Raw genomic sequence first — 115343 nt, 5'->3', positions numbered from 1 at the left:
CGAATGGAAATGGGACGGCATCCGCGTGCAGCTCGTCATGGGGCCAAACGGGGTCTCGATGTTTTCGCGCACAGGCGACGATATCGGCGGCTCGTTTCCCGATGTGGTCGAGAATGCCAAGGGCGAAGCGGTGCTCGATGGCGAACTCTTGGTCGGGCAGGACTTTGACGCGAAGAGCTTTAATGATCTGCAGCAGCGGCTCAATCGCAAGGTGGCTTCGGGCAAACAGATGCAGGAGCTGCCAGCGTTCGTGCGGGTCTATGACATCCTGTTCGATGGGCGCGAGGATGTGCGGGCGCTCGGCTGGGAAGAGCGGCGGGCGCGGCTTGAAAAATGGTTCGCGGCCAATCCGCAGACGCGGCTCGATATCTCGGAAATTCTGCCCTTTGCCGATTGGGAAGACCTGGGGCGATTGCGGCGGATGGGCGCCGATGAACATGGCCACGAGGGCGTCATGCTCAAGCTCAGGACCGCGCCCTATGTGCCGGGGCGGCCCAAGGGGTTTTGGTTCAAATGGAAGCGCGATCCCAATGTCGTCGATGCGGTGCTGATGTATGCCCAGCGCGGGCACGGCAAGCGCAGCTCCTATTACTCTGACTATACGTTCGGGGTCTGGAAGGGCAACGAGATCGTGCCGATCGGCAAAGCCTATTTTGGCTTCACCGATGAGGAGTTGAAGCAGCTCGACAAGTGGATCCGGGCGCACACGACCGCCAGTTTCGGACCCGTGCGCGAGGTAAAGAAGGAACTCGTGTTTGAAGTGGCCTTCGATAGCGCGCAAAAGAGCGGGCGGCACAAATCGGGCGTCGCGCTCAGGTTTCCGCGCATCAGCCGCATCCGCTGGGACAAGCCGGCGCAGGAGGCGGCGCGGCTTGAGGATATGGATGCCTTCGTCGGTTGAGTACGGTCGATAAAATGCGACCCAATGTCTTGAGCGGGGTTTAGCGCCCGTCTGGCATGGCTTGGAGACGGAGTGTGCCATGGCCATCAGCGCCGCAAGCTATAACCAGCCGAGTGTCCCCGCGCGCTTTCAGCAGGCGCGGCAAAGTCTCGTCACGCTCAAAAGCACGATCGGCCAAAGCAAGACCACCGAAGAGGTCAAGCGCGAGACGCGCATCCGCTTTGCAACCCAGCCGGTCTATGCGAGCCGGCCGACTTATGGGATGCGCGATGTCTATACCGAGCGGGATGTAACCGAGGACCGGGCGGTCTACGAGACGCGGCCAACTTATGCGGATCGTCCCGTCTATGAGACCAAGCTCACGGGAAGCCGGGATCTGCGGGGCTTTGCGTCGGCGACTGCGGCTGGGCTCGATGAAAAGGCCGATTTTTCGGTGCAGGTCGGATCGGGAGCCGCCGCGCGTGTGCAGTTTACCGGGAGCACCGTGGCGGTGACCCAAAACGGCGCCACCCATAATTTTGCTTATACGGCGAGCGCGGGTTCATTCCAGTCCGCGATGGTCGCGGCGCTCAGTAGCGTGAGCGGGCTCACTGCAAGTCTTGATACTAGTGGCCATCTGTCCCTCAAGACCGATAACGCCGAGAGCCTGACGCTAGCAGAAGTCACCAACGAGCTGCTCGATCTTTCCGGCACGGCGCTCGACAAGCTTGGTTTGTCGGCGGGGACTGTGAACCGGCAGCAGACGGGGACGGTCCGCGAGCAGAATGGCACCGAGCAGGTGCAGACGGGAACTGAAACCGTCATTGTCGGCCGTGAAAGCGTCAAGACGGGCAGCGAGCGGTACGAGGTCGGTTCGGAGACGTATATTTCCGGATCAGAGCAGGTCGAGGACGGCACGGAAAGCGTCGTGACCGGCTATGAACGCGTGGTCAAGACCACCGATACCGCTGCGATCGAGCGGCGCACAAAGCAGATGTCGGCGCGACAGGCCATGGTGAGCCTGATCAAGGCGGCGCAAAACGATATCGGCAGTGCAGGCGCGGTCGGAACGCGGATCGCCGAGGGCTTGGCCGGGATCATTGGTGTTCTGGGCAGCAGCGACCCGCTCAGCGCGGACAAACTCGATACTGCCGTCAGCAATCTCGACAAGGCGCGGGCTGCCTATATGACCAGCGCCTATTCCGGTTCAGGCGGGCTTTTCGCCAAGAGCGTCTAGGCGACCGCTGCGCGAAGGCCCGTCGAGGGGAATTTGCGGCCGGCCTTGATCAACTTGCCATCGTGGCCGAGGGCGCGATCGAACAAGGCTACCAGCAGGGGATTGGGAGAAGCCTGGGGCACGGTGCGGAAAATCGCCTGGCCGGCTTTGTCGGCGGGGAGCGTGCGCGCCAAAATGCCGAGGGCAATGGCGGCGGCGCGGGTGCGGCCCTGAAGGCAGTGGATCATCAGGCGCGCGTCTTTGGGGAGCGTCGCGATGAAGCCTAGGATTTCTTCGATATGGGCCGGGGTCGGTGCGCCGGGGGCGCTGGGATCCACCACGTCTTCGAAGCGCGCATGGATTTGGCGCGTCTGGTCGAAATCGGGCAGGCCGAGATAGCGGTTTTCCGGGCCATAGACCGAAATGATGTGGGTCGGGGCCCATTCGGCACCATTGCGGCGCGCTTCGGTCTGGCTGCAGACCAGCATGGCAGAGGGCCAGCGACTGGGATGGCCGGTGCCATCGGTCAATGGCGTGAACAGCTCGGACATGGGTCTAACTCAAAACGACTCGATCGCGTGCAAGTTTGCGGATTTCGTGCAGCTCGGCAATCGTGGTTTGAAGGTCGGCGAGTTGTTGTTCAAGGAGTTCTAAACGCTCATCCACTTTTTCCGATAAAAGGCTGACTTGCTGGCCGCGGTCAGCGTCATAAAGCGCGAGATAATCGGAAATATCGCGGAGGGAAAAGCCAAGGCGCTTGCCACGGAGAATGAGGATCAGCCGGGCGCGATCGCGGCGGCGGAAGACGCGGGTGGCGCCGAGCCGCTCGGGCGAAATCAGGCCCTTGCTTTCATAAAAGCGAATGGCGCGGGTCGAAATGCCGAATTCCTTGGCGAGGTCGGCAATCGAATAAAGTTCGGTGCTTTCGGGATCGACAGGGCTCACGAGTGGGCGGCCTTCTCTTTCGCGTATTCGGCGCGCAATTCCTTTTTGCTGAGCTTGCCGATCAGCGTCTTGGGCAGCGCGTCCTTGAAGATGATTTCCTTGGGCATTTCGATCTTGTTGAGCTTTTCGGCAAGGAAGTGCTTGAGATCGGTTTCGCTCACGGCCTTGCCGGCGCGGAGCTTGACATAGGCGACGGGCGCCTCGCCGCGATAGGTATCGGGCACGCCAATGACATTGGTTTCCTCGACCGCGTCATGGGTCATCAGCGCTTCTTCGATGATGCGCGGATAGACGTTGAAGCCCGAGCAGATGATCAGGTCCTTGATGCGATCGACAAGGAAGACATAGCCGTCTTCGTCCATGTGACCGACATCGCCCGTGCGCAGCCAGCCGTCGTCAAAGGCTTCCTCTGTCGCTTGCGGATTTTCGAAATAACCCGGCATGACCTGCGCGCCCTTGACCTGCAGCTCGCCATTTTCGCCGATGCCGACTTCCTCCTTGGTATCGACATCGATGAAGCGAATATCGGTACCGGGGAGGGGGAGACCGATGGACATGGGTTTTGAAGCGACGCGAAGCGCGGCGCAGCAGACGACAGGCGAGGCTTCGGTCAGGCCATAGCCTTCGGCGAGAATGGCCTTGGATTTTTTGGCAAAAGCGTTGCGCACTTCGTCGGGCAGGGCGGCGCCGCCGGAAATCGCGACTTCGAGGCTTGCGAGATGCTCGGCCTTGGTCGTGTCCGCGCGGGCAACAGCATTGAGCAGCGTCGGCACGGCGGGGAGCACATTGGCCTTGGTGCGCGCCAGAAGATCGAGCAATGCCTTCAACTCAAAGCGCGGCAGCATGACGACCTGGGTGCCATTGCAGAGCGGCACATTCATGCAGACGGTCATCGCAAAGATATGGAAGAAGGGCAAAACGGCGACGACCTTGGAGGGCGGATAAAAGAGTCCGCAGCCCCATTTGTCGATCTGGCTCATATTGGCCGCGATATTGGCGTGGGTCAGCAGCGCGCCCTTGGGAATGCCGGTGGTGCCGCCGGTATATTGCTGGACCGCGATATCGGTCTTGGCGTCGATGTGGATGGCGCTCGGGGTGCGCTTGAGGGCAATCAGATCGTCGAAGGCTGTGATCTGGTTCGCAAGCGGGGATTTCCTGGGGTGCGCCATGTCCTTGCGCTTGAAGAGCGAGAAGAGGACCTTCTTTGCAAGCGGCAGGGCATCGGGGAAATGGCAGACGACGAGCGATTTGACGTGGCCAGCCTTGAGCAGCGCCTCGCCCTTTTCGTAAATCTGCTGGAGATCGAGCGTGACCATGAGGTCAGCGCCGGCATTGGCGGTGATGTGGCTGAGCTCGGCGACGGTATAAAGCGGATTGCAATTGACGACGATGCCGCCGGCCCGCAGCACGCCATAATAGGCGATGGGATAGAATGGCGTGTTGGGCAGCATGAGGGCGACGCGGGTGCCCTTCTGGACGCCGAATTCGGACTGCAGCGCGCCGGCAAAGGCGACAATCTTTTTGGAGAGCTCGCCGAATGTGGTGGTGCCGCCCAGAAAATCGAGCGCGACGGCTGACGGGTTGCGGGCGCAGGCGGCCAAGACCTGTTCATGGACAGGCGACGTATCGATCTCGGTCTGCCAATCGATGCCGTCGGGATAGTTGGCGATCCAGGGGCGCAGGCGGTCCGTGGCTGCCGTCATAAACTACTCCTCCTCAAGAGGCCGGCGGCGCCGTGGTCTTTTCGACCTGTGCCATTCCTCCCGCCGACACTGACAAGAATTATTTCACGCCTTTACGTTAGCGTCAAACAACTGCCCGTAAACTTTGGAGGAAATGGTGCCGCGCAAGGCGCCATTGCGGGAGGAGCAGATACCCAAGATCGTGTGAACGTATTGGGCGCCTGGTTGACGTTTACGTAAACGTTGCTAGTTTTAAGGCAACGATGATTGCAACGCGGTTTTCTTCGCGCGTGATCATAAAGCTGCCCCATGGGCGGCTACGGTTTGGACTTGCGGGCGACGCCCCAACCAATGGCGTCGCGCCGTCCGAGGAGGACAGTGCAGTGGGCCTATTGCTTTTCGTGATCGCGATCGTGGCATTCGCAACCTTGGCCATGCGGGAAAGTCCGCTTTGGCATTGGGGCGTCGCAACGCTGGCGCTGGGGCTGTTGTCCGGCGTCAATTTTGGTCCGGTCCATCCCGAATTTGGGCTCGGCTTTGGCAGTTGGCTGCTGATCGTCCTCGGGCTCGTGCTTCTGGCTTTGAGCGTCGCGCCCTTGCGCAAGGCGCTGGTGATCACGCCGGTCTTCGGGGCCGTCAAATCCATCCTGCCGCGCGTCAGCCGCACCGAGCAGGAAGCGCTCGATGCCGGCACCGTCGGCTGGGATGCGGAGCTGTTTTCGGGTCGGCCTAACTGGGACAAGCTGACCGAAATTCGGCCACTGACGCTGACAGCGGAAGAAGAGGCTTTTCTCGATGGGCCGACCAAGACGGCCTGCGAGATGATCGACGATTGGGACATTCGGCACAATCGTGCCGATCTCTCGCCCGAGCTTTGGCAGTTCCTGCGCGACAAGGGCTTTTTGGGCATGCTCATCGGCAAGGAGCATGGGGGGTTGGGCTTTTCGGCCCAGGCGCAGTCGATGATCGTGTCCAAGATCGCGAGCCGCTCGGTTGCGGCGGGGATTACCGTCATGGTGCCCAATTCGCTCGGACCCGGCGAATTGCTCGAAAAATATGGCACGCCAGCGCAGAAGGAAAAGTATCTCCATCGCCTGGCGACGGGCGTCGATATTCCATGTTTTGCGCTGACCGGCGTGCATTCGGGATCGGATGCCGGCGGCATGCGCGATATTGGTATTGTTACCAAGGGCATGTGGAATGGCGAGGAGACGCTGGGCGTCAACCTGACCTTCGACAAGCGCTATATTACGCTTGCGCCGATCGCGACGCTGGTCGGGCTCGCGTTCATCCTCAAGGATCCAAACAATCTCCTTGGTCGCGGCGAGGATATCGGTATTACGCTGGCGCTTATTCCCCATGACCATCCGGGCCTCGATATCGGCAGGCGCCATTTCCCGGCGCGGCAGGCGTTTATGAACGGGCCGGTGCGCGGCAAGGATATGTTCGTGCCTATCGAGTTTCTGATCGGTGGCACGGACTATGCCGGGCAGGGCTGGCGCATGTTGATGGAGTGTCTCTCCACAGGCCGGGCGATTTCGCTGCCGGCAATCGGGTCGACTTCGATCAAGGCGACGCTGCGCGCGACTTCGGCCTATGCGCGGGTGCGGCGGCAGTTCGGCATTCCGGTTGGGACCATGGAAGGCGTGGCGGAGCCGCTCGGCGAGATGGTCAAGCGCGCCTATAGTTTTGAAGCGGCGCGGCGATTGACGGCGTCGATGGTCGATGAGGGCCAGCGCCCGGCGGTGATCGCGGGGCTCCTTAAATATACGACGACAGAAGCCATGCGCGACAGCATGGATGATGCCTTCGATATCCAGGGTGGCCGCGCCATTCAGGACGGGCCTGGCAATTATCTGTTCGGCGCCTATCAAGCGCTGCCGGTGGCGATCACGGTCGAGGGCGCCAACATTTTGACGCGCACGCTGATGACTTTCGCGCAGGGCGTTTTGCGCGCGCATCCCTACCTTCTCAAGGAAGTGCAGGCGGCGCAGAGCAAGGATCGGCAGAAGGGAATCGATGCCTTTGACGCTGCCTTTGGCGGGCACACGGCCTTCATGCTGCGCAATATTGTTGCGAGCTTCCTCCATGGGCTGACCAATGGTTCATTCGCCTCCTCGCCCAATGATGGGCCGATGGCGGGGTGGTATCGCAAGCTGCACCGCTATTCGCAGGCCTTTGCGCTGACGGCGGATTGGACGACGGTGGTGCTGGGCGGGGCGCTCAAGGCCAAGCAGAAGATTTCGGGCCGCATGGCCGATATCCTGGGCGACCTCTACATCATGTCGGCAACGCTGAAGCGTTTCGAGGAAGAAGGGCGTCTGGCCGAAGATCGGGATGTGGTCGATGCGATCATGGAGGATCGAATTGCCTCGATGGAAAAGACCTTTGGCGAAGTGTTCGACAATTTCCCCAATCCGGTTTTCGCCACGGCCATGCGCTTCCTCTGCTTCCCGCTCGGGCGGCACGCGAAGCCTGCCGCGGATGACGTCAATTACAAGTTCGTCCGCGCGGTGCTCCGTCCCGGTGCGTTCCGCGATCGGCTGACCACGGGCGTCTATGTGAGCATGGACCCAAATGACGTGACGGGCGTTCTCGAAGATGCGCTCATCAAGGTTACGGAGGCCGAAGAAATCGAAGCCCGGTTCATCAAGGCGTCGCGCCGCGGCGTGTTTGATCGCCGTCTCGACCGCGACGCCATTGCCGATGCGGTGGCGGCAGGGGTGATCAACGACAATGAAGCCGGCATCATGCGGGCGGCCGACGAGGCCACCGAGCGCGCCGTGCAGGTGGATGATTTCGACAAGGATGTGCTCAAGCACACAGAACAGCGGACGGCGGCCGAATAGGCGTCAAGCGGCGGATTGAAGAGGAGCAAGCATGATCGCGCAGGCAACCGAGACCAAGCATTGGAGCTTCCATACCGATCTCGAAAAAATCGGCTGGCTGACCATCAGTTCGCCGACGGGCTCGGTGAATACGCTGAGCCGGGAAGCGATCATGGAGCTCGAAACCCTGGTCGCCCGCTTCGAGGACTTGGCCAATAGCCAGGAAATCATCGGGATCGTGCTGCTCTCGGGCAAGGATTCAGGATTTATCGCCGGGGCGGATGTCAGCGAATTCGACGCGATGAGCGACTTTTCAGTGTTGCCCGAAGCGCTCAAGCGCACGCATGCGCTGTTTTCGCGGATCGAGAATTTGAAGGTGCCGGTTGTCGCCGGTATCCATGGCTTCTGCCTTGGTGGCGGGCTCGAACTGGCGTTGGCATGTCACTATCGTATCGCCGTCAATGACGACAAAACCCGCATTGGCTTCCCCGAGGTCAATCTCGGCATCTTCCCGGGCTTTGGCGGTACCGGCCGCTCGATCCGCCAAGCTGGGCCCGTGGAAGCGATGCAGATCATGCTGACCGGCAAGATGCTGCGCGCTGGACAGGCGCGGGGGCTCAATCTCGTCGACAAGCTCGTGCGGCATCGCGACATGCTGCGCTGGGAAGGCCGCAAGGCTGTGCTGCAGCATCGCAAATCCCAGCCAGCGGGATTTTTGAAGCGCGCCATGGCTGGGCCGCTCCTCCGCGACTATGTCGCCAACAAGATGCGTGAAGAGGTGGGCAAGAAGGCCAACCGCGTCAATTATCCCGCGCCCTATGCGCTGATCGAACTGTTCGAGCAGCATGGCGGGGATTGGCAATCGATGATCCGCCACGAGGTCGATGCCTTCGTGCCGCTGATGGGTTCGCCGACGGCAGCCAATCTTCGACGGGTGTTTTTCCTCTCCGAAGGGCTCAAGAAGCAGGGGCTCAAGGGCGCGAAATTTTCGCGCGTCCATGTCATCGGTGCCGGCGTCATGGGCGGCGATATTGCAGCCTGGTGCGCCTATCGCGGCATGAGCGTCACGTTGCAGGATCTCGACATGGCGCGGATCCAGCCGGCGCTTGATCGGGCAAAGAAACTCTTCCAAAAGCGCTACAAGAAGAAGCGCGAGGTCGATGCGGCGATGCTGCGGCTGACCGCTGACCCTCAGGGCAATGGCGTGCCGCGGGCCGATGTGATTATCGAGGCGGTGGTCGAAAAGCTCGAGGTCAAGCAGTCGATTTTCAAGAGCGTCGAAGGCAAGCTCAAGCCTGGCGCGATCTTGGCGACCAATACGTCTTCCATCGAACTCGAACGCATTGCCGAGGCGCTGCAGGACCCGGCGCGGCTGATCGGGCTTCATTTCTTCAATCCGGTGGCGCAATTGCCGCTGGTTGAGGTGATCAAATCCAAATTCAATTCGGATGAGGCGATCGGCAAGGGCGCGAGCTTTGCGCTGGCGATCGGCAAGTCGCCGGTCGTAGTCAAGTCCGCGCCCGGCTTCCTCGTCAATCGCGTGCTCATGCCCTACATGCTGGGCGCCGTCGAGCGGGTGGAGCGCGGCGAAAGCAAGGAATTGCTCGATGCGGCCGCTGTCGCCTTCGGCATGCCGATGGGGCCGATCGAACTGATGGACACGGTGGGGCTCGATGTCGGCAAATCGGTTGCGACCGAGCTTGGGCATTCGGTGCCGGATGGCAGCACGTTTGCTCGGCTGATCGCCGAGGGAAAGCTCGGCCGCAAGACCGGCGAAGGTTTTTACAAATGGGAAAAGGGCAAGGCCATCAAGGGACCGGCGCCGCAGCGGGATGATCTCGTGGCGCTTGGCCGCGAACTCGTGAAGCCGCTTGTCGACATGACCGAAGTGGTGGTGAGCGAAGGCGTGGTGGCCAATGCCGATCTCGCCGATGTTGGCGTCATCATGGGAACGGGCTTTGCGCCATTCCTTGGCGGGCCGCTCAGGGCCCGTGCCGACGGTCGTGCGTAAAGGGGAGCAGGATAATGACTGAATTGAAGCGCGTTGCCATTGTCGGTTCGGCCCGCATTCCCTTTGCCCGCGGCGGCACGGCCTATGCTGACGAAACCAATCTTTCCATGCTCGCAACGACCATTGGCGGGATCGCGGATAAATATGGCCTAAAAGGCGAGAAAATCGACGAGGTCATCGCCGGGGCGGTGATCAACCATTCGCGCGATTTCAACATCGCCCGAGAGGCTCTGCTCGACGCCGGGCTTTCGCCGCGGACGCCGGGCACGACGATGCAGATAGCGTGCGGCACGAGCCTCCAGGCGGCGCTGGTCCTCGCCGGCAAGATCGCCTCGGGGCAGATCGACAGTGGCATTGCCGCGGGCTCCGATACTGTTTCGGACAGCCCCATCGTCTTCGGCTCGAAATTCCAGCATCGCCTGCTCGATGCCAATGCCGCCAAGACGACGGGCGACAAGCTCAAGGCATTCACCAAGGGATTTTCCTTTGGCGAGCTGACGCCTGTGGCGCCATCGGTCAATGAACCGCGCACCGGCATGTCCATGGGCCAGCACTGCGAATTGATGGCACGCGAATGGGGCATTTCCCGCCGCAGCCAGGACGAGTTGGCGGTGGCGAGCCATCGGAATGCGGCCAAGGCCTATGATGAGGGGTTTCATGATGACCTGCTCGTCCAATGTGCCGGACTGGTGCAGGACAACAATGTCCGCGCCGACAGCAATCTCGACAAGATGTCGACGCTGAAGCCCGCCTTCGACAAATCCTCAGGCCATGGCACGCTGACCGCCGGCAATTCGACGCCGCTGACGGATGGCGCCGCCGGCGTGTTGCTCGCGAGCGAAGACTGGGCCAAGGCACGCGGCCTGCCGATCCTTGCCTATCTTACGATGGGCCGCGTTGCCGGCAATGATTTTGCGCATGGCGAAGGCCTTCTGATGGCGCCGACCATCGCGGTTTCGGAAATGCTGGAGCGGGCCGGGCTCGGCTTTGCCGACATCGATTACTTCGAACTGCATGAGGCTTTTGCGGCGCAGGTGCTCTGCACCCTCAAGGCTTGGAAAGACCCCGCCTATTGCAAGGATGTGCTCGGGCGTGACGAAGCGCTCGGGGAAATCGATCCAGCCAAGATCAATGTGAAGGGCTCGAGCCTTGCCTATGGGCATCCCTTCGCAGCGACTGGCGCGCGCATCCTGGGACTGACGGCAAAGCTGTTGTCCACAGAGACGCGCAAGCGCGCACTGATTTCCGTGTGTACGGCGGGTGGTATGGGCGTCGCTGCGCTGGTAGAAAGTGCTCTATGAGCGATAATGTCATCAAATTCCGGCGGCCCGAGAAAAATCCCGAGCCGCCGCAGCCGAAAAAGCCGCGCGGCCCCATGCCCTCGTGGCTACCTTTTGCCGTGCTTTTGGCAATCGCGCTGGCGATTTATTTCGTCAGCAAGTCCGGCATGATAGGCCAATAAGTCTTTCTGCAAATGACCAGCGTGACACGCAGGATTTTCCGGCGTCGGATGCGGCTATTCCGCAGAATGGCCTTTTCGGGAACCAGTTTCCCTCAACGCGTTGTGAACCGGAAAGCCTTGCCAAGGCTTACAGGATGTTAACAAAACGTCGCACGTTTACGCTTAGGTCAATCTTTTGCTTGTCAGTGGACGGTTTCGCGAGATACCGTCCAGCAATCTTGAGCAAAGGCGAGGGCCTTTGTGAAAGGGTGGGGCCGTGTGGGCAAACACACGGAATACAATTCAAGAATTCCACAAGGAGATGGGACGACAATGACGTTCACGACAGCCTTCAAGGCGATCGCAACCGCCGGCGCCATGGCGCTGATGATGTCGACGGCGGCTTCAGCCGTTACTCTGCAGCTGCACAATGGCGGTGATCCGGGCACACTGGATCCGCACAAGGCTTCGGGTGACTGGGAAAACCGCGTCATCGGCGATTACATTGAAGGCCTGCTTACGGAAAACGCCAAGGCCGAGGCCATTCCTGGCCAGGCCGAAAGCTGGGACATTTCGGAAGACGGCACTGTCTATACCTTCCACCTTCGTGACGGCATTCAGTGGTCGGACGGCGAGCCGGTAACCGCGGGCGATTTCGTCTTCGCGTTCCAGCGCCTCTTCAACCCGGCAACTGCCGCGGACTATGCTTACCTCCAGTTCCCGATCAAGAACTCGGAAAAGATCAACTCGGGCGAAATCACCGATTTCAACGAGCTTGGTGTCAAGGCGATCGACGACAAGACCCTCGAAATCACGCTCGAAGCCCCGACCCCCTTCTTCCTCGATGCGCTGACGCACTACACCGCCTATCCGGTTCCGCAGCATCTGGTTGAAAAGTTCGGCGACCAGTGGACCAATGTATCCAACATCGTCGGCAATGGCCCATACCTGATCAAGGAATGGCTGCCAGGCTCCTATGTCCGTTCGGAAAAGAACCCGGACTATTATGATGCCGCCAACGTCAAGATCGACGAAGTATTCTACCATGTGCTCGAAGATCAGGCCGCAGCGCTCAACCGCTACCGCGCCGGTGAATTCGACATCCTGACCGACTTCCCCGCTGACCAGTATCAGTGGCTGCAGGACAATATGCCGGGCCAGGCGCATGTCGTGCCGTTCCTCGGTGTCTATTACTACGTGATGAACCAAGAAGAGGGCCAGGTCCTCTCCGACGTCCGCATCCGCGAAGCGCTGTCGACGACGGTCCTGCGTGAAGTGATCGGGCCCGATATCCTGGGCACGGGCGAGCTGCCGGCCTATGGCTGGGTGCCGCCGGGCACCAACAACTATGTCGCCGAAGCCGATGCTTACATGCCGGAATGGGCTTCGACGCCTTATGAAGAGCGTGTCGAGCATGCCAAGGAACTGATGACCGAAGCCGGTTACGGTCCGGACAAGCCGCTGACCCTGCAGCTGCGCTACAACACCAATGACAACCACCAGCGCATCGCCGTGGCGATTGCCGCCATGTGGGAGCCGATCGGTGTCAAGGTCGAGCTCTTCAACGCCGAAACCGCCGTGCACTATGATGCGCTGCGCGCTGGCGACTTCCAGGTCGGCCGTGCCGGCTGGCTGCTCGACTATTCGGATCCGTCCAATACCCTCGACCTCCTCAAGACCGGCACCAACCAGGCCGGCACGATGAACTGGGGTAACAACTATGGTCGCTTCTCGAACGAAGAGTTTGATGGCCTCCTGAGCCAGGCTTCGACCGAGCTCGATCTCGATGCCCGCGCCAAGCTCCTGGCCCAGGCCGAAAAGATCGCCATGGACGATTTCGCTGCGATCCCGATCTACTGGTACGTGTCCAAGGACGTCGTATCGCCCAAGATCTCGGGCTTCGAAGAAAACGCCAAGAACATCTTCCGCACCCGCTGGCTCTCGAAGTCGGAATAAGCGGAAAATACGAAACGTGGGGGCCCGGTGCCCCCACGGTTCTTTTGCCGTCTAGCGCCCTCCGGCCCCTCCGTTTCTGGCGCAACGGCTTAGGAGTTCACGATACATGTTGGCCTATGCCTTCCGGCGTGTGCTTTCGGCTATTCCGATCGCACTGATTGCCGTCACAGCCTGTTTCTTCATTCTGCGCCTTGCGCCCGGTGGTCCCTTCGACGGCGAGCGTGCCTTGCCCCCGACCGTGTTGGCGAACCTGCGCGCGCACTACAATCTCGACCAGCCGCTGGTCGTGCAGTATTTCCTTTATATCTGGCGCCTTTTGCATGGCGACCTTGGTCCCTCGATGGTGATCGACGGCTTCAATGTCAGCCAGCTCATTTCCATCGGCTTTCCGTTCACCCTGACCATGGCGCTCTGCGCCTTCGTGATCGCGACCGCCATCGGCATGCTCGCCGGCATGGTGGCCGCCGTTTATCAGAACAAGTGGCCGGACTATGTGCTGGTGCTCGCCGTGATGGTGGGCGTGCTGATCCCCAACTTCCTGATGGCCGCGCTGTTGCAGCTCTGGTTCGGCGTTTACCTCAAATGGGTTCCGGCCGGTGGCTGGGTCAGCGGGAGCGTCTGGCACCTCATCTTGCCGGTGACCGTTCTCGCCTGGCCGCATGCGGGGCGTATCTCGCGCCTGATGCGTGGCTCGATGATCGAAGTGCTTGGCACCAATTACGTGCGCACTGCGCGGTCAAAGGGGCTTGGTGAACGTCTGGTGCTGTCGCGCCACGCGATCAAGCCGGCGCTGCTGCCCGTCGTGTCCTATCTCGGACCGGGCCTCTCCTACCTCCTCACCGGCTCGCTGGCCGTCGAACAGATTTTCGGCCTGCCCGGTATCGGCAAATATTTCGTCACGGCCGCGCTCAACCGCGACTATGGCGTCGTTCTGGGGACGACCATCCTCTACATGTTCATTATTCTCGCGCTCAATCTGATCGTCGACCTCGTCTATGCCTGGCTCGATCCCAAGGTGAGGTACCGCTGATGGCTGGCCTGACCGGTAAAGACCAGGTCCTTACGACCTATGCCAATAAGCTTGCGACGCTCGATGCGCCGAAGGGCCGTTCGCTGACGCAGGACGCTATGCGGCGCCTCGTGCGCAACAAGATGGCCGTCATCTCGATCTTCGTCCTGGTGACGATCGTCATCCTTGCGATCATCGGGCCCTATTTCGTGCCTTGGGGCTATTCCCAGGTCGATTGGAGCAATATCCGCAAGCCGCCCAATTTCGAGGTGGGGCACTATTTCGGGACCGACCAAAACGGCCGCGATATGCTGGCGCGTGTGTTGCAGGGCACGCAAATGAGCCTGATCGTCGCGTTTGTCGCAACCTTTGTGTCGGTGACGATCGGCGTCGTCTATGGCGCGGTAGCGGGCTACTTTGGTGGCCGGGTCGACGCGGTGATGATGCGCATCGTCGATATCATGTACGCACTTCCCTACATTCTCTTCGTCATCATTCTCGTCGTGATGTTCGGGCGCAATCCAGTGCTGCTCTTTGTCGGTATCGGCGCCATCGAATGGCTGACCATGGCGCGCATCGTGCGCGGACAGACGCTCTCGATCAAGGAGAAGGAATTCGTCGAAGCGGCGCGTGCCGGTGGGGCAAAGCCCTTTACCATCATCATGCGCCACATCGTCCCGAACCTGACCGGGCCGGTGGTGATCTACGCAACCCTGACCATTCCTGAAATCATCATTGCCGAGAGCTTCCTCTCTTATCTCGGCCTTGGTGTGCAGGAGCCGCAGACCTCGCTCGGCACGCTGATTTCGGCCGGTGCGCCGGTTGCCGAAGTCATGCCCTGGATGCTGCTTGCGCCAGCGGCTGTGCTCGTCACGCTGCTCTTCTGCCTCACCTATATCGGGGACGGTCTGCGCGACGCGCTCGACCCCAAGGATCGCTGATGACCAAAGTTCTTTCCGTAGAAGACCTCGGCGTCACCTTTGCTCTGCATGAGAGCGAAGTGCGCGCGGTAAACGACCTCAACTTCTCGCTCGAAGCGGGAGAAACGCTTGCCGTGGTGGGCGAAAGCGGCTCGGGCAAGAGCCAGGCTTTCCTCTCCATCATGGGGCTCCTCGCCAAGAACGGCCGCACCAGCGGCCGGGCTATGCTGGGCGACGTCAATCTCGTCGGCATGGAAAAATCGCGCCTTGATCGCATCCGCGGCAAGGATATCGCGATGATTTTTCAGGATCCGATGACCTCGCTCAATCCGAGCCTGCGGGTCAAAACCCAGTTGGCCGAAGTGCTGGTCAAGCATCGCGGTTTCGACAAGGGCAAGGCTGAAAAGGCCGCCATCGAAATGCTCGAACGGGTCGGCATTCCCGAACCCGTCAAGCGCGCCAATGCCTATCCGCACGAGATGAGCGGCGGCATGCGCCAGCGCGTGATGATCGCCATGGCTCTCCTCTGCCAGCCGAAGATCCTGATCGCCGACGAGCCGACCACGGCGCTCGACGTGACCGTGCAGGCGCAGATGCTCGACCTGTTCAAGTCGCTGACCGAAGACTTTGGCACCTCGCTCGTGATCATCACCCATGATCTCGGCGTCGTTGCCGGCGTCGCCGATCGCATGATGGTCATGTATGGCGGGCGGGCGGTCGAAAAGGGCACGGTCGACGATCTGTTCTATGATCCGCGCCACCCCTACACCCTTGGGCTCTTGCACTCGACTCCACATATCGCCCAGCGCGCGGCGCGGCTCGACCCGATCCAGGGCCTGCCGCCGAGCCTTGAACACCTGCCCAAGGGCTGCTCGTTCAATCCGCGCTGCGCCTTCTGCTTCGACCGGTGCCTCGAGGAACGTCCGCCGCTGATGCCCACCGAAAGCGGGCGTGAGAAGGCGTGTTTCTATGAAGGCCCGCTCAAATATGGAAAGGTCGCGTAATGATCGAGACCCCAACCAATCTGATCGAGATCAGGGACCTCAAGAAGACCTTTTCAATCTCTACCGGGCTTTTCGGCCGTGCGCTGAGCCTGACGGCCCTTGAAAATATCAACTTCTCGGTCAAGAAGGGCGAAACGCTCGGGATCGTGGGCGAAAGCGGTTGCGGCAAGTCGACGCTCGGCCGCTGCATCCTGCAATTGCTCTCGCCGGACGAGGGCCAGGTGCTCTGGCTTGGCCAGGACCTGACGAAACTGCCGGCCGAAGAAATGCGCAAGCGTCGCGCTGATCTCCAGATCATTTTCCAGGATCCGCTGGCTTCGCTCAATCCGCGCATGACCGTGGGCGATATCATCGAAGATCCGCTCAAGACGCTGCGTCCGGAAATGAACAAGACCGATCGTCGCGCCAAGGTCGTCAAGACCATGGAAGCGGTCGGCCTCTTGCCCGAAATGATCAACCGCTATCCGCACGAATTTTCGGGCGGGCAGGCGCAACGTATCGGCATTGCCCGGGCGCTGATCACCGACCCGAAGCTGATCGTCTGCGACGAGCCGGTTTCCGCGCTCGACGTGTCGATCCAGGCGCAGATTCTCAATCTCTTGGCCGAGCTCAAGGACGAATTCGGGCTGACGCTGATCTTCATCTCGCACAACCTTTCGGTGGTGCGGCACGTGTCGGATCGCATCCTCGTGCTCTATCTCGGGCGGATTGTTGAGCTTGCGACCGGAGACGAGATCTATGAGGACCCAAAGCACCCCTATACACGGGCGCTGCTGACGGCGGTGCCCATCCCCGATCCGAAACTGGCGCGACAGCGCAATATCGATGCGCTCAAGGGCGAAATTCCATCGCCGATCAATCCGCCATCGGGGTGCACATTCCGCACGCGCTGCCGGTTCGCCAAGCCACAATGCGCGGAAACGCGGCCCCCGCTTGAATCGATCGAGGGCGGGCGGCTCGTCGCCTGCATTCGCTGGCGGGAGATCGAAGTCGAAGCGCCGGTTGTCGTTCCGGCATAAGAGTTTCTCAAAGTTGGAGAGTGGCGGGCACCTGGTGTCCGCCATTTTTTTTGATTTTCAACACTCTCTGGCTGTCATCCCGGCCTTAAGCCGGGATCCATCTTGAGATTTGGGGATGGGCCCCGGCTCAAGGCCGGGGTCACAAAGAGTGGGGCTGTGGGCCGTGCAAGAGCCAATCAGGTCCGGTAATTCGGTGTGCCCGGATTGAGCTGGGAAAACACGGACCCGGCGATCCCCTGCAGTTTTTCCGCCGAATAGGGGGCGGTGATGGTGCAGGTGAGGACGTCATCGGCCCAGAAGAGCGCGGTGTCGAGGCCGAGGGTGGCGACTTCGGTGCGGGGGGCGTCGGCGGCGGGGCGCGGGGTGATGTAGAGCGTCAGGCGCTCGCCATTGGTGTCTTCGTACATTAGCTGCGCGGCCTTGCCGCCGGGGACATCAGCCGCGGGGAGCAGGCGGCCGCCGAGGAAGGTGAGGCCGGATGCCGTGAGGTCGGGCATGGCGAGAGTGGTCTGGAGGCGGTTCGAAAGCCAGGAGGAGAGATGCTCTTGTTCGTCGCCACCGACTTCGACGGCGTGGCGCTTTTCCAGCACATAGACGGTATGGGCGCTGACGGCATCGGCGATAAGACGATCGGCAATGGCGGGCGTATCGGTATTGCCGCGAATGAGCCAGCCGCCGCCAAGCCCGAGGCTGAGAAGCACGACGGCAGCGGCAGCCTGGGTCCAAAACCGGCTGCGGCGCTGATCTTGGGCGCGGGCGAGACGGTTTACCGAGAGACGTGGGGGCACGGGCTCGGCGCCGGCTGGAGCGTAAAGGGTTCGGATAGCGTCGGCCTGACGCTGCAGGAGCGCGACTTCAGCTGCCGCATCCGGATTTGTGGCAAGGAACGCTTCGACTTCTGCACAGCGCGCGGGATCGAGCTGCCCATCGACATAGGCCATGAGCGTATCGCGGGTGATGTCGCTCATTTGACGGTCCTCAGATGGGGTTCGGCGGGCGCGCCAGTCAGGGTTTTCAGCGTCGCGCGGGCGCGGCCAAGGCGGCTCATCAGCGTGCCGAGGGGAATAGCGAGAATGTCGGCGGCCTCCTTATAGGCAAGGCCTTCGAGGGTCACCAGAAGCAGAGCCTCCTTTTGCTCAGGCGGCAGGGTGTCGATGGCACGGGCGAGTTCAGCAAGCGCGAGATGGCCGGGCTGGGCGGCGGGGACCGCTGGCTCGGGAATGCTCGAGAGATCAAGCGTTTCGCCGCGGCGGCGCTGACCGCGAAGGCTGTTGCGGTAGAGATTGACGAGAATGGTGAAAAGCCAGGGGCGCACTGGACCAGACGGCCGGAACAGCCGACGCCGGGAAATGGCGCGTTCGAGACAATCCTGCACGAGATCGTCGGCGCGATCGATATCCCGCGTCAGCGCGCGCGCATAGCGGCGCAGAGCGGGGACGGCGTCTTCGATCTCGTGCAGGATGTCAGCCAAAATCGGCCTCGGGATTATTCGATGGCAAGATGCCAGACGCCGCCGACGCCGTCACCCTTGGTTTCGCCGGCTGCGGTATCCTCATACCAGTAGTAGAGGGGCATAGACTTGTAGGCCCACATTTTCGTGCCGTCGGTACGGTCGACGATGGTGAAATCGCCTTCTGCCTTGGCAGACGCGTCGGCGAACAGCGGCGGCCACTTTTCGGCGCAGGTGTCGTAGCAATTGGAGACGCCGGCCGTGTCCTTGTCGAAGATGTAGAGCGTCATGCCATTGGCATCCGTCAAGACGGATTTGCCAGCGATATCAGTGGATTTGACCGCGCCGCCGACATAGTCGGTGGCAAAGGCGGGAGCGGCGACGAGGGCCAGCGCGAAGGCGCCGGCGAGAACGGAACGCAGGATCATTGGTTTTCTCCTTGCAGCAGCCACGCAATGCGGCCTGCAGGAAGACGAACACCGGTGGCGTTCGTTTAATCCCGTTTTTTTAAATTTTTGTCCCGGGGATAAAAAGCCCTGAAGATCTCGCGATCACACCCGGCGGGCCGGTATGAGGGAATGATCAAGCTTCGTCGGTGAAGCGGACGGCGCCGATGTGCGGGAGGTTGCGATTGCGTTGGGCGTAGTCGATGCCATAGCCGACGACGAAGCGATCGGGGATCTCGAAGCCGAGCCATTTGGCGTTGATTTCGGTCTCGCGGCGGCTGGGTTTCGAGAGGAGGGCGCAGACTTCCATGCGACGCGGGTGGCGCGTTTCGAGGATTTCAAGGACGTGCTTAAGTGTATGGCCCGTATCGATAATATCCTCGACGACCAACACGTCGCGATTTGCGATTTCGCCGCGCAAATCCTTTAAAATGCGGACTTCGCGGCTCGATTCCATGGCATTGCCATAGGACGAGGCTTCGATGAAATCGACCTCGACGGGCAGGTCGAGTTCGCGGACGAGGTCGGCGATGAAGATGAAAGAGCCGCGCAAAAGGCCGACGACGACGAGCTTATCGGTATCGGCAAAATGCGTGGATATCTCTTTTGCGAGGGCCTCGACGCGGGCGGCGATCGACTTGGCCGAGATCAGTTCATCGACGACATAGGGCTTTTGGGTCATGGCAGATCCGAGTCACGCGAGAGGCGGAACTGTTAGCAGACCGTTAGCTTTGAGGGTAGCCAAAGCGGGAATTGGGTGCAGTTTCGTTAGCGGCGCGGGGGGCACCAACCAATCGCAGCACCTTGTCGCAAATTCGCTGGCTGTCATCCCGGCCTTGAGCCGGGATCGATCCTAAGATCTCAAGATGGGCCCCGGCTTTCGCCGGGGTGACAATCGAGTTTTAGATTGCATCGAGATCAGATCCCCGCCCTAGACGGGCGAGGACAGATTGCACACTGCCATTCGAGCATAGCTCTCATGGCCATCTGTCTTCGCCACGCTTCTCAGCGCGGCAAATCCGTCTTGCCCATCAGATCGAAGTCGATGGCGCGGGCGGCTTGGCGGCCTTCGCGGATGGCCCAGACGACGAGGGACTGGCCGCGGCGCATATCACCGGCGGCGTAGACTTTTGGCTTCGAGGTGCGGTAGCTCATCGTGTCGGCAAAGAGATTGCCGCGCTTGTCGAGGTCGGCGCCGAGTTCGCTCAGCATGCCTTCGACGACCGGGCCCGCAAAGCCGATGGCCAGCAAAACCATGTCAGCCTTGATGATGAATTCCGAACCCGGGATCGGCTGGCGCTTGCGGTCGACGCGAGCGCATTCGACGCCCGAGACCTGACCCTTGGCATTGCCGATGATCTTCATCGTGCCGGCAGAAAATTCGCGGATGGCGCCTTCGGCCTGGGAGGACGAGGTGCGCATCTTGACCGCCCAGTTGGGCCAGTTCGTGAGCTTGTTTTCCAGCTCGGGCGGCATGGGGCGAACGTCGAGCTGAGTGACGGCGATGGCGCCCTGGCGGAAGGAGGTGCCGACGCAATCGGACGCGGTATCGCCGCCCCCGACGACGACGACATGCTTGCCGGCGGCGGTGAGCTGCATTTCGCCCGAGACGTCTTCATAGCCGACGCGGCGGTTCTGCTGGACGAGGAAGGGCATTGCATAGTGAACGCCGGCAAATTGCTGGCCTTCGACATCGACTTCGCGCGGACGTTCCGAACCGCCGCAGAGCAAGACCGCATCGTGGTCGCGCTGGAGATCGGAGAGCGGCTTGTTGACGCCGATATTGGCGCCATAGTGGAAAGTGACGCCCTCGGCTTCCATCTGCGCGGTGCGGAAGTCGATGTGTTCCTTTTCCATCTTGAAGTCGGGAATGCCATAGCGGAGGAGACCGCCGGCCTTGGGCTCGCGCTCGAAGAGGTGGACTTCGTGACCGGCGCGGGCGAGCTGCTGGGCCGCAGCGAGACCGGCGGGACCGCCGCCGACCACGGCGACCTTCTTGCCGGTCTTTTCCTTGGCGATCTGCGGCTTGACCCAGCCCGAACGGATCGCCTTATCGGCGATGGCCTGCTCGACAGTCTTGATCGCGACGGGCGCGTCTTCAAGATTGAGCGTGCAGGCTTCCTCGCAGGGCGCGGGGCAGATGCGGCCGGTGAATTCAGGGAAATTGTTGGTCGAGTGGAGGTTGCGCGCGGCCTCTTCCCAATCGCCGTTGTAAACGAGATCGTTCCAATCGGGGATCTGGTTGTGGACGGGGCAGCCGGTGTCGCCGTGACAGAACGGAATGCCGCAATCCATGCAGCGCGCCGCCTGGTCGACAATGCGGCCCTCGGTCATCGGAATGGTGAATTCGCCGAAGTGACGAATGCGGTCGGAGGCCGGCTCGTAGCGGGGCTCTTCGCGTTCGATCTCGAGAAAGCCGGTTACCTTACCCATGGCTTTTTCCCTATCTGATTTTCGGCGCTGAAAGCGCTCGTCTCAACATTTCTCGGGATCATCCCCGCTAGGGCGAGGATGATCCAGTGGGTTTGTTCGGTCGTTATTCGGCCGCCACGTGCGGGGTTGCGCCGCGCTTGCGTTCCATTTCGAGGATGGCGCGGCGGTATTCGACCGGCATCACCTTGACGAATTTGGGACGCATCTCGGCCCAGTTGTCCAAAATCATCTTGGCCTTGGTCGAACCGGTATAGTGCAGGTGGTTCGAGATCAGCTGATGGAGGCGCTCGTCGTCGTGCTTGGTCATGTCGCCAGAGATGTCGACACGGCCATGCCATTCGAGATCACCACCGTGGTGGTGGAGCTTGCGCATCAGGTCTTCTTCTTCCTGCACCGGCTCGAGATCGACCATGGCGAGGTTGCAACGCGAGCGGAAGGTTTCGTCTTCGTCGAGGACGTAGGCGACGCCACCGGACATGCCGGCCGCGAAGTTGCGACCCGTCGGGCCGATGACGACGACGAGACCGCCGGTCATATATTCGCAACCATGGTCGCCTGTGCCTTCGACAACGGCGATGGCGCCGGAATTGCGGACGGCGAAGCGTTCGCCGGCAATGCCGCGGAAGTAGGCTTCACCGGCAATGGCGCCATAGAGCACCGTGTTGCCGACGATGATCGACTTCTCGGGCGCGAAGGTCACCTTGTCGGAGGGGCGCACAACGATGCGGCCACCCGACAGACCCTTGCCGACATAGTCATTGGCGTCGCCCACCATGTCGATGGAGATGCCCTTGGCAAGGAAAGCGCCAAAAGCCTGACCGGCCGTGCCCTTGAGGGTGATCGAGATCGTGTCTTCCGGCAGGCCTTCATGGCCATACTTCTTGGCGAGAGCGCCGGAAAGCATGGCGCCAGCGGAACGGTCGCGCGAGCGGATGGGTAGCTCGAACTGGACGGCATTGCCGTGTTCGAGGGCCGGGGCCGCGTGTTCGATCAGCTTGCGATCAAGCACTTCTTCCAGATGGTGGTTCTGGAATTCGGAGTGATAGAGCGTGTCGCCGCCGAGCGGTTCGGGCTTGTGGAACACCTTGGCGAGATCGATGCCTTCGCTCTTCCACTGATCTTCGGCACGGCGCTGATCGAGCAGATCGGAGCGGCCGATCAGTTCGTTGAGCGTCTTGGCACCCATGGCGGCAAGGAGGCCGCGGAGTTCTTCGGCGATGAAGAAGAAGTAGTTGATGACGTGTTCGGGCGTGCCCTTGAAGCGCTTGCGCAGCACCGGATCCTGGGTGGCGACGCCAACCGGGCAGGTGTTGAGATGGCACTTGCGCATCATGATGCAGCCGGCCGCAATCAGCGGCGCGGTCGAGAAGCCGAATTCGTCGGCGCCGAGGAGGGCACCGATGAGCACGTCGCGACCGGTCTTCAAACCGCCATCGACCTGCAGCTTTACACGGGAACGGAGACGGTTGAGGACGAGGGTCTGATGGGTTTCGGCGAGGCCGATTTCCCATGGGCCGCCGGCATGCTTGAGCGAGGTCAGGGGCGACGCGCCCGTGCCGCCATCATAGCCGGAAATGGTGATGTGATCGGCGCGTGCCTTGGCAACGCCGGCCGCAACGGTGCCGACGCCCATTTCGGACACGAGCTTGACCGAGATATCGGCGGCTTCATTGACGTTCTTGAGATCGTAAATGAGCTGGGCAAGATCTTCGATCGAGTAGATATCGTGGTGCGGCGGGGGCGAAATGAGGCCCACGCCCGGCGTCGAGTGACGCGTCTTGGCAACGATCCAGTCGACCTTATGGCCGGGCAGCTGGCCGCCTTCGCCGGGCTTGGCGCCCTGCGCGACCTTGATCTGGATCTGATCGGCATTGACCAGATATTCGGTGGTGACGCCAAAGCGGCCGGAAGCGACCTGCTTGATGGCAGAGCGCAGCGGGTTGGAACTGCCATCGGGCAGGGGCTTGTAGCGATCGGGCTCTTCGCCGCCTTCGCCGGTGTTCGACTTGCCGCCGATCCGGTTCATGGCGATGGCGAGCGTCGTATGCGCCTCGCGGCTGATCGAGCCGAAGGACATGGCGCCGGTGACGAAGCGCTTGACGATATCGACGGCCGGCTCGACTTCATCGAGCGGTACCGCATCGCCATAGGGCTTGATGTCGAACAGGTGGCGAATGGCGAGGTAGCCGTTTTCGCCCGAGTTTACGCGTTGCGCAAAGCTGTCGTAGCGGTCTTTGGCGGTTTCCGGGCTTTCCTCAAAAGTGCGGACGGCGTGCTGGAGATCGGCAACGACATCAGGGCTCCAAGCGTGCTTTTCGCCGCGGATGCGATAGGCATATTCGCCACCGACATCGAGCGACTTCTTGAGCACGACATCGTCGCCAAAGGCTTCGGCGTGACGGCGCACGGTTTCTTCCGACACTTCGGCGAGGCCAACGCCTTCGATGGACGTCGCCGTCCCAAAGAAGAACTTCTTCACAAAATCGGAGTTGAGGCCGACCGCGTCAAAGATCTGGGCGCCGCAATAGGACTGGTAGGTCGAAATGCCCATCTTGGACATGACCTTGAGGAGGCCCTTACCGACCGACTTGATATAGCGATAGACAACTTCCTCGGCGGAGACTTCGGGCGGATATTCGCCTTCGGCGTGGAGCGCGGCGAGCGCTTCAAACGCGAGGTAGGGGTTGATCGCTTCGGCGCCATAGCCGGCGAGCATGGCGAAGTGGTGCATTTCGCGGGCTTCGCCGGTTTCGACGACGAGGCCGGACGAGGTGCGCAGACCCTTGCGGATCAGGTGGTGATGCACGGCAGCGGTCGCCAGCAACGCTGGTATCGCGATGCGGTCGGCAGCGACCAGACGGTCAGACAGAATAATAATGTTGTATTCGCCGCGCACGGCTTCTTCGGCGACGGCGCAGAGGTCTTCGAGCGCCTTTTCCATGCCTTCAGCGCCCTGGGAGGCGTGATAGGTAATGTCGAGGGTGCGCGTCTTGAACTGGTTGTCCTGCATGTCACCGATGCCGCGGATCTTTTCGAGATCCTCGTTGGTGAGAATGGGCTGGCGGACTTCGAGGCGCTTTTGCTTACTGACGCCTTCGAGATCGAAAATGTTCGGGCGCGGGCCGATGAAGGAGACAAGGCTCATCACCGATTCCTCGCGGATCGGATCGATGGGCGGGTTGGTCACCTGCGCGAAGTTCTGCTTGAAATAAGTATAGAGGAGCTTGGACTTGTTCGACAGCGCCGAGATCGGCGTGTCCGTGCCCATCGAGCCGACGGCTTCCTGACCGGTGGTGGCCATGGGCGCCATCAGAAGCTTGATGTCTTCCTGGGTGTAGCCAAACGCCTGCATACGATCGAGCAGCGACTCTGAGGTCGTCGGGGCCTTGGGCTCGGTTTCGGGCAGGTCTTCAAGGACGATTTGGCTACGGGCGAGCCATTCGGCATAGGGGTTCTTGGTGGCCAAGACCTTCTTGATCTCGTCGTCGGAGATGATGCGGCCTTCTTCAAGGTCGATCAGCAGCATGCGGCCGGGCTGGAGGCGCCAACGTTCGACAATGTCTTCATCGGGAATATCGAGCACGCCGGATTCGGAGGCGAGAACGACGTGGCCTTCCTTGGTCACGAGATAGCGCGCTGGGCGGAGGCCGTTGCGGTCGAGGGTCGCGACGACATAGCGGCCGTCCGAGAGGGACATGGCGGCGGGGCCGTCCCATGGCTCCATCAGGGCGGCGTGATATTCGTAAAAGGCGCGGCGCGTTTCATCCATCAGCGGATTGCCGGCCCAGGCTTCGGGGATCAGCATCATGGCTGCGTGGGGCAGCGAATAGCCGCCGCGCACGAGGAATTCGAGCGCGTTATCGAAGCAGGCGGTGTCCGACTGACCTTCGTAGGAGATCGGCCAGATCTTTGTGATGTCATCGCCGAAGAGGGGCGAAGAGACCGACGCCTGGCGCGCGGCCATCCAGTTGACGTTGCCACGGATGGTGTTGATTTCACCATTGTGGGTGGTCATGCGGTAGGGGTGCGCGAGCTTCCAGCTTGGGAAGGTGTTGGTCGAGAAGCGCTGGTGGACGAGGGCGATGGCGCTCTCAAAACTTTCGTCGGACAGGTCGGGATAGAAGGCGCCGAGCTGATAGGCGAGGAACATGCCCTTGTATACGAGCGTGCGCGCCGACATCGAGACGACATAGAAGCCGTTGTCGCTGTCGCTCTCGGGCACAGTCTTATAGACGGTGTTGGAAATGACCTTTCGCACGATGAGGAGCTTGCGCTCGAACTCGTCGATCGTGAGGCCATCGGGGCGGGAGATGACCATCTGCTCGATGATCGGCTGGGTGGCGATGACGCCTTCGGAGAGCTTTGAATTGTCGAAGGGGACGACGCGCTCGCCGAGAAGTTCGAGGCCTTCGGCATCGAGGCAGGCGCGGACGGCGGCGGCGCAGCGATCGCGCAAAGCGACGATGTTGGGATAAAAGATCATGGCCACGGCGTAGTGGCCCTTTTCCGGCAGGGCAAAGGGCAGCACCTTCTGGAAGAAGGCGTGCGGGGTCTGCACCAGAATGCCGGCGCCATCGCCCATCAATGGGTCTGCGCCCACGGCGCCGCGGTGTTCGAGGTTCTCGAGAATTTCGAGACCCTTTTCGACCACTTCGTGGCTGGGCTTGTTCTTGATATTGGCGATCATGCCTATGCCGCAGGCATCGTGCTCGTTGGCGGGATCATAGAGACCCTGAGCCTGAGGACGACCATCAACGCGCTTGCCATCAAGGATCAGGGTTTTGCGAGTATTGGCTTTCGCGGTGACCGGAAGAGAAAATCCGTTCGTCTCGTGTGCCATATCGTGTTCCTCGCTATCTGATCGTGCCTGTTGCCAGGCTTGGTTCGCTATGTCGTATGCATCCTGATGGTGCCGGTGCCGGCCCGCTGGATGCAGTCTTGTTCCTCAGTGGGCACGCTTTTCGACCGGGTCGTACTTTTCGTACGGCTCAGCGAACAAAGTCGCGTCCATGCGTGGGGAGCGGCGCTGCATCCAAATGGCCGCTCATAATTCGAGCTATCTTAGCTCCGCCTATTCGTTTCCGCTATCCTGTAACGGGCCAGCCGAACCAGCGTGCGCACTTGGCCGCGGAGAGCGGGGTGCGCGTCAGATAGGACAGAAGCACTGCCCTAACGCCTTCACATTTGCATAATTCCAAACTGCGAGCAAGCGCTTTTGCCAGATTTGAGACACAAATAATAGGACTTTGCTGGCGAAAGAATAGGAAAGCGTAGGGGAACCACGCCAGAAAACGCAAAAAGCGCGCTGGTCGGCGCGCTTTTTATGGTTAATGGCGAGTAAATCCTATTCGAGATGGGATTTGATGAACCACAGGTCCTTGTCGAGCTCGCGCGAGAAATTGGTGAGAATATCGGCCGTGTCGGCATCGCCGGCTTCGTCGGTGGTGTCGATATCTTCGCGGACCTGGTTGGCGAGGGCAGCATAGCGCTCGGCGAGGGCGGCGAGGTGATCGGCAACCTTGCGGATATCGGTGGGATAGGCTTCGAGGCTCGTGGCCTTGGCGACAACTTGGCTGGTGCCAAGCGCAATGCCGTCGAGCTGGGCGACGCGTTCGGCGATGATGTCGACGTGATTGTCGATTGCCGCGCGCATGGGATCGAGCATTTCATGGACGCCGATGAAATTGGGGCCCTTCAAATTCCAGTGGGCTTGCTTGGTGATCAGGGCGAGGTCGATGGCGTCGGCGAGGCGGGCGTTGAGCACGTCGATGACGGCGGCCTTGGCATTGGATTTGAGGGTGATCGAGGGAGTCTTCATCGGGAATGGTCCTGACGCTGGTTTTGAAACTGAGGGCTCTTGAGCCGTGTGCATCTTCAACTGGCCAGACTGGTGACTCGTTCCTCGCACCCAAGACAGGGCTGACAAACAAAAAGCGCGGCCCTTGGGGGACCGCGCCTTCTTCATTCCGGAACTATCGGTTTAGTTAACCGACTTGTCCTCGATCGTCGGGGTGCTGCCATTGATCGAAATGGTGCGCGGCTTCTTGCTTTCGGGCAGTTCGCGCTTCAGTTCGAGATGGAGCAGGCCGTTTTCGAGCGTTGCGCCCTGAACCTCGACATAATCGGCAAGCTGGAAACGCAGCTCGAAGGCGCGTTCGGCAATGCCGCGATGGAGGAACTCGCGCTTGGCATCGGCGCTCTCGGCGGCCTTTGCGCCCTTGACGACGAGGCTGTTCTCCTTGGTCTCGATAGCGATATCGCCATTGGAGAACCCGGCTACGGCAATGGAGATGCGATAGGCATCTTCGCCGGTGCGCTCGATATTATAGGGCGGGTAGGATTTGGTTTCCTGGGTGCCCAGCGTGTCGAGGCGGTTGAACAGACGGTCAAAGCCGACGGTGGAGCGATAGAAGGGGGAAAAATCAAAGGTCTGCATTTGTCACATTCTCCGTAAAGCAACGTGTGTTTTCGAGCCGGTTCCTGCGCGTGCTCCCAGAAGTGGCGAGCGGCCGTTTAGCAGGGCCGGTGTCCCCGGAAATCCGGCGAACGAGTGATATTTAGGTGCGGGTTTTCGGGGTTCAAGAGGGGAAAACGCATCTCTCTTGGCGTGCCTGATGAACCGAATATGAATGATGGGGTCCGGCGCGGTTCAGGCGCTGGGGCGCATAAAGTCAGCGTAGGCCACACGGTCTACAAAGCGGTTCCGTCATCCGCCCCCCGCACGGAACCGTCGGTTAAAGAAAGCCAGTGTTCCGCCAGCCCGGAATGCTGGCTTTTCTTTACCTCGCGCGTTTATCGTGCGGCTCAAATTCGGAGGCGCCCGTGACCGCAAAGGTCGATCCCACTGGACCCAAGCTTGCCATCGTCTCATCCAACCCGGTGCCGGACGGCGTCCGGCTGGGCTTTGTGACGACCCCGGACCGGGTCAAGCTACGCTATGCGATCTGGCCGAAATCGGCGGGGCCGCATCGCGGCACAGTGTGCCTTGTCCAGGGACGCACGGAATATATTGAAAAGTATTTTGAGACGGTCGCCGATTTCCAAGCACGCGGCTTTGCAGTCGCGACCTTTGATTGGCGCGGGCAGGGCGGCTCGGACCGGCTGATCGGCAATCGGGCGGTGGGTTATGTCGACCGGTTCGAGGATTATTGGACCGATCTCAAGACCTTTCACGGCGAAATCCTGCTGCCCGATTGCCCGCCGCCATTCTATCTCGTGGGGCATTCCATGGGCGGGCTCGCTTCGCTCTTTGCCGCGACGTGCGACCGGATGATGTTCGACCGCATGTTTCTGTCGGCGCCCATGGTCAGCCTTTCAGGCATGGAAGACAGTCTTGGCGCCTGGGGCGGCTTTGCCGAAGCGCTGAGCTTTGTCGGGCTAGGCGCCGTGCCGCTCAAGCGGCGGGGCGACAAGCGGCCGACCGAGGCAGGATTTTTGGACAATCCCCTGACCTCGGACATGCTGCGCTATATGCGCATGGTCGAAACCATCCGCGCCGACGATAGTCTTTATCTCGGCTCTCCCAGCTTTCGCTGGCTAGCTGCCGCCATGCGCGCCATGGTCGAAGCCAATCGGGAGGAATTTGCGAGCCGGCTGCAAATCCCGCTCCTCGTGCTTGCCGCAGCGCGCGACACAATCGTCTCTACCCCGGCGCTCGAGCAACTCGGCCTGCGGCTGCGCAATGGACGGCACGTCGTCGTCGCCGGCGCCAAGCATGAACTGTTCATGGAAACCGACCCCGTGCGCGGCCAAGTGCTTGCAGCCTTCGACGCCTTCATCACAAATCAGACCCGCTAAGCGTTTCTTAGGGCAATCTCACTAAGGGTTTTTCCTGATCCAGAAGGATCACGAGGGGCCGAAGTGCGTCTTTTCAGGCAATTACTGGCCGACCAGAATGGCAACGTGACTATTATCGTTGCCTTTATGATCATACCGATGTTGGTCTTGGCAGGCGGCGCTACCGATATCGCGCGCTATGAGATGCACCGTGTTCAGCTTCAAGATGGTGTCGATCGCGCTGTACTAGCAGCAGCGGCGCTGACTCAGAAGAAATCGGTCGAAGCGACGGCGCGCGAGTACCTCAAGACCGTTACATTCATTGATCAGGTCGATCTCGACTACGATTACACAGTTGCGTTGAACCACCGCTCGGTAACGATTACCGGGCGATATGAGATGCAAACCAGCTTTTTGCCGCTCATCGGCATCAACACGCTGCCGATGGTGGCAACGGCTACCGCGCAGGAGCGAAAGCAGAACCTCGAAATCTCGCTGATGCTCGATATCTCGGGCTCGATGACTGAAAACAGTCCATCGCGTATCAGTTTGTTGCGGCCTGCGGCCAAGCAATTCATCGATGCGATGATCACGCCGGATACCGCGCCCTATACCTCGATCAGCATCGTGCCCTATGCGGGTACGGTCAATGTCGGCTCAATCGCCTTCGGGCTTCTGGGCGTGACACGTCAGCACAATTATTCGTCCTGCGTTGAATTCGACCACGCGGGCAATAAGGACTACGGCACCGGCTGGGTAGCGTTCAACCAACGCGCTCAAGTGCCGCATTTTACCGAGAACCATAAGGACAACCCTGCCGGCAAGGAGTGGTCCTACTGCCCGTATGAAGCAACCTCCATCACCTATCTCTCGAATAATGCGAACGCGCTGAAGACGAGGATCGACAGCCTCAAACTTCATGACGGGACTGGTTCCGGCGTCGCTACAAACTGGGGATTTTTACTGCTGGATCCTTCCGCGCGGCCATTTATCGGACGGATGGCGGCAGCGGGACAGGTACCTATGCAGTTTGCCAATCGCCCTGCTGCGTTCGACGATAGTGAAACACTGAAAATTCTGGTGCTGATGACGGATGGCGGAATCTCCGCCCAACGGCGTCCGAAGCCTGGCTTGTATAACTATCCGCGCAATCCCGAAGGCGGTGCAAGCAACAACGATTACCAATCACAGTCGGCTGCCTCGACGTCGCTGCGCCGCGTTTGCCAAGTTGCCAAAGAGAAGGGCGTGATTGTCTTTACGATCGGATTTTACACCACCAACGCCGACCTCACGACCTGCGCCTCGAGCGCCAGCCACTTCTACAATGTGACGGGCAGCGGCATCACGCTGGCGTTTCAATCGATCGCCAACAATATCCAAAGCTTGAAGCTCACCCAATGAGCCTATCCATTCTCACCTTGGCACGATGGCTCCGCAGGGACACGCGTGGCGCTGCAGCGGTCGAGTTCGCGCTGGTTGTGCCCATGCTGCTCGCCATCATCTTTTCGACCTTTGAAGGCGGCTGGATCATGCTGCAGTCGATCATGCTTGACCGGGCAGTCGACATGACGGTGCGCGAACTGCGCCTTGGCACATTTGCCAATCCTACGCATGAAGCGATGCGGGCAAAAGTGTGCGAGCGCGCCATGGTGCTTCTCAATTGCGAGGCCTCATTGGCACTCGAATTGATCCCCATAACCGCTGGGGCGGCGAGCTATCCAACCGATGACACCAGATGCGTTGACCGGCGAAGTGAGATTGCGCCGGTGCTGCGCTTTAATGGTGGCGCGCGATCGGACATTATGTTCGTGCGCGCTTGTTACGTCGTTTCTCCGATAACGCCCGGCCTTGGCCTATCGCTTGCACTGAACAAGGACGAGAGCGGCACGCTGCGGCTCATTTCCAAATCCGCATTCATCAACGAGCCCGCATGATGACGCAGATTTTCATTCGGTTCTTAAAGAATGAGAGTGGGGCTTCGGCGACGGAGTTTGCGATGTTCCTGCCCATATTGCTGGCGCTGCTTCTCGCGTCGCTAACAGCTTTCGATATGTTTCGAACGGCGCAAAACGTCGAGAAAGCAACGTTCACCATCGGTGACATGCTGGCGCGTGAAAAGTCCTCACTGACCAAGGCCAAGCTCACGGACATGCTGACCCTTTTGCGGCAGACGGTCTATAGTGCCAATGACGGTGGATTGCGTGTCAGCAGTATCGGGCGTGTGAACGGCGAGTTCGTTCTACGCTGGTCGCAGACCGTGGGGAACAACGTGCCCGGCACCGCACTCAACACCTCGCTTTTCCCCGAGATGGCTGATGGAGATTCGGTGCTGCTGACGGAGAGCTTCGTGCCACATGAAGCGATGGTCGCCGGGTTCGGGATCAGCGACGTCACGTTTTCGGCGCGTGCAGCCTACCGCCCGCGCTTCGTGTCTTCGATCGCCTTCCAATAACCCTCACGAAGCGTTGACGATCGCCAGTGCTTTTTCGAGCAGCGTCTCATTGGCCGCGGCGATGACATTGCCGCCGGCGGTGGGCTCAGAGCCGTCCCAGCAGGCGATGGCGCCGCCGGCTTCGCGGATGATGGGGACGAGGGCGGCGATGTCGTAGGTGTTGAGATAAGGCTCGATGACAAGATCGGCATGGCCGGCGGCGAGGAGGGCGTAGCCATAGCAATCCATGCCGAAGCGCTGAAGGCGGGTAGCGGCTTCGATCGCGTGCCATTTGGCGAGCAATTCGGGCGTGTTGAAGAGGCGCGGCGTCGTGGTGAAGACGCGGGCCGCCGACAGATCGGTGAGGGCGGTGGTCCGATTGGGCTGGTTGATATCGCCGCGGATGTAGCGGGATTGGCCGGGGACGGCCAGAAAGGTTTCGCCGATAAAGGGCTGGCTCATGATGCCGGCGACGGCGACGCCATCCACGGCAAAGCCGATCAGCGTGCCCCAGACCGGGGCGCCGGAAATAAAGGCGCGGGTGCCATCGACCGGGTCGATGATCCACGAAAACCGGCTCTCGCCGCTCGTGCCCCATTCCTCGCCGATGACGGCATGATCGGGGAAAGCCTCTTCGATGATGGCGCGAATGACTTTTTCGGCGCCCTTGTCGGCCTCGGTCACCGGATCAAAGCCCACGGCGAGCTTGTTATCGACGGCAAGCCCTGAGCGAAAGAGCGGCAAGGTGTGCGCGGCGGCAGCTTCGGCGGCGGCAATGAGCGTTGCTTCGACGCGGGCGAAATCGGGCGTGGCGCTGGTCATGAAAATCCTCGGCCGGGGGCGGGCAAGGTGTATTGGCTGGCTCGGCGCCTGACAAGCGCTACTCGGCGGCAGCGCGCTCGGGCGTGACCTGCGGCATGGCCAATTGCACGAGATCGATGCCGATGACGGCGTGGATCATGCTCTCGACGAGTTGGCGCAGCGGCTCGAAGCCGGCGCTTTTTTCGAGCGTTGCCTCGTTCATGTAGAGATGACGGCTGATCTCGATCTGGAGGGCGTGGACGCCATGCTGCGGCCTGCCATAAGCGCGGGTACAGAAGCCACCGGCATAAGGCCGATTGCGCGCGACTTTTAGGCCCGCAGCGCTGAAACCGGTTTCGACAAGGTCGATCAGGGCGGGCGAGCAGGTCGTGCCATAGCGATCGCCGAGCACGATATCGGGCGTGGCGCGCTCGCCATGGCGCCCAAGGCGCGGCATGGAATGGCAATCGATCAGCACAGAAACGCCGAAGCTGGCGGATGCCTCGCTGAGGAGGTTTTGGAGAGCGGCGTGATAGGGATGATAAATGCCCTCGATGCGCATGCGCGCATCTTCGAGCGTCAGGCGATCGCGATAGATGGGTTTGTTTTCGGCGACGACCTTGGCGAGCGTGCCGAGGCCGGCTGCGACGCGCGGCGAGGTGGTGTTGAACCGATCCGAGAGCGGCTCGACGAACATGGTGGGATCAAGTTCCCAGGGCTCGCGATTGACATCGAGATAGGCGCGCGGGAAATGCGCGCGCAAAAGCGGGGCACCAAGATGGGGCGCGCGCGAAAACAGCTCATCGATGAAGGCGTCTTCGGACTGGCGAATCGACAGGTGATCGAGCCGCGTCATCGCGAGGAAGCGCGGGGGGTAGTTGCGGCCCGAATGGGGCGAGTTGAACACGATGGGCGCGACCATGCGGCGGGGCCGGATGGTTTCAAATGCCGGTTGATCCCAATAGTCGGATCGCACGCTGCCTCCGCAGACGGCGCCAGGACGGCGCAGCCCTAGTGATTTGCTGTCACCCAAGTGTCGCGCGGCGCAACCAACTTGTCCAGACGCCAGCAAAAAGAGCGCAGGTTTGATTGAGCCGGTTTGCGTCAGCTCAAATCTGAATTAAACATCGCTAAAGACCGACTCACCGCCGAACGGGCCCTTTTAGAGGTTTTTGATGAAGCGAATTCTGCTCGCCGAAGACGATAATGATATGCGCCAGTTCCTTACGCGGGCGCTCAAGAATGCGGGCTACGATGTCGTGTCCTTCGACAACGGGCTTTCCGCCTATGAGCGCTTACGCGAAGAGCCGTTCTCGCTGCTGCTGAGCGATATCGTGATGCCGGAAATGGACGGAATCGAACTGGCGCGCCGCGCCACCGAACTCGATCCTGACCTCAAGGTCATGTTCATCACCGGTTTTGCCGCCGTCGCCCTTAATCCTGACAGCGATGCGCCCAAGGATGCCTCGGTCCTGTCCAAGCCCTTCCATTTGAAGGACCTGGTGTCGGAAGTGGAGCGACTGCTCGCCGCCTGATGGTGACGCGCATGCCTTTGTCGCAAAACCGGTATCCACTTTTGGAAGGCATGCGAACGAAGAAATCCACAGGCGCGGAAATGAACCTATTGACCCATTGGTCGCTTCATGGTTTATCCGCGCCACCGGAACGGCGAACGCTGAATCGGTCCCGGAGAGATGGGCGTATAGCTCAGCGGGAGAGCACCTCGTTGACATCGAGGGGGTCACAAGTTCGATCCTTGTTACGCCCACCATCTCTCATTTCCCTGCCGCTAAGCAGCGGGTGCGTAGCTCAGCGGGAGAGCACTGCCTTCACACGGCAGGGGTCACAGGTTCAATCCCTGTCGCACCCACCATTCTTTTCCTAATCGCGATGATCGGCTGTGACGGGTTTGCCGGCGCTGCGCGTTTCGACGCTTGAGCGGACATTGCGCTGGCGCGGTTGCCGCGGAATCTATGATCGTGGCTGTCGTCTGATCCGGGAGGGACGGCGCTTTGAGGTGGCGCGGCGCGGGTCTGTGAACAAGGCGCAACCCGTGTTGCGCCTTCGTTTTAAACCGTGTAGGAACCCGCCACAGTTGGGGTGTCGCCAAGTGGTAAGGCACCGGTTTTTGGTACCGGCATTCCTAGGTTCGAATCCTAGCACCCCAGCCATTTCAAGGTCATTGTTGTGCTGATGAGCTAGGCGTGTGCCACGGCGCGGCTACGCAAAGCCACGTTTCGCGGCCGCGCTTTCAATGCCGCCTTTTGCAGCCAGCAGGTGTTGTTCGGCGTGAGCCGATGCACAGAGCGCTAATTCTCCGATGTGGGGCGGCTTTTGAAGGCCTCAGGCGCTTGCCAGGGCCTTGTGGAGATCGCCGACAGCCTTGGACATGGAGCTGGGTGTATCCCCTGTCACGATGGCTCCCAGGAGCGGCGCGGCTATGCCGGCTTGGCGCAGGGCGAGGGCGTCGTCTGGTGTCAGAAGGAGTTGGCTGGGGACGATGACCGGAACCTCGACGGCGGCGACAATTTGGGCGTAGCGCTGGAGGTCGGCTGGGGTCATGGCGGTGCGGTAGCGCTCGAAGGGCATGATCGAGGCTTCGATGATGCAGCCCGGGATGGCGGCGATTTTTGTCACGTCCTCGGGCGTGCTGGTCGAGGCGAGGGCGGGCATGGGGCGAAGTTTTGATTGCAGCAGGTGCGGCTGGAGGTGATCGACATAGACGTTGAAGCCCTCAAAGCCGAGGGTGTGTAGCGCGTCCATTTCTTCCGCGGTCGGAACAGTTTCCTGGCCCGCCATGACAAGAAGCGGGCAGCCGAGCTTTGAGAGCTCTTCGAAGAAGGGGCGTTCTTCGGCAAAGGAGCCGAAGGTCGTGCCGGTGGCGCGGTGATAGGCGTTGAGATGGGTTTTGAGCGCATAGGCGCCTGCATCGAGCGCGGCTTTGGCGAGATCGAGATCGTGCCGGGCAAGCGAAACGATGATGGGGAAACTGCCATCGGTGAGCCTTTGGTAGAGCGGGGTCGTGGCGTACATCAGTTGATCCTCTGGCCAGTTGTGGCGTCGAAAAGATGGACGGCGGCAAGGTCGGGCAGGATGTGGATGGTTTCGCCGGGGCGGGCGGCGACGCGTTCGCGGAAGACGCCGGTGACGACGTGTTCGCCAAGTGTCATGGTGACCTGGGTTTCAGAACCCATCGGCTCGACCAGCGAGACCACGGCGGGAAGACCCTGCGGCGAAAGCTGGAAATGTTCGGGACGGATGCCATAGCTGGCGGCGCCAGTCGCGGTAACGCCGGCGGGCAGGGGCAGGGTGACGCCAGCGGCCTTGAACTCGGCGCCTGCGATGGTGCCGCCCAGAATGTTCATGGCCGGCGAGCCGATGAAACCGGCGACGAAGAGATTGGCCGGGCGATCGTAGAGTTCCAATGGCGCGCCGATCTGTTCGACTTTGCCGGCATGCATCACGACGATGCGGTCAGCCATGGTCATGGCTTCGATCTGGTCGTGGGTGACATAGACGGTCGTGACGCCGAGGCGGTGGTGCAGCGCTTTGATCTCGCCGCGCATGACGACGCGCAGCTTGGCGTCGAGATTGCTGAGCGGTTCGTCGAACAGAAATACCTGCGGATTGCGCACGATGGCGCGGCCCATGGCGACGCGCTGCCGCTGACCACCCGACAACTGGCGGGGATAGCGATCGAGGAGGTGCGAGAGGTCGAGAATATCGGCCGCCCATTTGACGCGCTCGGCGATCTCGGCCTTCGAGGCGCCGCGATGCTCGAGCGAAAAGCCCATATTGGTCGCGACCGTCATATGGGGATAGAGCGCATAATTCTGGAACACCATAGCGATGTCCCGATCCTTGGGCTCGAGATCGTTGACGACCCGATCCCCGATGCGAATGTCGCCCTTGGTGATGGTTTCAAGGCCCGCGATCATGCGGAGCAAGGTGGACTTGCCGCAGCCCGACGGGCCGACGAGGACGATGAATTCGCCATCGGCAATATCGACATCGATGCCATGGAGGATCTGGACTTCGCCATAGGCTTTCTTGACGGAATGGAGGGAGACGGGGGCCATGGATCAGCCTTTCAAACCGGTATGGGCGAGACCTTCGACGAACTGCTTCTGCGCGACGATGAAAACCAGGAGGACTGGGATGGCGGTCATGGTCGCGGCGGCGAGCTGGATGTTCCACATGGCGCCGCCATAGGCGTCGGTGAACTGGGTCAGCGCCTGGGGCAGGGTGAACATCTGGGTCGAAGAGAGGAAAACGATAGGCTCGAGGTAGAGATTCCACGAGTGGAGGAAGGTGAAGATCGCGACGGCGCCGAGCGCAGGCTTGGCGAGCGGCAAAGCTATGGTCCAGAAAATCTTGAACCGGCCAAGGCCATCGACGCGCGCGGCTTCTTCGAGCTCGCCGGGCAGGGCGATGAAGAACTGACGCATGACGAAGGTCGCAAAGACCGAAGGGGCGCCGAAGATCGGCACGAGGATCAGCGGCCAGTGGGTATTGATCATGCCCCAACCCAGGAACATCTGAAAGAGCGGCACGATGGTGACTTCCGACGGGATCAGGAGGCCCAGCAGCACGATCATAAAGATGGCATTGCTGAAGGGAAACTTGATGCGCGCGAAGGCGTAGCCAGCCATGGAGGAGACGACCATGGTGCCCGCGGTGACGATTGCGGCGATATAGGCCGAGTTCCAATATTGCCGGGCGAAGGGCTGCAGTTCGAAGACGCGCTGATAGGTCGAGAAATCGAAGCGGCGCGGCCAGAGATCGGGCGGGAAAGCGAAGATATCGCTGATTGGTTTGACCGATGAGGTGATCATCCACCAGGTGGGGAAGACAAAGGGGATGAGCAGCACGCACATCAACCCATAAAGGGCGACACGCAGGCGGGGTGAAAGGTCAGTTCTCATAGAAGACGATCCGCTTGCGCATCTGCCACTGGATGAAGGTGAGCACCGCGACGATCAGGAAAAGGAGGATGGAGAGCGTCGAGCCATAGCCGAAGAAATTGAACTGGAAGGCCTGCTGATAGAGGTAATAGACCAGCACCGTGGTCGAGACGCCGGGGCCGCCTTTGGTCAGGATGGCGATCTGGGCAAAGACCTGCAGCGAGCCGACGATGGTGATGATCGAGGTGAGAAGGATCGTCGGGGAGATCATCGGCAGGGTGATGCGGCGGAATTGCTTGAAGGGGCTCGCGCCATCGACCCGTGCGGCTTCGTAGAGTTCCTTGGGCACGCCCTGGAGGGCGGCGAGGAACAGGATCATATTGAGCCCGACATTCTTGAAGACCTGCACGACGACGACGGAAATCATCGCCGTGGTTGGCGTACGCAGCCAATTGGGGCCCTCGATGCCGAAGACGGCGAGAATGCCGTTGATGCCGCCATTGGCCTGCAGCAGGAAACTCCAGACGATGGTCCAGGCGACGAGCGAGACCACGACCGGCGAGAAGAACAGCGTGCGGAAGACGACGATGCCTTTGAGCTTTTGATCGAGCAGCACGGCCAGGAGCAAGGCGAGGCTGAGGTTGAGGACGACGAGGCCAGCCGAAAAGATGGCCGAGGCCAAGAGCACTGGCGGCAGGTTCGGATCGCGCAGCAGCATCTGGTAATTGGCGTCGCCAACAAAGGTGAAGGTGTTCGCCAGCACGTTCCATTCGTGCATGGAATAGTAGAAGACGAGCCCGAGCGGGATCAGCACGAAGGTGATGATGCCCAGGGTCTGCGGCGCAATGAAGAGGAAACCGGCAGCCGCGTCTTTCCGGGCGATGGTCCAGAAGGGGCGTTTTTGGTTTGGGGCGGCGCTGTGATTGTTCATTTCGCCTCGGTGATCGAAAAAAGCTCCCCGACGAAAAGCCGGGGAGCGGATGGAATCAGCGGGCTAGGAGCGGGCTGACGCCCTGGCAGACGCTGGCGAGCACGGCGGGAACATCGGCATCGGCCACCCAGAGGCCATCGAGCGAAGCGCGGATGGTTTGCTGGATCTGGGCGAAGTTGGTGTGACCAGCGATCACCTTGCCGTTCGAGATACCGGCAATGACGACGTTTTCGATCTGCTCAGGAGTAAGCAGCGGATTGGTCTTGCCGAGGGTTTCAGCGTTGAGGAGGTTGGCGCGGGCCGGCGGGAAGAACTGGGCCAGCTTTTCGCTGTTTTCCGGATTGGTCATGTAACCGAGGAATTCGACGGCAACATCGGTGTTCGGACGATTGGCGAAGGCGGCGACGGCGGCCTGGCCGATGACCGAATAGGCGCCGGCCGGACCTTCTGGAAGCGGCACCAGATCCCAATCGAATGGATCGTCCTTGGGGAGGAGCGAAGCGCGCGAAATCTGGGTGATGGTCATGGCGGCGTCGCCGGCAAAGAAGTCGACATTTTCGCCGGGGCCGGGGAGGGCGCCATCAACGAAGATCGCCTGATGAAGGCGGGTCATGGCGTCGACCATGGGCTGTTCAGTAAAGCCGCAGGTCTTGCCGTCTTCGCTCCAGGCATTGGCGCCCCAACCGCGCCAGAAGGCGGTCAGGTTCTGCCAGGTCTGGTAATTGAAATCGCGGATGACGAGGCCGTCCTTGCCGCTGTCAGCCACGGCCTTGGCGGTCGCGAGCGCGTTTTCCCAGGTCCATTCGCCCGAGGCGATAAGTTCGGCCGGGGTCTTGGCGCCGGCTGCGGTCACCAGATCATTGTTGACGAAAACGGCGAAGGGCGAGGTCGAGAACGGATAGGCGTAAAGCTGGCTATCGCGGGTCCAGAGCGCCGTTGCGGCTTCGGTGACGTCGTCGAGGTTGTAGCCTTCGGTCTTGGTAAAGGCTTCGGTCAAAGGCGCGAGGGCTCCTGAATTGACGAAGTCGGCGGCGCTGGTTTCGAAAATCCAGGCAAGATCGGGCGGGTTCCCGCCGGCGATCTGGGTGGTCAGCGTCGTCGTGTAGTTTTCGAACGGTAGCGGCTCGAAGGTGACCGACACATTCGGGTGCGTGGCCTTAAAACCTTCGCCGATCTCGTTGAAGAGCGCCAGATGCGCCTCGTTGGCGCTCCAGATGGTCATGCGCAGATTGACTGCGTCCTGGGCCCAGGCGACGCCGCCCCAGGCTAGAGGCAGAAGAATGCCGGCTGAAGCCGCCGTGGCTTTGAGCATTGCAAGTCTGGTCATCGTTTCCTCCGTTGATGAGCCGATCAGTAGCCGCGCACGTCCGGCCAGCGGATTTCGACGCCGGCGCGGTAGAGCTGAGCCTGAAAATCTTGAAGTTTGCCGTCATCGGCCTGCACCTGATGCGGGGTCAGGCCATGGTTGAGGCAGTGCGCGGCGAGCATGCCGGCGACCTCGCCCACGTTCCATTCGACCGGGTGCAGGCGATAGCAGCCATTGGTGATGTGCGTGGTGCCAAGGTTCTTGCCTGCCGGCAGCAGGTTCTTGACGCGACGCGGCAGGAGCGCGCCGAGCGGGATTTCAAAGGGTGCGGATTCAACGTCGACATAATTGTCGCCACCGGTCGAGGGGTGGAGATCGATGCGGTACATGCCGATGCCGACGCTGTCGCGATAGCTTTTGGAGAGATTATTGCCGTGGACGGTCATCGACACATCCTGCTCGACGATGCGTGTGACAGGCAGGATGCGGCGGCTTTCGCGGATATAGGGCGCCATGGCAAGGCCATGATCGGTGCCGGTGACGTCGCCGCGGAGACGCAGACCTGGGAAGCCCTGGCCGCCATCGAGGCGCGGGGCTTCGGTTTGCAGCCAATAAAAGACGGAATAGGAGAGGTCGGCGGCCGCCTTGAGGTGCCGAGCCTTTTCCTCTTCGGACACGTCGATGATGGTCGATTCCATATAGTCGATCATCGGCCAGTTCACGAGGCAGATGTCGGACTGATAGGCGTCGGGCTGGAAATTGCGGCGGGCGGCGATGCGGCGGAAGGTCCAGAGATTGCCGTCGCCCGCATTGCGGCGCTGATCGGCATCGACCAGGAGCGGATCATCATCGGGATTAGGCGTGAAGGAACGCTCGGTGATTTCGAGCGTGCGCGGATGCGGCGCCTTGAAGCCGAGGAGCGGTCCGCCCCAGAATTCAGGCTGATACTTGCGCCAGAAATCATAGTTTTCCGGCTTGTCGATGGTCTGGTCGCCGTCGACGTGATCGATGGCAAAACAGACGGACACGGCTTGCACATTGTCGGGCTGCGCGTGATCGGGCGCGCTGGGTTCGCCGGTATCGGACTGGGCCTCGAAACCCTTGGCATATTCGGTGCCGGTCAGGGGCAGGAGATCGCCGAGTTCGGTCGCGTCGATCACATAGGGCGCCGAGCAGACGATCTCGCGGCCCGTGTCGCGATGGCGGAGAGTGATCGAGCGGACCGTGTCGCCATCGACATCGGCAGCGACCGGACGATAGGGCTGCAGCACCGTCAGCTTGCCGCCGCCGCGCCATGGCGCGAGCATGGCTTCGAGCACGGCAAGGCCGACACGGGGCTCGGCACACAAGCGGCTGACCCAGCCGGCGCCGGGATTGAGATCGCCCCAGGCGCGGCTTTCCGCGGTCAGCGGATAGTTGTCGCGATAATACTGGCGGATGCCGCGGCGCAGTTGCTGATAGGAGCGGGTGACGCCGAATTGCTCGACCCAGGAATGCTCGTCGGGCGGCACGGCCTGGCTCGTCAATTGGCCGCCTATCCAGTCGAATTCCTCGCTCATGATGACGGTGCGGCCCGAGCGCAGGGCGCCAAGGGCTGCAGCAACGCCACCGAGCCCGCCACCAACGATGAGAATGTCTGCGTGAAGCTCTTTGGTCATGTGTTCCGAACGTGTTGGGTAGAAAGAGGGCCGAGGGTGTCACCCTCGACGATGGCGCAATCGAGCAGCACCTGCTCGACCGGGGCGTCATTCTCCACGCGCCGCACCAGCATTTCGGTGGCGGCGCGGCCCATGGCCTCGCGGGGAATGGAGAAGGACGTAAAGCGGCGGCCGTGTTCTTCGGCGCGGATGTGATTGCCGAGAACGACGATCGAGAGATCGCCGGGAACGCTGATGCCGCGATGGCGTGCGACGGCATCGACGGCGATGGCATCGGCCAATTCGGTGAAGAAAACGCAGGTGGCGCCAGCCGCGAGCAGCGCATCGAGCGTTTCGCCCGGCGGTTGCGCCACGGCAAATTGGGTGTGGACGAGTTCGGCACCATTTAGCGCCGGCTCGAAGCCGATCCAGCGATCGACCGTCGATTCCGCGCCTTCATTGAGACCGATATAGGCAATGCGATGGTGGCCCAGGGCCCGGGCACGCTGAACGAGCGCTGCCGTGCCCGCGACATAGCCGCCACCCACATAGGGGACGGGGCCGCCCGCATCGTCTCGGCGGCCGACGGCGACGAAGGGGAAGTCGCCAGCGACCAGCCGGGTCAGCTCATCGCGATCGAATTGCCGTCCGAGAATGATGCAGCCATCTGCGAGCCTGAGGCGAACATTGTCGCCAAAAATACGCCGTTTGACGCCTGCGCCGGTCAAGAGCAGCAGGTCATATCCCAGCTCCTGTGCCGCTTCCTCAATGCCGAGGAGAAATGGCGTGAAAAAGTCTGCCTGGGCGGATGGGAAGGCAGGCTCATAAGTGAAAACGCCGAGAATGCGGTTGAGACCCTTGACCATCCGGCGTGCGACGGGATCAGCGACATAGCCGGTGTCCCGGATCACTTTCTGCACGCGGTCCCGCGTCTCTGCAGGGATACGGTTGGCGTTTTCCGGCGAGCCATTGAGCACAAAGGACACGGTCGCCTGGCTGACGCCGGCCAATCTCGCAATGTCCTTTTGTGTCAGCCGCCGCGTCGCCAAGCCATCCTCCAAAATCTGCTAATGCGTATTAGCGCTGATACGTATTAGCGTGTTGTGGAGCGGTGCGCAAGATGGATTAAATTCGTGCGAAGAGCGGCAAGATGGACGATGGAAAGCGCCACCTGGGATATCGCTCCCAGCGTGTCGTCCTCCCATCAGTTGGAGTGCTTAAGTCAGGGCAAAATCTGCACTCAACGCCTCAAGTCCCAAAGACTTACGCAGCTGGTTGCGATGATGTTCTTGCCAGCAGCACGACTGGTAGAATGCCGATGGCGACGATGATGAGGGCGGCGAGGGCGGCGTCTTCGTAGGTGCCGCGGGCCGCCTCGCCGTAAAGGAGGGTGGCAAGGCTCTCGAAGTTGAGGGGGCGCAGGAGCAGCGTTGCGGGCAGTTCTTTCATGCAATCGACAAAGACCAAGAGGCCCGCGGCAGTCAGTGCCGAGCGCGACAGGGGCAGGTGGACTGCGAAGAGGGTGCCACTTGCCGAGCGGCCGAGGGTGCGCGCGGCGTAGTCATAGGCGGGCGGAATGCGGCTTAGTCCCGCGTCAATGCCGCCCACGGAGATGGCAAGGAAGCGTGTTGAATAGGCATAGATGAGGGCTGCCCCAGAGCCGAGCAGCAAGAGCGTGCCGGGCAGGCCGGTCCAGGCGTGCCAAAGATTGCCCAGTGTCCTGTCAAAGGCGGCAACGGGAACGAGGATGCCAAGGGCCAGCACCGTGCCCGGCACGGCATAGCCCAGTGAGGCTATGCGCATGGCGCCCTCGGTCCATGCCGATCGATGCAGTCGCGCCGCATAGGCGAGGGCAAAGCCGATGAGGACGATGACCACGGTGGCCATGGCCGACACGCTGACGGTGTTGATGGTGGCGCGGAGAAGAGCGTTGGAGAAACCGGCAAATTCGATGCGACGGATCGCGGCAACGATGAGATAAAGCGCGGGGCCGGCAAAGCCGATGGCAATCGGAAGGGCTCCGAAAAGGAAGGCGAATAGTGCGGTTAGCCCCCGGAGCCGCTGGCGTTGCATCTGCCGGGCGTTTTGCGCGGCCGAGGCAAAGCGCTGCTTGCGGCGGGCCCAGCGCTCGAGGACCAGCATCGCGAGGACAATGGCGAGCATGCTGATGGCGATCTGTGCGGCGCCGGCCAAGTCGGTTCGAACGATCCAGGTCGTGTAGACGGTGGCGGTCAGCGTCCGCACGCCAAGAAATTGCGAGGCGCCGACATCGTTGAGCACTTCCATCAGCGCCAGCGAAACGCCGACGGCGACGGCAGGTCGCGCGAGAGGCAGGGCGACGCGCCAGAAGATGGCGGAGCGCGGCACGCCTAGCGTGCGCGCCACTTCGATGACATTGGCGGCCTGGGTCAGGAACATCGCCCGGGCGGTCAGATAAACGTATGGATAAAGAACGAAACCAAAGACCAGGATGGCGCCCCACATGGCGCGAATGTCGGGCAGGCGAAACTGGCGTGGGCTCGAATAGCCCAGCACCCATCGCAGCACGCCTTGCACCGGGCCGAGCGGGTTGAGGATGTCGAGATAGGCATAGGCCATGATGTAGGTGGGCACGGCCAGCGGCAGCAGTAGGCCCCATTCGAGGAACCAGCGCCCGCGGAAATCATAGGCGGTGACCAACCATGCTGCGCCGGTGCCAACGATGGTCGCGATGAGACCGGAACCAGCAAGCAGCACCAGCGTGTTCCAGGTCGCCTGCGGCAGTACAAACTGGACGATATGGCCCCATAGCCCGCCGGTATCGGCCATGGCCGTCAGCGCGATCGTCACGATCGGCACAAGCGCGAGAGCCGCCGCGGCAAATGCCCCGGCGGCCCAAACGTTGATACCGAAATGGCGGCGCCTTGGGCGCGTCATGGTGAGATCGGCCATAAAAAGTGCGGCGGCCGTGGCCGCCGCCTGTCTCCGATCAGTTGCCGAACGTGTCGAAGTTCACTTCGTCCACCAGCTCGCTGGCGCGTGCGCGGAACGGCAGGATTTCGGTCAGCGACTGGCTGTCGGGGTTGAGCGTGCCAAAAGCTGCGATGATCGGCTGCACTTCCGCGGTGGTCGAAACCGGATATTCGAAATTGGCTTCGGCATAGAGCTTCTGCGCCTCGTCGGATGCGAGATATTCGAGCAGTTGCACGGCCTCGTCGCGGTTGGGGGCATGGGCCGCTACAGCCGCGCCGGAGACGTTGACCAGCGTGCCGCCACCTTCAAAGGTCGGCAGGATCACCTTGACCTCTTCGGCCCACGCCTTCTGCTCGTCGCCACCGGCGCCGCTCGCCATCAGGCCGTAATAGTAGGAGTTGGCGACGGCGATGTCGCAGATGCCGGCGGCGATGTCGCGGGCGCCGTCACGGTCGCCACCGGCTGCGGCGCGGGCCTGGTTGGCCTTGAGGCCTTCGAGCCAGGTTTTGGTGGCTTCTTCGCCGTGCTTGGCCATATAGGCGGCGAACAGCGCGGTGTTGTAAGGGTGCTGGCCCGAGCGGATGCAGAGCTTGCCGCGGAACTGTTCGTCGGCGAGCTGTTCATAGGTGATGCTGTCGAGATCGAGATCCTTGGCGACGTAAACGACGCGGGCGCGGCCTGACAGTGCGAACCAGTTGCCATCGGCATCGCGGAGGGATGCGGGGATCGCGCTCTCAAGCGCTTCGGAATCGACCGGCTGGGTGACGCCGGCATTGACGAGATCAATCAGCGCGCCAAAATCGACCGTCATCAGAAGGTCGGCCGGCGAGCTTTCGCCTTCGGCCTGGACGCGCTCGATCAGGCCGCTTTCAAGGAACACGGTGTTGACCTTGACGCCGGTCTCGGCGGTGAAGGCATCGAGGATGGGCTGGATCAGGCCGGGCTCGCGGGTCGTGTAGATGTTCACTTCCTGGGCGAGCGCAGGAACGGCTGCACCAAGAGCCAGCATGCTCGTGACGCCAACGAGCTTGAAAAGGGTATTCATGGACGATCTCCCAAATTGATGAGCAGGTCGCGCGGCCCTTCCGCATTTCCTCTCCTAGGGAGGCTAAAGCCATAGCGGACTGTCTAAGTCAAGTTATTTAGGGTCAACTTAGAATCAATCTAAGGTACTGACTTTCCATCACAATCGGGGCTTTTAGGCATCCTGCGGGAAGATCATGACCTCGTCCGCTTTCACGGCGATCTCAACCGCATCGCCAGGATGGACATCGTGCCGTGATGTGCCGCGCATGATGAGGGGATCGTCGACACCAGCCACGGCGATGCGCAATTCCTCGATCTCGCCGAGAATGGAGCGATCGACCACGACACCGGGAATTCCGCTTTCCGTCAGGATGATGGATTGGGGCCGCAAGAGAACATGCGGCTCGCCGTCGAGGGCCGGCGCATGAAAGCGTCCCAGCGGCGTATCGAGCATATTGGCTTCGATTTTTGCGGGAATGACGTTCATGCGGGAAAAGAACCGCGCGGCATAAGCCGTCCAGGGGGCGTCGTAAATGCGTTCGCCGGTGCCGGCTTCCACCACGCGGCCTTTTTGCATGAGGGCAACCGTATCCCCGATGGCCAGGGCTTCTTCGGGATCGTGGGTCACGACCACGGCTGTCATGCCGAGGTCCCGCACGATCGAGAGGGTTTCGTGCCGCACGCGATCCCGCAGGCCGCGGTCGAGATTGGAGAAGGGCTCGTCCATCAATAAGAGGCGCGGCTGCGGCGCGAGGGCGCGGGCAAGCGCCACGCGCTGCTGTTCGCCACCGGACAGCATATGCGGATAACGGTCGGCCAAAGCCTCGATACCGATCCGGGAGAGGATGTCGCTGACCCGGTTAGCGCGGTCGGAACGGGCAAGTTTCTTGAGGCCAAATGCGACGTTTTCTCGCACGCTGAGATGAGGGAACAGCGCATAATCCTGGAACATGAAGCCGATCCGGCGATCCTCCGGCTCGACAAAGATGCCATCGCCGGAAACCGGGGTGCCCTCGATGGCGATGGTGCCACCATCAAGCGTTTCAATGCCCGCAATGGCTCGCAGAAGCGTCGATTTTCCGCAGCCGGAATGCCCGACAAGGCAGAGAACCTGGCCGGCGCCCAGTTCCAGCGTGACGTCCTGCAGCGCCGCCACATCATTGAAGTGGCGCGTAACACCCTTGAGGGCGAGCATTGGCTTTCCCGAGATCATCATCAGCACCTGACGGGCGCGGGGAGCCTTGTCAAGTGTGCCCCATGATCAGCTCGCTAGACCCGCGCCCGCGAAGGCCTATCAGAAGCGGTCTCGCTTAGGCGATTTCGGGATTGCCGTCGATATAGCTATCGAAATGCACTGTGGTCTGGTCCTCTTCGCCGATGACGAAGGCCATTTGCGCCGGGCCGGCAAGGCGGCGCATGGGAACGTGGTCCTGGTCCACCGTGCAGTAATAGTGGCCGCCGGCAAGGGTGGTGAAGGGGATGCCGCGCCAGAGGGCAGTCGAGGTCAGGTGGACATGGCCGGCAATGACTTGGCGAATATCGGGATGGGTCTTGAGTGCGGCGATGAACGGCTCGGCGTTGCGGATGCGGATATCATCGGAATTGATGTGGAGCGCATTGGCATTGTGATGGAGCATCACGATGACCGGGCGGTCCAATGCCTCGGCAAGTCGGGCCTTTAGCCAGGCGCTCTGGGCGTCGGTGAGAATGCCGTCGACGCGGCCGGGCTCGGAGGAATCGAGGAGAATGATCCGGTAGCCTTTGGCGTCGAAGGCTTTGTCAATCTTGCCGGTTTCGGCGACATATTCCTCGCCGAAGACCGAGAGGAAAGTCTCGCGATCGTCATGATTGCCGAGGGTCAGGTGGACCGGGATATCTATACGATCGATCAGTGACTTGAGGCGTTCATAGGCGGCGGGTTGACCGAGATCTGTGAGGTCCCCGGCAAGGACGCAGAAGTCGACATTGTGGTAGCGGGTGGCGATGGTTTGGACGGCTTGCTCAAGCCTGGCGCCGGTGTCGAGCGTCATCGACAGCTCGCCCTCGGGCATGACGTGGAGGTCGCTGAGGACGATGAATTTGAGGGTCATGGCTGAGCGGTCCGCTAGGTTTTTGGCAGTCTGACGTAGTTTGATGTCAGCGAGAGGACAGAGCCGCCAATCTACACGGGGCGGCCCCATTGGGGCGCCCCGTTTTAACCTGCCTATCGGGCGGCCCAGTTCATGCCGCGGCGGAGGATCGTGCGCATTTGCGGCACTTCGAATTCTGAAGCGACATGGCCGAGCGAAGAATAGAACACGCGGCCTTCGCCATATTTGCGTTTCCAGACCACCGGCATGGTGATCCCGTCGATCCAATAGGCATGATCGCCGTTGAAAGTGGTCGTCGCCAACACCTCGTTCGAGGGGTCGACATGCATGTAGTATTGCTCGGAGCGATAGGGAAAGCTTTCGATGCCTTCCATCACCGGATCGTCGGGCCGGGTGATGTCGACGCGATAGTCGATGATGTTCCCCGGGTGTGCGACCCACTGGCCGCCAACCATGAACTGATAGTCGACCGCATCGCGAAAAGCATCGCCCATGCCGCCGTGATATCCGGCAAGGCCCCCGCCGCCGCGCACGGCCTCGGTGAGCATGCTGAGCTCTTCCTTCTCGATTTTGCTCATGGTGAAAATCGGCACGATGAGGCTGAGATCTTTTACCGAAGGATCGGCGAAGGCCTCGGTCGTGTTCTCGACATAGACCTTGAAGCCGTCTTCCTCGAGCATGCCGCGAATAATGTCGGCACACTGCTCCGGCTCATGTCCACTCCAGCCACCCCAAACGATGAGAGCTTCCCGCATAGTCTTTCCTCCTCTTGCTTTGGTGAGCCGAGACGCCGCCGCAATCGGGCGCCACCGGCTAAGTTAGCCGGTTGACCGACCTGGTGATGGATCGCGAATTGCTCACGGGCTTTTGCCGCTTTCGAGCGCATCGGCATTGAAGGTTCTCGCCGGGCCCGTGGTCCCCCAGGGCGAGCCGTAGAGTTCGCCAAGTGCCACCGCGGCGGCGCCGCGAGCCCAGAGGCGGTCGTCGGCGTTTTCGATGACGATTTCCGCCACCTCCCGCAGCGATTGGGGAATGGCCTTGGCAAAACTGCTGTGGAGCGCATCGAGGAGATGCGGCCCGAGCGTTAGTGTCGAGCCGACCAGAATGACGCGCGGTGGCGCAAAGAGCGCGACGAGATTGGCGATGGCAATCCCAAGGGCCGCGCCGGCCTTGTTCGCGGCAACCCGCAGCTTGTTGTCGCCGGCTTCGATCATGCCGCGGACCTGGCTCATGCCGCTACCGAGGCGAATGGCGTCGCGCATCCGTGGATCGCTGACTTCGCCATTGATGATCGCTTTTTCGCTCGCGACATCGGCCAGTTTTACCGCGTGGTCGGGATCGGCCCCCATGACCATGTCGCCCAGCGTCAGACTGAGTTCTCGTGCGCCGCGGAAGATCTGGCCGCCATGCATCACGCCGAGAGTGAGATTGTCCTCGATGGCGACGAGGACAAAGTCGTCGCAATCGCGCGCCTGGCCGAACCAGTGCTCGCCCATGGTGATGGCATTCGCATCGCTCTCGACGATAACGTCGATGCCGAGCCGCTCCACCAGGGCCTCCTTGAGCGGCACATCGGCATCGCGGAAAATACTGCTGGCGCGGACAAGTCCCGAGCCATGCTCGATGATGCCGGGCAGGGAAACGGCGACGGATTTTATGTCTTCCATGGCGATGCCGGCATCGAGCACGCAGCGTCGCACGCCATCCTCGACAAGATCGGCGATGACCGATAGCGGCAGCCGATCGACCCGCAGGGGCAGGATCAGTTCGGCGAGGATATCGCCCTGAAAATCGGTGACGACGAAGGCAAGGCGATTGGCGGCGATCTTGGCGCCAACGACACGCGCCGCCTTGGGATTGAGCGCGAGCATCACCCGGGGCCGGCCTCGATTGCCACCGCGCAGGTCACCCTCATGTTGGGCGAGGATCAGCCCATCTTCGATCAACGAACCGGTGATTGCCGAGACGGTGGTGGGCGAAAGCTGGATCCGCTCGCCAATTTCGACGCGAGAAATGGCGCCATAGCGGCGGATGGTATCGAGCACATGGAAGCGGTTGATCGCTCGCATGAGTTCAGGATCGGCAGTCTTCATGATCCCGTCTTCAGCCTCCCGGCGCTCGCTTTAATCAGCGATGCGTATTAATTCAAAAAACTCTAGCAGCCAAAATCGTCGATTAGCAAGTGCCAAACCTCCTGTCTCCCGGCGCTTAGGGCAATGGCGGTCTGAAGGTATTGACAATCGGTGAATCGGCGAGCCTATTAATTCCGCATAACGGACAAAATGTCCGACGGGAGGAACATCATGAATCTGGTTTTCGGACGCCTGTCCAGGCGATCGCTCGTGCTTGCCCTCAGCGCCGTTGCGCTGGCCTCGACTGTATCCGATGCGGCAGCGCAGTCCACCATCAAATGGCTGCACCTTGAATCCAATCCGGATCGTCTTGCCACCTGGCAGGAAATCGCCGCTAATTACGAGGCGGAACATCCCGATGTCAAAATCGAATTCCAGTTCCTTGAAAACGAGGCTTTCAAAGCCAAGCTACCGACGCTGCTGCAATCGAACGATGCGCCATCCATGTTCTACACCTGGGGCGGTGGCGTGTTGAAAGCGCAGACCGAAACCGGCGCCATCCGCGACATCACCGCGGCCATGGATGCCGATAATGGCGCCTGGCGCAATGCGGTGAGCCCGGCAGCGGTCGATGGCCTCAGCATCGACGGCAAGGTCTGGGCCGCCCCCGTTCAGTCGGGCCTTGTGTCCTTTTTCTACAACAAGGCGCTGTTCGAGCAGGCGGGCGTTGATGCCAATGGCATCAAGACCTGGACCGATTTTACGGCGGCCGTACAAAAGCTCAAGGATGCCGGGATCACCCCGATTGCCGGTGGCGGTGGAGACAAGTGGCCCATCCACTTCTTCTGGAGCTATCTCGCCATGCGCGAGCTCGGCAAGGATGGGTTCGACGCGGCCAAGGCCGGTGAGGGCTTCCAGGGTGAAGGCTTTGTAAAAGCGAGCCAGATGCTGGCGGACCTTGGCGCCATGGAGCCATTCCAGGAAGGCTATCTCGGCGCGACCTGGCCCGATACGCAGGCCGTGTTCGCCGATGGCCGCGCTGCCATGGTGCTCAGCTTTGAAAACACCGCGACGCCGCAGAACCAGGCCAATGCCGCAACCGACGGCAAGGGCCTTGCCGAAGACGCCATCGGGCGCTTCGCCTTCCCGCTGGTCGATGGCGGGGCCGGCGTCGTGACCGACGATTTCGGTGGTCTCAATGGCTGGGTGGTCACCACCAATGCCCCGCCGGAAACCGAAGATTTCATCCATTACATGACGGTCGAAAACGCCGGGCTGTTGGCTGAAAAGAACAATATTCTGCCGACGGCCCTTGGCTCGGATGCCAGTGTCAAGGATCCGAGCCTCGCCGATAGTGCTGCGCAGATGGCCAAGGCCACCTGGCACCAGAACTATCTCGACCAGGATCTCGGCCCCAATGTCGGTCGTGTCGTCAATGACATGTCCGTCGAACTGGTCTCCGGCCAGGTCACGCCCGAAGATGCTCTGCAGCAGGTGCAGGACGCCTTCTCGATGGAGATGTGAGCGCGAGCGGGCAGCCTTGCGGTTGCCCGCTTCTCCCTTCGGTCGTTGAAAGGTGAGATGGATGACTGAGACTGTTGCAGCGCCCGGCTTGTCCGCCGGAACCGCGCTCGCCCGCCCAAAAGTTCGACGTGCCCGCATCCGCGGCAAATGGCCGGTTCTGGTGCTCTTCCTGCCGCCAGCGCTGCTGCTGTTCACCGTCTTTGTCATTCTGCCCATGGGCGAGGCGGCCTGGTATTCGTTCTACAACTGGAACGGATATGGCCTGCCGACGCAGTGGATCGGCTGGAAAAATTATGAGCTGATCTTCCGTCAGGGCGCCTTCCGCAACGCTCTCGTCAATAACGGGCTCATCATCCTCGTTTCGATCTGCATCCAGGTGCCGCTCGCGCTCTGGCTTGCGACCATGGTCACCAAGCATATCAAGGGCGCGACCTTTTTCCGGCTGATCTTCTTCTTGCCCTATGTGCTGGCCGACGTTGCTGCGGGCATGATCTGGCGCTTCGTCTACGATGGCGAATTCGGGCTCGTCGCCAATATCTACCATATGATGGGCCTTAACGCGCCCTTCTGGCTTGCCGACAAGAACGCTGCCTTCTCGGCCGTGCTTGGCGTCATAGTCTGGAAATACTTCGGTTTTCACATGATGCTGTTTATCGCCGGGCTCCAGGCGATCGACAAAAGCGTGCTCGAGGCTGCCGATATCGATGGGGCGACTGGATGGCAGAAGTTCCGCCAGGTCACCCTGCCATTGCTGGGCTCGACGGTACGCCTCTCGGTCTTCTTTGCCGTGATCGGATCGCTGCAGCTCTTTGACATGATCATGCCGCTCACCGGCGGTGGTCCCTCGAACTCCACGCAGACGCTCGTGACCTTCCTTTACAGTTTCGGGGTCATGCGCATGCAGGTCGGCTTCGGTTCGGCCGTGGGCGTCGTGCTGTTCGTCATCTGCGTCACCCTCGCTTTCTCCTACAAGCGGATCTTCATGAAAAATGACTGACACCGCCACCAATCCCATCGACGCCGCCAAGGCCCAGACACCGGGGCGCAGCCTCCGCTTCGGCACCAAGGCTTACCTTTATACCTGCCTCATCATTTTTGCCGCGGTTGTGGTTATTCCCCTGGTCACGACTGCACTCGGCGGCTTCAAGACGCTGGGCGACCTCCGCGGCAATGCTTTCGGCCTGCCATCGACCTGGATGGTCTCGAACTATGCCGACATCCTGTTTTCCCAGCGTTACTGGCTGCAAATGGGCAATTCTCTGCTCATCGCGGGGCTCACGGTCTTCCTGACGCTGGCCTTTGCCGCCATGGCGGCGTTCACCTTCGCCCATGTCAAATTCTTCGGCTCGCAGTTCCTGCTCAATTACTTCCTGATCGGGCTGATGTTTCCGGCTGCGACGGCCATCCTGCCGCTCTTTATCCGCATCCGGGATTTGGGCCTTCTCGATACCTATTGGGGCGTGGTGCTGCCGCAGGTGGCCTTCGGGCTCGGCATGAGCATCTTGCTCTTCCGCAATTATTTCCGGAGCCTGCCGACTGAACTCTTCGACGCTGCCTTCGTCGATGGCGCGGGTTATCTTCGGTTCTTCTGGCACATCTCGCTGCCGCTCAGCCGCCCAATCATCGCGACGGTCGGGATCATCTCCTTCGTGGGCAGTTGGAACAGCTACATCCTGCCGCTCATCATGCTCAATTCCGAGAGCAAATATCCATGGCCGCTGGGGATCATGGTCTATCGCGGCGAATTCAGCACCGATTGGCAACTGATCCTTGCCTTCATCACCCTCACCATCCTGCCCACGGTCATCGTTTTCTTCGCGGCGCAGAAGCACATCATTGCCGGGCTGACTGCCGGCGCAGTCAAGTAGGAGGCTTTCATGGCCGGCTTGGAACTCCGCAATGTTGCAAAAAACTACGGAACCGTCTCGGTAATCGAGGGCATCAACCTCTCTATTGAAGACGGCGAGTTCGTCGCTCTCGTCGGCCCATCTGGCTGTGGCAAGTCGACGATCCTGCGCATGATCGCTGGGCTTGAGGACATTTCGAGCGGTGAGGTCGCTATCGGCAATGAGGTGGTCAACGACCTGACGCCGCGCGAGCGCAACATCGCTATGGTGTTTCAGTCCTATGCGCTCTACCCACATATGAACGTCTACCGGAATATGGCCTTCAACCTCGAGCTGGCAGGGAAACCCAAAGCCGAGATCGATAGCCGCGTCCGGCAGGCAGCCCAGATGCTGGAACTTGAACCGCTGCTCGATCGCAAGCCCAGCCAGCTTTCAGGTGGCCAGCGCCAGCGTGTCGCCATGGGCCGTGCCGTCGTGCGTGACCCTTCGGTTTTCCTTTTTGACGAACCGCTTTCCAATCTCGATGCCAAGCTGCGCGTCCAGATGCGATCCGAGATCAAGGCGCTGCATAAAAAAGTGGGCGTCACTTCGGTCTATGTGACGCATGACCAGGTCGAGGCGATGACCCTTGCCGATCGGGTCGTGGTGCTCAATCGCGGGGTCATCCAGCAGGAGGGCTCCCCGATGGAGCTCTATCGCCAGCCGGCCAATCTCTTCGTTGCCGGCTTTATCGGCTCACCGGCCATGAACTTCTTTGAAGCAACCGTAACCGGCAACACCGCCCGCACCGCCGGCGGCGAGGTCTTCACGTTCGAGCCCGGCCCCAAGGTCGCGGATGGCCAAAAGGTCAGCGTCGGCATCCGCCCCGAACATCTCCAGCTCGGTGCGTACGGCATTGCCGGCCAAGTGAGCTTCGTCGAACCGACCGGCGGCCAGACGTTCGTGACGGTCGATGTTTCCGGCCTGCCGGTCGTCGTTACCGTCAATGGCGAAGAAGTGGTCACGCCCGGCGACAGCGTGAACATCATGGCCAATCCCCGCCAGACCTATATTTTCGATGGCCGCACTGGCGAAAGGGTCAGCCTCAATTAGCTGAGCACACGACATGTCGTGTGCAAGGCCGCCAGCCAATGATGGCTCTCACCGCTCCATTTGTAGGCGACGTCGGAAAACTGGGCAGTATCTACACTGCCAAGCGCATTTTGCGCCGAGGTCGCCGAGCTTTCGGGAGACGTGGCGGGCCTCTCTTCGTTTCCTGCCTCACAAAAGTGGCTATTGTGCCCCATATGAGTTGTGGCGCTTCATATGCCTTTGGCTCCCGGTCCCAGCCGCTTTCCTCAGATTGTGAACGTTGCGCCCACGCGGCGCTCGATGTCGCGTTCTCGAAAGGACTAGCGATGACTAATTTCAATGCGCCGGCTGAACTCTATCCTGGACGACATCATACCTCGCCTCGGGTGGCGCGATATCAGCGGTTTCCCTCGTTGGTCGAGGCAATTCAGTTCACGATTGAGGAATTGCCCGTCGGCCTTCAATCAAGCTCCATTATCGAAGCAAACGAAATTCGCTACGGCGCCGAGGCTATTCGCGGCCTTTACTTCTCGGACGAATATCCGCTTCGCCGTTCGGTCGTTCAAAACGATAAGCACAAAGGCGAACCCATATCAGGATGAGGTCAACGCGACGGCCTTGAGCTTTAGCAGGAGCTTTTGGCGCGTTCGCCTTGCCAATGCCGCTATTGGGTGCGAAACACCATGATACGCGTTTTCAGCCCAAGTCGGCTGCCTCCTGCCGGTCCTTATCCGGTTAATGGCTCAGTGATCCACTTTGCGAACGTCTATGCCCCCTCTTGCATGTTGCAGAGGGCAACGCTCGCTTTGCTTCGGCTCCGAGCTCAAGGAATATTAAAATGGCAACCATGAACGGTACTGTAAAATTCTTCAACGCAACCAAGGGTTTTGGTTTCATCACCCCTGACAATGGCGGCAAGGACCACTTCGTCCATGTGTCGGCTGTCCAGAATTCTGGCGTTGACGGACTTTATGAGAACGACAAGCTTTCTTACGAAGTAGAGACCGGTCGCGATGGCCGCGAATCCGCGATCAATCTGATCCTTCAGAAGTAAGTTCAGCTTCGACGTCCAAGCCTGGAGGCCGCCGCTGGCGGCCTTTTTTGTATCCGGCGACAGGCGTCGCGCTTTAAAAGAGATTCTGCGGCGCCAGCCGCTGGACATTTACGGGCACTGCTCTATCAGAATTCGAGCTTGCCCCTGCCCGATGTCTCGAGACCACCATGCGCCGCCCCTCCGGCAATACGCTTGGGATCATCCTCATGATCCTTGCGACCGCCTGCTTCACGATCAATGACAGCCTACTTAAACTGGCCATGCACGAAGTGCCGCCTTTTCAAGCCCTGTTCCTGCGGGGCGTGGGCTCCACGCTTCTTGGCATACCGCTTTTGGCAGCCCTGGGCCTTTTTCGCTACGCGCCGCGCATGTTGGACGGCCGTGTGCAGTTGAGGAATTTGCTCGAACTCACCGCCGCCATGGGTTTTGTCGCTGGGCTTGCCTATGTGCCCATCGCCGATCTGACCGCCCTGGGGCAAACGTCACCGCTGCTGCTGCTGATCGGCGCGATGGTGTTTTTCAAGGAGCGGCTATCGGGCATGCAGGTCGCCCTGATCGTTCTGGCCTTCGCCGGCGCACTTCTCGTCGCGCAACCAGGCGCGAGCGGCTTCTCACCCTATACGCTGTTTGGTCTTTGGAGCGCTGCTGCAGTCGCGGTGCGCGATCTCATCGGCAGGAAGATCAAGCTTGATATACCCGGCATCGTCGTCGCAGTCGCCGCCGGAGCCATCGAGATCGTCGGTGCGGGGCTGGCGGGCCTGCTGCTTGAGCAATGGACATGGCCTTCTGCGCTGACCCTCGCCTTCGCCGTGGGGTCGAGCATATTTTTGATCGCCGCGCATTGGCTGCTGCTCACCGCATATCGCGCCGCGTCGGTCTCGGCGGTCGTTCCCTTTCTTTATATGTCCACGGTCTGGGCGCTGCTGTCCGGCATGCTGATTTTCGGCACGTTTCCCAATGCGCTCGCTCTCATGGGCATTGCGGTTATCATGGTCAGCGGCGTGGCTGTCGTCGGTCTGGAGCGCTGGCCCAAGAAGGTCGTTGTCTCGCCGTGAAGCGGATAACGGACCGCTCTACGCGATGGTTTTGTCCGGAACGTTGAAGACCTTGACCAGCCAGTCAATGAGGACACGAACGCGGGGCGAAAGCTGGCGGTCGCGCGGATAGAGCACGGAAACGGGCGTGCTCGGCGGCTTGATTGTTGGCAGGATTTCGACGATCTCGCCCGAGGCCAGTGCCGGAGCAGCATGGTAGCGCGGGATCTGGATGAGCCCCAGACCGCGCAGGCAGGCGGCATAATAGGTTTCGGCACCCGTGACCGTCAGCGTCATGGGCAGCATCGCCTCACGGACCTTGCCATTGATCTCGAACAGCAAAGGCAAAACGCCACCCGTGGCAGTGGAGCGGAAGCCGACCATGCGATGGTGGGGGAGGTCGTCTAGCTTCTCGGGTGTCCCGAACTTTTCGAGATAAGCCGGCGAAGCAAGCGTTGCTTCGGGCAGGGTGGCGATCCGGCGCGCGATCATGTCGCTATCGTGCGGAACGCCGACCCGCAGCACGCAGTCGATCCCCTCGCGCACAAGATCCACAAGCCGATCGCCCTCGCTGATGAACAGCTCGATCTCGGGATAGGTTTCAAGGAATTCCGGCAACCGCGGCATGACGAAATGCCGGGCGAGGGTGCCGTGAACGTCCACGCGCAACAGCCCCTTGGGCTTGGCGCCAAGAAAAGTGGATTCAGCCGCTTCCACCTCCGCTAGGATCGCCAGGCAACTGCGGTGATAGGCTTCTCCGTCGAGCGTCGGCGTCACCGAACGCGTCGTGCGCTGGAGGAGGCTCACCCCGAGGCGCGCTTCGAGCTGTTTGACCGCGTCGGTCACTGTTGAGCGCGGCAAGGCGAGGTCCTCAGCCGCGGCCGTAAAGCTCCGCCGCTCCAACACACGCGAAAAGACGCGCATACAATCCAGACGGTCCATTGTTCGAAAATTCCGCATTATGTTGTCGGATTTCACCTGATTATCCGCTGCAGGGCATCGCGTAAAGAGAGAACACCAAACAGAACAGGAGATCGAGATGACTGACGCATCTAAGAAAACTGCTCTTATTACTGGTGCCTCGCGCGGGATCGGTGCGGCGATCGCCAAGCGCTTGGCGGCCGATGGCTTCAACGTTGTCGTCAATTACGCCGGCAATGACAGCGAGGCCGCCAAAGTGGTCGAGGCGATCAGCACTTCAGGCGGCACCGCTTTGGCGCACAAGGCCGACATTTCTGATCCGGCCGCCGTGGCGCTGATGTTCGAGCGCGCGGAGCAGGCCTTTGGCGGCGTTGATATCCTCGTCAACAATGCCGGGATCATGTCGCTGGCGTCCCTTTCCGAGAGCAGCGATGCGCTGTTTGACCGGCAGATCGCCGTCAATCTCAAGGGCACGTTCAACACGCTGCGCGAGGCGGCCCGGCGCCTCAAGACTGGCGGACGGATCGTCAATTTCTCGACTTCCGTCGTCGGCCTCAAGCTTGAAACCTACGGCGTCTACGCCGCGACAAAGGCAGCGGTCGAGACAATGACCGCCATTCTGGCCAAGGAACTGCGCGGGCGCGACATCACCGTCAACGCCGTGGCGCCGGGACCGACAGCGACCGATCTTTTCCTCGACGGAAAGTCCGACGAGCTCGTTGCCAAGATGGCCAAGATGAACCCGCTCGAACGATTGGGAACGCCTGAGGACATTGCCGCAGCGGTCGCATTTCTCGCCGGTCCCGACGGCGGCTGGATCAATGGTCAAACCATCCGCGCCAATGGCGGCATGGTCTGAGCCGAACGAGCCAAAGGAGAAAAAAATGAGCGAGATCATTCTCGTCAACGGCGTATCGAGTCGGCACGACGACTTCTTGAGCCCAGGAAAGGCATGCTCATGACCAGCGAAATGGACGTGGCCCAGCTGCAGCGGCGCTGGATCCTTGAAGGCTGGGAAAAGGCGCCGGGCGAACCATTCGTTTTCGAGAAAAAAGCCGGCCTATTCCACGATTGGGAAAGCGCCGACACCGCGCTCTATGACAGCTTCGATCCCCAATTGCGGCTGGCGCGCAGCCCGCGCGAATGGGCCGAGGCATTCGAGACCTCGTTCAACCGGATGCACAGCGCGGTTCACGCTGTTATCGTTGAACCGGATGTGCTGGTCAGCGGCGATGTGGCGGCAAGTACATTCGAATTCTGCGCAAGGCTCGAGCAGGCAGATGGAACGGCGAGCGGCGTGATCTGCCGAACCTCCCATGTCTTCCGACGAAGCGGCGGCACCTGGAAAATCGTGCGCGAACACACATCGGGCCGCGGTGTGCCCGTTGAGGAGGTCGAAAATCTTTTGAAACGGTTCGAGCCGGCTAAGCGTGTTGATCTGCCGGGTGGCCAAACATGAGGATCGCAAGATTGCTCCTTATCACGCTCGCTTTCGCCGGTTCAGCGGCGATAGCCCAGGCGGCTCAATTTGAACCTTCAAACTCCGAGGAGAACGGAACGATGGAAAAGCACCCCTATATCGGCATGTGGGTGACGGGCGACGGACACGTGCGCCAGGAGCTTTTGCCCAATGGCCGCTATGATGAAGCGCGTGGCACCCGGCAGAGTGCCTATCAAGGCCGCTATGAGGTCACCGGCAATATGATCTACTACTGGGACGATACCGGCTTTGAAGCTGACGGCGAGTTCGTCACCGATACCGTACTGCACCACGGCGGCATGATCTTTTTCCGCGCCGAGTGATGCATAGCGGCGGTCCCCAGTTCTGGTGGGTCGCCGCTCTTTTCCATCAGCGCGACAGTCCTAAGCGTCGTCCCCCAGTGACATGACCTTGAGTGTTTCCTCCCGGATGTCGGCGAGGACGCCACGCTTTAGCTGCGAGAATTCGGGGCTGGTGACGATGTCGAATTGGCGGGGTCGCGGGAGATCGACGGTGAGTTCGCGCTTGATGCGACCAGGCCGCGAGGCAAGGACGATGACCCTGTCGGCGAGGAAAATGGCCTCTTCGACGTCATGGGTGACAAAGAGTACCGTGACCTTGTGGTCTTCCCAAACCTTGAGCAGCAGTTCCTGCATCATGCCGCGGGTCTGGGCGTCGAGGGCGCCAAACGGTTCGTCCATGAGGAGTAGCGAGGGCTTGTAGACGAGCGCCCGCGCAATCGCGACGCGCTGGCGCATGCCGCCCGAGAGTTGACGCGGGTAGGACTTTTCGAAGCCCCTGAGCCCAACCTCATGAATGAACTGGCGCACCAATTCGGTCTTTTCCGGCTTGCTCAGCCGGCTCTTTTCGAGCGCAAAGAGGATGTTGCCTTCGACGGTCATCCACTCAAAAAGGCTATAGCCCTGAAAGACGAAGCCGCGGTCGCGCCCCGGTCCCGTGACGGGCGTGCCATCGATAAGGATGTCGCCAAAAGTCGGCTCGGTGAGGCCGCCAACCATATTGAGGAAGGTGGACTTGCCGCAGCCGGACGTGCCGACGATCGAGACGAATTCGTTGGGCGCAACGGTCAGGTCGATCCGGTCGATGGCGAGGAACTCGTTCGCGCCTTCGCCGAAAATCTTGCCCACGGCTTCGGCGTGGATTTTGGGTGCCATGGTCATCGATCGGCCGTCCAGCGAAAGAGCGATCGGCCGGTGCGCTTGAAGGCATAGTCGGTCAGAAGACCCAAAAGGCCGATGAACAGCGTGCCGAAAATGATGGTGTCGGTCGCAAGGTAGCGCTGCGCATCCATGATGCGGCGGCCGAGGCCATTTTGCGCGGCCACCAGTTCGGCGACGACGAGATAGGTCCAGGTCCAGCCGATGGTGATGCGGCAGGTGTCCCAGATGGCAGGCAGAGCCGCAGGCAGGATGATGCGCCACAGGATTTCGGTATTGGAAAAGCCAAGCGTCTGCCCGGCCCGGATGAGATTGACGTCGATGGTCTTGACGTTGTCCATCACCATCAGCGTCATCTGGAAGAAGGTCCCGAGAAAAAGGATCAGGATTTTCTGCTCGTCGCCAATGCCGGCCCAGAGAATGGTGAGCGGTATCAAGGCCACGATGGGCATATAGCGCACTGTCGAGATCAGGGGCTCGAGCGCGCCCTCGAAGAGGCGGAAATTGCCCATCAGGATGCCGACGGGAATAGCCAGGATAGCGGCGCTAAGCCAGCCGACGATGATGCGATAACTGCTGACGGCGGCGTCTTCCAACAGGATGCCGGTCGTGATCTGGCGCCACGCTTCTTCTAGGATGGCGAGCGGGCTCGGGAGAAACAGCGGCTTGACGAGGCCGAGCGCCGTGACCGCGAACCAGAGCAGCACGAGGACCACGGGCACGACGAGGCCCGCACTCGTGAAGATGCGGTCCGGAATGGGGTGGCGCAGCCGCAACAGACCTTTCTTGCGGCGGGATTGTCGGCGGTCGATGCGACCAGCCGCGGCATTTGCCGCGATGCTCGAGGTCTTGGGCATGCGCTACTCGAAGTTTTAAAAGGATGCCGGCGTCTTGGGGACGCCGGCCAACAATTATTGTGCGGCGGCCGAGAGGGCGGTCAGGTCGAAGAAGGTTTCGCCCGTCGGCAGGGTCTTGACCTCATCGGGATTGGCTTGCTGCATGATGGAGCCGATCTCTTCGACCGTTGCCTGGAATTCGCCTTTGAGGGCAGCGTCGTTCTCGGCGCGGTCGTAGAGATGGACACCGGCAAAAGCGGTGTTGAATTCTTCGATCGGGCTACCGACGGCATCGGCGATGATCTTGCCGCCTTCTTCCGGATTGTCGCGCAGGAAGGTCACCGCCTCGTCCCAGGCCTTGATGATGCCGACGAGATCCTGCTGGTTGCCGGCAATAAAGCTCGTTTCGGCGGCAAGAACGTCGCTGATGAGGCCAGGCTTTTCGCCGGCGGTATAGAGAACCTTGAATTCCGGGCCCTGGGCGAGGGCTGCGGAAATATAGGGCTCGTAGGTCACGGCCACATCAACGCGTCCCGCGATCAAAGCAAGGCCTGCATCGGCCGCAGCAATCGGCACGGCCTCGACATCGGCAAGGGTAAGGCCGTTTGAATTCAGCGCATAGTTGATCAGAAGGTCGCTGGTCGAGCCTTTTTCATAGGCGACGCTCTTGCCCTTGAGGTCGGTGATCGTGGCAACATCCTTGCCGACGAGAACCGCGTCTGCCGTCGTCGAGCCATCCATGATCATGAACGCCTTGAGATCGACGCCATTGTTCATGTTGAGGATGACGGTGTTGGTCGCAGCAGAAATCACCTGGATATTGCCGCTGGCGAGGGCCGCGGCAACGTCCTGGTCCCAGGTGAAGTTGATCAATTGCACATCGACGCCGTTCTCCTTGAAGAACCCCTTCTGGTCGGCGATCCAGAGTGGACCATAACCAAGCCAGGGCTGGACGCCGATCTTGACCGTTTCCGCAGAAGCGGGGACGGCCAGGGCAGCAAGGGAGAGACTAGCGAGGGCAAGTGACGCAAGCTTCATGGGGCATGTTCCTTAGAGGGCGCGGGCGCATTGGCAGCATACATGTACGGATTAGCTCAGCTTGAAAAGTGCCTGAGCAGATTCAGTGTCATCCTGCCAACATCGTTTTGTTCATCCGGTCCCGGCAAGGCGCCGAGGAAAGCCACCGAGCTCGCCGAAAAAACCGAGCCGCCCGAGGCGTGGGACAGGAAGGTCATTTCCGCAAGACGCCTGGCGTCGCGTTCGGGCGCGCCGCCCTCATACCAGCGGCCGGGATCATCGACATAGTCGTCGGGAAAGCCCCGAGCAGTCGCGAGAACGACGATGTTTTCAGGCGTGCCGAGCGCCGAGTTGGTGCAATCGACCTCATAGCCCGCAGCACCGCCGAGAACCATGCCGGTATCGCCGAACGTGTCGCCTGCAACTCCGTCGAAGAGCCAGGCAAATGCTGGCTCATGACTGGATGCCGTGCGGGTGAAGGGTAGGGACTTGCTAAAGCCCATCAGGGAAATGCCGACGCCGGTCAGGGCGAATTCGCCCCGGCCGCGATCGCGCAAATAGCCACCCGGCTCGTTGGTCAGCGCCAGGGGCATTTCGGCCAGGGGGCCATCCCAGGTGCGACCGGCCTGGGTCGGGCCGCGCCGCAATTCCATCAGGTCATCCTTGAAGGCGACCGCCGCGGCAAAGCCGTTGCCGCCGAGATAGGAAAGATGCCCGCCAGTGGCGACATAGCGGCGATAGGCGTCTTCCATGGCGACCGAAAGATATTCCGGATGGCTGCCGGTGAGGACGCTGCGATAGGGGCTGAGAAGCGCGAGGCCCTTCTGGTGCAGGTCATGATCGGTCGCGAGATCTATGGCGATGCCGTTGCGGGCAGCGAAGGCAAGGAAATGCAGATCGACCGGCAGCAAGTGCGGCGCCCCGCAGAGCGGATAGCGATAGTCGTCGCGCAGCGTCGCCTTGGGCCGGCGCGTCGAGGCGAGGGATACGCCACTCGCATCGGAATGGTAATCGTAGAGCGAGCGCAGATTGTTGGCGCGCGCGAATTCGTGGCCGCGATCGGTGCCGATCCATTCATAGAGATGGGGCGGCAGATATTCGTCGGCATAGGCAAGATAGGTTGCCGTCGGGGCAATGAACAAAAGCCGCGAGGCGGGTTCGGCGGCCGAGACGAAAAACGGGATGCGCTCGGCGGTTTCACCGGTTTCGATTTCAATCGCATAGACGCCGGATCGCGCATCGGCAGGGATGTCGATGGCGAAGTTTGCCGGCCAATCAAGGCCCGCCATGTCGGTGTCGTGACAATGGATGGCGTCGTAATGGGATGGTGTCAGGCGCGGATCGAGGCTCGACCCGTCCCAGCGCGAGGAGCGCACGCAGAAGGTCGGATTGTTATGGAGCCGCAGCGCCATGCCGTTGGACAGGAGTGGGTCGTCGGTAAAGAGTGTCGGAAAAACCCAGGTGGCGCTTTGACCGTTCGCGGTGAGGCTGATGTTGGCCAGCCGGCAATTGAGCGTTGGCAGCGCTTCTCCTGCATCCGAGCAAAGGACGACGTGGTCAAGCGTTCCGCCCGGGAGCACTTTTGACAGGGCGAAGGGCTTGTCCTGGTCGAGCGTTTCGACAGTGAGCGCGCCATGGCCGATTGCGACTTTGAGCCATTGGCGCGTGGGTAGGCGACCGATAGGCGTATCGCCCATGTGGTCGCCCAAGACCAAATTGGCGCCGTCGACGATCGCGAGCTGAAACGCTCCCGCATCGAGAAGAACGCGGTAGCCTTCATTGCGCGTGAGCAGCATTTCAAAGGACAGCGCCGTGATCGATCGCGCATGGTCTATCGAGAGCCACGCGCCTTGGGAAAAGCTCTGTCGACGGCATTCTGCCAAGGATCGGATTGGCCAGTCGACCTTCGGCATCCCATCGCGATCAAGCGCGCGGATGCGGACGGCCTCGACAGCTCCGGCGCAGGACGAAGCTACCATTCGGGTTCCGGCCGGGCCGGTCCAAGGCTCGACATAGCCTGAAACCGCCAACGACGAGTGATCGATCGTGCGCAGCATTGTGGGGGCCTGTGATTTCGATTGATGCCAATAAAGGGACCGCTCAGGACCTAAGCTAAAGCGCGGCGAACTGCCAGACAGGTAACGCGCCGAAATCCGTCCCCGAGCAGATTTGAGGGCGACAACCAGCGCTCAGGCGCCGATTTATCCTTGCGTCTCAGTGCAGCTTCCACATTAGCGACTACTGATCGTGCACGTGCAGATCACGATTGTACATTATTTTCTGAATTTGATGCGATAATGCTTGGCAAGGTTCGTCTTTCGCTCCAACCTAGGTGCAGATGATCGGCAGCGCGATCCGCGACTGACCGACGGGGGAGGAGACGACCATGGCGATCAGGATCGCGGTGGGACAGTTCCACGATATGACCGAAGAGCGCTTGCGCTTTGCCGCGCAAATCGGCGCCAGCGGTATTCAGATGAACAATCCGAACCTGCCCGGCGACCACCGTTGGGAACAGTCAGATGTTCGCGCCCTGGTGGAACAGGTCGAAGCGGCCGGGCTTAAATTCGAGGCTATCGAAAACGTCCCGACCCACTTCTATCACAAGGCCATGCTCGGCCTTGAGGGCCGCGACGAGCAGATCGAAAACTACCAAGCGACGATCCGTGCCGTTGCCCGCGCCGGCGTGCCGGTGCTCGGCTATCACTTCATGCCCAATTCGGTCTGGTCGACGGATCGCTCGGCCAAGACGCGTGGCGGTGCCCTCGCGCGGCAATTCGATATGGCCGTCGTCGAAGCCAATGCCGACAATCTCGACCAGCTCCGCAGCTTCATGCCCACGACGCTCGGCCGCGCCAGTTCCATGCCGCTCTTTGGTAAGGACGGTCCCGTCATCACCGAAGACGCGATGTGGGAAAACTATCGCTACTTCATCGAAGCCGTCCTGCCGGTCGCCGAAGAAGAGGGTTTGCGCCTCGCGCTCCATCCCGACGATCCGCCGGTGCCGATGCTCGGTGGGGTTGCGCGTCTCTTCTATCGGCCGGAGGGATTTTATAAGGCCTATGAGATGGCGGGCCAGTCTCCGGCCTGGGCACTCGACCTTTGCCTTGGCTGTTGCTCGGAAATGCCCGGTGGCGCGGTCAACGTTACCGGATTGGTAACGTTCTTTGCCCCGCGCGGTGCAATTGCCTACATCCATTTCCGCGATGTGCAGGGCTCGGTACCCAACTTCACCGAGTGCTTTATCGGCGACGGAAACTACGATCCAGCCGAGGTCATCGCCCTCCTCGCGCGCCACGGCTTCGATGGATTCCTCCTCGACGATCACGTCCCTAAGCTAGACGGCGACAGCGACTGGAACCATCGCGGTCGCGCCCATGCCATCGGCTATATGCAAGGCCTTGTGCGCATGGCCAAATATTCCGGCCTGCTTTAGCGGCCCCGTTATTCGGGCCGCTGGTCCGGATGGCTCGATCATCTTAGTCAGGACCAAGCCTTTATGCCAAAAGCGCTTTTTTACATCGGCGGCGTCAATCGCGGCATCGGCTATGTCGCCAAAGCCGCTGGCAAAGGCATCGCTGCTTTTGAGCTCGATCTCGATACCGGCGGCGTCGAGCCGCTTGGGATCACCGAGGGCATCGACAACCCGACTTTCATCGCCATCGCGCCGCAGGGCCACGCACTCGCCGCTGTCAGCGAAGTCGATGGCTGGAATGAAGGTCTGGTTACTACCTATGAAATCAAAGACTTAACTGCCGCCTTGCGCTATCTCAACAAACAACCGACCCGCGGCGACTACACCTGCCACGCCGCCTTCGACCGCACCGGCCGCTATGTCGGCGTCGCCAATTATGGCGGCGTGCCGATCAGCGAAGAACCCAACAGATCTTTCGCCATCTATGCTTGCGATGAGGACGGCCGGCTCGGCGCACTGACAGCGGAAGTCGCCCATCAGGGCAGGGGGGCAATTGCATCCCGGCAGGATCGCCCGCATGCCCATTGTATCCAGTGGACACCCAACAATCGCTTCGTCATCGTCTCCGATCTCGGCCTCGATCGCCTGAAAATCTATCGGTTCGACGCCAGCTCAGGCACCGTCGAAGACCACGGTGAAGCCGTGTTGCCGCCCGGCTCTGGGCCCCGGCATTTCTGCTTTCATCCAACTCTACCAGTAGTTTATTGCGTCACCGAGCTCGACTGTGCCCTCGTCACCATGGCCTTCGATGCCGAGGCCGGCACACTTGAAGCCATCGCGTCGACGTCAACTTTGCCACCGGGCGGCCATGACGGCGCATCGGCCTCAGCCATCTCCATCTCGCGTGATGGCCGGCACGTCTATATCGGCAATCGCGGCCACGATAGCGTCGCGCGTTTCAGCACCGATCCGCAGACCGGCGTCGCCACCTGCCTCGGCACCACGCCAAGCGGCGGGCGCATTCCGCGCGATTTCGCCTTCGATCCCACAGCTACGATCCTGGTTGTCGCCAACCAGGAAAGCGATTGCCTGACCCTTTTTCGCTATCGCCCGGAAACCGGCGATCTCGATCCCATCGAGCCGGCCATTGCCGTTGGCTCCCCCACCGTCGTCGCTTTCCATCCGCATTTGCGCTGAGCAGTCATGAAGATCACCGAGATAAAAATCATCGTCGCGTCTCCCGGCCGCAACTTCGTCACGGTCAAGATCATGACCGATCAGGGCCTCTATGGTATCGGCGACGCGACCGTGAATGGCCGCGAAAAGGCTGTGGTCGCCTATCTCGAAGACCATGTCGTGCCCTGTCTCATCGGCCGCGATCCGATGCGGAGCGAGGACATCTGGCAATATCTTTACAAGGGCGCTTATTGGCGCCGCGGCCCCATCACCATGGCCGCTATTTCCGGCATCGACATGGCCCTTTGGGACATCAAGGCCAAGGCGGCAAATATGCCGCTCTATCAACTGATTGGCGGTCGCTCGCGCGATAAGGTGATGGTTTACAAACATGCGAGCGGCATGGAGATCAATGAGGTGGTCGAGGGCGTCCTTGCGCTCAAGGAGCAGGGGCTCGACGCTATCCGTGCTCAGGTCGCCATACCTGGCCTGCCACCGATCTATGGCACCGGTCCCTCAACCGATCAGGCCGCTGGTGGCATGATTCACCCGCTGCCGAACGAAGAAGTCTGGGCAACCCATAAATACCTGCCGCTGGTGCCAAAGCTCTTTTCCAAGCTGCGCGATGCCGTGGGCTGGGATGTGCATCTCCTTCACGACGTCCACCACCGACTGACGCCCATTGAGGCGGCGCGGCTGGGGAAGGATCTGGAGCCCTATCGCCTCTTCTGGCTCGAAGACGCCATTCCCGCGGAGCTCCAGGAAGGTTTCCGGCTTTTCCGCCAACACACGACCCAACCCATTGCTGTGGGTGAGGTGTTCAATTCCATTTACGATACAACGACGCTGATCGCCGAGCAGTTGATCGACTATATTCGCGTCACCTCGGTCCATGCCGGCGGCGTCACGGGCATCAAGAAAATCTTCGATTTTGCTGCCATCTATCACATCCGCTCGGCCTGCCACGGGCCGATGGATGTGTCGCCCGTCGCCATGGGATGCAATATCCATGTCGATACCGCGATCCCCAATTTCGGTATCCAGGAATTCTCCGGTTACACCGACGCCACGCTCGATATGTTCCCGCGCGCCTGGACCTATGAGCGTGGCTATCTGCAGCCGGGCGAAGCGCCCGGGCACGGCGTCGATATCGACGAGGCCGTCGCCGCCCGACACCCTTACGAACCCGCTTATCTCCCCGTTGCCCGTCTCGAAGACGGCACACTGACCAGTTGGTAGTCCGGCCATGAAGATTACAGCAATCAAGCCGTCTCCCGCCTGGGTCGGGCATCGCAACCAGCTCATCGTCAAGATCGAGACTGATGAAGGCATCTATGGTTGGGGCGAAAGTGGCCTTTCCGGGCGCGAAAAGGCGGTCGTCGGCGCCATAGAGCATTTTCGCGAGTTCCTCATCGGCCGCGACCCCATGCGGATCGGCGCGATCTGGCAGGAGCTTTATCGCAGCCAGTATTTTGAAGGCGGCCGCGTCCTCCTCGCGGCGCAATCGGCCATCGACATTGCGCTACACGACATCAAGGGCAAAGCGCTCGGCGTGCCGGTCTATGAGCTCCTTGGCGGCAAGCACCGCGATGTCATCCCGACCTTCCCATCAACCGGGAGCCTCGATGGCCCGGAAACCATCGAGCGTGCCAAAGCGCTGATCGCCCATGGCTGGAATGTCGTTCGCTTCTTCCCCGGCGCATGGGACGAGGGCCAAGGTATTTTCGAGCCACGCGAGTCCATCGGCAGGACCGCGAAGTGGCTGATCAAGGCGCGTGAGGAACTGGGCGACGAGGTCGTCATCGGCATCGATTATCACCACCGCCTCAGCGTCGCGGAGGCGGCAAGCTTTTGCCAAAAAATGCCGTCGGGCACGCTCGATTTCCTCGAAGAACCGATCCGCGACGAGACGCCGGAAGCCTATGAGGCGCTGCGCCGCATGACTGATGTGCCCTTCGCCATCGGCGAGGAATTCGCCAGCAAATGGCAATTCCTGCCCTATATCGAGCGCGACATTCACCAGTTCAATCGACTCGATCTCTGCAATGTCGGCGGCTTTACCGAAGCCATGAAAGTCGCCGGTTGGAGCGAAGCGCATTACGTCGACATGATGCCCCACAATCCGCTGGGGCCGATCTGTACAGCGGCGACAATCCACTTCTCGGCTGCCGTCGCCAATTTTTCGTGGCTTGAAACGCGCGTAGCTGCGGGAGATCTCTACGGCGCCGATCCCGGCTATGGGATCTTCACCCAGCAGCCTATGCTGGAAGGCGTCACCTATAAGGTTCCGGAGACACCGGGCCTTGGCGTCGAGATCGATGAAGACAAGCTCGCTCATGACAGCTTCCGCTTCTGGGAAGCGCCGCACTTACGTCGGCGCGATGGCTCGGTGACCAATTGGTGAGGACCGCACGGTGACCGAATACCGGCTGACCTGGAGTCATGGCGAAGCGGTGGTGCTCGGCACCGCGGCGGTGCTTGCCGACTGCCGGTTCGATTTGCCCGCCGGTGCCTTTCGCCCCTTTGCCCGCGCGCCCTGGATGGGAACGGTGGACGACCCGACTATCATCGGCCATCTGCGCGAGCTCGGCGGGGATTTCGCCTGCGTGCCGTTCGGGGCAGGGCCCGCGCAGCCCATCGGCCCGCGTGACTGGGCCAGTTTGATGACCGAACCGCCGCTTCTGCCCATTCATGGTCCGGCAGGCGATGCGGAATGGACGCTGGTGGCGCAGACCGAAAGCAGCGTCACGCTTGGGCTCGACTATCCCGACGATCACATCGTGCAGCGCTTGGAGCGCACCGTCTCGGGGCGCGAGGGCAGTCCGGTTCTTGAGTCAGAACTGACGATCTATCCGCGCCGCTCTGGATCGATTTCGGTCGGGCTTCACCCCATCCTGCGCTTGCCCGAAACGCCCGGCCGCTTGCAGCTTCAGGCTGATTTTGCGTTTGGTCTCGTTCATCCGCGTCAGGTTCGCGACGGCGAGGTGCAGGAGTTTTCGCGCCTCGACAGCGTCCCTACGCCGATTGGTCCCGTGGACCTGTCGCATCTGCCGCTCGCGACAGAAAACTTCAGTGTCCAGCTCTGTGGCATGACCGGTCCATTGCGCGCGGTTTTTCTCGATGAAGCCAAGGGTATAGAGCTCGACTGGGATCGCGCCATTCTGCCTTCGATGCAGATCTGGTACACGGATCGCGGGATCGACGGCGCGCCATGGCATGGCCAGTATCGCGGTGTCGGCGTCGAACCGATTGCGTCGGCTTTCGACCTCAACACCGCCGTTTCCACCCAACCCAATCCCATCAATCGCCGCGGTGTGCCTACGGCCGTCGCGCTCAATGCTGGCATCCCTTTGCATATAACGCATAGGGTATCGGCATTCTCTATAAAGGACTGAAGAATAATACAATAATCAATGCGCGAATCAACTGTCACTTTGATAACAGTGGCGGAATAAATATTGTCGCGTCCTAAAATACGATGAAATATATAGTGTTGCAAACCACTTAGTGTTGGCGCACTATTGATTTCGAAGGTGGTTGTATTCGGCAAAAGATCGAGCCGACCGCCTGGTGATTACAGGTCTGATTACTGCGGTTTGAGGAGATCGCGGATCGGGCTTCACCAAAGCGATACCGGCTTTGCCGGTGAGAGGAGGCGGATCGGCCGCGAGGGGCTTTGTCACAAGGCAAGGCTGTCGGCTCGTCCGCGCATCAAGGGAGAGAGCTGACTAATGTTCAAGTTCCAAACAGTTACCGCAGCGGTGCTGGCCCTAGGGCTGATCACGCTGCCGGTGGCGGCGCTGGGCCAGACCGGTGCGCCGCCGCCAACCGAGATCGTGCCGCAGTCGCTGCCGGAGGTGGCGCGCAACGAGACGCTGAACCTCGCCTGGGGCGTTTCCGCCTCTTCGTCGATCGGCACGACGAATCCATGGGTTCTGCCCGGCTATACCCATCAGGAAGGCAATAACCTCCTGTTCGAGCCGCTAATGTATTTCGGCATTTACAAGAACGAGTTCATTCCGTGGCTGGCCGACAGCATGGAATATACCAAGGACGATTTCACCGCGCTTGAGATCAAGCTCAACCCGATGGCCAAATGGTCCGACGGCGAGCCGGTCACGGCTGAGGACGTGGTCTATACGTTCGAAGGGCAGAAGCAGTATGAAACGCTGCCTTACCATGCCCAGTTCGCCGATCTCGTCGACACCATTTCGGCGAAGGATGAGCACACGGTCGAAGTGACGTTCACGCAGCCGGCACCGCGCTTCAAATTCGAAGTGCTGACCGAAAAATTCGATACCGGTATTCCGATCGTGCCAAAGCACTGGCTCGAAAAGCAGGAAGACCCGACCAAGGCCCCGGGCCTAGCCGAAATGCCGCATTCAGGCCCCTATGACATTGTTGCCTGGAACGCGAACCAGAAGATACTCGATCTGCGGGACGATTGGTGGGCTGTCGAGGCCGGCCGCGTCGAGAAACCGGCGGTCAAGCGCGTCATTGTCGTCAATATTCTCAACCAGCCGATCGATACGGTAGCGCAGCGTCTCGTGAACAACGAGTTCGACTCCTCGGTCGACATGCGCGCCCAGATCATCGGCAATATCCTCCAGCAAAATCCGGATATTCAGTCCTGGACGGGCACGGAGTCGCCTTACGGTTATCTCGATTGGTGGCCGAACTCGCTCTGGATGAACGACCAGCTCGAGCCCTATAGCGACGTGCGCGTCCGCAAGGCCATCAGCCTTGCCGTCAATCGCGACCTGATCAACGAAGTGCTCTACGAAGGCGCTGAGATCGCCACCGTCTATCCCTTCCCGCTCTATCCAAATCTCCAGACCTTTGCTGATAGTCCTGAGGTCAAGGCCGAGCAGGAGAAGTACAATCCTGGCGCCTATGACGTCGACGAAAGTGCCAAGCTGATGGAAGAGGCCGGCTTCACCAAGAATGGTGACGGGCTTTGGGAAAAAGATGGCAAGACGCTCGACGCCACCATCCAGGCCTTCGAAAGCATCCATGGCGATATCGCTCCGGTGCTGGCCGAAATGCTGCGTCAGGCTGGCTTTGACTCCAATGTCAATTTCGGCACCGATGCCTATCAGAACATGGTCGATGGCAAGGCCGGGCTCTATCTCTTCGGCCACGGCGCCAGCCTCTTCGACCCGTTCGAAGCGCTCAATCTCTTCCATGGCCGCTATTCGGAAGCGATTGGCTCTTCAGCCGGCAACAATCGGTTCTCGCGCTACAAGAACCCGGAATTCGATGCCATTCTTGATGAGATTGCTCCGCTCGGATCCGACGATCCCAAGTTCATCTCGGGTGCTGCCAAGGCGCTCGGCATCTACTGGCGCGATGTCATCGACGTGCCGGTGATCCAGTGGCTCCATCGCATTCCCTATAATAACCACTATTGGACCAACTGGCCGAGCGCCACCAATGTGGGCATGGGCACGAACGGCGCCTTCTGGGCTCACACAGGCATGCTGGTGATTACCGGCCTCAAGGCCTCGGGCAACTGATCTTCCGATCCCTACGGGATGCGCGCTCCGGTGCGCGTCCCACCCATCCAGTGCATCGGGAATAGTCCAGTGAATATACGGATCGTCGCCAGGCGGCTCTTGTTTTTCGTCCTGGTCGTGTGGGCTGCGTCCACAATCGTCTTCTTCATTCCGCGCCTTTCGCCGCGCAACGCCATTCGCGAACGCTTCGGCGAATTGGCCCGTACAGGCGGCTTTTCGCCCGCCGATGTCGAAAAGCTCATTGCCTCGATGCAGCAGCAGTTCGGCCTCGATAAGCCTCTACTCGAGCAATACTGGCAGTATCTGGGCAATATCTTGCGCATGGATTTCGGCTATTCGCTGAGCCGCTATCCGATGACCGTCACCGATGTCATCGCGCAGTCCTTGCCCTGGACCATTGGCCTCCTGCTCGTCACGACTGTCATCAGCTTCGTGCTCGGTACTATTCTTGGCGCTGTTGCGGCTTGGCCCAAGGCACCGGGTTGGCTGCGCTCCACGGCAACGCCATTCATCCTGCTCACGGGCGTGCCGCCCGTCATCATGGGCATTCTGCTGCTGTTTTTCATCGGCTTCCGTCTCAAATGGCTGCCGCTTGGCGGCGCCTATTCGGTCGGCATCGTGCCCACCTGGTCGTGGTCCTTCTTCATCGATCTGATGGAGCACCAGATCCTGCCGGCGCTGTCGCTGATCCTCGGATCGGTGGGCGGCTGGGTTCTGTCCATGCGCGGCATGGGGATCACCATCCAGGGCGAGGACTATGTCAATTTCGCCGAACACAAGGGCCTGACCGGCCGCCGCATCTTCCGCGACTATTATCTGCGCAATGCGCTGCTGCCGCAGGTGACCGGCCTTGCCTTGGCGCTCGGCACGGTCGTGACCTCGGCCGTGGTCGTCGAAGGGCTTTTCGGCCTGCCGGGCATCGGTACGGCGCTCAATCTCGCCATTCGCGCCAATGATTTCCCGGTCATCTACGGCATCGTTCTTTTCATCACCATCGCCATCGCTCTTTTGATGACGCTGCTCGAGTTCGTCTATCCGCTGCTCGATCCGCGGATCCGGGCGAATTAGGAGCGAGCAATGACCCTGACCTCCGCCTCCACCAATCCTGCGGCACCCAATGTCGCCATCGTCCAGCCCTCGCGCCTGACGCTCACCCTGCGCTATTTCCGCCGCAACAAGGGTCTGGCGATCGGCCTCGGCATCCTTCTCGCGCTCGCGCTCTTCACCATTATTGGCCTTCTGGTCATCGACCCCAAGAAAGCCTATCCGCTCTCGGCGGCGCTCAAGCAGTCGCCGAGCCTCAAATATCCCTTCGGTACGGATTTTTTCGGCCGCGATCTGCTTGCGGCCATGGTCGTCGGCATGTGGCAGACCGCGTTTATCGGGCTTCTTGCAGGTGGCATCGGCACCGCGCTCGGGGTGGTTCTGGGCTTTCTCGCCGCCTATTTCGGCGGTTGGGTGGATGGCGTCATCCGCACCATCTGTCAGATCCTGACGCCGATCCCCGTCCTCCTGATCCAGGTTGTCGTCGCCGGGTCGCTCGATAAGCGCGACGTCACCATCGTCACCATGGCCATGATCGTCGCCATGCTGGCCTGGATGGGTCCGACGCTCGTCATCCGCGCCCAAGTCCTCACCTTGAAGGAGCGCCAGTTCGTCGCCGTCGCCAAGCTCTCCGGCGTCTCCGACATGGGCATCATCTTCAAGGAAATCCTGCCCAATCTCCTGCCGTTCATCGCAGCCGCGTTTGTGGGACAGGTGTTCGGCGCTGTGTTTGCATCTTTCTATCTCGCCGTCCTGGGTCTTGGCCCACTGCGCGAACCGCTCCTTGGCAACATCATCTGGGCCGCCCAGAGCCAGGGCGCTTTCTTCAATGGCTGGTGGTGGTGGCCGCTCGAACCGGCCTTCGCGATGATCCTGATCCTCGGCGCCCTGGCGCTGGTGAATATGGGCCTCGACGAGCTCGCCAATCCGCGCGTCAGAAGAACGGAATAGTCCCATGGTTTCTCTGGTCATGAATTCCGCAGCGAGCGCTAAATCGGCCGCACCATCCGCCAGCCAACCCGTGCTGCGCGTCAATAATCTCGAAGTCACCTATTATACCGATCTCGGCCGCGCCAAGGCACTCGACGCCGTTAGTTTCAGCCTCAAGGCCGGACAAAAACTCGGCATGGTGGGCGAGTCAGGATCGGGCAAAAGCACCCTGGCTCTCGCCATGATGCGCATGATCAAGCCGCCCGGCCGCATCGAAGGCGGCCAGGTCATTGTCGGCGATACCGACCTCATGAGCCTCACCGACGAAGGCATGCGCGCCGCCCGGCTCGATAAGATCGCCTATATTCCGCAAGGCGCAATGAATTCGCTTAATCCGGTCATGCGGATCGGGGCGCAGATGATCGACGCGGTCCGCTCGCACGTCCGCGGCGAGCGCGGTTCGGCCATTGAGGATCGCTGCACTGCCGCCCTGCGGTCGGTCGATCTCGATCCCGGCGTCTTCCGCATGTACGCACATGAATTGTCGGGCGGCATGAAACAGCGCGTCTGCATCGCCATCGGCATACTTCTCCGCCCAAGCGTCATCATCGCCGACGAGCCGACGAGCGCGCTCGATGTGGTGACGCAGCGGCAGGTGATGGAAACCATCAACCGCGTGCAGGCCGAGATCAACGCCGCCGTCATCCTTATTGGCCACGACATGGGTCTGATGGCGCAGGCGGTGGATCAGGTTGCCGTCATGTATGCTGGGCGGCTCGTCGAGATGTCGAGCGTGCGCGAAATGTTCACCGATCCCAAACATCCCTATTCGCAGGCGCTCATTTCCTCGCTGCCCAATCTCGATACCAAGGGCGTGTTCCGCGGCATTCCAGGGCTTGCGCCCTCGCTGCTGCGCCTGCCGAGCGGCTGCGCCTTCCATCCACGCTGCCCGCATGGGCACGAGGAACTGCAACGTTCTGTCCGGCCGGAGCCAGTCACCTTGCCCGGTGGCCGCATGGTCGCCTGCCATCTCTATAACGAGGACGGTCATCGCCATGGGTGAAAACCTGCTCGAAATCCGCAAGGTCTCAAAAGTCTACCAGCGGGGTCTTCTCAGTTCGAAAGCGACGGTTGCGCTCAAGGAATTTTCCCTGACGCTCAAGGAGGATGAGCCCACCATTCTGACGGTGGCCGGGGAATCCGGCTCGGGCAAGACGACGCTCGCCATGCTGCTGCTGGGCTTTATCACTGCGACGACAGGCGAAATCCTTTATCGGGGCAAGAACATTGCCGGGCTCGTCGGCAAGGAGCGGATGGCCTATCGTCGCGAGGTGCAGGCGGTATTTCAGGATCCGTTTGCTGTGTTCAATCCCTTCTACACCGTCGACCACCTGCTCACCGTGCCGATCCGCCAGTTCAAGCTCGCCAAGTCCAAGGCCGACGGCGTGAGGCGGATGGAAGAGGCACTAACGGCGGTAGGGCTGCGTCCGGAAGACGTGCTTGGCCGCTTCCCGCATCAACTCTCGGGCGGCCAGCGCCAGCGCATCAATGTCGCCCGGGCGCTGTTGCTGAAACCGCGCCTCTTGATCGCGGACGAACCCGTCTCGATGGTGGATGCTTCGCTCCGCGCCAATATCCTGGAATCGCTGCGTAATCTTCATCGCGATCACGGCGTATCGATCATCTACATCACCCACGACCTGACCACGGCCTATCACGTCGCTGACGATATCGTCGTGCTCTACAAGGGCGATGTGGTGGAAAAGGGCGATGTCGAGAGCGTCATTCGCAACCCGCAGCACAGCTACACGCGCCTCCTCGTCGACTCTATCCCCTGGCCCGATCTCAACAAGAATTGGGGCGAGCCGCTCAAGCCGCGCGAGACGGTCTAGCCTGCGTTTCATCACCTCATCCGAAGTTTTGCCAGATGCTTGAAATCGCTGAATTCATCAGCCCTACGCCCTCGCCGGTCTGGAAGCTTGCGCTGCAGGCGGGGGTTAATCTTGCCGTGGGCGGCTTGCCGTTCGACAGCCTCAAACCCGGCGAACGCCTGGGTGACCTCGCGCCGCTGACGCGCATGAAGCAGACCTACGAAGACGCAGGTTTCGAGCTTCGCGTCATCGAAGCGCGTCCGCCGCTCAACAAGGCCAAGCGCGGGCTGGATGGGCGGGACGAGGAGATCGATGTCGTCTGCACACTTCTTGAAAGCATGGGCAAGCTCGGCATCCCCGTCTGGTGCTATGAGTGGATGACCGATTTCAACTGGGTGCGCACCAATATGGCGACGCCCTCGCGGGGCGGCTCAGTCGTCACAAGCTTCAATGCCGCTGACGTCCCGGAAAACCTGACCAGTAATCCTCCGATCAGCGAAGAAGAGCTCTGGACCAACCTTGAATATTTTCTCAAGCGCGTGCTGCCCGTCGCAGAGCGAGCAGGGGTTAAACTCTCCATGCATCCCGATGATCCGCCGATCACGCCCATTCGCGGCGTCAGTCGTATCATGCGCACGGTCGACAACTACCAGCGGCTCGTTGAAATAGCGCGAAGCCCGATGAACACGATCACGCTGTGTCAGGGCAATTTTACCCTCATGACCGACGACCTACCTTCGGTCATCCGAAAATTCGGCAAGACGATTTCCTTCGTCCATTTCCGCGATGTCAGGGGCGTGCCGACGCAATTCGAAGAAACCTGGCACGATGCCGGCAAGACCGACATGCTCGCCTGCATGAAGGCCTATCGCGACATCGGATTCGACGGCGTCTTGCGCCCTGATCACGTGCCGACGGTCGAAGGCGATAGCAATGACAATGCCGGCTATTCCGCCTTCGGTCGCCTCTACGCCATCGGTTACATCCGCGGCCTCCACGAGGCTGTCTATGCAGAAAGCCAGCTATCATGAAGATTGCCATCACTGGGGCCAGCGGGGGCATAGGCCGCGCCATCGTCGCCCTTGCCGAAGAGCGCGGCCATAGCGTCGTCGGCATCGACCGTGTCGAGCATCCCGACGTCGCCGCCAATGCACAGCGCCGGTTCGTCCTCGCCGACATGGGGGACTATGAAACGTTGCTCCAAGCCTTTGCGGGCTGCGATGCCGTGATCCACATGGCCGCCATTCCCTCGCCCGGCCGGCATCCCGATCATATCGTCCACAACAACAATGTCGTCGGCAGCTACAATGTGCTGCAGGCGGCTGCAGACAACGACATCCTGCGCGTCTGCCAGGCATCGAGCGTCAATGCCATCGGTCATGCTTTCAGCAAGGCCCCGCACTACGATTATTTCCCGATCGACGAAGATCATCCCAATTACAGCGAGGACCCCTATAGCCTCTCGAAATGGATCTGCGAGCAGCAGGCCGACGCCTTCGTGCGCCGCTATCCCGGCATGACCATTGCCAGCCTGCGCTTTCATTTCGTCTGCGAAGATCGCTCCGTGGCCAAGGGCTACTATGACCCGTTCCCGGAAAAGGCCCGGCACCTCTGGGCCTATACGCGCCGCGACGCCGCTGCCGACGCGTGTCTTCTGGCGCTGGAAGCCAAGTTTGAAGGCCACGAGGTTTTCTACATCGTCGCGCCTGATACGATTTCTGACGTGCCGAGCCGATCGCTCGCGGAAGAATTCATGCCTGACGTCGCGATCAAGGGCGTATGGGATGGCCGCCAGAGTTTTTTCAATTCGCAGAAGGCCGAACGTGTCTTGGGCTGGCATCATGGCCACGTTGAAGAGGGCTGAACAAGATTCAACGTTTTTTGGGGGCGATTGACAATGGTAGCCTTGCGGCGGTAACGTTCCCATAGCGTAAGAGGCCGATTACGGCTCGTGTGGGGATGGGTATGGGAGCGAGCCGGACGCGTCGGCCGACCATTGTTGATGTTGCCGAGCGGGCTGGGGTGTCTAAGAGCACTGCGGCGCGGGCGCTGGCGGGTTCGTCCAATATCACCGAGGAAACGCGGGAGCGGGTGGTCAAGGCGGCGGCGGCTGTGGGCTATGAGCGCAATCATCTGGCGGTCGGCATGCGGTCGGGGCGGAGTGGGATGCTGGGGCTCGTGATCCCCGATATCGCCAATCCATTCTGGGCCGATGTGGCGCGCGGCGCGCAGGATCGTGCGGCGCGGGCAGGGGCTTCGCTCCTGGTTTTTTCATCCGACTGGGACCCCAAGGCTGAGGCGACGCATTTGCAGACGCTGCGCCGGGCGCGGGTCGATGGGGCCATCGTCAATCCGGTCTCGGACAGCTTCGATGATCTCGACCGCTTCGGCATGCCTTGCGTTTTCATCGGGTCGAGTGCCGAGCGCTATCCCGATGTCTCGAGCGTCGGTTCGGATATTACCCAAGCCGTGCGGCTCGGTCTCGATCACCTGGTTTCCAAGGGACACAAGGCGCCGGCGCTGATCCTCGGGCCGAAGTCGCGCCTGGCGCGGGCGCGGTTTTTGCGGGCCGTGCATGAGCATTTCGTTGAGCGCGATCTCGATCCGGGCGTGCTCGCAATCGAGGACGGGGAATATACGGTCGAAGGTGGGCGCGAGGCGATGAAGCGCCTTTTAGCGCAACCGCGCGTCGGGCATCTGGCGGTTTTTGCGGCCAATGACATGATGGCGCTCGGCGCCATGATGGCGGTGCGTGACGCCGGGCTTGATTGCCCGCGCGACGTTTCCATCCTTGGCTTTGACGGCATTCCCTCGGGCGAGTTTGCCTGGCCTGGGCTGACGACGGTTGCCAAGCCCGGGCGCGATATCGGCGAGCGGGCGGTAGAAGGCCTTTTCGACGAGATAGAACACAAGCCGGAACACCGGCGCATCTACATGCCGTGCCGATTGATAGAGCGAGGCTCACTCGCCGATCTGTCGGTCACGACGCCCCGGCGCGTAGCAGGGGCAGGGAGGAACTGATCATGGTTGCCAAGGATGGGCAGAAGATCTCGGCTGTACTTTCAAATGGGAACGTTCCCGCTTTAGGCGCAGTAGTCGGTGGAATTGGCGGTGGATCGGGTGCCATTCCGGTAACATCGAGCGGCAATTTCCGCGCTGGCCTGCGTCAGTGGTGGCCCTATTACGCAATGATGGCGCCGGGGCTGCTGTTCTTCTTCATCTGGCACTATGTGCCGATCTGGGAGGCCAAGATGGCCTTCGAACAGGTCCGCATCATTCCGCCCAATATCTGGGTCGGCCTCAAAAACTTTCAGCAGCTTTTTTCTTCGCCGATTTTCTATTCTGTGCTTGCCAATACGCTGATCATTTCGGGCATGAAGATCCTCTTGGTCTTCCCGGTGCCAATCATCGTGGCGCTGCTGCTCAATGAAATTCGCAATGGCAAATTGCGGGGCGTGATCCAGTCGGCGATCTATCTGCCGCACTTTTTGAGCTGGGTGGTGATCGCGGGGGTCTTCATCGCGCTCTTGTCGCCGACCGATGGCGCCGTCAATCAGATCCAGCAATCCATGGGGTTCGGCACGACGAACTACCTGACCAATACCGGCACGATCCGCTGGGTCTTGGTGATTTCGGAAATCTGGCGCTCGGCCGGCTGGGACAGCCTTCTCTATCTTGCTGCGATCTTTGCGATCGATCCGCAGCTTTATGAGGCGGCGGAGATGGATGGGGCCAATCGCTGGCAGAAAATCCGGCACGTCACCATTCCGGGCATCGTGCCGACCATTGCTACGCTGTTCATTCTCAACATGGGCATGTTCCTCAGCGCTGATCTCAACCAGATCATCAACTTCCAGAACGACGTGAACGCTTCGACCATCGATATCCTCGACACCTATGTCTACCGACTGGGGCTTTCGACGGGTGAATATGCGCTGGCGACGGCGGCGGGTCTCTTCAAGGCGGTGATCGGCATGGTCCTCGTCGTCACCTCTCATCTCGTCAGCAAGCGGCTGACCGGCAAGGGAGTGTGGTGATGTTCGGTCAATCGCGCCGTACCCCGCTCGAGCGGGTCGAATATGTGCTCATCGTTTCGACGCTGCTGCTGCTCGTCGTCTTTACTCTGCAGCCATTGCTGAACCTGCTTGCCCTGTCCTTTACCGATCCGAGCAAGGTCGCGGGTTTTTCGGGCCTCTCGATCGTCCCAGACGGGTTTTCGACCGATGTCTGGACCCTCCTGTTGCAGCATCCCAATGTGCAGCGTGGCCTCTTCAACTCGATCTGGATGACGGCGACGAGCGTTTGCATCGGCGTCATGGGCACGGCGCTGATGGCCTGGGGCATGTCGCGGCCTGGGCTGCCGGGGCGGAGGCTGATCTTTATCCTCGTCCTCGTCACCATCGTGTTCGAGCCGGGCATCATTCCCGACTATTTCTTGATGAAGCGGCTGGGCCTGCTTAACACGCCCTGGTCGGTGATCATGTATAAGGCGATCAGCGCCTGGTACCTGATCATCCTCATCCGCTTCTTTGAAGAGATCCCCAAGGAACTGCTCGAAGCGGCCGAGCTCGATGGCGCCAATCCGTTCCAGACCTTCTTCATGGTCGTGCTGCCCCTGGCCAAGCCCGCGCTGGCAACAATCGCGCTCTTCTATCTCGTCCTCCATTGGAACGAGTTTTTCCGCTCGATGATCTATCTCAACGACCAGAGCAAATGGCCGCTGCAGGTGGTGCTCCGTCAGTTCGTGATCGAGGGCGACAAGATCGCCATCGTCGGGGCGAACAATGCCAACAACAATATCGGTATCGCCCAGATCAACATCCGCGCGCTCAAGGCCGGGATGATCTTCATCACCATCCTGCCGATCCTCGCGATCTATCCGCTGATCCTCAAGTTTTTCACCAAGGGGACGATGTCGGGGGCGCTGAAGGGATGACAGGTTTTGGACTCGGTGTTTGTGGCTTCACCCCCTCCCTTCCTCCCCCATCAAGGGGGAGGAAGGGAGGGTGGATGGGAACTGCGAGGAGCAAGGCCCCCTCACCCGCCGCTTCGCGTCGACCTCTCCCCCAGAGGGAGAGGTGAAGGGCGTGCCTGGTAACGAGCCAGAACCAAAGAATTCCGCGCAAGCGGTGACGACTAAAAACAACGGAGGAGTAGTGCAATGACACTGAAGAAACTGCTTTTAGCGACGACGGCGATGGCCGTTCTGGGTTCGGCGGTTGTGCCGGCCATGGCACAGACGACGATCCGGCTGGTGAGTAAGGACCTGCTGACCACCAATCCCGATGACGTCAAGGAAATCGAGGAAATCGAGGCCGCGCTCAAGGCGCAGGGGCACGATATCGATATTCAGACGGTCGACCTGCCGGGCGGCACTTCGGCCTATGTCGATGCGCTCGGCGTGATGCTGCTCTCGGGCGATATCCCTGATATCATCTATTTCCAGGGTGGCGACCAGAAGATGGCCGAGCAGGGGATCCTCGAGGATCTCAATCCGTGGATCGAAAAATCCGAGCATATCAAGGCGGCGCTCTGGCCCCACAATGTCGAGCGCCTCGCCAACTATCCCTACCTTCTCTACATCTATCCGCCGCGCGCGCCACAGCCGGTGATGCGCAAGGATTGGCTCGACCAACTTGGGCTGCAGCCGCCCAAGACCGTCGAGGAATACGAAGCGCTGTTCCAGGCGATCCATGATGCCGATCTCGATGGCGACGGCACGAAGGGTAATACGCTGGGCCTGACCGGGTTCGGCAATACCAACGAACTCGATTCCATCTTCAACCAGGCGTTCGGCGTGACCGGCACCTGGATGAAGACCGCGGATGGCGCTTGGGTCAATTCGCGCGTTACCGATGCCGAAAAGGCAAAGATCGAATTCTATGCGCGGCTCGCGGAAAAAGGCCTGTTCGACAAGGAATATGTGACCAACACGTTCGACGTGAAGGAAGACAAATTCTACACCGGCAAGGCTGGCGTGGTGTTCGGCTCGTCGCCGGAAGTGATCGACATCTATTCGGGCAAGATGCGCCAGGCCCATCCGGGCGAAAATATCGAACTGACGCTGCTGCCTATTCCGTCGGGTCTCGGCGGACAGGGGTTGGCGGCGCTCGATGTCTCCAAGGAATCGCGCGGCTGGGCGATCTCGTCCATTTCCGAGCATAAGGACGAGGCCTTTGCGGTGCTCGATTTCATGGCGTCCAAGGAAGGCCAGGACATCGACCGCATGGGCTTTGAGGGCGTGCATCACACAACCGATGCCAGCGGCGCGGTAACGTTTACCGACCAGATTTCGACCTGGTATGCCCGCTTCTTCAACGCTGCCAATTGGGAGCCACCGGTGCCGCTGCTGTCGGCAACCGGCCAGGCTGCGCTCGACACGATCAAGGCCAATTTCGTCGCAGACAATGCCTTTGTCTGGCCGGCCGAATATGCAGCGGAAGTCGACGCTGCCGAGCAGGTCTATCGCTCGTGGGTCGCCAAGTTCATCACCGGGGAAGCCTCGCTCGATCAGTGGGACCAGTTCGTCAGCGAATATAACGCTGCCGGTGGCCAGCGCATGGCCGAGTATGCGGCGACGGTGCTCGGCCAGTGACCAAGGCCCGCTGGCAAGATACGGCCAAGGCCACGGAAAGGCACCTCCCCCTTTGACGGGAGAGGCTGGGAGGGGGTGCGGGGGCCGCGAAGTCGTGGCTCTCATCCCCCCTCCCTGACCCTCCCCGCCAGGGGGAGGGTGTCGACTGAAATTTCACGGCAAAGCCGGGTGAAAGCCCGGCGCCAATTAGAATGACAAAAGTCGGAACCTGACATGACACCAACCCTCTCATCCCGCATTCGCGGCATGCTCCATGGGATCGCTCTGGGCGATGCCCTGGGGGCGCCGGTCGAAAAACTGTCGGCGGCAGAGATCCGGGCGCGCTATGGGCGGGTGACCTCGGTGATGACGCGCTGGCACAAGATGGACCTGCCGCCCGAGCAGCGGAACCATCGGGTGCGCGGGGACGGTATCGTCACGGACGATACGCTGATGACCCTGGCGATGATGGACATCTATGCCGAGGTGGGGCGCCATCTCGACGCGTGGGACATGGCTGACGGGATGGTGCGCCAGATCGCCTGGACCAAGCGCTGGGTGCCCGAACTGGGGCGCGAAGCGATGTTGATCGATCGCCTGTTTTATCCCGAAAAATGGATTTTCCAGCGTCATCAATTGTCCAATTGCGACCCGCGCCAGGGCGGCATCGGCAATATGGTGAACTGTGGGGCCGCCATGTATATCGCGCCGATCGGAGCGACGAATGCGGCTGATCCCAAGGCTGCTTACGACGAGGCGATCGCTTTCGCCTCGGGGCATCAGGAAAGCTATGGGCTTGAGGCGGCCGGCGTTATGGCCGCGGCGGTGGCGGCGGCTTTTGTGCCGGGCACCACGATCGACCAAATCGTCGATACGGTCATCGGGCTCGCCAAGGACGGCACGCGAGCAGCGATCGTCGCTATCGCCGACGAGGCGCGGCGGTTGCGGGGCACAGGTGCCGATCATGCCGAGGTTTGCGAGGCGTTTCATGCTGCTATCGCGCGCTTTTCAGTGATGGGCGATGACGTCAATCACAGTGCCGACAAAGCGGGGCGGGTGAGCGACGCCTATCGGCCGAGCCGCCTCCTTTCCATCGAGGAATTGCCGCTGGCGCTGGGTTTTTGCCTTTTCAATCGGGGGGACTTCCGCCTTTCGATCGAAGACGGGATCAATTCGGGGCGCGATACGGATTCGATCGGCGTCATGGCCGGGGCGATCCTTGGGGCCATGCATGGTGAGGCCGTGATCGATGAAGGCGAGCGCGACCAGATCGATGCTGCCAATCGCCTGACGCTGACGGCCTCGGCCGATGCTTTCTCAAAAACCGTGGCCGCGATCATTGCGGCTGACCGCGCAGCCCAGGCCCAACGCGATGCGGCACGCGCCGCCCTTTTCGAGCCAGCGTAATCGCTGGCCTTCCCATCTTTTGCCAAGAAAGACGCCGAATGCTCTCTGAAATCCAAATCCTTGAAAAGATCTATGCCGGCTTTATCGGCAAGGCCATTGGCGTGCGCCTCGGTGCGCCCGTCGAGCCGACCATCTGGAGCTATGAGCGCATCCAGAAGACCTATGGCGAGGTGACGCAATATCTGCGCGACTTCAAGAATTTCGCGGCCGACGACGACACCAATGGCCCGGTCTATTTCATCCGGGCGCTGCGCGACTATGGGCTCCAAGCAACGGCTGAGGATGTGGGCAAGACCTGGCTCAACTATGCCGCCGAGGAGCATGGCATGTATTGGTGGGGCGGGTTCGGGGTGTCGACCGAGCACACCGCCTATCGCAACCTCCGCGCCGGCATTCCCGCGCCGCAATCAGGCTCTATTGCGCAGAACGGCACGACGGTGGCCGAGCAGATTGGCGGGCAGATCTTTATCGATAGCTGGGGCTGGGTGAACCCGGGCAATCCGCAGCGGGCGGCGGATATGTCGGCCGTGGCGGCGAGCGTTGCCCATGACGGCGACGGGCTCAATGGCGCACGGTTCTGCGCGGCGGCGATTGCGGCGGCGTTCGAGGCCAAGAGTATCGAGGAGATCATCGAGACGGCGATGGGAACGATCGATGCAGGGTCGACCTATGCTCGGGTGTGCCGGGCGGTGATCGATTTTCACAAGGCCAATCCGGACAATTGGCGTGCGTGCCGCGACATGCTGACGGCCGATTGGGGCTATGACCGCTATCCCGGCGTTTGCCACATCATCCCCAATGCCGGCGTGACGATCATGTCGATCCTTTATGGCAAGGGTGACTTGCCGCGGACGGCCGAGATCGCGACCATGGCGGGCTGGGACACGGACTGCAATGCGGGCAATGCGGCGGCGATCGTCGCGACATTCCAGGGTTTGCATGAGGGTTGGGACAGGTATCGCAAGCCGATCAACGATTTCCTCGTCGCTTCGGGGATCGTGGGGACGATCAACATCGTCGATATTCCAAGCTTTGCGCGGGAGCTGACGGTTCTGGCGCTGCAATTGGCGGGGCGCGACGTGCCGGCGCTGTGGCAGGAGGATTTCACGCGCCGCGGGTTGCGGTTAGATTTCGACCTGCCGGGTTCGACGCATGGGTTCCGGACCGAAGGGTTCAACCAGATTTCGCTGAAACACTCGGACGAGCGGCATGTCGAGGGGTCGCGCGGATCGCTCGAAATCCAGCTCGATCGGCTCGAGCGCGGGCAGGGCGGGCGGGTGTTTTGGAAGCCGTTCTATCGGCGGAGCGATTTTGACGACGAGCGCTATCGCCCGATGTTTACCCCGGTGGTGGATGCGGGGCAGACCGTGTCGTTCAAGCTCTGGCTCGATCCGTGGAATGGCGACGGCAATCTGCGGGTCGCGCCCTATGTGCGGCGCACGATGAGCGGGGCGATCGAGGAGACGGGCGCCTGGCATGTGCCATCGGCGGAAGGCTGGCAGGACTATAGTTTTGTCGTGCCCGAGGGTGTCGAGGCGATCGACGAGATCGGGATTTCGATCGAATATTTTGGCCGGGTCAAATTCCTTGGCCGGCTGTTCCTCGCCGATTTCAAGGTCGAAGGCGCGGGGCATACCGTGATCGAGCCCGAGACCGAAGTGCAGGAATGGGGCGCCATTTCGCGCTTCACCTTCAATCGCGGGCACTGGACCAAGAGCTTTGGCCGCATCCAGGGGCATACGGCGGGAGACGCCGATATGTGGACCGGGCACTATTACGCCAAGGATGTCACCGTAAAGGCCGATATCCAGCGCCTGTCCGGCGCATCGCAACTGGTGACGGCGCGCGTGCAGGGGACCGGGCGGTTCTATGCGGCAGGGTTCGAGGGCGACGAGGTCGTCATCCTCAAGGAAGATTTCGGATCGACCGTTCTGGCACGGGCGCCGTTCAAGGCGGACATGGGCAGGAGCTACGAATTCTCGTTTGCCGTGGCGGGCGATCGGCTGAGCTTTTCTGTCGATGGCCGCGAGCTGATCAGCGCGACGGACACTTCCTACGAATACGGCATGGCGGGCGTGCGGCTGGCTTCAGCCGGGCGGCTTAGCATGGGCCGGTTCGAGATCATCGAAGCGGCGTAAGCCGGTAAGGAGACCAGCATGTCGGAAATCGAACTCAAGCATGTCGGCAAACGCTATGGCACGGTGAGCGTGCTCGAAGACATTTCGCTCGAAATGGGGGATGGCGAATTCGTCGTGCTGGTCGGGCCATCGGGCTGCGGAAAATCGACGCTGCTGCGGATGATTGCGGGCCTTGAGGACATCACGGCGGGCGAGATCACAATCGGGGGCAAGGTCGTCAACAATATGCCGGCCAAGGAACGGGACATCGCAATGGTGTTCCAATCCTATGCGCTCTATCCGCATATGAAGGTCGCCGACAATATGAGCTTTTCGCTCCGGTTGGCCGGCACGTCCAAGGCCGAGATCAAGGCACGGGTGGCTGAAGCGGCATCGATCCTTGGGCTCGAAAACCTGCTAGATCGTTTGCCGCGCGAGCTGTCGGGCGGGCAGCGGCAGCGTGTCGCCATGGGCCGCGCCATCGTGCGCAATCCGCGGGCGTTTCTCTTCGACGAACCGCTCTCCAATCTCGATGCGAAGCTGCGCGTTAAAATGCGGGGCGAGATCAAGCGCCTGCATCAGCGCTTGGGTAAAACCATGATCTATGTGACGCATGACCAGACCGAGGCCATGACCATGGCCGACAAGATCGTCGTGCTCAATGGCGGCCGGATCGAACAGGCGGGGGCGCCGCTCGAGCTTTATAACAACCCGGCCAACCTTTTCGTCGCCGGGTTCATCGGCTCGCCGGAGATCAATCTCTTCGATGCGCGTTATGAGGGCGGGAGCGAGGTGCAGGTTGGTGGCGAGGCCCTGCCGATCGGCGCGCCGCTCGATATCGCGCCGGGCACGGACGTGGTCTATGGCGTGCGGCCGCAGCAGATCGCGGTCGGGGCGGTGGGTGTGCCGGTCACAGTGCAGATCGTCGAGCCGACAGGCGATGCGCAGGAAGTGCTGGCGCGATTGGGCGAGAAAGATATTTCGGTGGTGGTGCGCGACCATGCGCTCTTAAGTCCAGGCGAGCAGATTAACCTCGTCATCGACCCCACGCGCATCTTCATCTTTGACAAGGCGACGGGGCTGAGGTTGCGGTGACTTTTGCGCTCAAGCGGTTCAACCCAAGTGCGACCGGACCACTCGATGGCATAAGGGTGCTCGACCTCAGCCGGTTGATGGCGGGCAATATGCTCAGCCTGCAACTGGCTGATTTTGGCGCCGATGTCATAAAGATCGAGCCGCCTGAGGGTGATCCCTTGCGCGACTGGAAAGATGATGGGCATTCGCTGTTCTGGAAGACCTATGGCCGCAACAAGCGCTCGGTTATGCTGAACCTGCGCGAGGTAGCGGCGATGGATGCGCTGTGGCGGCTGGTTGAAACAGCGGATGTGTTTATCGAGAATTTTCGGCCCGGCACGCTCGAAAAGATGGGACTGGCGCCGGACAAGCTGCTGGCGCGCAATCCGGATTTGATCCTCGTGCGGATTTCGGGTTTTGGGCAGACCGGGCCCTATGCGCATCTGCCCGGGTTTGGCACGATCGTCGAAGCAATGAGCGGCTTTGCCGATCGCACCGGATTTCCCGATCGCGAACCGGTCCTCCCGCCGCTGGCGCTGGCCGACATGATTGCCGGGGTCTATGGCGCCTCGGCAACGATGATGGCGCTTTATGCGCGGCAGGCGGGAACGGCGCGGGGGCAGGTGATCGACCTGTCGCTACTTGAGCCGATGTTCTCGGTGCTCGGGCCGGAAGCGGCGATCCACGCGGTGACCGGCAAGATCAAGCAGCGGGTGGGCAGCGCTTCGAATACGGCTTCGCCGCGCAATGTCTACAAATGTGCCGACGGCAAATATCTGGCCCTGTCGGGATCGACGCCGGCAGTGGCCAAGCGGATTTTTGAAATCATCGGGCGGCCCGAGATGATGAGCGATCCGCGCTTTGCCACCAATTCCGACCGTGTGAAAAACCGCGCTTTGGTCGACGCAGCGATTGGCGACTGGTTCGCCACACGCGCGAGTGCGGACGCGCTCGAAACCATGCGGCAGGCTGGGGCGACCGTCGGGCCGGTCTATAATATTGCCGACGCGATGAGCGATGCGCACTTTGCCGAGCGCGAAATTGTCGTCGATGTCGAAGACGAGGGTTTTGGGACGCTGCCCATGCACAATATCGTGCCGCGAATGTCGGCAACGCCGGGCGTCTGGCGGCGGCCGGCGCCGGCTTTGGGCGAGCATAATAACGAGCTTCTCAGTGAGAATCCCGCGACTTTGGAGAGTGGCAAAGAATGATGCGCTCGCTGCTTTACGTGCCGGCCCATGCCGAACGGTTTATCGCCAAGGCTCATGAGCGCGGTGCCGATGCCGTCATTCTCGATCTGGAAGATGCCGTGCCAGAGGACGCCAAAGATCGGGCGCGCGATGGGCTTTCAGAGACGGTTGCTGACGTGCGGCGCGGTGGCGCCGAGGTGCTGGTGCGGATCAATAGCGGTGAGCGGCTGGAAGAAGACGCATTGGCTGCGATTACGGCAGGCGCTGATGGTCTCTATGTGCCGAAAGTCAGAAGCCGGGACGACCTCGTGGTCCTTGATGGCTTGCTCACGCCCGCTGAAGACCGTCTTGGCAGAGCGAGTACCAGGGTTGTAGCGCTGCTTGAAGATATCGGCGCGGTGCTCGATGCACGCTCGATCGCCAAGGGGCCGCGGCTTTTGGGTTTATCGGTTGGTGGCGAGGATCTGGCGCTTTCGCTTGGTGCCGAGCCGACGCCTGAGGTTTTGAAGCTTCCCAAATTGCTCGTTCATTATGCCGCGAAGGAACATAACCTGATGTCCTTCGGCATGTTGCGCTCGACGGCAGACTATTCCGATCTCGATGGCATTGCAGCTGCAGCCCGGGAAGCGCGGGACCACGGCTTTGATGGCGCAACCTGTGTCCATCCCGCCGTCGTCCCGGTCCTCAATGCCGAGTTTTCACCAAGCCCGGCGCAACGGGCATGGGCGGAGCGGGTGGTTGCCGAGGCCGAGGCCGGTGAAGGCGCCTTCCAGATCGATGGACGGATGGTCGACGCCCCCGTCATCGCGCGAGCGCGTTCGCTGCTTGCTCGAGGTTAGGCAGGAGCAGCTAATCAGCTCTTGGGCCAAACGTGATCGACGTGTTTGCAACTTAATTCAAAGTGGTTGCTTTCCCTGCCAATTGGCGGGGTAAATTATGATTGAGTATGAACGGTTAAGGCCTGACGAGCGAACCCCTTGGGACGCCGTGGTGGTCGAGGTGACGCAGATTTTCGGTCGCAGCGTTGCCGATGTTGCCGCGGTAGAGCAGATCGCGTGCGTGCCGGTGCCGGTCCGTCAGGCGCTGCAGGATGCAGAGAAGTTGCGCGACCAACTCAATCTGAAGCGGATCGTCGTCCGTATCGCGGATGAGGGGCTTTGGAACCCGGAATGGGGTCACCTAGCGCTTAAGCCCTAGTGATTTGAATTCTGGCTGTCTCGTCGGCAGCTCGAGACAGTAGAATTTGCATTGAAGCAGATGGATGCCTGCTTCACCGCCGCGCTGGCGTCTAGCTTTTGACTTTACTCACCTTCGTGACCAAGAGCTGGTTGAGCCGCATTTTGTCGGCATCGACGACCTCGAAGAGATAGCCGGCAGCCTCGACCTTATCGCCCTTGCGGGCTGCGCGGCGAAGGCGATGAACGATGAAGCCGCCGATGGTTTCGTAGCTCGCTTCAGGCTCGAGATGCTTGACCCCTAGTGCGCGGGTGACGTCGACGAATGGAGCGACACCATCGATGAGCCAGCTTTGTTCATCGCGCCTGAGGATGGCCTGTTCTTCAAATGGATTAGCGAGGCCCTGCATAAGCGCGCCCATCAGGTCCTTGAAAGTGACAACACCAACCACGTGGGCGTATTCGCTGACGACCAGCGCAAAGCCGGTGTTCTGCGCTTGAAACTCAGCCAGCACTTCCCAGACATTGAGCGTATCGGGAACCGACAACACATCCCGCTTTGCCGAGGCAAAATCGACTTCACCGTGTTTGTCGATGACAGTGGCGAGGACGTCTTCCGCGCGGACACAGCCGATGACGACATCGATGCTGCCGTCGCAGATCGGATAGTGGGAGAAGGGGCGCCGTCTTACCTTGTCCTGCTGGACCTCGTGGGGATCGCGGATATCGAGGAAGACGATATCGTCGCGGATCGTCATCACCGAAGTGACGCTGCGCAGCTCGAGAGACAGCACATTTTCGATCAGGCGCTGCTCGTTCTTCATCAACATGCCGGAGGCTGCGCCACCCGCAAGGATCATACGAAAATCCTCGGCGGTCACCTCGTCGGCCGTCACCTTGGCGTCGATATTGAACCAGCCGATGATGACATCGGAGAGCTTGCCAAAGAACCAGACCAGTGGCCTCAATACCTTGACCGCACCTTCCGGAAACCAGACCAACGACAGCGCAATCTGTTCGGGCACCAACATGGCGATGCGCTTGGGCGTGAGATCGGCCAGCAGGACAAAAAGCAGGGTGACGGCCAGGAAGGCGAGAACCGAACCGATCGCCAGGGCTAGTTCCGGTGGAGCGCCGAGAAGTTCGAGGCCTCCGGCAAAGAGTGGGCCGAAGGCGTCGTGTCCTAAAATACCGGCCAGAATGGAGACGGCATTGGTGACGATCTGGAGAGCGGTCAGAACATTGCCGGCATCCGCGCGTAGCGCGACAAAGCGGAGCGCTTTGCTGTTACCAGCTTCCGCGAGAGAGCGTATCCGAAGATCGCGCGCGGCAGCAAACGCGATCTCGGACAATGAAATGAGAACGCTGACACCGATAAGGGCTATGATCAGCAGGACGCCGAGGACTGGGGACATGGTGATCTCCGGTTGCCCGCTTCACCTACAGCCTAAAAGCGAAAATGCCCATAGCGCGGTGCAGGGTGTGCTTGCGGAGCGACCATCTCAGAGGTGAGAACGCTCTGATGCATCTTATTGATATTGAGGCAGCACCAAGCCGGGGCCGCTGGGTTCTGCGGCGTTTCCGTTCGTCAATGTCAGTTTTGAGTTTGGAGACAAAGAGAGTGGGATGTCTTCGCCGTCAAAAGTGATCGTGCCTTGGATGGGACGGGCCGACAAACCGGTGACTGCACGGATTTGACCGGTTCGATCAAGGGTCACGCGCGTACCGCTGGGGAAACGGCAAAGGAGTTCGCCGTCGCGACAGATGGTGCCGTCGGCTTCCGTATTGACCAGTTCGAAGCGAATGCCGTCCACCGTTCGGGCATAGGCGGTTTCCCAGAGCTCGTGCTTGTGGAGGACTGGTTTGGGCAGAAGGCTCGTGAACCATACGGTGCCATCGGGTCGCGGGAGGATGCCCGACAGGCGCTCGATGAAATCGAGGAGGGTCAGGATCGAGGGAGAATATTTCTCGGTAAAGCCAGCCGCGCCGGTGAAGGGATTGAGCGTTTGCGGGAAGCGATCGGCATCGACAAGGGCGGCGAGGGTCGGCTGCATGATCCAGGTCAGTTCGGTGTGATGGCCGTGGTGCTCGAAGGCGTGGGGCGTGCGGATGAGCGAGAGGAAGTTGCTCGGACCGGCCCAGCTGTTTTGCGCGAAATTGGGATCGAAACGCGGATCGTCGAGCGCGATGGATGTCAGCGGGAATTTGGCGAAGAATTTGCGGGTGTTGAGCAGATAGCGTTCAAGCGCGGTGCGGAACTGGTCAGCTGTGCCGATCTCGCAGGCGAGGACGCGGAGCAGCACGTCGGACTGGATGCGGACCAGACGACCGTGGCGGTCGCGGTCATAGAAGAAGTGGTCATCGGCGTCGAAGCATTGCGCGAAGAGGGCGGCGCGGCTGGCTTCGGACTTTTCTGTCCAATCGGTACCGGTTTGGCCGATTGTCTGCGCCATGAGGCTGAGATAGTGGCGCTGGCAGGCGACATTGGCGGTCAGGTCCGGGGCGATGAAAGGCAGGATTGGGCTGTCGGGATCGCAGCGCGTCGGGTCATTGCCGAAGGGGCTGTCGGGGACGTGCCAAAAGCGCGAGGAGAGGTCGTGGCCGGTATCGTAGGTCGAAAAGGCTTCGACGGCGCCGGTGCCGAGCGTGTCGCGATGGGTGGCGAGCCAGGTGTCGTAACGGGCCATTGACGCGGCCATATGGGTTAACCAGGCGTCGTCGAGGCCATTAAGGTGGTAGTGGTTCCAGACGGCGCGGGCGAGGGGGCTGACGAGCTGGATCTGGTTGAAGGCGGGGCCGGCGGGAGTGAGCTTATAGGGGAAGAGGCCGTCCTTGCGCTGGTGATTGGCGAAGGCGGAGAAGGTGGCCGTTGCTATCGAGGGCAGGAAGCGGCTGAGGATTTCGGCATTGATGGTTCCGGTGCTTTCGAGCCAGCAGCCGTGATAGATGCCGCCCTCGTGGAGGATCGGGGTATCGTCGGCGGCTGGGGCGATGCAGTCGAAGAGTTCGCGGACCGCCTGATAATAGCGGTCGGTGAGGCGTTGACTGCTCGAGGCGAAGGCGACGCCTGACGCCAGCCACTCGTCGAGCAGTGCCCCATCGGCGGGTTTTGCCAGCGGGCCGATGAGGGACGCGGTGTGCTGACTGCGCAGCGTCTCGAGAAGGCTGGAGGTCACGCAGGAACCTCAATGCGCGCGCCATCGGCGTCGAAAAAGTGAGCATCGCGGCCGTTGAGGCCCAGGGTGACTTTGTCGCCGCGGGTGTGCTTGGCGTGGCCCGGGGCTTGGGCGAGCACGGTTTGTCCATCGGCCAATGCCACATAGACGAAAAGTTCGCTGCCTAGATACTCGACGAGGGTGATTGTGCCTTCAATTTTGACGTCGCCCGGCTCGCCGATGCGCAGGTGCTCGGGGCGGATGCCGACGGTGACGTCGCCGGGAACGACTGAAATGGGCAGGGTGCCAAAGCCTGTGAGGTTGACGCCCCCGGCGGAGGCTGTCCCCTTGATCAGGTTCATCTTGGGTGAGCCGATGAAGCTCGCGACGAAGAGGTTTTTGGGGCTGTTGTAGAGCTCGTAGGGCGTGCCGACCTGTTCGAGATTTCCCTTGTTGAGCACGGCGATCCGCGTTGCCATGGTCATGGCTTCGGTCTGGTCGTGGGTGACATAGATCATCGTCGTGCCAAGGCGATTGTAGAGATTGGCGAGTTCGACGCGCATCTGGACGCGCAGTTCGGCATCGAGATTGGAGAGTGGTTCGTCGAAGAGGAAAAGCTGGGGTTCACGGACGATGGCGCGGCCGATGGCGACGCGTTGCTTCTGGCCGCCGGAAAGCTGGCGCGGCTTGCGGTCCATCAGTTCGTTGATCTGGAGGATGCGCGCCGCCTCGGCGACGCGGCGATCGATCTCGGCTTTCGGCATGCGCAGATTTGAAAGGCCGAAGGCGAGGTTTTTCCGGACGCTCATATGCGGGTAGAGCGCATAGGACTGAAAGACCATCGAGAGATTGCGCTGGCTCGCAGGCAGGTCGTTGACGATGCGATCGCCGATGCCGATCGTGCCGTCGGTGATGTCTTCAAGCCCGGCGATCATACGCAAAAGGGTGGATTTGCCGCAGCCCGAGGGGCCAACGAGGACGAGAAATTCGCCCGACTGCACCGCAAGATCGATGCCGTGGACGACTTCGAAACCGGAATAGGATTTGCGAACCTGGCTGAGGGTGACAGATGCCATGGAAGCCTCTTTACTTTAGTCCGCTCATGGCAATGCCGCGGATGATCAGACGCTGAAAGATGATGAAGAACAGGATGATCGGCAGGATCGAGAGGATCGACATGGCGAACATCGGGCCATATTGGCTGACGCCGTCGGAGCTGATGAAGCTGCGGAGGGCGAGGGGGACGGTGTAGTCCTCGATATCGTTAAGATAGACCAACGGCCCGAGGAAATCTTCCCAGGTCCAGATGAACGAGAAGATCGCGGCGGTCGCCATGGCCGGCAGCGAGAGCGGCATGATGATGGCCCAATAGATCTTGAAGGGCGAGCAGCCATCGATCATCGCCGCTTCATCCAATTCGCGCGGCAATTGGCGGAAGAACTGGATCATGAGGAAGATAAAGAAGGCATCGCCCGCGAGAAACCGCGGCACGATGAGGGGCAGGTAGGTGTCGACCCAACCGAGGTTGAGGAAGAGCAGATATTGGGGAATGAGGACGACGTGATAGGGGATCATCAAGGTCATCATCATCAGGGCGAACCAGAGCGTCTTGCCTGAGAATTCGAGCCGCGCGAACGCGTAGGCGGCAAAGGAACACGAGATGACGTTGCCGATCACCGAGAGGACGGTGACGACGGTCGAATTCCAGAAGAAGCGCGTGAAGCTAACAGGAAGGGCGTTCCAGCCGGCCCAGTAATTCTGCCATTGGAATTCGCTGGGCCAGAGGCTGAGATCGCCAAAGATCTCATTGTCTGGCTTGAGTGAGCTCGCGAGCATCCAGATCAGCGGATAGACCATGATCAGCGAGGTGATGATCAGAAAGATATGCTTGAGAAAGGCCGAGCGCTTGGCGCGGGCTTCCTTGGCGGCGCGATAGGCGCGGGCGATGTCGGCAGTCGATTGCGTGGGCATGGTTGTTTCGCTCACGGCTCAGCCTCGCTCGTTTTCATAGTGGACCCAGTATTTCGAGGTCCAGAAAGCAATGGCGGTGAAGGCGGCGATGATCAGCAGCAGCACCCAGGCGAGCGCCGAAGCATAGCCCATGCGGAGGAAACTGAACGCCTCGTTGTAGAGATAGACGGTGAAGAAGAGGAGGCTATCGAGTGGTGCGCCTGTTCCGCCCGAAATGATGAAGGCACCCGAAAAACTCTTGAAGGCCTCGATCATCTGGAGAACCAGATTGAAGAAGATCACGGGCGCGAGAAGCGGTACGGTGATCGCGAAAAATTTTCGCACCGGGCCCGCCGCGTCGATCTCGGCAGCCTCATAGAGATCCTGCGGAATGGCGCGGAGTCCGGCAAGGAAGATCAGCATGGGCGAGCCGAACTGCCAGATGGCGAGGACGATCAGCGTCCAGAGCGAATATTTGGGATCGGACAACCAATAGGGACCATCGCCGCCGAAAAGGCGCAGGATGGAATTGATGACGCCATCATAGTTGAACAATTGCCGCCAAAGGATCGCAACGGCGATGGAGCCTCCGAGAATGGATGGCAGATAGAACAGCGCGCGATACCAGCCAATGGCACGGATACCCTTGTCGAGTGCCATGGCCACGCCCAGCGCGAACATGAGCTTGAGCGGCACGGAGACGACAACGAAGGTGAACGTCACTTGCAGCGCCTTCCAGAAGCGCTGGTCCATCTGGAACATGTAGGCATAGTTATCGAGGCCGATCCATTGCGGCGGCCGGACGACATTGTACTTCGTAAAGCTGAGATAGAGCGAAGCCAGGATCGGTCCGATGGCGAGGAGGAAAAACCCGATCAGCCACGGCGAGAGAAATGCGTATCCGGCAAAATTGCGTTTGAGAAACTTGTGCATCCCGGCCTCATGAAGAAGAGAGAACCCGCCGCCCCCAGGGAGAGACGCGGCGGGTCTGGTCAGGCTCAGGCGCGTGCCAAAATCGCCTTGGCCTGATTGAGGAAGTCGGTTGCCACTTCGGGAATGCTGCGTTCGCCGAGAAGCACCGACACAGCCAGGCGCTCGAAGGTCTGCTCCACTTCGGCCGAACCACTTGGCGGCGGCGCGGTCAATGGCGCGGTCTTGCCCTGGATCTTGTCGAAGAACTCGACCGAGACCTTTTCGGCCGGCGAAAGATCGGGTTCGAGTGCGGCGCGCACCTCGGCATTGGAGGGGATGCCTCGCTCGAGGCCGAGGACCTTGGTCATGTCGAGATCGTTGACGAAGGCGCTCATATAAGCGGTGGCCGCCTCGGGATTGGCGCTGTTGCGGGTGAGGCAGACGAACTGGCTCGGCTGGATGACCGACCCCGGGATCATGTCTGGCGTGTTGGGATAGACCGCAGCCCCGAGTGCATCCTGCATCAGGCCCTGCACGCCGACGAGCTGATTGCTCCAGAGATAGGACATGGCCGACTTGCCCGTGACGACGCCGAGCTGGCTCAGTTCGGAGACGCCGGCGAGCGCTGCAGATTCCGGTCCCGGCGGGGTGCCGCCAGCATCGCGGATCGCCGCCCAAGTGCTCCAATATTCCTCGACGATTTCCTGGGTCGGGCCATAGGAGCCATCCTCGTTATAAAGGTTGGCGCCCTTTTGGACGGTGAAATCGGAGAAGTTCTGATAGTCGGCGGTATTGTCGTCGGTGCCGGCAACGCCGGTCCCGTCCTTGATCGCCTTGGCGACGTCTTTCAACTGATCATAGGTATAGGCGTAGGGGTCGAAAGTTTCGCCGATCTTGATCCCGGCCTCTTCGAAGAGGCGCGTATTGTACATGGCCATATGGGAGTTCGCGCCGATCGACAGCGCATAGAACTGACCGTCCACCGTACCGGCGTCGATAGCGCTCTGGTCCATTTTGGAGATATCGAGGCTCTTGCCGACATAGTCGTCGAGCGGCACGACGGCGCCATTGGCGATGTACTCGAATAGCACGCCATAGCCCTGCTGGATCACGTCCGGCATATTGCCGCCAGCGATCTGGGTGGTGAGCTTGGTGAAGTAATCGGCAAAGCCAAGGGTTTCACCGCTGACTTTCACACCAGGATTTTTGGAATTGTAGATATCGATCACCGCGAAAGTGCGCTTGTCGCGCTCAGGATTGCCCCACCAGAAATGGCGGACGGCGGTATCCTGCGCGAAAGCGAAACGCGGCATGGCCGAAAACGCCACGGCCGAGCCGGCCACGCCTAAAAACGTTCGTCTCGTGAATTTGCTCATCGTGTTCCTCCCTTGAGTATTCTTGGTTTCGGCCCTCGCGTGCGGTGTAGAGGGCAATCGATTTTTGAGTGACGTACCTCTTGCCTGCGCATTGGCTGCGCTGGTGGGGGTGTGATCAATGTCGATGGTGATGCGAGAGTGGGGCTGTTACAGACGCCATGCGTCGCAAGAGCTTTTCGGCTGTGCCGCCTGCACGTGAGACCATTCCATCCTCCCGCTGCCCCATTTGGGGTCCTGATGCGGCGCTGCTGGGAATGGGACGTCCCGCCAACCGCGACCGCACGGTTGAGTTCATTTTGCGGGCAACTCAGAAGGTCGATACGAACATCTATCCGTGGTTTAGACGGTCAGACAGAAGACGTACCGCGTAGCTCACGCTTTACCACATACCCTGGCTGGGCCCTTGGGCCCATGACGTGTCTCCGGCCGTTCCTGAGAGGTTAACCCCGCTCAGACAGCGGCAAGATTGCTTTAACTTCCATACAAGTCAAGGGCTGGCTGACTCGTTCAGGTCGCCGCGACATTGTTGGCCAGCTTATCGAGGGGCTGGTGTATGCTGTAGTGGCCGCGCCAGACTATTGCGCGCAGGCGGCGCCATCGGCAGCGGTGCTGCTTTCAAGGCAGGCGCATTGGGCTTCGAACACGGCCTCTTCGTCCTTGGTCAGTTTGCCACCGCGAAGAAGAAGTTCGAGCTGGGAGCGGCAAAGCTGGGCTTCGACCGAGGCTGGTTCAGCTTGACTGACCTTAACAATGAGCGCCGAAGTCTCGCAGCGATAGGGCAGGAAGGTGCTGGCTGCACCAAAGCTCATCATCTCGAAGGTGATGGCGTTGGCGATTTCCAGTTCCTGGTCCGATTGCGGGCAAATGCCAGCTTTGGCTGTGCAGCCATTGGCGATGAAATTCTCGTTCTGGGCGAGGAAGTTGTAATTGATGTTGTCCGAGCCATAGGTCTCGAGCGCCCGTGCCCAGGCTTCGCCAAAGCCCCGCCACTTCTCGGCAGGCCAGGAGTTGTCCTCGGCGGCAGAGGCGCCAGTGCATGCAAGGATGAGGGCGAGCGCCAAAAGGTTTTTTTGCAGTTTCAAAATCCACGACCGGTGTTTGCTGAGACCCTAAGGGCTGGTCTGGGCGAGAAAAAGTCGCGCACTGGTTTGACCCCAAGATTGTATTGGGGCTGGGTGTGCAGGCGAGGGGCAGCCAGGCCAGACGATAAACAGGTGTGGACGTCGCACGGAACAAGGGATGAGTTGATTGCGCTTATCATCGTCGGCACAGCAGCGACGCGCTTTTGTAGACGTCAATATTAGGGCATTACGGTGAAGTTTAGTTGGCACTTTTCAGCGGTTCTGCTGGCACTGGCTATGAGCCATGGGCATCTGCCGCCAAGCCTGGCTGAGGAGCCGGCCGGGCAGTCCTGCATCGTGGTGGGCGAGCAAGAGGTGTGCATTTCAGCCGAGCAATACCGTGAGGATGTCTGCGCGGCCATCGCGGTTTTTGCGACCCATTGGGGGCTGCCGCCAGATTATTTTGCGCGTCTCATCTGGCAGGAAAGCCGCTTCGATCCCGCTGCGATCAGTCTGGCGGGCGCAGAGGGTATCGCTCAGTTCATGCCCGCTACCGGGCGCCTCCGCGGCTTGGTCGATCCTTTCGACCCCGCCGAGGCGATGGCACGCTCCGCCGAATATCTCCGCTTCCTCGAACTCAAATTTGGAAATCTTGGATTGGCAGCCGCGGCCTATAATGGTGGCGAGGGGAGGATCACCCGCTACATCGCCAATGGCGGTGGTTCGCTTCCGGTGGAAACGCGGGCCTATGTGATGATTGTCACGGGCCGTGCGGTCGACGCTTGGCTCGGAGGCAATGTCGGCGAGGTGGATTATACGCTTGATCAGGACACCGATTTCCAATCGGCCTGCATCAACATGGCTCAATCGGTTCGGAGTCCCGATCTCACTGTGCGACCGGCAGAGTGGCAGCCTTGGGGCGTGCTCATCGCCCAGAGCGCGTCGGCGGATCAGGCGCAAACCCGATTTGCGGCGGCGCAGGCTGAGTTTGCGACCGAACTATCCGATGAGAAGTTGATGTTGATCACGGTGCGAAATCCCCGGTTTGGGAACCGCACGCGCTTTTCGGCCATGGTCGGCCGCCAGACCCGCCAAGATGCGCAGGATCTATGCAATCGCCTGACCGCCGCGGGCGGAAATTGCATCGTCCAGAAAAACGAAGTCTGAGCGCGAAGGGGAAGAGCGTTTCGGTCTCGGCGATTGTGTTCAGGATCACACGGGCGGAACTCACACACTCTCAATTCATTCGTCATGGCAAAACAGGAGAGAGCCATGACCGACCGTCTCGAGATGCAGGACCCGCGCAGCCAATATCCACAGCCACCCTTTCCGCAACAGCCACAGGCCGCGCCAGGCGTTGCGCAGAAGATGGATCCGAAGCCCGATCATGGGGAAACGAGCTACGAGGGTTCGGGCAAGCTCAAGGGTCGAAAAGCACTGATCACCGGCGGGGATTCCGGCATTGGGCGGGCGGCCGCCATTGCCTATGCGCGGGAGGGTGCTGACGTCGCGATCGGCTATCTGCCCAGCGAAGAAGCCGACGCCAAGGAAGTCATTGCCTTGATCGAAGCTGAAGGCCGAAAGGCGATTTCGTTGCCAGGTGACATCAAGGACGAAAGCTGGTGTCAGGCTATGGTGCAGCAGGCGGTCGAGGGCCTGGGAGGCCTCGATATTCTCGTCATCAATGCAGCGCGCCAGCAATATCGTGAGAGTATCGCGGAGCTGAGCTCAGATGATTTCGACCAGACGATGAAAACCAATCTCTATGCGCTGCACTGGACGGCCAAGGCAGCGACGCCACACCTGCCGCCGGGTGCTGCCGTGATCACTACGGCGTCGATCCAGGCCTATGACCCTTCGGCAATTCTGCTCGACTATGCCACGACGAAGGCCGGCATCGTCGCCTATACCAAGGCCCTGTCGCAGCAGCTCATAAAGAGGGGTGTTCGCGCCAATGTCGTGGCGCCGGGACCGTTCTGGACGGTCTTGCAGCCGAGCGGCGGCCAGCCCTCCGAAAAGGTCGAAAAATTTGGTGAGCAAACCGACTTCGGTCGCCCTGGTCAGCCGGTCGAACTCGCGCCCATCTATGTTCTTCTTGCGAGCCAGGAAGGCAGCTACCTCAATGGCGAGGTTTTTGGCGCTGTCGGCGGTGGCGGCGTCGCCTGATTTCAGATCCATCCGTTTGGGGCCGCTGCTCGATGAGCAGTGGCCTTTTGGCGCTGCATGAGCTTTGCTCTGCCTGATGCTTCCTAACCAAAACCATAGGACATAACTTTGATAGACCAAATCTGGTCAACAGTTGTCAGCGAATTCTCGGATGTTCCGGACGTCTCCACTCTCACTCGCATCACGATGCGTCTGTTGATCGCCGCAATTCTGGGCGGTATTTTGGGGTATGAGCGGGAGCGGAAGGGCAGAAGTGCCGGCGTCAGAACGCATATGCTGGTCGCCGTTGGCGCGGCACTGTTTGTCATCGGGCCAACGCAAAGCGGCATGCCGATCGAGGATATGTCACGCGTCCTCCAGGGGATCGTACAGGGTATCGGCTTTCTCGGCGCGGGCGCGATTATCGTGCGGGCGACTAAAAATCAGATCGAAGGTCTAACGACCGCCGCCAATATCTGGGCAACTGCGGGCATCGGCGTCATCGCCGGGCTAGGGCTCGAAGCCACGGCGGTGCTCTCGGCATTGATCATGCTGATCATTCTCGCCGTAGTGCCCAAGATCCTGCCGAGTAACTCGGCCCGCACCGACGACAAGTGAACGCCATTCGCGAATGATCTACGGACCGTTGCGGTGTGCATCAGGTCGTTTGGGCGTGTTCATTTCGAAATGGCGAGCAAACAGGGCTGCGCCCAGGGCGATAACCGCCGAGGCCAGCATCATCAAAAGCAGGCCGGCCCGAGCATTGTCTTCAGTCAGAACGGCACCTGCGATCGCTGCCATAGCGGAGGCACCGGCCACGGTGATTGCGCCGGCGAGACCGGCTGCACTTCCTGTTTGGGTTGCGCGAACCGAAATTGCTGCAGCATTTGCACTGGGCTGCGTAAGTCCGTTCGATACGCCGACGAAAAGGCATGGCCCGAACAGTGTCATCACATTATCGATGCCAGAAAAATAAAGCGCGATGCCAAACGTGAGCCCGACACACGCCACACTTCTCCCTGCAATCAGCAATTTGGCCTGCGGAAATTTGCCCGCCAACCGTCCGGCCAGAAAACTGCCGAGCATGAAGCCGCCAGTAATTGAGCCCATGTAGAGGCCTAAAACGACAGGTGACAAATTGAAGGCGGAAGCGGCGATTGGGGCGCCAGCGAGGAACACATAAAAAGTCCCAACTGAGAAAGCCATGCATAGGCAATACGCAATAAAGCGCCTGGACCCCAGCAGTGCGGGGTAGGACTTATATTGTGCCAGCATCGTTTGAGAACGTGACCGGTTTGTTTCGAATAGGTCGACCCAGCACAAAGCTAGGACCGCACACCCAAGGAGCGCTAGGGCGTAGAAAGTAGCCCTCCAGCCAAACAGCTGATCGATGATCCCGCCTACCGTGGGTCCGAGCATGGGTGCTATCGCCCAAGCCATGGCGATATACGCAAACTTACTTGCGGCCTGTTCCCGGCTGGTCGTGTCACGAACTGCCGCAAGTGACACCCCATAGGTTGGGGCGATCACTGCCTGCGCCATGCGGCAAGCGAGGAAAGTCCAGATATCCTGCGCTAAGGCGCTCCCGATTGTCGCGGCGATAAATACCCCTAGAGCACCGAGGATCACTGGCCGACGACCAAACCTGTCCGATAGCGGGCCGAGAACCAACTGAAGGGACGCTGATACAATTGCATAGGCCGCCAGCGAAAACCCAATCAGTCCATAATGGACGCCAAAGTCGGCCGCCATTTGGGGAAGAGATGGAAGAAAGACATTGAGCGGCAAGATGGCAAGTGCCGACAAGACGATCAATGTCGAGAGGCGAGGAGAAGCTGATGAATCCGGCATAAGCGGAGCCCGTTGCTGATGTGAAAAGCGAGGCAATAAAAAAGCCCCTCTGAGGGGCTGATTTTTCCGCGCATGGGGTGCTGTCGCCTGGCAGCTATACTGCCGTGCCCATGCGCGCGATTACTACGACCAGGCCGTTTCTCATCAACATGGAGCAATTGTTACGGCGTGTAGCAATGCGCGTCAATTCAACGTTTATGCGCAAGCCCTGAGAGTATCGCCGCGACAACCAGCGAACGACTCCAAGGAGCAGGTTGTGGACCCGCGGCTTTTTGCACCAGGTAGGCCTATCTGCGATCGGGTTTGGCTTACGGATCGCCAAAAAATTGAGATGGGATGGTGGAAGCTAAACACCATTGTCAGCCGATCGGACGCTAGCTGGAGCAGGCGAAATTTGCTACTCGCGCAGGTATCGAAGCGCTGCGTCGCCATCTAGATTTCACCGGAGAAGACAAATGAGCACAATTCTGAAGAGCCTGCCCAAGGGCGATAAGGTCGGCATCGCCTTTTCGGGTGGTCTCGACACGAGTGCAGCTCTGCTCTGGATGAAGCTCAATGGCGCCAAGGTTTATGCCTATACCGCCAATCTCGGCCAGCCCGACGAGGCGGACTATGACGAGATCCCGCGCAAGGCCATGGATTTCGGTGCCGAGAATGCGCGTCTCGTCGATTGCCGCACGCAATTGGTTCATGAAGGCATTGCAGCGATCCAGGCAGGCGCCTTCCATGTCTCGACCGGCGGGCTGACCTATTTCAACACCACCCCGCTTGGTCGCGCTGTCACCGGCACAATGCTGGTCTCGGCGATGAAGGAAGACGGGGTCAATATCTGGGGTGATGGTTCGACCTTCAAAGGCAACGACATCGAGCGGTTCTACCGCTATGGCCTCCTCACGAACCCAAACCTGCGCATCTACAAGCCCTGGCTTGACCAGGAATTCATCGACGAGCTGGGCGGCCGGTCGGAAATGTCGGCGTTCCTGACGTCGAACGGTTTCGCCTACAAGATGAGCGCCGAAAAGGCCTATTCGACCGACAGCAATATTCTCGGCGCGACGCATGAAGCGAAGGACCTCGAGAGCCTCGATAGCGGGATCAAGATCGTCAGCCCGATCATGGGCGTGCCGTTCTGGCGCGACGATTGTGCGGTGAAGGCGGAAAAAGTCGTCGTCCGTTTCGTTGAAGGCCAGCCGGTGGCGCTCAATGGCCAGACGTTTACCGACCCTGTGGCCCTGCTGCTCGAAGCCAATGCCATCGGTGGCCGCCATGGCCTTGGCATGAGCGACCAGATCGAGAACCGCATCATCGAAGCCAAGAGCCGCGGCATCTATGAGGCGCCGGGCATGGCGTTGCTGCACATCGCTTATGAGCGTCTCGTAACCGGTATCCATAACGAGGACACCATCGAGCAATACCGGATCAACGGGTTGCGCCTCGGGCGTTTGCTCTACCAGGGCCGCTGGTTCGACTCGCAGGCCCTGATGCTGCGTGAGACCGCCCAGCGCTGGGTGGCCAATGCCATTACTGGCGAAGTGACGCTCGAACTGCGCCGCGGCAATGACTATTCTCTACTCAACACCGACAGCCCCAACCTCACCTATGCTCCAGAGCGGTTGAGCATGGAAAAGGTTGAGGATGCACCATTCTCCCCTGCAGATCGTATCGGCCAGCTCACCATGCGCAATCTCGACATTGCCGACACGCGGGCAAAACTGGACCTCTACTCCAAGACCGGCCTGATCTCGATTGGCGAAGGCGACGATATGTTCCGCCTGGAGAGCAGCAAGGACTGAAGCAGCGGAAGCCAATTCCCTCTTGGATCAAGTTTGCTCCCTGGCGCAGCGATAGCCTGCGCCAGGGACTTTTTTTGCTAGTAACCCAAAGCGACGGCGTCTGCGCCCGCGGGCATGCACATGGGTGCAGACGGATCGGTCGCGGCGCGCCAAACTGCCTCGACGACATTCGAAGACAGCGGCGCGATATGCTTTCCTGGCCGCGCGCGCGGCCGCGATCAGGAGTTTTAAGGGCATACAGCCAACATTCGCGCACACCACAGCGCCACAGATTTCGACGTTGAGGTGGCTGCCTTCCTGGGTGGCGAGGCGCACATAGATCAACCCAGTTTGACGGGCGGCCTCAGTCGGCCGAAACAGTCTAAGTGCTGAACTTTCCGGTCTTTTCGGATGGCTGGCCGCCGCCATCGTGCTCTCCTTGCAGCCATGACCAGTGAACACCCAGGTCAATCTCGAGGAGGACGGATCCGCTTCGAGCTCAAACACGCCAAAGGCGGGATTGTGGAACCAAGTGTCAAAGTTCAGACTTCATGTGTGTTGGCCTAACAGGACGAATCTCTTGAACGACATCAACGCGCAGGGCGCAGTCGACAAATTGCTCGACGCGCCTGACCTTGCGGATGCGCTCGGCAGCGACCGATTCCGCCATTTTCTCGATCACCTGCCGCTTGGCGTCGCCATCTCCGCATTGCAGCCCAACGAGCGAATTACCTATTTCAATGAAACGTTCGGCGCGCTGGTCGGGGTTGACGAGTCAATTCTTGGTAAGGAATGGGAAAGCCTGCCTGATTGCGCTCAGGCCGACGGCAGCAACGTCATGCTGTCAAAGATGGCAGTTTCGGGCGAAGACCATATTGGTGGGTTTCATTGCCGCAACGGCCACCATATCGAAGCCTGGACAAGCGTGATCGAAGACGATGATGGGACGAAGCGCTTTCGTCTTCTTGCCGTCGCGCCATTGCCTGGACGTACGGACGATCTCCTCAGCCAATTGCAGGAAAAGGACACGCTGCTGCGCGAGCTGCAGCACCGGGTCAAGAACAACCTGCAGATGATCACGGCACTTATCCGCCTCGAAGCGCGGCAGCTGCCAGATGACCATGGCGAGGCATTTCAGCGTTTGGCCGGACGGATAAATTCGCTCTCGCTGCTCTACACCGCGCTTTACGAGGAAAATACCGACGAGGGCATCGATCTCGGTGCCTATCTCAGCCAGGTGGCATCCGCCGTCATGGCGGCGCAGGCCTCGGAGGGCATTCGCCTCAATCTGCAGGTCGATAGCTGGCCTTGCTCGATCAATGTGGCAATGCCGACCGGGCTTGTCGTCAACGAGCTTATGACCAACGCACTCAAGCACGCCTTTCCCGAAGGCCGCGGCGGGACGATCAAGGTGCATGCGCTGGTCGATGAGACCGGCTGCAAGGTGATCGTGGCCGATGATGGCGTGGGTTTGCCAGATGGGGCAACTTGGCCCAAGGATGGTAAGCTCAGTGCGCTGATCGTCCATACGCTCAAGGAAAATGCCGGGGCACGCCTCGATGTACGCTCGCGGCCCGATGAAGGTGTCACCGTGACGATTTTCTTCGCGAGGCGCCGGGCGGAGCCGGAAGCTGGGTGACGCTTACCACATGGTGGCTTTGGCGCGCTCGGGCCAGGCTTTGTCGTAGCTCTCCCCGCCCACTTCGTTTTTCGTCATGCCGGCGAGGATTTCGCCGGGAGTGGGGAGCGTTGTCGGGTCGATGTGGCGCGCCGGGTTCCAGAGTTCGGAGCGGATGATGGCGCGGGCGCACTGGAAGTAGAGTTCTTCGATTTTGAGGACGATGACGGTCCGCGGGGCTTTTTCGTCGACGGCAAAGCTTTCGAGGAGGTCCGGGTCGATCGAGAGATGCGCTTGGCCATTGACGCGCATTGTGGTGCCGGAGCCGGGGAGAAGAAACAGAAAGGCGCAGCGCGGATCGCGGACGATGTTGCGGAGGGAATCGATGCGGTTGTTGCCGCGCCGGTCGGGCATCATCAGGGTCTTGTCATCGGCAATACGGACGAAGCCGGCTTTGTCGCCGCGGGGCGAGCAATCGATCCCCTCGGGGCCGACGGTGGCGAGCGCTGCAAAGGGGCTCGCTTCGATCAGGCGCCTGTAATCAGGGGTCATCGTGTGAGCGACCTTGACGGTCGAGGCGGCGGCAGGGGCGGGCTGATAGAGCGCTTCGAGGGCGGCAATGTCCCTCACGATATGGTCGGACACGAAAACCTCAGGACGAAGACCTGCCGCCGGAAAGGTAGATGAGCGGGCGGCAATGCGGGGTTGGTCAGCGCGATGTGATGGATCGCAATGCTGGCGGATGGACGTAACTAATCCTATATCTGCAGCAAATGACAGTGCGACAAAGGAGTGATGCCATGGATGCCCATGCCTTCCCGGTGACCCGGACCGATGCGGAATGGAAAGAGCGCCTGACGCCCGAGCAGTACTATATCATGCGCCAGCACGGCACCGAACGGCCCGGCAGTTGCGCGCTGCTGCACGAAGAGCGCGAGGGGACTTTTTCCTGCGCCGGCTGCGATACGCCGCTGTTTGGTTCGACGCTGAAATTTGAAAGCGGCACGGGCTGGCCGAGCTTCAATGACCCGCTGCCGGGATCGGTTGAAAGCACGATCGACCGCAGCCACGGCATGGTGCGCGAGGAAGTGCACTGCGCGACCTGCGGCAGCCATCTGGGGCATGTGTTCCCCGATGGTCCGCCCCCCACCGGGCGACGCTATTGCATCAATGGCGTGGCGCTGAATTTTACGCCGGCTTGAACGAACAGAACCCGCGGTGCGAGCCGCGGGTTTTTTGTTGCGATTTTTGAGCATGTCGTCACTACCGGGCTTGTCCCGGTGGTCCCTGCGGAGGCGGGATGGATTGCCCGGACGAGCCGGGCAATGACGAAGGAGGCGGTTGGCGGTGAGCCAGTCACGTCCCGCGTGGTTTCGCGCGGCTCGTTGCAGGCGCTGCGATCGGGTCTTCGGGCCAGGGGTGGCGGGGGTAGCGGCCCTTCAAATCCTTGGCGACGTCTTTCCAGCTGCCGCGCCAGAAGCCGGGGAGGTCGCGGGTCGTCTGGATCGGGCGATGGGCGGGGGAGAGGAGCACCAGCAAGAGCGGTATGCGGCCATTGGCGATGCTGGGGTGGCGGTCGAGGCCGAACAGTTCCTGGACGCGGATTTCGAGGGCCGGGCCGTTTTCGGACGCGTAATCGATGGGGAGGTGACTGCCCGAGGGCGCGGAAAAGTGGCTGGGCAGAAGCTTTTCGATCTCTTGTTTTTTGGCCCAGGGCAAGAGGCCGTCGAGCGCTTGGCCGAGATGGTCGGCGGAGATGGCGCTGAGTTTTGTTTCGCCGAGGATATGGGGGGTGAGCCAGGCCGGGTCACTGGCCAGGGCTGCATCGGATAGATCGGGCCACTCATCGCCAAGGGTCTGTCTCAAAAAGCTGGCGCGGGCGCGGAGGGCTTTTTGGTCCTTGGTCCAGGGCAAGGTGTCAGGCCGTTTGACGGCGGCCTCGGCGAGGAGGGTGGCGGCTTTTTCGAGATCGGTGACGGGCGCGGGTTCGTCGGCGAGGCGCAGGGCATCGAGGCGGCGCTGGCGGCGGGCGCGGACCGCGCCGGAGGCGGGGTCGAAGGTGAGCGTCGTTTCACTCGTGATGTGATGACCGAAGAGCGCGTCGAGATCGGCGGGGTCGAGCGCAGCGGCGGAGCGGATGCGGCCTTGGGTGGCGCTGCCGGTGACGTCGGCGACGACGAGGAAGGGCGCGCCGGCGAGGGCGTGGGTTTCATCGAGCTGCGCCTGGCGGCCATTGGCGAGGCGGAAGCGGCCGCGGGGACCGGCGGGCTGGGCGACGCGATCGGGGAAAGCGCGGGCGAGGTGATGGCCGGGGTCGCGCGGCTCGTCATTCCGTCCACCCGCGAGCTTGGCCCAGCGCGATGCAAGGGTGCGGGCATCGTCGGCGCGGCGGGAGCGATCGGTGCGGAAGCGGTCGAGACGGCGGGCGAGGTCGGTGTCTTCGCCGCCCAGGCCGCGCTCGCTGATCAGCACGGCGAGTTCAGCTGCGGTTTTCGCGTCGCCATCTTCCGCGCCAGCAACGACCATATGGGCGAGGCGCGGATGGAGCGGCAGTTTAGCGAGGGCTTTGCCAGCGGGGGGCAGACGGCCATCTATATCGATGGCATCGAGCCGGGTGAGAAGGGCCTTGGCTTCCTTCCAGGCGGGCGGGGGCGGTGCATCGAGAAAGGCGAGCGTGGCGGGATCGGCGACGCCCCAGGCCGCGAGATCGAGCACGAGGCTTGAGAGGTCGGCGGCGAGGATTTCGGGCGTGTCGAAGGCTTCTAGGGCCGAAGTTTGGCCTTCGTTCCAGAGGCGGATGGCAATGCCCGGCGCGGTACGGCCGGCACGACCGCGCCGCTGATCGGCGGCGGCACGGGAGACGCGCTGGGTGGCAAGGGTCGTGAGGCCTGTCGCCGGTTCATAGACAGGCACGCGGCGGAAGCCGGCATCGATAACGATGCGCACGCCTTCGATAGTGAGGGAGGTTTCGGCGATCGAGGTGGCGAGGACGACCTTGCGGCGGCCTGCCGGAGCAGGCTGGATGGCGGCGTCCTGCTCGGCCGGCGTCAACTGGCCGTAAAGCGGTGCGAGGTCGGTGTCTTGCGGCAGGCGGCCGGCGAGGCGCTCGGCGGTGCGGGTGATTTCGCCTTGGCCCGGCAGGAAAACGAGTACCGAGCCCTCATGCTCGCGAAGGGCGCGGAGCACGGATTTAGTGACTTGGTCTTCGAGCCGCTCCAATGGATCGGGCTCGGCATAGATGGTTTCGACGGGAAAGGTCCGGCCGGGGCTATCGATGACCGGGGCGCCATCAAGGAGTGCGGCGACGCGGGCGCCATCGATGGTGGCGGACATGACGAGGAGCCTTAGATCGGGGCGGAGGGCACGGGCGTCGAGCGCCAAAGCAAGGCCAAGATCGGCATCGAGGCTGCGCTCGTGGAATTCGTCGAAGATGACGGCGGCCGTGCCGCTCAGTTCCGGATCGTCCTGCAGCATGCGGGTAAAGACGCCCTCGGTGACGACCTCGATGCGGGTTTTGGCCGAGATTTTGGATTCCATGCGAACGCGATAGCCGACCGTGTCCCCGACAGTTTCGCCGAGAAGTTTTGCCATCTGGCGGGCGGCGGCGCGGGCGGCGAGGCGGCGGGGTTCGAGGACGATGATGCGGCCATCGCCGCGCCAGGGTGCATCGAGGAGCGCCAATGGCACGCGTGTCGTCTTGCCGGCGCCGGGCTGGGCGACGAGCACGGCGCTGGTTCCGTTGGCGAGGGCATCGGCCAAGGCGGGCAGGGCAGCATCGATGGGCAGCGGCGGCAAGATCATGAGCGGTCCTTTACCCGCTGCTTACTCGGCCCCTGCTAATCACTCAAGATATCGCTCTACAGTGGTTTCCTCGATCCTCTTCGCAGGCTAGGATCCGCTGCCCAATCCAAAGCTTCCGGAGGACGCATGCAACTCACTCGAATCAGCAATAGTGAGCTGACCGTTGACGTGGCCGCGCTCGGCGCGGAGATGCAGTCGCTCTCGACCCATGATGGGCGAAATTGGCTCTGGAGCGGGGACGCGACCTATTGGACCGGCCGTTCGCCGATCCTCTTTCCGATGGTCGGGCGCGCACCGATGGATGTGATCAGCGTTGGCGACAAGCGCTATCAGATGGGCCAGCATGGCTTTGCACGACGCAGCGCCTTTACGCTCATCGAAGAATGGCGCGAGCACTGCACCTATCGGCTGGAAGCCTCCGAAGCGACCAAGGCCATGTTCCCATTTGATTTCCGGCTCGATGTCGAGCACCGGCTCGAGGGGCGCGCTGTGATCGTCACCGCGACCGTGACCAATCTTGACAAGACGGTCATGCCCTATGGCGTCGGGTTTCACCCCGCCTTTGCCTGGCCGCTGCCGGGTGCCGAAGGCAAGGGGCATACGGTGACGCTTGATAATGGCGGCGAACCCTCGCTGTTTCAGCTTTCCGGCGGCCTCGTTAATCGCGAGCCACAGACCTCGCCGTTCAAGGCCGGGACGCTGGCGCTCGATGATGCTGATTTTTCAAAGGATGCGCTGCTGTTTCCAGATGGGGCCGGCGCTGGTTTGACCTATGGCGCCCCCGGCGGCCCGGCGGTGCGGATGTCCTGGGAAAACCTCCCGAACTTTGCGCTCTGGACCAAGCCGGGGGCTGGGTTCATTTGCCTTGAGCCGTGGCATGGAACTGCGGCTGAGGTTGGCGGCAGTGACGAATTGGAAAAACGGCCGTTTACCGCGCTGCTCGGGCCAGGGGCAGAGGCGAAGTACTCGTTCCGGGCGGAGTTGGTGGGGTAGGCTGGTCGAGGGAAGTCAGCCCAACCTGGATGTCATCCCGGACCTGAGCCGGGATCCATCTTAAGATGTCAGGATGGGCCCCGGCTTTCGCCGGGGTGACAGCAGGTGGACTGGGCGGCCGAGGTGACGGAGGCTTAAGAGCCTATTCCGCCGCGCCGCGTTCGTCTTCCAACATATCCGGACCTGCCGGATCGCCGGGGGCTGTTTCGGCGCCGAGGTCGGGGAAGGCGGCGATGCGCTGGTTGCGGAAGTCGGTGCGGATGACGATGAGGCCGCGCTCTTCGAACCAGGTGAGAAGGCGCCGGGCGCGGCTGGTCGAATGCGTGCCGTAGAGCCGGGCGATGGTCGCGTCGGACGGGCAGGGCGCGCCGGTGAGCGCCGCTTGGGCGACGACTAGGAAAACACCTTGCACGTCATCGGTGAGCGTTTCGGACAGTGACAGAGCCTGCTGCCAGCCGTCGGACGACGCGGTCGCTTCATCGGGCGAAACGCGCGCGACGGCGAGAAGGCGCTTGAAGGCGGGCAGGGCTGGCGGCTCGCCCGGCACGCGGCGAATGCGACAGCGGACCAAGAAATCCTGATAAAGCTGGGCCGTGTTGCGGAAACCGGCATCGGGATCGCTCATCAGTTCGGTCATCACCGTCTTGATGGTTTCCTCGCGTTCGGCCTCGTCGATCTCGGGGAAAAGCGTCGTCGGCTCCGGCTCGCGTTCAGCGCGGGCGCGGGCCACCTGAGCGAGGAGATCGTTGGTCGAGGGCGGTGGCGGTGGAGGCGGGCGACGCACGACGGGGCGGGCCAGCTCGTCCGGATCCATGGTGAAAATCAGATCGGCAGCATCGACCGGCGCTTCGGGGAGCGGGGTCAGTTTTGGGCTCGTCGAGCGGGCCGAGGTTTCGACGGGTCCGATGATCACCGGCAGGGGGCGACGTGAAATCGCGGGTCCCAGAGCGACGAAATGGCCGCGGGCGAGATCGCGGAATTGCTCGGCCTGGCGACGGTCCATGCCGAGGAGATCGGCGGCGCGGGCCATGTCGATATCGAGGAATGTCCGGCCCATGAGGAAATTGGAGGCTTCGGCGGCGACGTTCTTGGCGAGCTTGGCGAGGCGCTGGGTGGCGATGACGCCGGCCAGGCCGCGCTTGCGGCCGCGGCACATGAGATTGGTCATGGCGCCGAGCGAGACTTTGCGCGCTTCGTCGGACACTTCGCCGGCAGCGGCGGGGGCAAAGAGCTGGGCTTCGTCGACGACGACTAGGACCGGATACCAGTAATCGCGATCGGCATCGAACATGCCGCCGAGAAAGGCGGCGGCGGCGCGCATCTGCTGCTCGGCATCGAGCCCTTCGAGATTGACGACGACCGAGACGCGATGCTGGCGCACGCGATTGGCGATGCGCGTCAATTCGGCTTCGCTACGCGTCGCATCGACAACGAGATGGCCGAACTTATCGGCGAGGGTGACGAAATCACCCTCGGGATCGATGATGCATTGCTGCACCCAAGGCGCGGACTGTTCAAGGAGGCGGCGCAAAAGGTGGGATTTGCCGGACCCGGAATTGCCCTGGACCAGAAGACGGGTGGCCAGCAATTCCTCAAGATCCATCTGGGCAGTGCCGGCACCCCGGGCCTCGCCCATATCGATAGCAACCTGCATCACAACTCCCGCACACGCGAAAACAGAGTTTAGCACGTTCGGTCGCCGATTCGGCAAAGTGGCCGTTCAATTCACAGGTGGTTTATGCCAAGTGTGCCGGCTTGCGAGCGATGACGAAGAGCGCGGCCTTCCTGGTTGGCTGCCACTGATGCTCCGCGATGAAGCCAGGTTGAGTGATGGCATCAAGCAACTGGCGTGAACTCATCGCATCGAGATAGGGCAGAAAACTCAGATTGAGCCGGTTTGCCAGAGGGGCGACAAGGCCAAGAGCGGGCACCATCTCGCGAATGCAGGCCGTGCTCGAGACGAAATAGCCGCCGGGCTTGAGCGCGGCGAAAACCTTGGCGATCGCCGCACCCTTATTGGGCAGGAGATGTATTACGGAGAGGGCGAGCACCATGTCGAGGCTCTGGGGCTTCAGGTCCACGGTTTCAATGGCGCACTGTTCGAAGCTGACATTGGTAATGCCGGCGGCACGCGCCTTATTCTCGGCGATCTCGATCATCTGGGCAGAAAAATCCACGGCGCGGATATAGCGCACGTGGGGGGCGTGGAGCAGTGCCGTCGAGCCGGTCCCGCAGCCGAATTCGAACAGCTCCATGTCGGGTCGCAGCAGCGTCCGCGTAGCGGCAACTTTCGTCTGATAGGCAGCTTCGTCGGCAATGGGTGAGGCCGCATACCGTTCGGCGGTTCGATCCCAGAAAACAGCTGATGCGGGCATGGTCCTGCTCCTTGATGCAAGATCATTAGCCTCCAAAAGTGAGGAACAAAATTGCAGAAATAGGCAGTATTAGTATACATAAATGTATGGATTATCGCGCCGATATCGACTGGAATCAGATGCGTGCCCTGCTCGCGACGGTCGAGGCCGGGTCGCTTTCGGCAGCCGCGCGCAAACTTGGCCTAACCCAGCCCACGCTTGGACGGCAGGTCGCCGCGCTTGAAAAGTCGCTCGGTGTTACGCTGTTCGAGCGGGCAGGGCGCAACCTGATCTTGACGCAGGCTGGGCGCGAACTGATCGGGCCACTGCAGCGCATGGGAGAAGCGTCGGCCGCAGTGGCGCTTGTCGCGTCCCGGCAGTCGCAGGCGGTGGAAGGGCTGGTGCGGATCACGACGAGCGACGTCTATGCGCAGTTCGTCCTGCCCCCCGTGCTGGAGAAAATCAGGCGCGTGGCGCCGGGGCTCGTCATCGATGTTCTGGCGTCCAATGAGGTGGAAGATCTCATCCGCCGGCGGGCCGATATTGCTATTCGCCATGTCCCGCTCAGCGAACCGGAGGTAATCGCACGGCGCCTTCCTGATGCGATGGCGCGAATTTATGGAGCCGAACAATCTGTGACGGGACTTGCCCAGCCAGTCGGTGCAGAAACCTTGAGCGAAGCCGAGTTTATCGGCTTCAGCGAAAGCATCCCGGTGCTGATGGCTGAGTTGCGGCGACACGGTATCAATGTTTCCGAGGCGAATTTTCCGCTGATGACCAATAGCGGCATCGTCGCCTGGGATTGGGTGCGTCGCGGACTGGGGCTCGGAGTCATGATGGAAACGGTCGCCCGCATGACCCCTGGCGTCGTCGATGCCTGGCCCGACTTTGCCGGTGTGCCGGTGCCGACTTGGCTCGCGACGCACCGGGAATTGCGCACGGCGAGGCGCATCCGCGTCGTGTTTGACGCTTTGGCCGACGTCCTCGGCCAGTGGCATCATCCACCACCGAATTGACAAGCGCCCAGAATTGCCCGCCTTGTATGGAAGCTGTCAGGCTCCAAAAAACTGTGGACGGCGACGCGGACATGGAGCCAATGGCTCCTTTACGGCCCATGGTCGAAAAAGAAGGAAACGTTGAGCCATGGCAGCTTTGTTGGAGCATACCCAGGAAACCATCGCCATGCGCGTCGTCGATGCACTACGCGACGACATCATCACCATGTCGCTCAAGCCGGGCGATGTGATTTCAGAGAGCGATATCGCAGCGCGCTATGGCGTTTCGCGGCAGCCAGTGCGCGAGGCATTCATTCGATTGGCGCAGCAGGGATTGTTGCTGATCCGGCCCAAGCGCGCGACGGTGGTGAAAAAGATTTCGCCCGATGGCGTGCGGCAATCGCGCTTTATCCGCGAGAGCATCGAGGTCGAGATCATTCGCCGGGTGGCGGGCCAGCCGACGGACGACGCGGCCGATGTGCTGACGACGCTGATTGCTGACCAGGAAGCGGCCTCGGCGGCCAATGATTCGAGGCGTTTTCATACGCTCGACGAGCTTTTTCATCGCACGCTGGCGCGGCTGGCGGGTGTCGAATATGCGTGGCAGTTGATCGACGATCACAAGATGCAGCTCGATCGCGTGCGCTATCTGACGCTCGGCGTCTCTTCGACGCAGAGGGCGATTGCCGAGCACAAGGAGATCGCCCAGGCGGTGGCCAAGGCCGATCCGGCGGCGGCGGAACTGGCGATGCGGGCGCATCTGGCGCGGGCCGAACTGCTGCTCAACCAGACGATCAACGATTTTCCGGACTTTTTCGAATAGGCTGGATCAACCGGCGCTTTGCGTCCGTTGCTATTCAGTGCCTTGTTTTCGAGCCCTTTTGGCGCCGAAAGGTGCTAAGCGGGCGCAAGACATCATGCGCCTGGGCGTGACAGACTTTTGGGGAGCTGCGGTATGAAAACGCGGATTTTGGGCAAGACGGGTTACGAAGTCAGCGAAATCGGTCTCGGCTGCTGGCAGTTGGGCGGCGATTTCGGGCCAGTGGGCGACGAAGCGGCTGGTGAAATTCTCGACGCCGCCAATGCGGCCGGGATCAATTTTTGGGATACGGCCGACGTTTATGGTGGCGGTCTCTCCGAAAGCCGCATCGGCGCCCATGCCAAGGCACCTGGCGTGCATGTTGCGACCAAACTCGGGCGCTCTGGATCGCTTTTCCCGAACAAATATTCCAAGGACAAGGTGCGCGAGAGCCTTATTGGCTCCGCCGAGCGCCTCGGCGTTTCGAGCCTTGATCTCGCGCAGCTCCATTGCGTGCCGACCAGCGTCTTGCAGGATGGCGAAATCTTTGCCTGGATGGACGAATTTAAGGCCGAAGGTCTCGTGCGCCATTGGGGTGCAAGCGTCGAGACGATCGAAGAAGGCCTGATCTGCCTTGAACAGCCGGGATGCGCCACCCTGCAGATCATCTTCAATCTCTTCCGTCAGGACGCCGCGGAAAAGCTTCTGCCGCGGGCAGCCGAAAATAATGTCGGCATCATAGTCCGCCTGCCGCTGGCCAGCGGACTGCTGAGCGGCAAGTTCGACAAGAACACTACGTTCGATTCCACCGATCACCGCAGCTACAATCGCGACGGCGAGGCTTTTTCAGTCGGCGAGACTTTTTCGGGCATCAAGTTCGAGCGCGGTATCGAACTGGTGCAGGAATTGAAAGGCCTCGCGCCCGAGGGCGTGCCGATGAGCCAATTTGCCCTGCGTTGGATTCTTGATCACCCGCAGGTGTCGACGATCATTGCGGGCGTGTCGAAGCCCGCGCAGATTGCCGACAATGTCGCGGCGTCCGAGCGCAAGAGCCTCTTCCCGGCGCTGATGAACCAGCTCGGCGACTGGTATGAAAAGACCGTGAAGCCGGAAATCCGCGGCGGGGTGTGAGCCCCGCCGTTTCCAAGCTTGTCACTCGCAGGTCTTGGGCAGGATGGCTTCCAATTCGCCATTTGCCGGTTTCAGCTCGCCGCTTTCGATGTGGAGGGGCTGATAGGGCGGGGCGTCCTGCACGGTGGGTTGGGCGAGGCGCAAGGTGTAGCAGCCGATGAATTGGGTGTGCTTGCCGGCCCCGTCGACGGCATCGATGGCCACGGGTAGCTTGTAATAGGTGCTGCCCGCGGCGCCTTCTTCGGTTTCCTCGCCGGTGAGAAGGGTGACGAATTCGGTGTTGGCATAGCCCTTCTTGAAGGTCTCGTAATCGGCCTTGGCCGCTTCATCCTCCGCCGAGGCGACAGTGTTCGACGCATAGTACGACCAGGCACGGAGATATTCCTTGCGGTCGATGGCGTTGTAGAGCGACTGGATCAAGGCGGTCGCGCTGGAGCGGTCGTCTTGATAGGTCGGGCTTTCCTGCGCTATGGCGGCTGTCATGGATATTCCGGTGAGGGCCAGGGCCAGAGTTGCAAATACTTTCATCGCGCATCCTCCAAAGATGTCTCACGGCCTTGCGACCGGGGTAGCGAAACAGCCAACGGCTAACTAGGTTATGCGGCAACAACAAGAAATTGAGAGTTCTCTGATGGCTTCCTCCCATCCCGCTTTCGAACTGGTGCGCGACGAAAAAGTTGCCGAGATCAATTCGCAGGCGCAGCTGTTTCGGCACAAGAAAACCGGGGCGGAGGTTTTGAGCCTCGTCAACGAAGACGAGAACAAGGTCTTTGGGATTACCTTCAAGACGCCGCCGGAGGATTCGACCGGGAT

At 60.9% G+C, this 115343-nt stretch carries 103 protein-coding genes, 3 tRNA genes and 1 pseudogene (2 of these 107 only partly in view); 62 read left to right on the top strand and 45 right to left on the bottom strand.

What is annotated here, in order from left to right:
* Positions 1 to 901, top strand: partial view of a cisplatin damage response ATP-dependent DNA ligase gene (locus ASG47_RS13075; protein ID WP_061909658.1) — the 3' portion only. It extends 665 nt beyond the left edge of the window; 901 of the gene's 1566 nt are visible here — the last part of the coding sequence; its start codon lies off the left edge, out of view; its stop codon occupies positions 899 to 901.
* 79 nt (positions 902 to 980) lie between these two features.
* Entirely contained in the window at positions 981 to 2117 is a 1137-nt protein-coding gene (locus tag ASG47_RS13070) for a hypothetical protein (RefSeq protein ID WP_061909656.1), read from the top strand.
* Here the strand turns inward: ASG47_RS13070 and ASG47_RS13065 are convergent.
* Genes ASG47_RS13065 through ASG47_RS13055 form a run of 3 tightly spaced genes read right to left on the bottom strand, consistent with a single transcriptional unit; the run spans position 2114 to position 4744 of the window.
* Positions 2114 to 2647 carry a hypothetical protein gene (locus ASG47_RS13065; protein ID WP_061909654.1) on the bottom strand — a complete coding sequence of 178 codons (534 nt, stop codon included), beginning with the start codon at positions 2645 to 2647 and terminating at the stop codon, positions 2114 to 2116. The genes ASG47_RS13070 and ASG47_RS13065 overlap by 4 nt on opposite strands.
* A 4-nt stretch (positions 2648 to 2651) precedes the next feature.
* A complete protein-coding gene (locus ASG47_RS13060; RefSeq protein WP_061909652.1) occupies positions 2652 to 3041 on the bottom strand; it encodes a MerR family transcriptional regulator in 390 nt (129 codons plus the stop codon).
* The gene (locus tag ASG47_RS13055; protein WP_156464095.1) at positions 3038 to 4744 is read right to left on the bottom strand and encodes a long-chain-fatty-acid--CoA ligase; all 1707 of its coding nucleotides are present in this window, start codon (positions 4742 to 4744) and stop codon (positions 3038 to 3040) included. The genes ASG47_RS13060 and ASG47_RS13055 overlap by 4 nt, the downstream gene beginning before the upstream one ends.
* Positions 4745 to 5013: 269 nt before the next feature.
* Between ASG47_RS13055 and ASG47_RS13050 the strand changes: the two genes are divergently transcribed.
* From ASG47_RS13050 to ASG47_RS13015, 9 genes are all read left to right on the top strand, one after another.
* On the top strand, positions 5014 to 7572 hold the full coding sequence (locus ASG47_RS13050; RefSeq protein WP_244487093.1) for an acyl-CoA dehydrogenase: 2559 nt from the start codon (positions 5014 to 5016) through the stop codon (positions 7570 to 7572).
* Between the two features lie 31 nt (positions 7573 to 7603).
* A complete protein-coding gene (locus ASG47_RS13045; protein WP_061909650.1) occupies positions 7604 to 9562 on the top strand; it encodes a 3-hydroxyacyl-CoA dehydrogenase NAD-binding domain-containing protein in 1959 nt (652 codons plus the stop codon).
* A 14-nt stretch (positions 9563 to 9576) separates the two neighbouring features.
* Entirely contained in the window at positions 9577 to 10863 is a 1287-nt protein-coding gene (locus ASG47_RS13040) for an acetyl-CoA C-acetyltransferase (protein ID WP_061909648.1), read from the top strand.
* Entirely contained in the window at positions 10860 to 11024 is a 165-nt protein-coding gene (locus tag ASG47_RS20690) for a hypothetical protein (RefSeq protein ID WP_156464094.1), read from the top strand. The genes ASG47_RS13040 and ASG47_RS20690 overlap by 4 nt, the downstream gene beginning before the upstream one ends.
* A gap of 312 nt (positions 11025 to 11336) precedes the next feature.
* Positions 11337 to 12959, top strand: coding sequence for a peptide ABC transporter substrate-binding protein (locus ASG47_RS13035; protein WP_061909646.1), 1623 nt, complete (start codon positions 11337 to 11339; stop codon positions 12957 to 12959).
* Between the two features lie 106 nt (positions 12960 to 13065).
* Entirely contained in the window at positions 13066 to 13989 is a 924-nt protein-coding gene (locus tag ASG47_RS13030) for an ABC transporter permease (protein ID WP_061909644.1), read from the top strand.
* Entirely contained in the window at positions 13989 to 14909 is a 921-nt protein-coding gene (locus ASG47_RS13025) for an ABC transporter permease (RefSeq protein WP_061909643.1), read from the top strand. Before ASG47_RS13030 ends, ASG47_RS13025 begins: the two co-directional genes overlap by 1 nt.
* Entirely contained in the window at positions 14909 to 15892 is a 984-nt protein-coding gene (locus tag ASG47_RS13020; protein ID WP_061909642.1) for an ABC transporter ATP-binding protein, read from the top strand. Before ASG47_RS13025 ends, ASG47_RS13020 begins: the two co-directional genes overlap by 1 nt.
* A complete protein-coding gene (locus ASG47_RS13015) occupies positions 15892 to 16911 on the top strand; it encodes an ABC transporter ATP-binding protein (protein ID WP_061909640.1) in 1020 nt (339 codons plus the stop codon). Before ASG47_RS13020 ends, ASG47_RS13015 begins: the two co-directional genes overlap by 1 nt.
* 176 nt (positions 16912 to 17087) lie before the next feature.
* Here ASG47_RS13015 and ASG47_RS13010 read toward each other — a convergent pair whose 3' ends face one another.
* The 8 genes from ASG47_RS13010 to ASG47_RS12975 all read right to left on the bottom strand — a co-directional run bounded on the left by ASG47_RS13010 (position 17088) and on the right by ASG47_RS12975 (position 27676).
* The gene (locus ASG47_RS13010) at positions 17088 to 17879 is read right to left on the bottom strand and encodes an anti-sigma factor family protein (protein ID WP_061909638.1); all 792 of its coding nucleotides are present in this window, start codon (positions 17877 to 17879) and stop codon (positions 17088 to 17090) included.
* Entirely contained in the window at positions 17876 to 18382 is a 507-nt protein-coding gene (locus tag ASG47_RS13005) for a sigma-70 family RNA polymerase sigma factor (RefSeq protein WP_061909636.1), read from the bottom strand. Before ASG47_RS13005 ends, ASG47_RS13010 begins: the two co-directional genes overlap by 4 nt.
* A 14-nt stretch (positions 18383 to 18396) precedes the next feature.
* Positions 18397 to 18789, bottom strand: a complete 393-nt coding sequence (locus ASG47_RS13000) for a hypothetical protein (protein ID WP_156351796.1) — start codon at positions 18787 to 18789, stop codon at positions 18397 to 18399.
* Between the two features lie 154 nt (positions 18790 to 18943).
* Positions 18944 to 19489 (bottom strand): hypoxanthine phosphoribosyltransferase, encoded by a 546-nt coding sequence (hpt, locus tag ASG47_RS12995; protein ID WP_061909634.1) that lies wholly within the window; start codon positions 19487 to 19489, stop codon positions 18944 to 18946.
* A 323-nt stretch (positions 19490 to 19812) separates the two neighbouring features.
* Positions 19813 to 21240 carry a glutamate synthase subunit beta gene (locus tag ASG47_RS12990; RefSeq protein ID WP_061909632.1) on the bottom strand — a complete coding sequence of 476 codons (1428 nt, stop codon included), beginning with the start codon at positions 21238 to 21240 and terminating at the stop codon, positions 19813 to 19815.
* A 103-nt stretch (positions 21241 to 21343) separates the two neighbouring features.
* The gene (gene gltB / locus ASG47_RS12985) at positions 21344 to 26080 is read right to left on the bottom strand and encodes a glutamate synthase large subunit (RefSeq protein WP_061909630.1); all 4737 of its coding nucleotides are present in this window, start codon (positions 26078 to 26080) and stop codon (positions 21344 to 21346) included.
* 504 nt (positions 26081 to 26584) lie between these two features.
* Entirely contained in the window at positions 26585 to 27058 is a 474-nt protein-coding gene (gene dps, locus ASG47_RS12980; RefSeq protein ID WP_046144029.1) for a DNA starvation/stationary phase protection protein Dps, read from the bottom strand.
* A gap of 162 nt (positions 27059 to 27220) precedes the next feature.
* Complete coding sequence (locus tag ASG47_RS12975; RefSeq protein ID WP_061909628.1) at positions 27221 to 27676, bottom strand: Hsp20 family protein; 456 nt, start codon at positions 27674 to 27676, stop codon at positions 27221 to 27223.
* 386 nt (positions 27677 to 28062) lie between these two features.
* Between ASG47_RS12975 and ASG47_RS12970 the strand changes: the two genes are divergently transcribed.
* The 4 genes from ASG47_RS12970 (at position 28063) to ASG47_RS12955 (ending at position 31468) form a co-directional block, all read left to right on the top strand.
* A complete protein-coding gene (locus ASG47_RS12970) occupies positions 28063 to 29037 on the top strand; it encodes an alpha/beta fold hydrolase (RefSeq protein ID WP_162243260.1) in 975 nt (324 codons plus the stop codon).
* A 63-nt stretch (positions 29038 to 29100) separates the two neighbouring features.
* Positions 29101 to 30417: a TadE/TadG family type IV pilus assembly protein gene (locus ASG47_RS12965; RefSeq protein WP_156464092.1), complete on the top strand. Its 1317-nt coding sequence runs from the start codon at positions 29101 to 29103 to the stop codon at positions 30415 to 30417.
* A complete protein-coding gene (locus tag ASG47_RS12960; RefSeq protein WP_061909622.1) occupies positions 30414 to 30950 on the top strand; it encodes a TadE/TadG family type IV pilus assembly protein in 537 nt (178 codons plus the stop codon). Before ASG47_RS12965 ends, ASG47_RS12960 begins: the two co-directional genes overlap by 4 nt.
* Positions 30947 to 31468, top strand: coding sequence for a TadE/TadG family type IV pilus assembly protein (locus ASG47_RS12955; protein ID WP_061909620.1), 522 nt, complete (start codon positions 30947 to 30949; stop codon positions 31466 to 31468). Before ASG47_RS12960 ends, ASG47_RS12955 begins: the two co-directional genes overlap by 4 nt.
* 3 nt (positions 31469 to 31471) lie before the next feature.
* Here ASG47_RS12955 and hisN read toward each other — a convergent pair whose 3' ends face one another.
* Together hisN and ASG47_RS12945 are read right to left on the bottom strand one after the other, a co-directional pair.
* Complete coding sequence (hisN, locus tag ASG47_RS12950) at positions 31472 to 32269, bottom strand: histidinol-phosphatase (RefSeq protein WP_061909618.1); 798 nt, start codon at positions 32267 to 32269, stop codon at positions 31472 to 31474.
* Between the two features lie 58 nt (positions 32270 to 32327).
* Entirely contained in the window at positions 32328 to 33224 is an 897-nt protein-coding gene (locus ASG47_RS12945) for an N-formylglutamate amidohydrolase (protein ID WP_061909616.1), read from the bottom strand.
* Positions 33225 to 33423: 199 nt separating this feature from the next.
* Here ASG47_RS12945 and cpdR point away from each other — a divergent pair, with 199 nt between their 5' ends.
* The 4 genes from cpdR (at position 33424) to ASG47_RS12925 (ending at position 34419) form a co-directional block, all read left to right on the top strand.
* On the top strand, positions 33424 to 33783 hold the full coding sequence (gene cpdR, locus ASG47_RS12940; protein WP_061909614.1) for a cell cycle two-component system response regulator CpdR: 360 nt from the start codon (positions 33424 to 33426) through the stop codon (positions 33781 to 33783).
* A 161-nt stretch (positions 33784 to 33944) separates the two neighbouring features.
* A tRNA-Val gene (locus ASG47_RS12935) sits at positions 33945 to 34019 on the top strand.
* A gap of 27 nt (positions 34020 to 34046) precedes the next feature.
* Positions 34047 to 34121: transfer RNA gene (locus ASG47_RS12930), tRNA-Val, on the top strand.
* Between the two features lie 223 nt (positions 34122 to 34344).
* A tRNA-Gln gene (locus ASG47_RS12925) sits at positions 34345 to 34419 on the top strand.
* Between the two features lie 172 nt (positions 34420 to 34591).
* On the opposite strand, the gene ASG47_RS12920 is transcribed toward ASG47_RS12925, so the two are convergent.
* The 13 genes from ASG47_RS12920 to ASG47_RS12860 all read right to left on the bottom strand — a co-directional run bounded on the left by ASG47_RS12920 (position 34592) and on the right by ASG47_RS12860 (position 49187).
* On the bottom strand, positions 34592 to 35281 hold the full coding sequence (locus ASG47_RS12920) for a hypothetical protein (protein WP_061909612.1): 690 nt from the start codon (positions 35279 to 35281) through the stop codon (positions 34592 to 34594).
* On the bottom strand, positions 35281 to 36327 hold the full coding sequence (locus ASG47_RS12915) for an ABC transporter ATP-binding protein (protein ID WP_061909610.1): 1047 nt from the start codon (positions 36325 to 36327) through the stop codon (positions 35281 to 35283). Before ASG47_RS12915 ends, ASG47_RS12920 begins: the two co-directional genes overlap by 1 nt.
* Positions 36328 to 36330: 3 nt before the next feature.
* Complete coding sequence (locus ASG47_RS12910; protein ID WP_046142392.1) at positions 36331 to 37173, bottom strand: carbohydrate ABC transporter permease; 843 nt, start codon at positions 37171 to 37173, stop codon at positions 36331 to 36333.
* On the bottom strand, positions 37163 to 38083 hold the full coding sequence (locus tag ASG47_RS12905) for a carbohydrate ABC transporter permease (protein WP_061909608.1): 921 nt from the start codon (positions 38081 to 38083) through the stop codon (positions 37163 to 37165). The genes ASG47_RS12910 and ASG47_RS12905 overlap by 11 nt, the downstream gene beginning before the upstream one ends.
* A 55-nt stretch (positions 38084 to 38138) precedes the next feature.
* Complete coding sequence (locus tag ASG47_RS12900; protein WP_061909606.1) at positions 38139 to 39410, bottom strand: ABC transporter substrate-binding protein; 1272 nt, start codon at positions 39408 to 39410, stop codon at positions 38139 to 38141.
* Between the two features lie 23 nt (positions 39411 to 39433).
* Positions 39434 to 41047: an FAD-dependent oxidoreductase gene (locus ASG47_RS12895; RefSeq protein WP_061909605.1), complete on the bottom strand. Its 1614-nt coding sequence runs from the start codon at positions 41045 to 41047 to the stop codon at positions 39434 to 39436.
* Positions 41044 to 42075, bottom strand: coding sequence for a LacI family DNA-binding transcriptional regulator (locus ASG47_RS12890; protein ID WP_061909604.1), 1032 nt, complete (start codon positions 42073 to 42075; stop codon positions 41044 to 41046). Before ASG47_RS12890 ends, ASG47_RS12895 begins: the two co-directional genes overlap by 4 nt.
* 214 nt (positions 42076 to 42289) lie before the next feature.
* On the bottom strand, positions 42290 to 43957 hold the full coding sequence (locus tag ASG47_RS12885; protein WP_082511732.1) for an ABC transporter permease: 1668 nt from the start codon (positions 43955 to 43957) through the stop codon (positions 42290 to 42292).
* Between the two features lie 37 nt (positions 43958 to 43994).
* Entirely contained in the window at positions 43995 to 45023 is a 1029-nt protein-coding gene (locus tag ASG47_RS12880) for an extracellular solute-binding protein (protein WP_061909603.1), read from the bottom strand.
* Between the two features lie 153 nt (positions 45024 to 45176).
* Positions 45177 to 46199 carry an ABC transporter ATP-binding protein gene (locus ASG47_RS12875; RefSeq protein ID WP_244487092.1) on the bottom strand — a complete coding sequence of 341 codons (1023 nt, stop codon included), beginning with the start codon at positions 46197 to 46199 and terminating at the stop codon, positions 45177 to 45179.
* Between the two features lie 115 nt (positions 46200 to 46314).
* The gene (locus ASG47_RS12870; protein WP_061909602.1) at positions 46315 to 47094 is read right to left on the bottom strand and encodes a metallophosphoesterase; all 780 of its coding nucleotides are present in this window, start codon (positions 47092 to 47094) and stop codon (positions 46315 to 46317) included.
* Between the two features lie 113 nt (positions 47095 to 47207).
* Positions 47208 to 47849 (bottom strand): ThuA domain-containing protein, encoded by a 642-nt coding sequence (locus tag ASG47_RS12865; RefSeq protein WP_061909601.1) that lies wholly within the window; start codon positions 47847 to 47849, stop codon positions 47208 to 47210.
* A gap of 102 nt (positions 47850 to 47951) precedes the next feature.
* The gene (locus ASG47_RS12860) at positions 47952 to 49187 is read right to left on the bottom strand and encodes an ROK family transcriptional regulator (protein ID WP_061909600.1); all 1236 of its coding nucleotides are present in this window, start codon (positions 49185 to 49187) and stop codon (positions 47952 to 47954) included.
* Between the two features lie 210 nt (positions 49188 to 49397).
* Between ASG47_RS12860 and ASG47_RS12855 the strand changes: the two genes are divergently transcribed.
* The 7 genes from ASG47_RS12855 to ASG47_RS12825 all read left to right on the top strand — a co-directional run bounded on the left by ASG47_RS12855 (position 49398) and on the right by ASG47_RS12825 (position 55717).
* Complete coding sequence (locus ASG47_RS12855) at positions 49398 to 50690, top strand: extracellular solute-binding protein (protein ID WP_156464091.1); 1293 nt, start codon at positions 49398 to 49400, stop codon at positions 50688 to 50690.
* A 61-nt stretch (positions 50691 to 50751) separates the two neighbouring features.
* Entirely contained in the window at positions 50752 to 51687 is a 936-nt protein-coding gene (locus ASG47_RS12850) for a carbohydrate ABC transporter permease (protein WP_061909597.1), read from the top strand.
* A complete protein-coding gene (locus ASG47_RS12845) occupies positions 51680 to 52558 on the top strand; it encodes a carbohydrate ABC transporter permease (protein ID WP_061909595.1) in 879 nt (292 codons plus the stop codon). The genes ASG47_RS12850 and ASG47_RS12845 overlap by 8 nt, the downstream gene beginning before the upstream one ends.
* Before the next feature lie 9 nt (positions 52559 to 52567).
* Complete coding sequence (locus ASG47_RS12840; protein WP_061909593.1) at positions 52568 to 53629, top strand: ABC transporter ATP-binding protein; 1062 nt, start codon at positions 52568 to 52570, stop codon at positions 53627 to 53629.
* A 305-nt stretch (positions 53630 to 53934) separates the two neighbouring features.
* Complete coding sequence (locus tag ASG47_RS20985; protein WP_061909591.1) at positions 53935 to 54210, top strand: hypothetical protein; 276 nt, start codon at positions 53935 to 53937, stop codon at positions 54208 to 54210.
* Between the two features lie 236 nt (positions 54211 to 54446).
* Positions 54447 to 54662: a cold-shock protein gene (locus tag ASG47_RS12830; protein WP_061909589.1), complete on the top strand. Its 216-nt coding sequence runs from the start codon at positions 54447 to 54449 to the stop codon at positions 54660 to 54662.
* Positions 54663 to 54829: 167 nt separating this feature from the next.
* Positions 54830 to 55717 (top strand): DMT family transporter, encoded by an 888-nt coding sequence (locus ASG47_RS12825; protein WP_061909587.1) that lies wholly within the window; start codon positions 54830 to 54832, stop codon positions 55715 to 55717.
* An 18-nt stretch (positions 55718 to 55735) separates the two neighbouring features.
* Here ASG47_RS12825 and ASG47_RS12820 read toward each other — a convergent pair whose 3' ends face one another.
* Entirely contained in the window at positions 55736 to 56638 is a 903-nt protein-coding gene (locus ASG47_RS12820; RefSeq protein ID WP_061909585.1) for a LysR family transcriptional regulator, read from the bottom strand.
* A 97-nt stretch (positions 56639 to 56735) separates the two neighbouring features.
* Between ASG47_RS12820 and ASG47_RS12815 the strand changes: the two genes are divergently transcribed.
* The 3 genes from ASG47_RS12815 (at position 56736) to ASG47_RS12805 (ending at position 58420) form a co-directional block, all read left to right on the top strand.
* Positions 56736 to 57476, top strand: a complete 741-nt coding sequence (locus ASG47_RS12815; RefSeq protein ID WP_061909583.1) for an SDR family oxidoreductase — start codon at positions 56736 to 56738, stop codon at positions 57474 to 57476.
* A gap of 99 nt (positions 57477 to 57575) precedes the next feature.
* Positions 57576 to 58076 carry a YybH family protein gene (locus ASG47_RS12810; protein ID WP_162243258.1) on the top strand — a complete coding sequence of 167 codons (501 nt, stop codon included), beginning with the start codon at positions 57576 to 57578 and terminating at the stop codon, positions 58074 to 58076.
* Positions 58073 to 58420: an Atu4866 domain-containing protein gene (locus tag ASG47_RS12805; RefSeq protein WP_082511730.1), complete on the top strand. Its 348-nt coding sequence runs from the start codon at positions 58073 to 58075 to the stop codon at positions 58418 to 58420. The genes ASG47_RS12810 and ASG47_RS12805 overlap by 4 nt, the downstream gene beginning before the upstream one ends.
* Before the next feature lie 60 nt (positions 58421 to 58480).
* Here the strand turns inward: ASG47_RS12805 and ASG47_RS12800 are convergent, their stop codons facing one another.
* From ASG47_RS12800 to ASG47_RS12785, 4 genes are read right to left on the bottom strand one after another with little or no spacing between them, the layout of a single operon-like run.
* Positions 58481 to 59278, bottom strand: coding sequence for an ABC transporter ATP-binding protein (locus ASG47_RS12800; protein ID WP_200940922.1), 798 nt, complete (start codon positions 59276 to 59278; stop codon positions 58481 to 58483).
* Positions 59275 to 60132, bottom strand: coding sequence for an ABC transporter permease (locus ASG47_RS12795; RefSeq protein WP_082511729.1), 858 nt, complete (start codon positions 60130 to 60132; stop codon positions 59275 to 59277). The genes ASG47_RS12800 and ASG47_RS12795 overlap by 4 nt, the downstream gene beginning before the upstream one ends.
* Positions 60133 to 60186: 54 nt before the next feature.
* Positions 60187 to 61149 (bottom strand): ABC transporter substrate-binding protein, encoded by a 963-nt coding sequence (locus ASG47_RS12790; RefSeq protein WP_061909579.1) that lies wholly within the window; start codon positions 61147 to 61149, stop codon positions 60187 to 60189.
* Between the two features lie 56 nt (positions 61150 to 61205).
* The gene (locus ASG47_RS12785; RefSeq protein ID WP_061909577.1) at positions 61206 to 63185 is read right to left on the bottom strand and encodes a N,N-dimethylformamidase beta subunit family domain-containing protein; all 1980 of its coding nucleotides are present in this window, start codon (positions 63183 to 63185) and stop codon (positions 61206 to 61208) included.
* 329 nt (positions 63186 to 63514) lie between these two features.
* Here ASG47_RS12785 and ASG47_RS12780 point away from each other — a divergent pair, with 329 nt between their 5' ends.
* The 22 genes from ASG47_RS12780 (at position 63515) to ASG47_RS12675 (ending at position 88639) form a co-directional block, all read left to right on the top strand.
* Complete coding sequence (locus tag ASG47_RS12780; protein WP_061909575.1) at positions 63515 to 64564, top strand: mannonate dehydratase; 1050 nt, start codon at positions 63515 to 63517, stop codon at positions 64562 to 64564.
* Between the two features lie 63 nt (positions 64565 to 64627).
* The gene (locus ASG47_RS12775; RefSeq protein ID WP_061909573.1) at positions 64628 to 65740 is read left to right on the top strand and encodes a lactonase family protein; all 1113 of its coding nucleotides are present in this window, start codon (positions 64628 to 64630) and stop codon (positions 65738 to 65740) included.
* 6 nt (positions 65741 to 65746) lie between these two features.
* A complete protein-coding gene (gene manD / locus ASG47_RS12770) occupies positions 65747 to 66958 on the top strand; it encodes a D-mannonate dehydratase ManD (protein ID WP_061909571.1) in 1212 nt (403 codons plus the stop codon).
* 7 nt (positions 66959 to 66965) lie between these two features.
* A complete protein-coding gene (locus tag ASG47_RS12765; protein ID WP_061909569.1) occupies positions 66966 to 68123 on the top strand; it encodes a mandelate racemase/muconate lactonizing enzyme family protein in 1158 nt (385 codons plus the stop codon).
* 10 nt (positions 68124 to 68133) lie between these two features.
* Positions 68134 to 69114, top strand: a complete 981-nt coding sequence (locus ASG47_RS12760; protein WP_061909567.1) for a hypothetical protein — start codon at positions 68134 to 68136, stop codon at positions 69112 to 69114.
* A 336-nt stretch (positions 69115 to 69450) separates the two neighbouring features.
* A complete protein-coding gene (locus ASG47_RS12755; protein ID WP_061909565.1) occupies positions 69451 to 71235 on the top strand; it encodes an ABC transporter substrate-binding protein in 1785 nt (594 codons plus the stop codon).
* Positions 71236 to 71304: 69 nt separating this feature from the next.
* Positions 71305 to 72303, top strand: a complete 999-nt coding sequence (locus ASG47_RS12750) for an ABC transporter permease (RefSeq protein WP_046142397.1) — start codon at positions 71305 to 71307, stop codon at positions 72301 to 72303.
* A gap of 9 nt (positions 72304 to 72312) precedes the next feature.
* Positions 72313 to 73230 carry an ABC transporter permease gene (locus ASG47_RS12745; protein WP_061909564.1) on the top strand — a complete coding sequence of 306 codons (918 nt, stop codon included), beginning with the start codon at positions 72313 to 72315 and terminating at the stop codon, positions 73228 to 73230.
* A gap of 4 nt (positions 73231 to 73234) precedes the next feature.
* Complete coding sequence (locus ASG47_RS12740; protein ID WP_082511728.1) at positions 73235 to 74272, top strand: ABC transporter ATP-binding protein; 1038 nt, start codon at positions 73235 to 73237, stop codon at positions 74270 to 74272.
* Positions 74265 to 75101, top strand: coding sequence for an ABC transporter ATP-binding protein (locus ASG47_RS12735; protein ID WP_061909562.1), 837 nt, complete (start codon positions 74265 to 74267; stop codon positions 75099 to 75101). The genes ASG47_RS12740 and ASG47_RS12735 overlap by 8 nt, the downstream gene beginning before the upstream one ends.
* A gap of 35 nt (positions 75102 to 75136) precedes the next feature.
* A complete protein-coding gene (locus ASG47_RS12730) occupies positions 75137 to 76111 on the top strand; it encodes a mannonate dehydratase (RefSeq protein WP_061909560.1) in 975 nt (324 codons plus the stop codon).
* The gene (locus ASG47_RS12725) at positions 76108 to 76944 is read left to right on the top strand and encodes an NAD-dependent epimerase/dehydratase family protein (RefSeq protein ID WP_200940920.1); all 837 of its coding nucleotides are present in this window, start codon (positions 76108 to 76110) and stop codon (positions 76942 to 76944) included. The genes ASG47_RS12730 and ASG47_RS12725 overlap by 4 nt, the downstream gene beginning before the upstream one ends.
* Positions 76945 to 77039: 95 nt before the next feature.
* Positions 77040 to 78101 (top strand): LacI family DNA-binding transcriptional regulator, encoded by a 1062-nt coding sequence (locus ASG47_RS12720; RefSeq protein WP_320408922.1) that lies wholly within the window; start codon positions 77040 to 77042, stop codon positions 78099 to 78101.
* Between the two features lie 2 nt (positions 78102 to 78103).
* Positions 78104 to 79117 carry an ABC transporter permease gene (locus tag ASG47_RS12715; RefSeq protein ID WP_082511727.1) on the top strand — a complete coding sequence of 338 codons (1014 nt, stop codon included), beginning with the start codon at positions 78104 to 78106 and terminating at the stop codon, positions 79115 to 79117.
* Positions 79117 to 80016, top strand: coding sequence for a carbohydrate ABC transporter permease (locus tag ASG47_RS12710; RefSeq protein WP_061909556.1), 900 nt, complete (start codon positions 79117 to 79119; stop codon positions 80014 to 80016). Before ASG47_RS12715 ends, ASG47_RS12710 begins: the two co-directional genes overlap by 1 nt.
* Before the next feature lie 225 nt (positions 80017 to 80241).
* A complete protein-coding gene (locus ASG47_RS12705; protein WP_082511726.1) occupies positions 80242 to 81675 on the top strand; it encodes an extracellular solute-binding protein in 1434 nt (477 codons plus the stop codon).
* Positions 81676 to 81888: 213 nt separating this feature from the next.
* The gene (locus tag ASG47_RS12700; RefSeq protein ID WP_061909554.1) at positions 81889 to 83061 is read left to right on the top strand and encodes an ADP-ribosylglycohydrolase family protein; all 1173 of its coding nucleotides are present in this window, start codon (positions 81889 to 81891) and stop codon (positions 83059 to 83061) included.
* 38 nt (positions 83062 to 83099) lie between these two features.
* Positions 83100 to 85199: an ADP-ribosylglycohydrolase family protein gene (locus ASG47_RS12695; RefSeq protein WP_061909552.1), complete on the top strand. Its 2100-nt coding sequence runs from the start codon at positions 83100 to 83102 to the stop codon at positions 85197 to 85199.
* A gap of 18 nt (positions 85200 to 85217) precedes the next feature.
* Positions 85218 to 86273, top strand: coding sequence for an ABC transporter ATP-binding protein (locus ASG47_RS12690; RefSeq protein WP_061909550.1), 1056 nt, complete (start codon positions 85218 to 85220; stop codon positions 86271 to 86273).
* Positions 86270 to 87463, top strand: coding sequence for a CaiB/BaiF CoA transferase family protein (locus ASG47_RS12685; protein ID WP_061909548.1), 1194 nt, complete (start codon positions 86270 to 86272; stop codon positions 87461 to 87463). Before ASG47_RS12690 ends, ASG47_RS12685 begins: the two co-directional genes overlap by 4 nt.
* A complete protein-coding gene (locus ASG47_RS12680; protein ID WP_061909546.1) occupies positions 87460 to 88281 on the top strand; it encodes an HpcH/HpaI aldolase/citrate lyase family protein in 822 nt (273 codons plus the stop codon). The genes ASG47_RS12685 and ASG47_RS12680 overlap by 4 nt, the downstream gene beginning before the upstream one ends.
* A gap of 97 nt (positions 88282 to 88378) precedes the next feature.
* Positions 88379 to 88639 carry a hypothetical protein gene (locus ASG47_RS12675; RefSeq protein WP_061909544.1) on the top strand — a complete coding sequence of 87 codons (261 nt, stop codon included), beginning with the start codon at positions 88379 to 88381 and terminating at the stop codon, positions 88637 to 88639.
* 91 nt (positions 88640 to 88730) lie between these two features.
* On the opposite strand, the gene ASG47_RS12670 is transcribed toward ASG47_RS12675, so the two are convergent.
* The 7 genes from ASG47_RS12670 to ASG47_RS12640 form a co-directional block, all read right to left on the bottom strand.
* Positions 88731 to 90032, bottom strand: coding sequence for a hemolysin family protein (locus tag ASG47_RS12670; RefSeq protein WP_061909542.1), 1302 nt, complete (start codon positions 90030 to 90032; stop codon positions 88731 to 88733).
* A gap of 114 nt (positions 90033 to 90146) precedes the next feature.
* A complete protein-coding gene (locus ASG47_RS12665) occupies positions 90147 to 91793 on the bottom strand; it encodes an MGH1-like glycoside hydrolase domain-containing protein (protein WP_061909540.1) in 1647 nt (548 codons plus the stop codon).
* Positions 91790 to 92848: an ABC transporter ATP-binding protein gene (locus ASG47_RS12660; RefSeq protein WP_061909538.1), complete on the bottom strand. Its 1059-nt coding sequence runs from the start codon at positions 92846 to 92848 to the stop codon at positions 91790 to 91792. Before ASG47_RS12660 ends, ASG47_RS12665 begins: the two co-directional genes overlap by 4 nt.
* Before the next feature lie 10 nt (positions 92849 to 92858).
* A complete protein-coding gene (locus ASG47_RS12655) occupies positions 92859 to 93743 on the bottom strand; it encodes a carbohydrate ABC transporter permease (RefSeq protein ID WP_061909795.1) in 885 nt (294 codons plus the stop codon).
* Positions 93744 to 93761: 18 nt separating this feature from the next.
* Complete coding sequence (locus tag ASG47_RS12650; RefSeq protein ID WP_061909536.1) at positions 93762 to 94655, bottom strand: carbohydrate ABC transporter permease; 894 nt, start codon at positions 94653 to 94655, stop codon at positions 93762 to 93764.
* Between the two features lie 65 nt (positions 94656 to 94720).
* A complete protein-coding gene (locus ASG47_RS12645) occupies positions 94721 to 96010 on the bottom strand; it encodes an ABC transporter substrate-binding protein (RefSeq protein ID WP_082511725.1) in 1290 nt (429 codons plus the stop codon).
* Positions 96011 to 96585: 575 nt separating this feature from the next.
* Positions 96586 to 97092 (bottom strand): hypothetical protein, encoded by a 507-nt coding sequence (locus ASG47_RS12640; protein ID WP_156464090.1) that lies wholly within the window; start codon positions 97090 to 97092, stop codon positions 96586 to 96588.
* Between the two features lie 231 nt (positions 97093 to 97323).
* On the opposite strand from ASG47_RS12640, the gene ASG47_RS12635 reads away from it, so the two are divergent.
* The 3 genes from ASG47_RS12635 to ASG47_RS12625 all read left to right on the top strand — a co-directional run bounded on the left by ASG47_RS12635 (position 97324) and on the right by ASG47_RS12625 (position 99834).
* Complete coding sequence (locus ASG47_RS12635; protein ID WP_156464089.1) at positions 97324 to 98238, top strand: lytic transglycosylase domain-containing protein; 915 nt, start codon at positions 97324 to 97326, stop codon at positions 98236 to 98238.
* 105 nt (positions 98239 to 98343) lie between these two features.
* A complete protein-coding gene (locus ASG47_RS12630; RefSeq protein WP_061909527.1) occupies positions 98344 to 99237 on the top strand; it encodes an SDR family oxidoreductase in 894 nt (297 codons plus the stop codon).
* A gap of 108 nt (positions 99238 to 99345) precedes the next feature.
* Positions 99346 to 99834 carry an MgtC/SapB family protein gene (locus ASG47_RS12625; RefSeq protein ID WP_061909525.1) on the top strand — a complete coding sequence of 163 codons (489 nt, stop codon included), beginning with the start codon at positions 99346 to 99348 and terminating at the stop codon, positions 99832 to 99834.
* Positions 99835 to 99852: 18 nt separating this feature from the next.
* Here ASG47_RS12625 and ASG47_RS12620 read toward each other — a convergent pair whose 3' ends face one another.
* Entirely contained in the window at positions 99853 to 101067 is a 1215-nt protein-coding gene (locus tag ASG47_RS12620) for a multidrug effflux MFS transporter (RefSeq protein ID WP_061909523.1), read from the bottom strand.
* 455 nt (positions 101068 to 101522) lie between these two features.
* Here ASG47_RS12620 and argG point away from each other — a divergent pair, with 455 nt between their 5' ends.
* A complete protein-coding gene (gene argG, locus ASG47_RS12615) occupies positions 101523 to 102860 on the top strand; it encodes an argininosuccinate synthase (RefSeq protein WP_061909521.1) in 1338 nt (445 codons plus the stop codon).
* A 77-nt stretch (positions 102861 to 102937) separates the two neighbouring features.
* Here argG and ASG47_RS21120 read toward each other — a convergent pair.
* Positions 102938 to 103030: pseudogene (locus ASG47_RS21120) on the bottom strand (short-chain dehydrogenase/reductase); the annotation flags it as partial.
* Positions 103031 to 103419: 389 nt separating this feature from the next.
* Between ASG47_RS21120 and ASG47_RS12610 the strand changes: the two are divergent.
* Positions 103420 to 104478 carry a sensor histidine kinase gene (locus ASG47_RS12610; protein ID WP_061909519.1) on the top strand — a complete coding sequence of 353 codons (1059 nt, stop codon included), beginning with the start codon at positions 103420 to 103422 and terminating at the stop codon, positions 104476 to 104478.
* A gap of 3 nt (positions 104479 to 104481) precedes the next feature.
* Here ASG47_RS12610 and ASG47_RS12605 read toward each other — a convergent pair whose 3' ends face one another.
* A complete protein-coding gene (locus tag ASG47_RS12605) occupies positions 104482 to 105102 on the bottom strand; it encodes a pyridoxamine 5'-phosphate oxidase family protein (protein ID WP_061909517.1) in 621 nt (206 codons plus the stop codon).
* A gap of 155 nt (positions 105103 to 105257) precedes the next feature.
* Between ASG47_RS12605 and msrB the strand changes: the two genes are divergently transcribed.
* Positions 105258 to 105659 carry a peptide-methionine (R)-S-oxide reductase MsrB gene (gene msrB, locus ASG47_RS12600; protein ID WP_061909514.1) on the top strand — a complete coding sequence of 134 codons (402 nt, stop codon included), beginning with the start codon at positions 105258 to 105260 and terminating at the stop codon, positions 105657 to 105659.
* Between the two features lie 154 nt (positions 105660 to 105813).
* Here the strand turns inward: msrB and hrpB are convergent, their stop codons facing one another.
* Entirely contained in the window at positions 105814 to 108258 is a 2445-nt protein-coding gene (hrpB, locus tag ASG47_RS12595; protein WP_061909512.1) for an ATP-dependent helicase HrpB, read from the bottom strand.
* 126 nt (positions 108259 to 108384) lie between these two features.
* On the opposite strand from hrpB, the gene ASG47_RS12590 reads away from it, so the two are divergent.
* A complete protein-coding gene (locus ASG47_RS12590) occupies positions 108385 to 109251 on the top strand; it encodes an aldose 1-epimerase family protein (RefSeq protein ID WP_061909510.1) in 867 nt (288 codons plus the stop codon).
* A gap of 142 nt (positions 109252 to 109393) precedes the next feature.
* On the opposite strand, the gene ASG47_RS12585 is transcribed toward ASG47_RS12590, so the two are convergent.
* Entirely contained in the window at positions 109394 to 110905 is a 1512-nt protein-coding gene (locus ASG47_RS12585) for an ATP-binding protein (protein WP_061909508.1), read from the bottom strand.
* Between the two features lie 82 nt (positions 110906 to 110987).
* A complete protein-coding gene (locus tag ASG47_RS12580) occupies positions 110988 to 111626 on the bottom strand; it encodes a class I SAM-dependent methyltransferase (RefSeq protein ID WP_061909506.1) in 639 nt (212 codons plus the stop codon).
* Between the two features lie 86 nt (positions 111627 to 111712).
* On the opposite strand from ASG47_RS12580, the gene ASG47_RS12575 reads away from it, so the two are divergent.
* The 3 genes from ASG47_RS12575 (at position 111713) to ASG47_RS12565 (ending at position 114530) form a co-directional block, all read left to right on the top strand.
* The gene (locus tag ASG47_RS12575) at positions 111713 to 112621 is read left to right on the top strand and encodes a LysR family transcriptional regulator (protein ID WP_061909504.1); all 909 of its coding nucleotides are present in this window, start codon (positions 111713 to 111715) and stop codon (positions 112619 to 112621) included.
* 127 nt (positions 112622 to 112748) lie between these two features.
* Entirely contained in the window at positions 112749 to 113423 is a 675-nt protein-coding gene (locus ASG47_RS12570; protein WP_061909502.1) for a GntR family transcriptional regulator, read from the top strand.
* A gap of 132 nt (positions 113424 to 113555) precedes the next feature.
* The gene (locus tag ASG47_RS12565; RefSeq protein WP_061909500.1) at positions 113556 to 114530 is read left to right on the top strand and encodes an aldo/keto reductase; all 975 of its coding nucleotides are present in this window, start codon (positions 113556 to 113558) and stop codon (positions 114528 to 114530) included.
* 21 nt (positions 114531 to 114551) lie between these two features.
* On the opposite strand, the gene ASG47_RS12560 is transcribed toward ASG47_RS12565, so the two are convergent.
* Complete coding sequence (locus tag ASG47_RS12560; RefSeq protein WP_061909498.1) at positions 114552 to 115058, bottom strand: hypothetical protein; 507 nt, start codon at positions 115056 to 115058, stop codon at positions 114552 to 114554.
* A 103-nt stretch (positions 115059 to 115161) separates the two neighbouring features.
* Between ASG47_RS12560 and ASG47_RS12555 the strand changes: the two genes are divergently transcribed.
* Positions 115162 to 115343, top strand: the 5' end (the start) of a protein-coding gene (locus ASG47_RS12555; RefSeq protein WP_061909496.1) for an insulinase family protein. 2731 nt of this gene lie beyond the right edge of the window; 182 of the gene's 2913 nt are visible here — the first part of the coding sequence; its start codon is at positions 115162 to 115164; its stop codon lies beyond the right edge, outside the window.

Source organism: Devosia sp. Leaf420 (assembly GCF_001425445.1).
Lineage (GTDB): Bacteria > Pseudomonadota > Alphaproteobacteria > Rhizobiales > Devosiaceae > Devosia.
This window is presented reverse-complemented; position numbering and strand designations above follow the sequence as displayed.

Excerpts from the sequence above, each read along its gene's own strand:
- ASG47_RS12690 (WP_061909550.1), top strand. The coding sequence starts at position 85,218 with ATGTCGGAAATCGAACTCAAGCATGTCGGCAAACGCTATGGCACGGTG.
- ASG47_RS13010 (WP_061909638.1), bottom strand. The coding sequence starts at position 17,879 with ATGAGCGACATCACCCGCGATACGCTCATGGCCTATGTCGATGGGCAG.
- cpdR (WP_061909614.1), top strand. The coding sequence starts at position 33,424 with ATGAAGCGAATTCTGCTCGCCGAAGACGATAATGATATGCGCCAGTTC.
- ASG47_RS12645 (WP_082511725.1), bottom strand. The coding sequence starts at position 96,010 with ATGAGCAAATTCACGAGACGAACGTTTTTAGGCGTGGCCGGCTCGGCC.
- ASG47_RS12730 (WP_061909560.1), top strand. The coding sequence starts at position 75,137 with ATGCTTGAAATCGCTGAATTCATCAGCCCTACGCCCTCGCCGGTCTGG.
- ASG47_RS12840 (WP_061909593.1), top strand. The coding sequence starts at position 52,568 with ATGGCCGGCTTGGAACTCCGCAATGTTGCAAAAAACTACGGAACCGTC.
- ASG47_RS13040 (WP_061909648.1), top strand. The coding sequence starts at position 9,577 with ATGACTGAATTGAAGCGCGTTGCCATTGTCGGTTCGGCCCGCATTCCC.
- ASG47_RS12990 (WP_061909632.1), bottom strand. The coding sequence starts at position 21,240 with ATGGGTAAGGTAACCGGCTTTCTCGAGATCGAACGCGAAGAGCCCCGC.
- ASG47_RS12845 (WP_061909595.1), top strand. The coding sequence starts at position 51,680 with ATGACTGACACCGCCACCAATCCCATCGACGCCGCCAAGGCCCAGACA.
- ASG47_RS12745 (WP_061909564.1), top strand. The coding sequence starts at position 72,313 with ATGACCCTGACCTCCGCCTCCACCAATCCTGCGGCACCCAATGTCGCC.
- ASG47_RS12870 (WP_061909602.1), bottom strand. The coding sequence starts at position 47,094 with ATGACCCTCAAATTCATCGTCCTCAGCGACCTCCACGTCATGCCCGAG.
- ASG47_RS12960 (WP_061909622.1), top strand. The coding sequence starts at position 30,414 with ATGAGCCTATCCATTCTCACCTTGGCACGATGGCTCCGCAGGGACACG.
- ASG47_RS13055 (WP_156464095.1), bottom strand. The coding sequence starts at position 4,744 with ATGACGGCAGCCACGGACCGCCTGCGCCCCTGGATCGCCAACTATCCC.
- ASG47_RS12675 (WP_061909544.1), top strand. The coding sequence starts at position 88,379 with ATGATTGAGTATGAACGGTTAAGGCCTGACGAGCGAACCCCTTGGGAC.
- ASG47_RS12650 (WP_061909536.1), bottom strand. The coding sequence starts at position 94,655 with ATGCACAAGTTTCTCAAACGCAATTTTGCCGGATACGCATTTCTCTCG.
- ASG47_RS12910 (WP_046142392.1), bottom strand. The coding sequence starts at position 37,173 with ATGAGAACTGACCTTTCACCCCGCCTGCGTGTCGCCCTTTATGGGTTG.
- hrpB (WP_061909512.1), bottom strand. The coding sequence starts at position 108,258 with ATGATCTTGCCGCCGCTGCCCATCGATGCTGCCCTGCCCGCCTTGGCC.
- ASG47_RS20985 (WP_061909591.1), top strand. The coding sequence starts at position 53,935 with ATGACTAATTTCAATGCGCCGGCTGAACTCTATCCTGGACGACATCAT.
- ASG47_RS12905 (WP_061909608.1), bottom strand. The coding sequence starts at position 38,083 with ATGAACAATCACAGCGCCGCCCCAAACCAAAAACGCCCCTTCTGGACC.
- ASG47_RS12880 (WP_061909603.1), bottom strand. The coding sequence starts at position 45,023 with ATGAATACCCTTTTCAAGCTCGTTGGCGTCACGAGCATGCTGGCTCTT.
- ASG47_RS12790 (WP_061909579.1), bottom strand. The coding sequence starts at position 61,149 with ATGAAGCTTGCGTCACTTGCCCTCGCTAGTCTCTCCCTTGCTGCCCTG.
- ASG47_RS12900 (WP_061909606.1), bottom strand. The coding sequence starts at position 39,410 with ATGACCAGACTTGCAATGCTCAAAGCCACGGCGGCTTCAGCCGGCATT.
- ASG47_RS12885 (WP_082511732.1), bottom strand. The coding sequence starts at position 43,957 with ATGGCCGATCTCACCATGACGCGCCCAAGGCGCCGCCATTTCGGTATC.
- ASG47_RS13065 (WP_061909654.1), bottom strand. The coding sequence starts at position 2,647 with ATGTCCGAGCTGTTCACGCCATTGACCGATGGCACCGGCCATCCCAGT.
- argG (WP_061909521.1), top strand. The coding sequence starts at position 101,523 with ATGAGCACAATTCTGAAGAGCCTGCCCAAGGGCGATAAGGTCGGCATC.
- ASG47_RS12780 (WP_061909575.1), top strand. The coding sequence starts at position 63,515 with ATGGCGATCAGGATCGCGGTGGGACAGTTCCACGATATGACCGAAGAG.
- ASG47_RS12895 (WP_061909605.1), bottom strand. The coding sequence starts at position 41,047 with ATGACCAAAGAGCTTCACGCAGACATTCTCATCGTTGGTGGCGGGCTC.
- ASG47_RS12720 (WP_320408922.1), top strand. The coding sequence starts at position 77,040 with ATGGGTATGGGAGCGAGCCGGACGCGTCGGCCGACCATTGTTGATGTT.
- ASG47_RS12695 (WP_061909552.1), top strand. The coding sequence starts at position 83,100 with ATGCTCTCTGAAATCCAAATCCTTGAAAAGATCTATGCCGGCTTTATC.
- ASG47_RS12630 (WP_061909527.1), top strand. The coding sequence starts at position 98,344 with ATGACCGACCGTCTCGAGATGCAGGACCCGCGCAGCCAATATCCACAG.
- msrB (WP_061909514.1), top strand. The coding sequence starts at position 105,258 with ATGGATGCCCATGCCTTCCCGGTGACCCGGACCGATGCGGAATGGAAA.
- ASG47_RS12565 (WP_061909500.1), top strand. The coding sequence starts at position 113,556 with ATGAAAACGCGGATTTTGGGCAAGACGGGTTACGAAGTCAGCGAAATC.
- ASG47_RS12700 (WP_061909554.1), top strand. The coding sequence starts at position 81,889 with ATGACACCAACCCTCTCATCCCGCATTCGCGGCATGCTCCATGGGATC.
- ASG47_RS12825 (WP_061909587.1), top strand. The coding sequence starts at position 54,830 with ATGCGCCGCCCCTCCGGCAATACGCTTGGGATCATCCTCATGATCCTT.
- ASG47_RS12800 (WP_200940922.1), bottom strand. The coding sequence starts at position 59,278 with ATGACCATGGCACCCAAAATCCACGCCGAAGCCGTGGGCAAGATTTTC.
- ASG47_RS12670 (WP_061909542.1), bottom strand. The coding sequence starts at position 90,032 with ATGTCCCCAGTCCTCGGCGTCCTGCTGATCATAGCCCTTATCGGTGTC.
- ASG47_RS12735 (WP_061909562.1), top strand. The coding sequence starts at position 74,265 with ATGGGTGAAAACCTGCTCGAAATCCGCAAGGTCTCAAAAGTCTACCAG.
- ASG47_RS12655 (WP_061909795.1), bottom strand. The coding sequence starts at position 93,743 with ATGCCCACGCAATCGACTGCCGACATCGCCCGCGCCTATCGCGCCGCC.
- ASG47_RS12785 (WP_061909577.1), bottom strand. The coding sequence starts at position 63,185 with ATGCTGCGCACGATCGATCACTCGTCGTTGGCGGTTTCAGGCTATGTC.
- ASG47_RS12855 (WP_156464091.1), top strand. The coding sequence starts at position 49,398 with ATGAATCTGGTTTTCGGACGCCTGTCCAGGCGATCGCTCGTGCTTGCC.
- ASG47_RS12580 (WP_061909506.1), bottom strand. The coding sequence starts at position 111,626 with ATGCCCGCATCAGCTGTTTTCTGGGATCGAACCGCCGAACGGTATGCG.
- ASG47_RS12660 (WP_061909538.1), bottom strand. The coding sequence starts at position 92,848 with ATGGCATCTGTCACCCTCAGCCAGGTTCGCAAATCCTATTCCGGTTTC.
- ASG47_RS12775 (WP_061909573.1), top strand. The coding sequence starts at position 64,628 with ATGCCAAAAGCGCTTTTTTACATCGGCGGCGTCAATCGCGGCATCGGC.
- ASG47_RS12865 (WP_061909601.1), bottom strand. The coding sequence starts at position 47,849 with ATGCGGGAAGCTCTCATCGTTTGGGGTGGCTGGAGTGGACATGAGCCG.
- ASG47_RS12585 (WP_061909508.1), bottom strand. The coding sequence starts at position 110,905 with ATGCAGGTTGCTATCGATATGGGCGAGGCCCGGGGTGCCGGCACTGCC.
- ASG47_RS12820 (WP_061909585.1), bottom strand. The coding sequence starts at position 56,638 with ATGGACCGTCTGGATTGTATGCGCGTCTTTTCGCGTGTGTTGGAGCGG.
- ASG47_RS20690 (WP_156464094.1), top strand. The coding sequence starts at position 10,860 with ATGAGCGATAATGTCATCAAATTCCGGCGGCCCGAGAAAAATCCCGAG.
- ASG47_RS12795 (WP_082511729.1), bottom strand. The coding sequence starts at position 60,132 with ATGCCCAAGACCTCGAGCATCGCGGCAAATGCCGCGGCTGGTCGCATC.
- ASG47_RS12740 (WP_082511728.1), top strand. The coding sequence starts at position 73,235 with ATGGTTTCTCTGGTCATGAATTCCGCAGCGAGCGCTAAATCGGCCGCA.
- ASG47_RS12590 (WP_061909510.1), top strand. The coding sequence starts at position 108,385 with ATGCAACTCACTCGAATCAGCAATAGTGAGCTGACCGTTGACGTGGCC.
- ASG47_RS12575 (WP_061909504.1), top strand. The coding sequence starts at position 111,713 with ATGGATTATCGCGCCGATATCGACTGGAATCAGATGCGTGCCCTGCTC.
- ASG47_RS12860 (WP_061909600.1), bottom strand. The coding sequence starts at position 49,187 with ATGAAGACTGCCGATCCTGAACTCATGCGAGCGATCAACCGCTTCCAT.
- ASG47_RS12850 (WP_061909597.1), top strand. The coding sequence starts at position 50,752 with ATGACTGAGACTGTTGCAGCGCCCGGCTTGTCCGCCGGAACCGCGCTC.
- ASG47_RS12915 (WP_061909610.1), bottom strand. The coding sequence starts at position 36,327 with ATGGCCCCCGTCTCCCTCCATTCCGTCAAGAAAGCCTATGGCGAAGTC.
- ASG47_RS12560 (WP_061909498.1), bottom strand. The coding sequence starts at position 115,058 with ATGAAAGTATTTGCAACTCTGGCCCTGGCCCTCACCGGAATATCCATG.
- ASG47_RS12815 (WP_061909583.1), top strand. The coding sequence starts at position 56,736 with ATGACTGACGCATCTAAGAAAACTGCTCTTATTACTGGTGCCTCGCGC.
- ASG47_RS13015 (WP_061909640.1), top strand. The coding sequence starts at position 15,892 with ATGATCGAGACCCCAACCAATCTGATCGAGATCAGGGACCTCAAGAAG.
- ASG47_RS12955 (WP_061909620.1), top strand. The coding sequence starts at position 30,947 with ATGATGACGCAGATTTTCATTCGGTTCTTAAAGAATGAGAGTGGGGCT.
- ASG47_RS12620 (WP_061909523.1), bottom strand. The coding sequence starts at position 101,067 with ATGCCGGATTCATCAGCTTCTCCTCGCCTCTCGACATTGATCGTCTTG.
- ASG47_RS12710 (WP_061909556.1), top strand. The coding sequence starts at position 79,117 with ATGTTCGGTCAATCGCGCCGTACCCCGCTCGAGCGGGTCGAATATGTG.
- ASG47_RS13000 (WP_156351796.1), bottom strand. The coding sequence starts at position 18,789 with ATGATCCTGCGTTCCGTTCTCGCCGGCGCCTTCGCGCTGGCCCTCGTC.
- gltB (WP_061909630.1), bottom strand. The coding sequence starts at position 26,080 with ATGGCACACGAGACGAACGGATTTTCTCTTCCGGTCACCGCGAAAGCC.
- ASG47_RS12875 (WP_244487092.1), bottom strand. The coding sequence starts at position 46,199 with ATGCTCGCCCTCAAGGGTGTTACGCGCCACTTCAATGATGTGGCGGCG.
- ASG47_RS13025 (WP_061909643.1), top strand. The coding sequence starts at position 13,989 with ATGGCTGGCCTGACCGGTAAAGACCAGGTCCTTACGACCTATGCCAAT.
- ASG47_RS12715 (WP_082511727.1), top strand. The coding sequence starts at position 78,104 with ATGGTTGCCAAGGATGGGCAGAAGATCTCGGCTGTACTTTCAAATGGG.
- ASG47_RS12725 (WP_200940920.1), top strand. The coding sequence starts at position 76,108 with ATGAAGATTGCCATCACTGGGGCCAGCGGGGGCATAGGCCGCGCCATC.
- ASG47_RS12570 (WP_061909502.1), top strand. The coding sequence starts at position 112,749 with ATGGCAGCTTTGTTGGAGCATACCCAGGAAACCATCGCCATGCGCGTC.
- hpt (WP_061909634.1), bottom strand. The coding sequence starts at position 19,489 with ATGACCCAAAAGCCCTATGTCGTCGATGAACTGATCTCGGCCAAGTCG.
- ASG47_RS13020 (WP_061909642.1), top strand. The coding sequence starts at position 14,909 with ATGACCAAAGTTCTTTCCGTAGAAGACCTCGGCGTCACCTTTGCTCTG.
- ASG47_RS12765 (WP_061909569.1), top strand. The coding sequence starts at position 66,966 with ATGAAGATTACAGCAATCAAGCCGTCTCCCGCCTGGGTCGGGCATCGC.
- ASG47_RS12680 (WP_061909546.1), top strand. The coding sequence starts at position 87,460 with ATGATGCGCTCGCTGCTTTACGTGCCGGCCCATGCCGAACGGTTTATC.
- dps (WP_046144029.1), bottom strand. The coding sequence starts at position 27,058 with ATGAAGACTCCCTCGATCACCCTCAAATCCAATGCCAAGGCCGCCGTC.
- ASG47_RS13045 (WP_061909650.1), top strand. The coding sequence starts at position 7,604 with ATGATCGCGCAGGCAACCGAGACCAAGCATTGGAGCTTCCATACCGAT.
- ASG47_RS12920 (WP_061909612.1), bottom strand. The coding sequence starts at position 35,281 with ATGTACGCCACGACCCCGCTCTACCAAAGGCTCACCGATGGCAGTTTC.
- ASG47_RS12830 (WP_061909589.1), top strand. The coding sequence starts at position 54,447 with ATGGCAACCATGAACGGTACTGTAAAATTCTTCAACGCAACCAAGGGT.
- manD (WP_061909571.1), top strand. The coding sequence starts at position 65,747 with ATGAAGATCACCGAGATAAAAATCATCGTCGCGTCTCCCGGCCGCAAC.
- ASG47_RS12810 (WP_162243258.1), top strand. The coding sequence starts at position 57,576 with ATGACCAGCGAAATGGACGTGGCCCAGCTGCAGCGGCGCTGGATCCTT.
- ASG47_RS12755 (WP_061909565.1), top strand. The coding sequence starts at position 69,451 with ATGTTCAAGTTCCAAACAGTTACCGCAGCGGTGCTGGCCCTAGGGCTG.
- ASG47_RS12805 (WP_082511730.1), top strand. The coding sequence starts at position 58,073 with ATGAGGATCGCAAGATTGCTCCTTATCACGCTCGCTTTCGCCGGTTCA.
- hisN (WP_061909618.1), bottom strand. The coding sequence starts at position 32,269 with ATGACCAGCGCCACGCCCGATTTCGCCCGCGTCGAAGCAACGCTCATT.
- ASG47_RS13035 (WP_061909646.1), top strand. The coding sequence starts at position 11,337 with ATGACGTTCACGACAGCCTTCAAGGCGATCGCAACCGCCGGCGCCATG.
- ASG47_RS12975 (WP_061909628.1), bottom strand. The coding sequence starts at position 27,676 with ATGCAGACCTTTGATTTTTCCCCCTTCTATCGCTCCACCGTCGGCTTT.
- ASG47_RS13070 (WP_061909656.1), top strand. The coding sequence starts at position 981 with ATGGCCATCAGCGCCGCAAGCTATAACCAGCCGAGTGTCCCCGCGCGC.
- ASG47_RS12705 (WP_082511726.1), top strand. The coding sequence starts at position 80,242 with ATGACACTGAAGAAACTGCTTTTAGCGACGACGGCGATGGCCGTTCTG.
- ASG47_RS13030 (WP_061909644.1), top strand. The coding sequence starts at position 13,066 with ATGTTGGCCTATGCCTTCCGGCGTGTGCTTTCGGCTATTCCGATCGCA.